At 65.8% G+C, this 111,713-nt stretch carries 108 protein-coding genes and 2 pseudogenes (2 of these 110 only partly in view); 64 read left to right on the top strand and 46 right to left on the bottom strand.

Translation table 11 applies throughout. From position 1 onward, the window contains the following. A protein-coding gene (locus ACTHQS_RS06915) for a PucR family transcriptional regulator (protein WP_440167276.1) crosses the window boundary here: on the top strand, nt 1–887 show its 3' portion. The gene continues 715 nt to the left of window position 1, outside the view; the window shows 887 of its 1,602 coding nt (coding positions 716–1,602); its start codon lies beyond the left edge, outside the window; it ends in the stop codon at nt 885–887. Between the two features lie 123 nt (nt 888–1,010). Further along, nucleotides 1,011–1,763 carry a VOC family protein gene (locus ACTHQS_RS06910; RefSeq protein WP_440167274.1) on the top strand — a complete coding sequence of 251 codons (753 nt, stop codon included), beginning with the start codon at nt 1,011–1,013 and terminating at the stop codon, nt 1,761–1,763. Nucleotides 1,764–1,773: 10 nt separating this feature from the next. On the opposite strand, the gene ACTHQS_RS06905 is transcribed toward ACTHQS_RS06910, so the two are convergent. The 3 genes from ACTHQS_RS06905 to ACTHQS_RS06895 form a co-directional block, all read right to left on the bottom strand. Further along, a complete protein-coding gene (locus ACTHQS_RS06905; RefSeq protein ID WP_159630500.1) occupies nt 1,774–2,610 on the bottom strand; it encodes an IclR family transcriptional regulator in 837 nt (278 codons plus the stop codon). Between the two features lie 73 nt (nt 2,611–2,683). After that, complete coding sequence (locus ACTHQS_RS06900; RefSeq protein WP_159630498.1) at nt 2,684–3,940, bottom strand: aminopeptidase P family protein; 1,257 nt, start codon at nt 3,938–3,940, stop codon at nt 2,684–2,686. Nucleotides 3,941–4,044: 104 nt separating this feature from the next. Further along, nucleotides 4,045–5,415, bottom strand: coding sequence for an MFS transporter (locus tag ACTHQS_RS06895; RefSeq protein ID WP_440167272.1), 1,371 nt, complete (start codon nt 5,413–5,415; stop codon nt 4,045–4,047). Between the two features lie 296 nt (nt 5,416–5,711). Here ACTHQS_RS06895 and ACTHQS_RS06890 point away from each other — a divergent pair, with 296 nt between their 5' ends. From ACTHQS_RS06890 to ACTHQS_RS06875, 4 genes are all read left to right on the top strand, one after another. Beyond that, the gene (locus ACTHQS_RS06890) at nt 5,712–6,194 is read left to right on the top strand and encodes a hypothetical protein (RefSeq protein WP_440167270.1); all 483 of its coding nucleotides are present in this window, start codon (nt 5,712–5,714) and stop codon (nt 6,192–6,194) included. Beyond that, a complete protein-coding gene (locus tag ACTHQS_RS06885) occupies nt 6,191–7,942 on the top strand; it encodes a DUF5671 domain-containing protein (protein WP_440167269.1) in 1,752 nt (583 codons plus the stop codon). Before ACTHQS_RS06890 ends, ACTHQS_RS06885 begins: the two co-directional genes overlap by 4 nt. 195 nt (nt 7,943–8,137) lie before the next feature. Then, the gene (locus ACTHQS_RS06880) at nt 8,138–8,602 is read left to right on the top strand and encodes a hypothetical protein (RefSeq protein WP_440167267.1); all 465 of its coding nucleotides are present in this window, start codon (nt 8,138–8,140) and stop codon (nt 8,600–8,602) included. A gap of 137 nt (nt 8,603–8,739) precedes the next feature. After that, entirely contained in the window at nt 8,740–8,901 is a 162-nt protein-coding gene (locus ACTHQS_RS06875) for a hypothetical protein (RefSeq protein WP_440167265.1), read from the top strand. A 130-nt stretch (nt 8,902–9,031) separates the two neighbouring features. Here the strand turns inward: ACTHQS_RS06875 and ACTHQS_RS06870 are convergent, their stop codons facing one another. From ACTHQS_RS06870 to ACTHQS_RS06855, 4 genes are all read right to left on the bottom strand, one after another. Then, nucleotides 9,032–9,280: a hypothetical protein gene (locus tag ACTHQS_RS06870; protein WP_440167264.1), complete on the bottom strand. Its 249-nt coding sequence runs from the start codon at nt 9,278–9,280 to the stop codon at nt 9,032–9,034. Nucleotides 9,281–9,349: 69 nt separating this feature from the next. Then, complete coding sequence (locus ACTHQS_RS06865) at nt 9,350–11,284, bottom strand: ATP-binding protein (protein ID WP_440167263.1); 1,935 nt, start codon at nt 11,282–11,284, stop codon at nt 9,350–9,352. A gap of 91 nt (nt 11,285–11,375) precedes the next feature. After that, nucleotides 11,376–11,783, bottom strand: coding sequence for an SRPBCC family protein (locus ACTHQS_RS06860; RefSeq protein WP_440167261.1), 408 nt, complete (start codon nt 11,781–11,783; stop codon nt 11,376–11,378). Further along, a complete protein-coding gene (locus ACTHQS_RS06855; protein WP_440167259.1) occupies nt 11,780–12,094 on the bottom strand; it encodes an ArsR/SmtB family transcription factor in 315 nt (104 codons plus the stop codon). The genes ACTHQS_RS06860 and ACTHQS_RS06855 overlap by 4 nt, the downstream gene beginning before the upstream one ends. Nucleotides 12,095–12,253: 159 nt before the next feature. Between ACTHQS_RS06855 and ACTHQS_RS06850 the strand changes: the two genes are divergently transcribed. Continuing rightward, on the top strand, nt 12,254–13,210 hold the full coding sequence (locus ACTHQS_RS06850; protein WP_440167257.1) for a zinc-binding dehydrogenase: 957 nt from the start codon (nt 12,254–12,256) through the stop codon (nt 13,208–13,210). A gap of 366 nt (nt 13,211–13,576) precedes the next feature. Continuing rightward, nucleotides 13,577–14,425, top strand: coding sequence for a LysM peptidoglycan-binding domain-containing protein (locus tag ACTHQS_RS06845; protein ID WP_440167256.1), 849 nt, complete (start codon nt 13,577–13,579; stop codon nt 14,423–14,425). A 38-nt stretch (nt 14,426–14,463) separates the two neighbouring features. Here ACTHQS_RS06845 and ACTHQS_RS06840 read toward each other — a convergent pair whose 3' ends face one another. Further along, on the bottom strand, nt 14,464–14,772 hold the full coding sequence (locus tag ACTHQS_RS06840) for a hypothetical protein (protein WP_440167254.1): 309 nt from the start codon (nt 14,770–14,772) through the stop codon (nt 14,464–14,466). 201 nt (nt 14,773–14,973) lie between these two features. On the opposite strand from ACTHQS_RS06840, the gene ACTHQS_RS06835 reads away from it, so the two are divergent. The 5 genes from ACTHQS_RS06835 to ACTHQS_RS06815 all read left to right on the top strand — a co-directional run bounded on the left by ACTHQS_RS06835 (nt 14,974) and on the right by ACTHQS_RS06815 (nt 20,385). Continuing rightward, nucleotides 14,974–16,344, top strand: coding sequence for a pectate lyase family protein (locus ACTHQS_RS06835; RefSeq protein ID WP_440167252.1), 1,371 nt, complete (start codon nt 14,974–14,976; stop codon nt 16,342–16,344). Beyond that, the gene (locus ACTHQS_RS06830; RefSeq protein ID WP_440167251.1) at nt 16,344–18,215 is read left to right on the top strand and encodes a pectinesterase family protein; all 1,872 of its coding nucleotides are present in this window, start codon (nt 16,344–16,346) and stop codon (nt 18,213–18,215) included. The genes ACTHQS_RS06835 and ACTHQS_RS06830 overlap by 1 nt, the downstream gene beginning before the upstream one ends. 96 nt (nt 18,216–18,311) lie before the next feature. Continuing rightward, nucleotides 18,312–18,671, top strand: a complete 360-nt coding sequence (locus tag ACTHQS_RS06825) for a VOC family protein (protein ID WP_440167250.1) — start codon at nt 18,312–18,314, stop codon at nt 18,669–18,671. 88 nt (nt 18,672–18,759) lie between these two features. Beyond that, nucleotides 18,760–19,044 (top strand): DUF427 domain-containing protein, encoded by a 285-nt coding sequence (locus ACTHQS_RS06820; protein ID WP_440167248.1) that lies wholly within the window; start codon nt 18,760–18,762, stop codon nt 19,042–19,044. A gap of 105 nt (nt 19,045–19,149) precedes the next feature. Next, a complete protein-coding gene (locus tag ACTHQS_RS06815; protein WP_440167247.1) occupies nt 19,150–20,385 on the top strand; it encodes an NYN domain-containing protein in 1,236 nt (411 codons plus the stop codon). Between the two features lie 86 nt (nt 20,386–20,471). On the opposite strand, the gene ACTHQS_RS06810 is transcribed toward ACTHQS_RS06815, so the two are convergent. The 4 genes from ACTHQS_RS06810 to ACTHQS_RS06795 form a co-directional block, all read right to left on the bottom strand. Then, a complete protein-coding gene (locus ACTHQS_RS06810) occupies nt 20,472–20,816 on the bottom strand; it encodes a hypothetical protein (RefSeq protein WP_440167246.1) in 345 nt (114 codons plus the stop codon). A 106-nt stretch (nt 20,817–20,922) separates the two neighbouring features. Next, nucleotides 20,923–21,057, bottom strand: a complete 135-nt coding sequence (locus ACTHQS_RS06805) for a hypothetical protein (RefSeq protein ID WP_440167245.1) — start codon at nt 21,055–21,057, stop codon at nt 20,923–20,925. Between the two features lie 258 nt (nt 21,058–21,315). Then, nucleotides 21,316–22,242, bottom strand: coding sequence for a patatin-like phospholipase family protein (locus ACTHQS_RS06800; RefSeq protein ID WP_440167244.1), 927 nt, complete (start codon nt 22,240–22,242; stop codon nt 21,316–21,318). 271 nt (nt 22,243–22,513) lie between these two features. Beyond that, on the bottom strand, nt 22,514–22,969 hold the full coding sequence (locus ACTHQS_RS06795; protein ID WP_440167242.1) for an SRPBCC family protein: 456 nt from the start codon (nt 22,967–22,969) through the stop codon (nt 22,514–22,516). A gap of 285 nt (nt 22,970–23,254) precedes the next feature. On the opposite strand from ACTHQS_RS06795, the pseudogene ACTHQS_RS06790 reads away from it, so the two are divergent. Both ACTHQS_RS06790 and ACTHQS_RS06785 read left to right on the top strand, forming a co-directional pair. After that, a pseudogene (locus tag ACTHQS_RS06790) lies at nt 23,255–23,947 on the top strand (TRC40/GET3/ArsA family transport-energizing ATPase); the annotation flags it as partial. A 79-nt stretch (nt 23,948–24,026) separates the two neighbouring features. Continuing rightward, nucleotides 24,027–25,010 (top strand): ArsA-related P-loop ATPase, encoded by a 984-nt coding sequence (locus tag ACTHQS_RS06785; protein WP_440167240.1) that lies wholly within the window; start codon nt 24,027–24,029, stop codon nt 25,008–25,010. 61 nt (nt 25,011–25,071) lie between these two features. On the opposite strand, the gene ACTHQS_RS06780 is transcribed toward ACTHQS_RS06785, so the two are convergent. The 5 genes from ACTHQS_RS06780 to ACTHQS_RS06760 all read right to left on the bottom strand — a co-directional run bounded on the left by ACTHQS_RS06780 (nt 25,072) and on the right by ACTHQS_RS06760 (nt 31,346). Continuing rightward, nucleotides 25,072–26,127, bottom strand: a complete 1,056-nt coding sequence (locus ACTHQS_RS06780; RefSeq protein WP_440167238.1) for a hypothetical protein — start codon at nt 26,125–26,127, stop codon at nt 25,072–25,074. A gap of 39 nt (nt 26,128–26,166) precedes the next feature. Then, complete coding sequence (locus tag ACTHQS_RS06775) at nt 26,167–27,057, bottom strand: phosphatidylinositol-specific phospholipase C/glycerophosphodiester phosphodiesterase family protein (RefSeq protein WP_440167236.1); 891 nt, start codon at nt 27,055–27,057, stop codon at nt 26,167–26,169. Between the two features lie 217 nt (nt 27,058–27,274). Next, nucleotides 27,275–28,723: a DUF222 domain-containing protein gene (locus ACTHQS_RS06770; RefSeq protein WP_440167234.1), complete on the bottom strand. Its 1,449-nt coding sequence runs from the start codon at nt 28,721–28,723 to the stop codon at nt 27,275–27,277. Nucleotides 28,724–29,108: 385 nt separating this feature from the next. Further along, entirely contained in the window at nt 29,109–30,275 is a 1,167-nt protein-coding gene (locus ACTHQS_RS06765) for an acyl-CoA dehydrogenase family protein (RefSeq protein WP_440167420.1), read from the bottom strand. 174 nt (nt 30,276–30,449) lie between these two features. After that, complete coding sequence (locus tag ACTHQS_RS06760) at nt 30,450–31,346, bottom strand: LysR substrate-binding domain-containing protein (protein WP_440167232.1); 897 nt, start codon at nt 31,344–31,346, stop codon at nt 30,450–30,452. Nucleotides 31,347–31,520: 174 nt separating this feature from the next. On the opposite strand from ACTHQS_RS06760, the gene ACTHQS_RS06755 reads away from it, so the two are divergent. From ACTHQS_RS06755 to ACTHQS_RS06725, 7 genes are all read left to right on the top strand, one after another. Next, on the top strand, nt 31,521–32,771 hold the full coding sequence (locus ACTHQS_RS06755) for a CaiB/BaiF CoA transferase family protein (RefSeq protein WP_440167230.1): 1,251 nt from the start codon (nt 31,521–31,523) through the stop codon (nt 32,769–32,771). Next, nucleotides 32,764–33,228 (top strand): acyl-CoA thioesterase, encoded by a 465-nt coding sequence (locus ACTHQS_RS06750; RefSeq protein ID WP_440167228.1) that lies wholly within the window; start codon nt 32,764–32,766, stop codon nt 33,226–33,228. Before ACTHQS_RS06755 ends, ACTHQS_RS06750 begins: the two co-directional genes overlap by 8 nt. Further along, the gene (locus ACTHQS_RS06745) at nt 33,225–34,421 is read left to right on the top strand and encodes an acyl-CoA dehydrogenase family protein (RefSeq protein ID WP_440167226.1); all 1,197 of its coding nucleotides are present in this window, start codon (nt 33,225–33,227) and stop codon (nt 34,419–34,421) included. The genes ACTHQS_RS06750 and ACTHQS_RS06745 overlap by 4 nt, the downstream gene beginning before the upstream one ends. Before the next feature lie 60 nt (nt 34,422–34,481). Beyond that, a complete protein-coding gene (gene fabG / locus ACTHQS_RS06740) occupies nt 34,482–35,258 on the top strand; it encodes a 3-oxoacyl-ACP reductase FabG (protein ID WP_440167224.1) in 777 nt (258 codons plus the stop codon). After that, a complete protein-coding gene (locus ACTHQS_RS06735; protein WP_440167222.1) occupies nt 35,258–36,451 on the top strand; it encodes a thiolase family protein in 1,194 nt (397 codons plus the stop codon). The genes fabG and ACTHQS_RS06735 overlap by 1 nt, the downstream gene beginning before the upstream one ends. After that, nucleotides 36,452–36,904 carry a MaoC family dehydratase gene (locus tag ACTHQS_RS06730; protein ID WP_440167220.1) on the top strand — a complete coding sequence of 151 codons (453 nt, stop codon included), beginning with the start codon at nt 36,452–36,454 and terminating at the stop codon, nt 36,902–36,904. It begins immediately after the preceding gene. 86 nt (nt 36,905–36,990) lie between these two features. Continuing rightward, nucleotides 36,991–38,367 carry an MFS transporter gene (locus tag ACTHQS_RS06725; protein WP_440167219.1) on the top strand — a complete coding sequence of 459 codons (1,377 nt, stop codon included), beginning with the start codon at nt 36,991–36,993 and terminating at the stop codon, nt 38,365–38,367. A gap of 71 nt (nt 38,368–38,438) precedes the next feature. On the opposite strand, the gene ACTHQS_RS06720 is transcribed toward ACTHQS_RS06725, so the two are convergent. Continuing rightward, nucleotides 38,439–40,496, bottom strand: coding sequence for an ABC transporter ATP-binding protein (locus ACTHQS_RS06720; protein ID WP_440167218.1), 2,058 nt, complete (start codon nt 40,494–40,496; stop codon nt 38,439–38,441). After that, the gene (locus ACTHQS_RS06715) at nt 40,493–42,226 is read right to left on the bottom strand and encodes an ABC transporter ATP-binding protein (RefSeq protein ID WP_440167216.1); all 1,734 of its coding nucleotides are present in this window, start codon (nt 42,224–42,226) and stop codon (nt 40,493–40,495) included. The genes ACTHQS_RS06720 and ACTHQS_RS06715 overlap by 4 nt, the downstream gene beginning before the upstream one ends. A 228-nt stretch (nt 42,227–42,454) precedes the next feature. Here ACTHQS_RS06715 and ACTHQS_RS06710 point away from each other — a divergent pair, with 228 nt between their 5' ends. Next, nucleotides 42,455–43,690, top strand: coding sequence for an MFS transporter (locus tag ACTHQS_RS06710; protein WP_440167215.1), 1,236 nt, complete (start codon nt 42,455–42,457; stop codon nt 43,688–43,690). On the opposite strand, the gene ACTHQS_RS06705 is transcribed toward ACTHQS_RS06710, so the two are convergent. Further along, nucleotides 43,644–44,747, bottom strand: coding sequence for an SDR family oxidoreductase (locus ACTHQS_RS06705; protein WP_440167213.1), 1,104 nt, complete (start codon nt 44,745–44,747; stop codon nt 43,644–43,646). The genes ACTHQS_RS06710 and ACTHQS_RS06705 overlap by 47 nt on opposite strands. Nucleotides 44,748–45,074: 327 nt before the next feature. On the opposite strand from ACTHQS_RS06705, the gene katG reads away from it, so the two are divergent. The 3 genes from katG to ACTHQS_RS06690 all read left to right on the top strand — a co-directional run bounded on the left by katG (nt 45,075) and on the right by ACTHQS_RS06690 (nt 48,469). Then, on the top strand, nt 45,075–47,369 hold the full coding sequence (gene katG / locus ACTHQS_RS06700; protein ID WP_440167210.1) for a catalase/peroxidase HPI: 2,295 nt from the start codon (nt 45,075–45,077) through the stop codon (nt 47,367–47,369). A gap of 254 nt (nt 47,370–47,623) precedes the next feature. Beyond that, nucleotides 47,624–48,142: a GNAT family N-acetyltransferase gene (locus ACTHQS_RS06695; RefSeq protein WP_440167208.1), complete on the top strand. Its 519-nt coding sequence runs from the start codon at nt 47,624–47,626 to the stop codon at nt 48,140–48,142. A 27-nt stretch (nt 48,143–48,169) separates the two neighbouring features. Next, nucleotides 48,170–48,469 carry an antibiotic biosynthesis monooxygenase family protein gene (locus tag ACTHQS_RS06690; protein ID WP_440167206.1) on the top strand — a complete coding sequence of 100 codons (300 nt, stop codon included), beginning with the start codon at nt 48,170–48,172 and terminating at the stop codon, nt 48,467–48,469. Between the two features lie 185 nt (nt 48,470–48,654). Here ACTHQS_RS06690 and ACTHQS_RS06685 read toward each other — a convergent pair whose 3' ends face one another. From ACTHQS_RS06685 to ACTHQS_RS06670, 4 genes are all read right to left on the bottom strand, one after another. Further along, entirely contained in the window at nt 48,655–48,840 is a 186-nt protein-coding gene (locus tag ACTHQS_RS06685) for a hypothetical protein (protein ID WP_440167204.1), read from the bottom strand. A 98-nt stretch (nt 48,841–48,938) separates the two neighbouring features. Continuing rightward, nucleotides 48,939–50,552 carry an AMP-binding protein gene (locus tag ACTHQS_RS06680; RefSeq protein WP_440167202.1) on the bottom strand — a complete coding sequence of 538 codons (1,614 nt, stop codon included), beginning with the start codon at nt 50,550–50,552 and terminating at the stop codon, nt 48,939–48,941. A gap of 117 nt (nt 50,553–50,669) precedes the next feature. Further along, nucleotides 50,670–51,329 carry a response regulator gene (locus ACTHQS_RS06675; RefSeq protein ID WP_440167200.1) on the bottom strand — a complete coding sequence of 220 codons (660 nt, stop codon included), beginning with the start codon at nt 51,327–51,329 and terminating at the stop codon, nt 50,670–50,672. Continuing rightward, complete coding sequence (locus ACTHQS_RS06670) at nt 51,326–52,636, bottom strand: sensor histidine kinase (RefSeq protein ID WP_440167198.1); 1,311 nt, start codon at nt 52,634–52,636, stop codon at nt 51,326–51,328. Before ACTHQS_RS06670 ends, ACTHQS_RS06675 begins: the two co-directional genes overlap by 4 nt. 167 nt (nt 52,637–52,803) lie before the next feature. Here ACTHQS_RS06670 and ACTHQS_RS06665 point away from each other — a divergent pair, with 167 nt between their 5' ends. Together ACTHQS_RS06665 and ACTHQS_RS06660 are read left to right on the top strand one after the other, a co-directional pair. Further along, nucleotides 52,804–53,907, top strand: a complete 1,104-nt coding sequence (locus ACTHQS_RS06665) for an ABC transporter permease (protein WP_440167195.1) — start codon at nt 52,804–52,806, stop codon at nt 53,905–53,907. A 31-nt stretch (nt 53,908–53,938) separates the two neighbouring features. Next, the gene (locus ACTHQS_RS06660) at nt 53,939–54,667 is read left to right on the top strand and encodes an ABC transporter ATP-binding protein (protein WP_440167193.1); all 729 of its coding nucleotides are present in this window, start codon (nt 53,939–53,941) and stop codon (nt 54,665–54,667) included. Here the strand turns inward: ACTHQS_RS06660 and ACTHQS_RS06655 are convergent. After that, nucleotides 54,645–55,397: a ZIP family metal transporter gene (locus ACTHQS_RS06655; RefSeq protein ID WP_440167192.1), complete on the bottom strand. Its 753-nt coding sequence runs from the start codon at nt 55,395–55,397 to the stop codon at nt 54,645–54,647. The genes ACTHQS_RS06660 and ACTHQS_RS06655 overlap by 23 nt on opposite strands. A 215-nt stretch (nt 55,398–55,612) precedes the next feature. Between ACTHQS_RS06655 and ACTHQS_RS06650 the strand changes: the two genes are divergently transcribed. Next, complete coding sequence (locus ACTHQS_RS06650; RefSeq protein WP_440167190.1) at nt 55,613–56,089, top strand: sensor histidine kinase; 477 nt, start codon at nt 55,613–55,615, stop codon at nt 56,087–56,089. A gap of 102 nt (nt 56,090–56,191) precedes the next feature. On the opposite strand, the gene ACTHQS_RS06645 is transcribed toward ACTHQS_RS06650, so the two are convergent. Next, the gene (locus ACTHQS_RS06645; protein WP_440167188.1) at nt 56,192–56,803 is read right to left on the bottom strand and encodes an NADPH-dependent FMN reductase; all 612 of its coding nucleotides are present in this window, start codon (nt 56,801–56,803) and stop codon (nt 56,192–56,194) included. Nucleotides 56,804–57,036: 233 nt separating this feature from the next. Here ACTHQS_RS06645 and ACTHQS_RS06640 point away from each other — a divergent pair, with 233 nt between their 5' ends. The 3 genes from ACTHQS_RS06640 (at nt 57,037) to ACTHQS_RS06630 (ending at nt 59,304) form a co-directional block, all read left to right on the top strand. Beyond that, nucleotides 57,037–57,189 carry a hypothetical protein gene (locus ACTHQS_RS06640; protein WP_440167186.1) on the top strand — a complete coding sequence of 51 codons (153 nt, stop codon included), beginning with the start codon at nt 57,037–57,039 and terminating at the stop codon, nt 57,187–57,189. A gap of 275 nt (nt 57,190–57,464) precedes the next feature. Beyond that, nucleotides 57,465–58,196, top strand: coding sequence for a polysaccharide deacetylase family protein (locus tag ACTHQS_RS06635; RefSeq protein WP_440167185.1), 732 nt, complete (start codon nt 57,465–57,467; stop codon nt 58,194–58,196). 139 nt (nt 58,197–58,335) lie between these two features. Then, on the top strand, nt 58,336–59,304 hold the full coding sequence (locus ACTHQS_RS06630; protein WP_440167183.1) for an SRPBCC family protein: 969 nt from the start codon (nt 58,336–58,338) through the stop codon (nt 59,302–59,304). A 67-nt stretch (nt 59,305–59,371) separates the two neighbouring features. Here ACTHQS_RS06630 and ACTHQS_RS06625 read toward each other — a convergent pair whose 3' ends face one another. Further along, nucleotides 59,372–60,667, bottom strand: coding sequence for an MFS transporter (locus ACTHQS_RS06625; protein WP_440167182.1), 1,296 nt, complete (start codon nt 60,665–60,667; stop codon nt 59,372–59,374). A gap of 16 nt (nt 60,668–60,683) precedes the next feature. Continuing rightward, nucleotides 60,684–62,114, bottom strand: a complete 1,431-nt coding sequence (locus tag ACTHQS_RS06620) for a M20 family metallopeptidase (protein WP_440167180.1) — start codon at nt 62,112–62,114, stop codon at nt 60,684–60,686. Between the two features lie 130 nt (nt 62,115–62,244). Here ACTHQS_RS06620 and ACTHQS_RS06615 point away from each other — a divergent pair, with 130 nt between their 5' ends. After that, nucleotides 62,245–63,141: a LysR family transcriptional regulator gene (locus tag ACTHQS_RS06615; protein WP_440167419.1), complete on the top strand. Its 897-nt coding sequence runs from the start codon at nt 62,245–62,247 to the stop codon at nt 63,139–63,141. Between the two features lie 11 nt (nt 63,142–63,152). Here the strand turns inward: ACTHQS_RS06615 and ACTHQS_RS06610 are convergent, their stop codons facing one another. After that, nucleotides 63,153–63,632: an Lrp/AsnC family transcriptional regulator gene (locus ACTHQS_RS06610; protein WP_440167178.1), complete on the bottom strand. Its 480-nt coding sequence runs from the start codon at nt 63,630–63,632 to the stop codon at nt 63,153–63,155. 83 nt (nt 63,633–63,715) lie between these two features. On the opposite strand from ACTHQS_RS06610, the gene hisC reads away from it, so the two are divergent. The 3 genes from hisC (at nt 63,716) to ACTHQS_RS06595 (ending at nt 66,246) form a co-directional block, all read left to right on the top strand. Continuing rightward, on the top strand, nt 63,716–64,819 hold the full coding sequence (hisC, locus tag ACTHQS_RS06605; protein WP_440167176.1) for a histidinol-phosphate transaminase: 1,104 nt from the start codon (nt 63,716–63,718) through the stop codon (nt 64,817–64,819). Further along, on the top strand, nt 64,816–65,520 hold the full coding sequence (locus tag ACTHQS_RS06600) for a YitT family protein (RefSeq protein ID WP_440167175.1): 705 nt from the start codon (nt 64,816–64,818) through the stop codon (nt 65,518–65,520). Before hisC ends, ACTHQS_RS06600 begins: the two co-directional genes overlap by 4 nt. Nucleotides 65,521–65,604: 84 nt before the next feature. Further along, nucleotides 65,605–66,246: an NADPH-dependent F420 reductase gene (locus tag ACTHQS_RS06595; protein WP_440167173.1), complete on the top strand. Its 642-nt coding sequence runs from the start codon at nt 65,605–65,607 to the stop codon at nt 66,244–66,246. A gap of 57 nt (nt 66,247–66,303) precedes the next feature. Here ACTHQS_RS06595 and ACTHQS_RS06590 read toward each other — a convergent pair whose 3' ends face one another. Then, nucleotides 66,304–67,218, bottom strand: coding sequence for a hypothetical protein (locus ACTHQS_RS06590; protein WP_440167171.1), 915 nt, complete (start codon nt 67,216–67,218; stop codon nt 66,304–66,306). Between the two features lie 155 nt (nt 67,219–67,373). Here ACTHQS_RS06590 and ACTHQS_RS06585 point away from each other — a divergent pair, with 155 nt between their 5' ends. Then, on the top strand, nt 67,374–67,727 hold the full coding sequence (locus tag ACTHQS_RS06585; RefSeq protein WP_324643235.1) for a hypothetical protein: 354 nt from the start codon (nt 67,374–67,376) through the stop codon (nt 67,725–67,727). Between the two features lie 47 nt (nt 67,728–67,774). Here the strand turns inward: ACTHQS_RS06585 and ACTHQS_RS06580 are convergent, their stop codons facing one another. The 3 genes from ACTHQS_RS06580 to ACTHQS_RS06570 form a co-directional block, all read right to left on the bottom strand. Continuing rightward, the gene (locus ACTHQS_RS06580) at nt 67,775–68,707 is read right to left on the bottom strand and encodes a threonine/serine dehydratase (RefSeq protein ID WP_440167170.1); all 933 of its coding nucleotides are present in this window, start codon (nt 68,705–68,707) and stop codon (nt 67,775–67,777) included. 2 nt (nt 68,708–68,709) lie between these two features. Continuing rightward, nucleotides 68,710–68,973 (bottom strand): hypothetical protein, encoded by a 264-nt coding sequence (locus tag ACTHQS_RS06575; RefSeq protein WP_440167168.1) that lies wholly within the window; start codon nt 68,971–68,973, stop codon nt 68,710–68,712. Between the two features lie 89 nt (nt 68,974–69,062). Next, nucleotides 69,063–70,001: a LysR substrate-binding domain-containing protein gene (locus tag ACTHQS_RS06570; protein WP_440167167.1), complete on the bottom strand. Its 939-nt coding sequence runs from the start codon at nt 69,999–70,001 to the stop codon at nt 69,063–69,065. Between the two features lie 238 nt (nt 70,002–70,239). Here ACTHQS_RS06570 and ACTHQS_RS06565 point away from each other — a divergent pair, with 238 nt between their 5' ends. From ACTHQS_RS06565 to ACTHQS_RS06555, 3 genes are all read left to right on the top strand, one after another. Next, nucleotides 70,240–71,358, top strand: coding sequence for a PrpF domain-containing protein (locus ACTHQS_RS06565; RefSeq protein WP_440167166.1), 1,119 nt, complete (start codon nt 70,240–70,242; stop codon nt 71,356–71,358). A gap of 10 nt (nt 71,359–71,368) precedes the next feature. Next, the gene (locus ACTHQS_RS06560) at nt 71,369–72,841 is read left to right on the top strand and encodes an SLC13 family permease (RefSeq protein WP_440167165.1); all 1,473 of its coding nucleotides are present in this window, start codon (nt 71,369–71,371) and stop codon (nt 72,839–72,841) included. Nucleotides 72,842–73,010: 169 nt separating this feature from the next. Continuing rightward, nucleotides 73,011–73,586 (top strand): AAA family ATPase, encoded by a 576-nt coding sequence (locus ACTHQS_RS06555; RefSeq protein ID WP_440167164.1) that lies wholly within the window; start codon nt 73,011–73,013, stop codon nt 73,584–73,586. A gap of 68 nt (nt 73,587–73,654) precedes the next feature. On the opposite strand, the gene ACTHQS_RS06550 is transcribed toward ACTHQS_RS06555, so the two are convergent. Beyond that, nucleotides 73,655–74,530, bottom strand: coding sequence for a hypothetical protein (locus ACTHQS_RS06550; RefSeq protein WP_440167162.1), 876 nt, complete (start codon nt 74,528–74,530; stop codon nt 73,655–73,657). Between the two features lie 110 nt (nt 74,531–74,640). Next, nucleotides 74,641–75,492, bottom strand: a complete 852-nt coding sequence (locus ACTHQS_RS06545) for an IclR family transcriptional regulator (protein ID WP_440167160.1) — start codon at nt 75,490–75,492, stop codon at nt 74,641–74,643. A 159-nt stretch (nt 75,493–75,651) separates the two neighbouring features. On the opposite strand from ACTHQS_RS06545, the gene ACTHQS_RS06540 reads away from it, so the two are divergent. The 3 genes from ACTHQS_RS06540 to ACTHQS_RS06530 all read left to right on the top strand — a co-directional run bounded on the left by ACTHQS_RS06540 (nt 75,652) and on the right by ACTHQS_RS06530 (nt 79,920). Next, nucleotides 75,652–76,947, top strand: coding sequence for an MFS transporter (locus ACTHQS_RS06540; RefSeq protein WP_440167158.1), 1,296 nt, complete (start codon nt 75,652–75,654; stop codon nt 76,945–76,947). Between the two features lie 58 nt (nt 76,948–77,005). Then, nucleotides 77,006–78,205 carry an N-acetylglucosamine-6-phosphate deacetylase gene (locus tag ACTHQS_RS06535; RefSeq protein WP_440167157.1) on the top strand — a complete coding sequence of 400 codons (1,200 nt, stop codon included), beginning with the start codon at nt 77,006–77,008 and terminating at the stop codon, nt 78,203–78,205. Between the two features lie 74 nt (nt 78,206–78,279). After that, nucleotides 78,280–79,920 (top strand): HNH endonuclease, encoded by a 1,641-nt coding sequence (locus tag ACTHQS_RS06530; protein ID WP_440167155.1) that lies wholly within the window; start codon nt 78,280–78,282, stop codon nt 79,918–79,920. 13 nt (nt 79,921–79,933) lie between these two features. Here ACTHQS_RS06530 and ACTHQS_RS06525 read toward each other — a convergent pair. From ACTHQS_RS06525 to ACTHQS_RS06510, 4 genes and pseudogenes are all read right to left on the bottom strand, one after another. Continuing rightward, nucleotides 79,934–80,476 (bottom strand): annotated as a pseudogene (locus ACTHQS_RS06525) (MBL fold metallo-hydrolase); the annotation flags it as partial. Between the two features lie 121 nt (nt 80,477–80,597). After that, nucleotides 80,598–81,233 carry a GyrI-like domain-containing protein gene (locus ACTHQS_RS06520; protein WP_440167154.1) on the bottom strand — a complete coding sequence of 212 codons (636 nt, stop codon included), beginning with the start codon at nt 81,231–81,233 and terminating at the stop codon, nt 80,598–80,600. Between the two features lie 95 nt (nt 81,234–81,328). Continuing rightward, nucleotides 81,329–82,207, bottom strand: a complete 879-nt coding sequence (locus tag ACTHQS_RS06515) for a Rieske 2Fe-2S domain-containing protein (protein WP_440167152.1) — start codon at nt 82,205–82,207, stop codon at nt 81,329–81,331. Nucleotides 82,208–82,295: 88 nt separating this feature from the next. Next, entirely contained in the window at nt 82,296–82,595 is a 300-nt protein-coding gene (locus ACTHQS_RS06510) for a putative quinol monooxygenase (RefSeq protein WP_440167150.1), read from the bottom strand. Between the two features lie 403 nt (nt 82,596–82,998). Here ACTHQS_RS06510 and ACTHQS_RS06505 point away from each other — a divergent pair, with 403 nt between their 5' ends. Beyond that, complete coding sequence (locus ACTHQS_RS06505) at nt 82,999–83,442, top strand: hypothetical protein (protein WP_440167149.1); 444 nt, start codon at nt 82,999–83,001, stop codon at nt 83,440–83,442. 132 nt (nt 83,443–83,574) lie between these two features. Here the strand turns inward: ACTHQS_RS06505 and ACTHQS_RS06500 are convergent, their stop codons facing one another. Further along, a complete protein-coding gene (locus ACTHQS_RS06500) occupies nt 83,575–84,597 on the bottom strand; it encodes an Lrp/AsnC family transcriptional regulator (protein ID WP_440167147.1) in 1,023 nt (340 codons plus the stop codon). Nucleotides 84,598–84,733: 136 nt separating this feature from the next. Between ACTHQS_RS06500 and ACTHQS_RS06495 the strand changes: the two genes are divergently transcribed. After that, complete coding sequence (locus ACTHQS_RS06495) at nt 84,734–85,951, top strand: M20 metallopeptidase family protein (protein ID WP_440167146.1); 1,218 nt, start codon at nt 84,734–84,736, stop codon at nt 85,949–85,951. A 70-nt stretch (nt 85,952–86,021) separates the two neighbouring features. Next, the gene (locus ACTHQS_RS06490; protein WP_440167145.1) at nt 86,022–87,311 is read left to right on the top strand and encodes an MFS transporter; all 1,290 of its coding nucleotides are present in this window, start codon (nt 86,022–86,024) and stop codon (nt 87,309–87,311) included. A 71-nt stretch (nt 87,312–87,382) separates the two neighbouring features. On the opposite strand, the gene ACTHQS_RS06485 is transcribed toward ACTHQS_RS06490, so the two are convergent. Both ACTHQS_RS06485 and ACTHQS_RS06480 read right to left on the bottom strand, forming a co-directional pair. Further along, nucleotides 87,383–88,126 (bottom strand): MBL fold metallo-hydrolase, encoded by a 744-nt coding sequence (locus ACTHQS_RS06485; RefSeq protein ID WP_440167143.1) that lies wholly within the window; start codon nt 88,124–88,126, stop codon nt 87,383–87,385. Nucleotides 88,127–88,228: 102 nt separating this feature from the next. Then, nucleotides 88,229–89,038 (bottom strand): hypothetical protein, encoded by an 810-nt coding sequence (locus ACTHQS_RS06480; RefSeq protein ID WP_440167142.1) that lies wholly within the window; start codon nt 89,036–89,038, stop codon nt 88,229–88,231. 193 nt (nt 89,039–89,231) lie between these two features. On the opposite strand from ACTHQS_RS06480, the gene ACTHQS_RS06475 reads away from it, so the two are divergent. From ACTHQS_RS06475 to bcp, 7 genes are all read left to right on the top strand, one after another. Beyond that, entirely contained in the window at nt 89,232–90,032 is an 801-nt protein-coding gene (locus ACTHQS_RS06475) for a hydroxypyruvate isomerase family protein (RefSeq protein ID WP_440167140.1), read from the top strand. A gap of 71 nt (nt 90,033–90,103) precedes the next feature. After that, nucleotides 90,104–91,021: a 2-hydroxy-3-oxopropionate reductase gene (locus tag ACTHQS_RS06470; RefSeq protein WP_440167139.1), complete on the top strand. Its 918-nt coding sequence runs from the start codon at nt 90,104–90,106 to the stop codon at nt 91,019–91,021. Nucleotides 91,022–91,164: 143 nt separating this feature from the next. Further along, nucleotides 91,165–92,955, top strand: a complete 1,791-nt coding sequence (gene gcl, locus ACTHQS_RS06465) for a glyoxylate carboligase (RefSeq protein ID WP_440167137.1) — start codon at nt 91,165–91,167, stop codon at nt 92,953–92,955. A gap of 2 nt (nt 92,956–92,957) precedes the next feature. Further along, nucleotides 92,958–94,151: a glycerate kinase gene (locus ACTHQS_RS06460; protein WP_440167135.1), complete on the top strand. Its 1,194-nt coding sequence runs from the start codon at nt 92,958–92,960 to the stop codon at nt 94,149–94,151. Continuing rightward, complete coding sequence (gene allB / locus ACTHQS_RS06455; protein WP_440167134.1) at nt 94,144–95,487, top strand: allantoinase AllB; 1,344 nt, start codon at nt 94,144–94,146, stop codon at nt 95,485–95,487. The genes ACTHQS_RS06460 and allB overlap by 8 nt, the downstream gene beginning before the upstream one ends. Nucleotides 95,488–95,496: 9 nt before the next feature. After that, a complete protein-coding gene (locus ACTHQS_RS06450) occupies nt 95,497–96,147 on the top strand; it encodes a winged helix-turn-helix domain-containing protein (RefSeq protein ID WP_440167133.1) in 651 nt (216 codons plus the stop codon). Between the two features lie 81 nt (nt 96,148–96,228). After that, a complete protein-coding gene (bcp, locus tag ACTHQS_RS06445; protein ID WP_440167131.1) occupies nt 96,229–96,708 on the top strand; it encodes a thioredoxin-dependent thiol peroxidase in 480 nt (159 codons plus the stop codon). Nucleotides 96,709–96,774: 66 nt separating this feature from the next. Here the strand turns inward: bcp and ACTHQS_RS06440 are convergent, their stop codons facing one another. Continuing rightward, a complete protein-coding gene (locus ACTHQS_RS06440) occupies nt 96,775–98,163 on the bottom strand; it encodes an MFS transporter (protein WP_440167129.1) in 1,389 nt (462 codons plus the stop codon). Between the two features lie 91 nt (nt 98,164–98,254). Here ACTHQS_RS06440 and ACTHQS_RS06435 point away from each other — a divergent pair, with 91 nt between their 5' ends. Both ACTHQS_RS06435 and ACTHQS_RS06430 read left to right on the top strand, forming a co-directional pair. Beyond that, on the top strand, nt 98,255–98,632 hold the full coding sequence (locus ACTHQS_RS06435) for a hypothetical protein (protein WP_440167126.1): 378 nt from the start codon (nt 98,255–98,257) through the stop codon (nt 98,630–98,632). Between the two features lie 26 nt (nt 98,633–98,658). Continuing rightward, nucleotides 98,659–99,231, top strand: coding sequence for a GNAT family N-acetyltransferase (locus ACTHQS_RS06430; RefSeq protein WP_440167124.1), 573 nt, complete (start codon nt 98,659–98,661; stop codon nt 99,229–99,231). Nucleotides 99,232–99,447: 216 nt separating this feature from the next. On the opposite strand, the gene ACTHQS_RS06425 is transcribed toward ACTHQS_RS06430, so the two are convergent. Next, nucleotides 99,448–99,729: a hypothetical protein gene (locus ACTHQS_RS06425; protein ID WP_440167122.1), complete on the bottom strand. Its 282-nt coding sequence runs from the start codon at nt 99,727–99,729 to the stop codon at nt 99,448–99,450. A gap of 325 nt (nt 99,730–100,054) precedes the next feature. On the opposite strand from ACTHQS_RS06425, the gene uraD reads away from it, so the two are divergent. The 4 genes from uraD (at nt 100,055) to ACTHQS_RS06405 (ending at nt 103,978) form a co-directional block, all read left to right on the top strand. Continuing rightward, nucleotides 100,055–100,552 (top strand): 2-oxo-4-hydroxy-4-carboxy-5-ureidoimidazoline decarboxylase, encoded by a 498-nt coding sequence (gene uraD / locus ACTHQS_RS06420; protein ID WP_440167118.1) that lies wholly within the window; start codon nt 100,055–100,057, stop codon nt 100,550–100,552. Continuing rightward, a complete protein-coding gene (gene uraH, locus ACTHQS_RS06415; RefSeq protein ID WP_214943066.1) occupies nt 100,549–100,887 on the top strand; it encodes a hydroxyisourate hydrolase in 339 nt (112 codons plus the stop codon). The genes uraD and uraH overlap by 4 nt, the downstream gene beginning before the upstream one ends. Before the next feature lie 82 nt (nt 100,888–100,969). Then, entirely contained in the window at nt 100,970–101,779 is an 810-nt protein-coding gene (locus ACTHQS_RS06410) for an IclR family transcriptional regulator (protein WP_440167116.1), read from the top strand. Between the two features lie 264 nt (nt 101,780–102,043). After that, the gene (locus ACTHQS_RS06405) at nt 102,044–103,978 is read left to right on the top strand and encodes a BCCT family transporter (protein ID WP_440167113.1); all 1,935 of its coding nucleotides are present in this window, start codon (nt 102,044–102,046) and stop codon (nt 103,976–103,978) included. A 97-nt stretch (nt 103,979–104,075) separates the two neighbouring features. On the opposite strand, the gene ACTHQS_RS06400 is transcribed toward ACTHQS_RS06405, so the two are convergent. Together ACTHQS_RS06400 and ACTHQS_RS06395 are read right to left on the bottom strand one after the other, a co-directional pair. Then, the gene (locus ACTHQS_RS06400) at nt 104,076–104,357 is read right to left on the bottom strand and encodes a hypothetical protein (RefSeq protein ID WP_440167110.1); all 282 of its coding nucleotides are present in this window, start codon (nt 104,355–104,357) and stop codon (nt 104,076–104,078) included. Nucleotides 104,358–104,484: 127 nt separating this feature from the next. Beyond that, nucleotides 104,485–105,165, bottom strand: a complete 681-nt coding sequence (locus ACTHQS_RS06395) for a GntR family transcriptional regulator (protein ID WP_440167108.1) — start codon at nt 105,163–105,165, stop codon at nt 104,485–104,487. Nucleotides 105,166–105,285: 120 nt separating this feature from the next. Between ACTHQS_RS06395 and purU the strand changes: the two genes are divergently transcribed. The 5 genes from purU to ACTHQS_RS06370 all read left to right on the top strand — a co-directional run. After that, nucleotides 105,286–106,191 (top strand): formyltetrahydrofolate deformylase, encoded by a 906-nt coding sequence (gene purU / locus ACTHQS_RS06390; protein WP_440167106.1) that lies wholly within the window; start codon nt 105,286–105,288, stop codon nt 106,189–106,191. Nucleotides 106,192–106,239: 48 nt separating this feature from the next. Beyond that, nucleotides 106,240–108,732, top strand: a complete 2,493-nt coding sequence (locus ACTHQS_RS06385) for a GcvT family protein (protein ID WP_440167105.1) — start codon at nt 106,240–106,242, stop codon at nt 108,730–108,732. A 4-nt stretch (nt 108,733–108,736) separates the two neighbouring features. Beyond that, on the top strand, nt 108,737–109,363 hold the full coding sequence (locus ACTHQS_RS06380) for a cyclodeaminase/cyclohydrolase family protein (RefSeq protein ID WP_440167103.1): 627 nt from the start codon (nt 108,737–108,739) through the stop codon (nt 109,361–109,363). Continuing rightward, entirely contained in the window at nt 109,360–110,265 is a 906-nt protein-coding gene (locus ACTHQS_RS06375) for a bifunctional 5,10-methylenetetrahydrofolate dehydrogenase/5,10-methenyltetrahydrofolate cyclohydrolase (RefSeq protein WP_440167101.1), read from the top strand. The genes ACTHQS_RS06380 and ACTHQS_RS06375 overlap by 4 nt, the downstream gene beginning before the upstream one ends. Nucleotides 110,266–110,421: 156 nt before the next feature. Continuing rightward, on the top strand, nt 110,422–111,713 hold the 5' portion of the coding sequence (locus ACTHQS_RS06370) for a molybdopterin molybdotransferase MoeA (RefSeq protein WP_440167099.1). Its footprint extends 40 nt past the window's final position; 1,292 of the gene's 1,332 nt are visible here — the first part of the coding sequence; its start codon is at nt 110,422–110,424; its stop codon lies beyond the right edge, outside the window.

Below are 111,713 nucleotides of genomic sequence, written 5' to 3'. Positions count from 1 at the left end.
GGCTCGAGGTGCACGTTCCCGATGTCGCGGACACCGCCCTGGCCCAGGTGGCCGGGGAACGGGCCGTGGACATCCTGGGCCTGGCGCTGCTGCAGCACACACCTCCGGGACTGCATGCCCTGGCCGGTGCTGAACTGATGCGCGCCGTGTTGAATTCCGCTCCGGAGTGGCGGCTCGAGCAGCTCGCCCCCGGCGCCGGTTTCCCCACGGACTCCCCCGCCGTCGTCGCCGCCATCCATGCGGCGGCGCCGCAGGAGCTGCGCGGCGCCGTCGAAAACTTCCTCAGCTCAGAGCGGATCCCCTGCGCCGCCTACCTTGACGACACCGAACTGGTGGTCATGATCGGCCTGCCGTGCACCGAGACTGCCGGCGAGCGCCGGCAGCTCCTGGAATCCTTGCAGGGGCTGGAAGGGGACCACGACGCCGTGATCGCCGTGGGGCCGCTGGCAGACGGGGTGGCGGAGGCAGCCTGGTCACTGGCGGAAGCGCGCCGCGCCCTGGAGGTCCGGCAGATCCGCCGGCGGAACGCGTCGGCCCGCAGGCGGCACCCGTCCCGGGGCCTGGTTGTAGTTGACGCCCAGGACACCGCCGTGGAAAGCCTCGCCCTGACCTGCCTGGATGCCTCGTCCCGGGAGGCGTTCGTGAGCCGGCAGCTACGGGCGGTCCTGGATCACGATGCGCAGCGGCAGTCCCAGCTGCTGGAGACCCTGCAGGTGTGGCTGGACTCCGGCTGCAATACCGCGCAGTCGGCACGCGAACTGCACTTGGAACGGCAGTCGATGCACCACAGGCTGCAGCGGATCTTCGAGCTCTGCGGCGGAGACCCGCGCGGGACGGGGCGGCTCGCGGCGTTGCACCTGGCGGCAAGGATGGCCGGGCTGCCCTGACCTCCTGCGGGGCCCCTGCTTCCGGACGTATGCTTGCCTGGCATTGCCCTGTGGCCGGGCCCCCAGGTCCGGGCAGCTCGGATGGAAAGGGCGCGGCGGATGGCAAAGCGGAATACTTCCTTAGTGGGTGCGCCGTGCTGGGTCGACACCTGGCAACCGGACCCCCAGGGTGCCAAAGAGTTCTATGGCGGACTGTTCGGCTGGACGTTCGACGAGCCGATACAGGTGCCGGGATTCGAGGGCGGGTACTGTCTGGCGCGCCTTGACGGCCGCTCCGTAGGCGGCGTGGGGCAGGCCCCGCCGGGGTCACCAGCGGGATGGCTGACCCATATCCGGGTGGGCGATGCCGGGAAGGCTTCAGCGCTGGCGGAACAGGCGGGCGGCCGGCAGCTCGGGGCCATCGGCGCCGGGACCCGTTCGCAACTGGTTGCCGATTCCTCCGGCGTGCTGTTCTGCCTGCGGCAGGCGGGCGTCAATGACGGCGTTGAGCTGGCAGACCAGCCCAATAGCTGGGCCATGAGTTCGCTGCACACCCCGGATCTTGGAAAGGCCCAGGAGTTCTACAGGGCATTGTTCAACTGGGAACTGACGTCACCGCCGGACGCCCCGTTTTCACTGTGGCTCCTCGAAGACCAGCTGGTGGCCGTGGCTACCCCCACCGACGGCGTGACTGTTCCTCCACATTGGAGTGTGAACTTCGGGGTCACCGATGCAGACAGGACCGCCGACCGGGCCGTTGCCCTGGGCGGCGGCATTGTCATGGCACCCATGGACAGCCCCGGGTTCAGGAGCGCCGTGATCAGCGACCCCTGGGGCGGCGTGGTCGCGGTCAGCGCGGTCACGGAGCAAACCGGCACCCCGCCGGTACGGGCCTGACCAGGCAGCCTCAACTTCCCGGGCGGCCACCCAGCCGGGTGGTCACCTTGGCGGCGGCGGCGACGCAGGCCTCCCCCAGGCTCTCGAACTGTTCCTTGGACACCCGGAACCGCGGCGCCGGAATCAGGACGGCCGCCACAACGTCGCCGCGGTGGTCGCGGACAGGCGCGGCCACGCCCACCTCGTCCATGGACGATTCGCCGTAGTTCCCCGCCCATCCCCGCTGCGCAACATCCTGGAGCCGGGCTTCGTACGCTGCCAGTCCGTCGTCGTCCAGTCCCGGGAAGGTGATGGTTCCGCTGCGCAACAGTTCACGCACCCGTTCGGCCGGCAGCGTGGACAGGAACACCTGGACCGAGGCGCTCATGGCGTCGCGGTAGCGGGCGCCCAGGGGCGTGGTGTGCTTGATCTGGTGGTGGCTCGCGATCTGCTCCACGCAGATGGCCTCGTCACCGTTCCACAGCATGAGGGCACTGGTTTCGCCGGTCTGCTCGGTCAGCTGCCGCAGGACGGGGTAGGCAACGCGGCGTTCCTCCATCTCGGCCAGCAGCGGTCCGGCGACGGCGATGAGCCCCAGGCCCAGCCGGAACCGCTTGGTTTCCGGGTCACGTTCCACCAGGTTTTCCTGCTCGAAGGTGGCCAGGATCCGGGACACGCTGGATTTGTGCATGCCCACGCGGTTGGCGATTTCCGTGACGCCCAGCAGGGGTTCGTCCGCCGTGAAGGTGCGCAGGACGGCGATGGCGTTGACGACGACGGAGGCTCCTTTGGCGTCCGTCCCGCCGTTGGTGCCGGTTCCGCTGCCGTTGCTGTCTGGGGTTTTCGCAGGAGTCATGGTGGACACCATCTTTCCCTATGGTCGGGGCTGGACACCGAAAGCGGCGCCGTGGTGCACGGCGCCGCTTCGGCTGTTCAGATGGTTATCCCTGGACGATGTTGTGTTCCGGGCCGAACGGGAACTTGGTGATGTTTTCCACCGTGTTGTCCTCGCCGATCACCAGGATGTCGTGCTCGCGGTAGCCGCCGGCGCCCGGCAGGCCGTCCGCCACCGTGATCATGGGCTCCATGGAAACCACCATGCCCGGCTCGAGGACGGTGTCGATGTCCTCGCGCAGCTCCAGCCCGGCTTCGCGGCCGTAGTAGTGGCTCAGGACGCCGAAGGAGTGGCCGTAACCGAAGGTGCGGTTGGCCAGCAGGCCGTGGCTGATGTAGATCTCGTTGAGCTCGGCGGCGATGTCCTTGCAGACGGCGCCGGGCTTGATCAGTTCCAGGCCGCGCTCGTGCACCTCGACGTTGATGTTCCACAGCTCCAGCGAGCGCTCGTCCGGCTGGCCCAGGAAGAGGGTCCGCTCCAGGGCGGTGTAGTAACCGGAGGTCATGGGGAAGCAGTTGAGCGAGAGGATGTCGCCCTGCTGCAGCTTGCGGGTGGTGGCCCAGTTGTGGGCGCCATCGGTGTTGATGCCGGACTGGAACCACACCCAGGTGTCGCGGACCTCGCGGTCCGGGAAGGTCCTGGCGATCTCGTGCACCATGGCCTCGGTGCCGATGAGGGCCACCTCGTACTCGGAGATGCCTTCGCGGATGGCGTTGCGGATGGCCTCGCCGCCCAGGTCGCCGATGCGGGCGCCGTGCTTGATGACTTCGATTTCCTCGGCGGACTTGATCATGCGCTGGCGCATGGCGTCCTGGGAGACGTCCAGGAGCTGGGCGCCGGGGAACGCGGCGGCGATCTTTTCGCGGGTCAGGCCCGGGAGGAAGTCGTCCTCGACGCCCAGCCGGGTGGCCTTGACGCCGCGCTGGCGCAGGGCTTCCTGGAGGCCGAAGTAGAAGTTGTCGCGGCGCCAGTCGGTGTAGACGATGTTCTCGCCGTAGGAGGTGCGCCACGGCATGCCGGCGTCGATGTTGGCGGTGACGGTGACGGAGTCGTTGGCGGTGACCACCAGGGCGTAGTTGCGGCCGAACGTGGTGTACAGGAAGTCGGAGTAGTACTTGATGCCGTGGTAGCTGGTGAGGATGACCGCGTCCAGCTCCTTGGCGGCCATGATTTTGCGGAGGCCGCCAAGGCGGCGCTCGAACTCTGCGTCGGAGAACGTGAGCTTGCCCTTGGTGCCGTTGTGCAGGACCTTGAGGCGCTCGAGTTCGGCGATGGAGGAGGCGTTGTCGGCAGTGATAGTCACGGGTGGTGCCTTTCTAGTGGGTGCCAGCTGCTGTTGGTGCAGTTGGTGTTGGTGCGTAGTGAGGTTGGTCTGTGGACCCGGATGGGTCAGGGGCCTCTGGTTGGTCAGAGGTGCTTGAGGGGCTTCCGCGAGGTTTCGGTGGCGAACAGCACGGCCACGAGGGACACGGCGGATGCGGCCACGAGGTACCAGCCCGGCGCCAGCTTGCTTTGCGTCATGCCGATGAGCAGGGTGGCCATGAACGGGGCGGTGCCGCCGAACAGGGCATTGGAGAGGTTGAAGCTGACGGCGAAGCCGCTGTAGCGGACCTTGGTGGGGAACAGTTCGGCCAGGAAACTGGGCAGCGTTCCGTCGTTCAGCGTGAGCATGCCGCCCAGCAGGATCTGGACCAGGACGATCACCAGGAAGTTGCCGGTATCCAGCAGCATGAACGCGGGGACGGTCAGGAGCATGAACAGGACCGACGCGGTGATCAGCATGCGCTTGCGGCCGAACCGGTCCGAGGCGAGTCCTGTCAGGAAAATGAAGCCGATGTAGCTGGCCAGGGCGATGGTGGTGGCCAGGAAGGACTCGGTGGGGCCGAAGCCCAGTTCCTCGGACAGGTAGGTGGGCATGTAGCTGAGGATGACGTAGAAGCCGACGGCGTTGAGCAGCACTGCCCCGCAGGCGATGATGAGCTGCTTGCGGTAGGTGCGGAACATGTCCAGGGCCGGGGCTTTGGGAGCGGACTCCTCCTGGTCGGCCAGCGCGCGGAAGGCCGGGGTGTCCTCCAGCTTGGTGCGGATGTAGCGGCCGATCAGTCCCATGGGGGCGGCCAGCAGGAACGGCAGCCGCCATCCCCATTCGTGCAGCTGGTCAGTGCTGAGTACCGAGCTGAGGAGCGCCGCGATCAGTGACCCCAGGAGCAGGCCGGCGGCGGTACTGGCGGGAACGACGGCGGCATAGAGTCCGCGGCGGTTGGCCGGCGCGTATTCCACCAGGAAGGCTGATGCTCCGGCGTATTCGCCGGCCGCCGAAAAGCCCTGGACCACGCGGACCAGGAGCAGCAGGACCGGGGCCAGCATGCCGATGGTTCCGTAACCGGGGATGAGGGCGATGCAGAAGGTTGAGACGGACATGATGACGATTGAGAGGGACAGCGCCTTGCGCCTGCCCAGCTTGTCGCCGATATGCCCCCAGAAGAAGCCGCCCAGGGGACGGACGAAGAAGGAGATCGCGAAGACGGCGAAGGTGGCCAGCAGCGCGGTCTGCCGGTCTGCTTCAGGGAAGAACACCGACGAGATGACGGCTGCGAGGTAGCCGTACACGGCGTAGTCGAACCACTCGACAAAGTTGCCGATGAAGCTCGCGGTGACTACCCGGCGTCGTACGTCCTTGCCGGCAACGGCGTTGTCCGTGCCGCCGCCAGCCCCGGCAGGAGCGTTGGCGTCAGCGGCAACCACTCCTGCCTGGGGTGAGTTTTGTTGGGTACTCATGAAACCACCAATAAAAGTTGGAGTTGCATTGCTTGCAACGTGGTTGTTTCACGATAGGGCGTGATGTGCAGCACAGTCAAGGCTTTTTCGAAGCTAGTTACTGCAGTTCTTCTTGAACATCCCAGGGAGCCGGACAAGGGGAAGCGCGGGCGGAACGGTCCTACTGGGGTTGCTTTCAACGCAACATGGTTGTCACACAAAGCCCAATTCTGTTCCTTAGTGGCCCCGCCCCTCAGCCGCCAAGGACGGGCCGAAAGACACGAGCGCAACGGCTCCCCTTACCGCATACTGGCGCCATGGACGACACTGCTGCCAAGGAGCGCACCGCGCGAAGACCCGACCGGATCCTGCTCACGCTGGTAGGGGTGGTGGTCCTGCTGGTGGTGGTTGCGCTCGCCGTGGTCTTCACCCGCGGCGAACCGGCACCGCTCGATGAGGCAAGCCCCGCCGGGGTGGTCCAGCGCTACAGCAAAGCAGTGGTCGACAGCGACACCAACACTGCCCAGTCATACCTCACCGAGGGCGCCAAGAGCCGGTGCCGTGGCACCTATTCCGGCGAGCCGGCACCCGCCCGCGTTGTCTTGATTTCGACGACGGAACGTACCGATTCAGCCACCGTGAGAGTTTCGATTGTCCGGTCGTCCCAGGGCGGACCTTTCGGCCCCTCCGAGTACGAGATGGAGGATTCCTTCTCACTCCTCAAGGTGAACGGACAATGGAAGATTGACCAGCCGCCATACCCCCTCATGGCGTGCACCGTTGTGCCGGTGAAGCAATGACGGCGCCCGCAGCTTCAGCGGCCCCCGCGCCCACGAGCGGCCTGGCAACGCTCCGCCGGCTGATCCTGTACGTCCTGCTGTTTGCACTGGTGGTGATCTCGGCCTCCGGGCTCCAGGGACTCCTGGAGCGGCTCTTCCGGACGGCATCCACCCTGGTGTCAGGCGACGTTGCAGGCCTGGCCCTGTCCCTTGCCTTTACCCTGATCGGCGGCCCGCTGGCCCTGCTGCTGTGGTGGTTCGTGTGGAGGCGCCTGGACGACGAATCGGAGCGCAGGGCACCCGGCTGGGGCCTGTACCTGACCGGGATGTACACGGTCTCGCTGATCATCAGCACCACGTCGCTGCTGAACCTTGCAACCTCCTTCATCGATTCGCACGAAAGCCAATGGCCCTCCCCCCTGGCCAACGGGATTGTATGGTCGGCCATCTGGTGGTGGCACCGGTGGATGTGGAAGCACCCCCGCAAACCGTCGTCGCATCTCGAAGACGTGCGGGCCGTCGTCGGCTCCGTGTTTGGGCTCCTCCTGGGCGCCGGCGCCGCCATTGCAGCACTGGGCAGCCTGCTGGACGTGGCGATCCGCGGTTCCGCGGCAGCGGCCACCTTTGAGCCTTGGTGGTTCCCTGTCCTGAGATCCGTGGTGTGGGCTGCCGGCGGAGCGGTGGTGTGGTGGTGGCACTGGTTCCGGGAGGGCGGCCGGCGCTTCCAGACAGGGCTGGTGGACATCACCATCATCGCCGTGGGCATCTTCGTCGCCGGCATCACCGCCCTGGGCGGACTGGGCGTCATCCTGTTTGTCCTCCTGCGGCTGGCATTCGACCGGATCGACCCCCTGAATGACCTGCTCGAGCCGCTGGCCCCGGCAATCGCGGCCGCTGCCATCGGCACCCTGGTCTGGCGCTACCACCGCATGGCGTCGGTCAGCCGGTCCACCAGGACGCGCCGCGCCAGCCTCCTGGTGACGTCCGCGGTGGCGCTTGCCGCGGCGGCATCCGGCGTCGGCGTTGTAGTCAACGCACTGCTGGCCGCCGCCGTCTCACCGTTGGCGGGCGGGGCCACACGCACGCTGCTTCTTGGCGGCCTCAGTTCCCTGGTGGTGGGAGCACCGGTCTGGTGGCTGGCCTGGAAACCCAGGCACCAGCCGCGGACAGCGGAGGATATTCCGCCCGGCCGGCGCGTCTACCTGGTGGCGTTTTTCGGCGTCAGTGCCGTGGTGGCCCTCATTACCCTGCTGGTCATTGGCTACCGGCTGTTCGAATTCCTGCTGGGCGATGTCACCGGCGGAAGCCTCCTGGACCGCGTCCGCGCACCTCTCGGCCTCCTGGCGGCGGCAGGCCTCGTTGCGGGCTACCACTTCGCGCTGTGGCGGCATGACCGGAAACTGCTTGCCGCGGCCGCTCCTACGCACAAGCGAATGATTGAGCGGGTCACCCTCGTCAGCGGATATCCACCAGGTTCCGTGGATCCCGAGGCCCTGGCGCGCGGCATTGCTGACGCCACCGGAGGTGCCAAGGTGACCACCTGGCTGAGGGCGGACGACGGCGGCACCGGACTTCCGCCGTCGGCCGCGCTTGCTCCGGGGGTTGAGGAGGCCGTGCGGCAGGTGGCGGCGGCTCTGGAGGGCGTCACCGCCCATCAGGTCCTGGTGGTTGCGGGGCCGGAGGACCGGCTGGAAGTGATTCCGCTTGCTGCTGCCGGTGGCACTCCTGTCCTTGGCGGCCCTGTCCCTGGCCGGGTGCTTCGGCCCTGACTTGCGGTGGATGCTGACGCCTGGCGTTGGCGGGAAAGGAGGGAAGCGATGGCTGCTCGTGGACCCGCGAAGCACCGTGTGCCGCATGGGTAGGAAACAGCCGGCGCGGACTCGGGTGTTTGGCGGCAGTCCTGCTCGCGTTGGCAGGGTGTTCGTCCCGGTGGTACGCCGTCGGCCAGCAGCCCTCCAAGCAGTGTGACGCGTTCTTCGCAGGCCTCCAATTCCCCCTCTGCATCAGCAGCGCCACCGTCCGGGCCCTTCTCGGATGCCGAACTCGCAGCCATCATCAACGGCGTGGGCGAGGCCCGCAACCTGCCGCTTCCCCCGGCCCATGATTCAACTCGCCTGCGCATACCCTTCGACTCCCGGGCAGACCGCCTGCGGGGCTGCACAAGCATCCAGGAAAGTTCGTTCGGCGGAGGCAGCAGGCCCTGGTCCGGGGTTTCCGCGCTGCCCACAACCATCGCTGCTGACGCGAGCTGCGCGGTGGCCTATCAGCTCTCGGACGGGACAGGCGAATGGCACGTGCGGAGCGGGACACGCAGGGGAACGCTGTCAATCGAAGCAGCCAGCAGAACGGCATCGCGGGCGGATATCCAGGCCAAAGCCGAGGCGCTGGCCGCTTTCTACGGCAGCGTCTTCGCACGCGCCGGCAAGTAGGCGGGCATGGCCAACCTCCCGACGGCGCCAGCCCATCCTCAAGATTTGCGCAGTTTATCCGGCTGGTGGATTAACCCTCTTCCCTTGGCATTCGGTGGTGCCTAGTGTGGGCACACAGGTTTTGCCAAGGGGGACATGTGAAAAGCTCGGTTGAAGGTCTTCAGGACGCCACAAGCCAGGATGCGCAGGCGGCGGCAGTGGATTCAGTGGAAGTACAGCACAAGGTGGCGGAATGGACATCTGACTGCCTTCTCACCCTGCGCAGCCCCATCCGCTTCACCCGGGCCGACTGGCCCTAGTTCCCACCGGCCCCGCTGACAGGACGGGCCACCTGGACCACCGGTATGACTCGCAGAGCCATGCGCCCAACACGGCCAGCGCACTGGTCCAGGTCGTTACCCGCCGTTTCAGGCCCGTCCTGGCTGATCTTCAGCTGGACGCGTCCCGCTCGATTTCTTCGGCGAGATCGTCCACTTCCTCGGGGCGGGCGTCAATTCCCGCTTCCTCGAAGCGCTCTTCCAGCACATGACTAACGTCATCCTGGACATGGCCCAACTGGATGTCGTGGCGCACATCCTCGGCGATGGTTTCAGGCGTCTCGAGGTGTTCGGATTCGGCCACAAGCTCGTCGCTGCCGTCAAAGGGGTCGTGGGCGCCGCCGTCTCCGCTATCAGTCATACTCCATGGTTACCCTTCTCCTTCCGGCAGTAAACGCCCCCGCGTCGATGAGGCGCCGCTTGCCCCACCTCAGCCCAGGAAGGTGTGGTGCACTTCGCTGCCGTAGCGGCCGATGATGGCCCGCTTGGCGTTCCGGAAGGCTTCGAGATCATCGGCATGGCCGTGCTGTTCGACGCGGAGCCTTGCCAGCTCGTCCGAGATCACGTCAAGGAAGAGTTCGGCGAGCAGGAGCCGGGCGGAGTCGCGGAAGCGTCCCCGCCCGTCGACGTAGAGCTGGACGGTCGGGGCCGCGGTGTTGATAATGACCTTCCGTTCCTCTTCGGAGTACACGGCGCGGTCCGTGCTGTTGTGGAGGTTGCGGAAGTCGTAGCCCGTAAAGAGGTCGACGCCGTGGTCCCGGCTGGGGCGGTGGACCTGGCGGTGCGGTGCCGGCAGGCTGCCGGCGGCGGCTTGGTGCGGCGGTTGGTCTGCGCTGTGGCGTGAGGCGTGCTCGGCGATGACCACTTCGCAGATCGCCCAGTAGTCCCCCGCCCTGGCGGTAATCTCCCCGCGGTCGCCAGCCCGGTCCCCGGCTGCAGTCCATTGAAGCCGGGGAGTCTCCGCCAAGGTACTGACGGGAACCGGGGCGGGCAGCGGGTCCAGCCGGATTGAGGCCGGAAGTTCCAGCTCAAACACCAAGGTTTCGCCCTCGGGCAGTTGGCTTGGATCCAGCAGCAGGGCAACGTGGAACGGATGCACCGGGGGACGGTAGTAGAAGGGCGTTGTGAACCGCAGCGCCGCCGGGACTTGTGCCTCCGGTTCCTGTGTGCCGTCCCCGTTCCGGACAATGGGTGCTGTTTCCAGGCCCAGGTCCAGGATGGCGGCCTCGCTCATGTGTTGCAGCAGATGCTCGATCATCTCGGCGGTTCGCCCGGAGGTGGTGGCGCGTTCCAGATGGGTGAGTTTGTCTTTCTCGGCCTGGACAGGCGCCGCGATCATCCGGCTCACCGCGTGCGAGAACGCAGCAACGAAAGGGTCCTTGATGTTCAGGCCTTCACGTTCGTCGCTGATGATGGCTTTGCCTCTGCCCAGCATTTCGGTCAGCGCGGGGCACCGCACCGTTCCGAACAGATATTCAGTGCCCACCTGGTTCTCAAATTCGAACATCTGGCAGTCCAGCACGGCCATGCCGGACTCCACCACCAGGCCGGCGGTCCGTTCGTCGCCCTTCAACGTCAGTTCAACATCCTGTGCCCGTTTGAGCGTGACGGTGAACGCGTACTCGCTGCCGTCAACGCTGAACCTGCCTGGCTCGTCAGGGCCTATCAGCGTGATGGCCGGGGGTTCGTGGAAGCGGATGCGGTCTCTGCCGTTGTCCCCGTTTCCTGGGCGCCCGCGCTCCAGCTCCACTGTGCGCCGGTCCAGTACGTCCCGCAGGTAGATGTTGTCCGCAAGGAGCTGCAGCAAGGTGGCCTGCTGGGTGATGGTGGCGTGCGGGTTGTCGACGACGATGGTGACCTTGGTGCCGTTGCCGCCATCGGGAATCCCAAGCCGGGCGTAGTCCGCAGGAAACGCCTGCCGGTCAGCACCGTCGTCGTCATAAAGGTAACCGCCGTTGCTGCCCCGGAAGATGTCGATCCTGGTGAAGCGGCCACCCTGGACGGTTTCGATCCAGCCGTGGCCCAGGCCGAAGATGGCCTGTTTGAGCCCGCGCCCGAAGTAGCCGCGGCCTGCTCCCTCGCCGCGGGCCAACGGGCTGTGGGCGCCGCCGTAGCTGAGGATGCGGCCCGCCTGTTCGAAGGACATGCCTTCCGCCTGGTCGCTGACCATCAGTACCGCCCCGGAGTGGTGCCGCTGGTAGCTGACCAGGATCCTGCCCGTCACGTTGCCGCCGGCTTTTTCCAACCGGGCGTAGCTGTCATCGCTGTTGGTGATGAGCTCCACCAGCGCCTTCTCAACCGAGGCGAAGCGCCGGGAATCGATTCCGATCACGCGCTGGTCCACTTGGATCTGGGCAACCGTCATGGGTGCTTCCTTCGCTCACAACCGAAGCTGACAGCCAACCGGGAGGCGGTGCAACGGTTGGCTACGGGGAGCCTAGCAGCAGGCGGGGAGGTCAGGACACCCCGGCGAGAACCCCGTCAACGCGGGCCAGCAGCCCAGGCCAGCCGTTGCCCATGCCGTCGATGGCGTGGCGGCCCATAGGGGTGTCCAACTGGAAGCCGGCGTGCTCGAAGTGGAGGATGGTGCCGCCGTCCACGGGTTCGAGCTGCCAGGTGATGGTGGTGTCCAGCTGGCCTTCGGAGAAGAGGAAGCTGATGGATGTTCCGGGCTCCACGGCCAGGACTTCGCACTGCTGCTGGCCCCAGGCGTCCATGTCCATGGTGAAGCGGTGGCCCACCACTGGTGCGATGTCGCCAGGCGCCCACCAGCGGGCCAACAGGTCCGGTGTAGTCAGCGCGGCCCAGACGGCCGCAGCGGGGTGTGGGTAGCGGCGTTCGAGCCTGATGGCGTTCTCGGTCATGTCGGTTTCTCCTCGTCCAGAAGGTCGGCCAGGACATCCAGCCGCTGGTTCCAGTAGCGCTCGAAGTGCTTCACCCACCCGCCAATCTCGGCGAGCCTGGCCGGCTGGAGGCGGTACACCCTGTTCCGCCCCTGCCGCTCCTCCCGCACCAGCCCCGCGCCCCGGAGCACGGCGAGGTGTTCGGACGCGGCGGGGCGGCTGAGGTCCAGCAGGCCGGTGAGTTCACCGGCCGTCCGGGGCCCTTGGCGCAGTTCGTCCAGGATGACCCGCCGCGCCGGGTTCGACACGGCGGCGAAGACATCGGGAAGCACAACGACAGTATACGTCGGAAATATCCGACACATCACATACCGGCAAAGGCCGGTCATGTTCACTGCATCACATCAGGGCTACGCTGGGCCGCATCAGGCATAGGCTGTAATTGCATGCAAATACATGAAGCATCAAGGGATTCAAAGGAGATGCCCCCCATGAAGGCATGGCAGTTCACCGGCACCAACAACCCGCTCACCCTCAACGAAGTGGCTGAACCCAGTGGAGGTCCGGGCCAGGTAGTAGTCAGCGTCAAGGCCGCCGGGGTGTGCCACTCGGACGTGACAGCCCTCGACGACGCCGGATGGATGCCGCTGTTCCCGGAACTCCCCCGCACCATGGGCCACGAAAATGCGGGCGTCATCACCGAGGTGGGCCCCGGCATGGAGCACTGGAAGGTTGGCGACCGGGTTGGCCTCTCCCCCGTCATGAAGGACGGCGACGCGTTGGGTTATGGCAAATGGGACGGCGGTTTCGGCCCCAAACTGCTCGCCACGGACGACAACCTGGTGAAGCTGCCCGATGAGGTCTCGTTCGAGCTGGGCGCGATGGCCACCGACGCCGGACTTACCGCCTACCACGCCATCATGGCCGTGGGCGGGGCCAAGGCAGGCATGAAAGTAGGCGTGATCGGCCTGGGCGGACTGGGCTACATCGGTGCCCGCGTGGCAGTGCTGGCAGGCGCCGAAGTCTATGGCGCCGAGGTGAACCCCGAGACGCAGAAGCTCGCGGACGAGATTGGCCTCGCCGGCGTGGGTGGCTCCATCACGGACTTCAAGGACAAAAACCTGGACCTGATAGTGGATTACGCCGGCTTCGGCACCACCACCTCGGCGGCACTTGAGACCCTGGCCGAGTTCGGCACGCTGGTCCAGGTTGGCATGGGACGTCTCGAAGCGACCATCAACACCTACCCACTGATCATCAACCAGCTGTCCATCAAGGGATCCAAGTCGGGCACCAAGGAGGACCTCGAGAACCTCTATGCCCTCATGAAGTCCGGCGAGCTGAACCCGCCGATGAACCTCATCAAGCAGGCTGACATCCCGGACGCCATCGACAAACTGCGCAAGGGCGGCGTGGTGGGCCGCTTCATCGCGGTCTACGAGGACTGAATCAGCCACGCGCCTTCTTGAGCGGACGACGGCGGGCGCGTCCCGCCGTCGTCCGCTTGCTTCTTTGACGGCTACTACAGCGCGCTCCCGGTTCATCCACTAGGCTCGCTTCTGGCCCGCTGGGGGCCGGACTCGGCTGCGCCGGACTTATTGGGGGGCATATCCATGGTGGAAACTGGCAGTACATCAACAACGGCGAGAGGCCTGTCCCTGGTTCGGCCAGCCGCGCTCCTTGTTGTGCTGTCGCTGGGACTGGCAGGATGCACTTACGCGGGCGCTCCACCCCAAGTGGAACCGGCCGCCGCAGCCGTGCCAACTTCCCCCACATCGTCCGCCGCCGCGAAGCCTCCCCTGGGTGGGGAAACCGTGCGGGACTCGTTTGGCAACGCGGACTTCTACACCAGTGTGGGAGGCGACACTCCTGCGGCGGTGGCTGCCGCCTACAAGCTTTCCGAGGCCAAGCTCTCCGCATTTAACGGCCTCCAGCCCGGGACCCCCCTCACTCCGGGCACACGGCTCCGCCTGATTCCGGCCGGGCCGGGAACCGGCGCAAGCGGCCCTGTGACCGTTGACGCAGATGGCATCCCGACCAGCTACTTGGTGGAACCCGACGACACCCTGAGCGGCATCACTTACCGCTTCAACCTCACCGAAAAGCAGTTGGCCGAGGCGAACAAGGTGCCCTTCACCTATGAGCGGGGGAACGTCTTCTACATCCAGGCAGGAAGGCTCATCCAGCTTCAGAAGAAGCCGGTGGACAGCCGCTCCGGGTCCGGGACAGAGGTCAAAAACTCGTTCGGCCAGACGGTCTTCTACACCACGGTGGACGGCGACTCGTTCGACAGCCTTGGCTACAAGTTCCGCTCAACCACGGCACAGATCCTGCTGTACAACCCTTCACTGGCAGCGAATGAGCCCATCCACGCAGGGACGAAGGTTCAACTGATTCCTGGCGACGTGAAAATTGAAGGCGCCCAGGGAACGTTCACCGCCGATGCCAACGGGATTCCGCTGACCTACACCACGGCGCCCGGCGACATCGAACTCCAGGTTGCCTTCCGCTTCGGCGTGACAGACGTAAGGTCGGCCAACCGTCCAAGTAAGGGCACGGGTGGGGCGTGGTACGAGTTTGCAGACTTGCCGAACGGCGAGCTGGCACCAGGCCAGACCATTAGCGTGGCACTGGACCAGCCCATCAACAAACCCGAACGCTAAGGCACGTCGCCAGCGACGTTTTCTTGGCGCTTTAACCTTTACTGCCGGCCGGAGCTGCCTCTCCGGCCCGCCCGGTAACCCGCCCAGAACGCGAGCACCAGCAGTCCGGCAACCATGACCGCCAGCCCGATCTGGGTGCCCGGGCTGATGAATGCCATGCCGTTGGCTGTGAAGACCTCATTGCTCAGCGGCGCGTAAGCGAACCAGCCTACGTAGCTGTTCCGGTTGCTCCACGCGATGAAGCATCCCACCACCATGATCAAGACACCCAGTAAAGGCACGACGGCGGCAGGAACTTTGGCGCGCTTGTACGGTTGGCGTTTCTCAGGTATGTCGTTCTCCCGCATGGAACGCGAGTCTAGCTGCGGGCACCCGTGCTGCCGGCCAAGGCGGCCGCAGAAACTTCCGGCACTCCATAAACATCAGCCTCTCCTCTTGCTGAGAAACCGCTTTCTCGATAATGTCCTTGTCAGCGCCCTCCAGTGATCGGCGTCATAGTGGACCGCGGACCGGGGCGCGCAGTTCATTCCAATGACGGAAGAGATAACATGCGAAAACGCAGTGCCTACGTGTCCTTATCCGCAGCACTGGCAGTAGCCGGAGCCCTCATCATTCCAACCCAGGCAGGGGCAGCTCCAAACCCTGCGGCCGACCCCACTGCCCAAACCGCCCAGACACCACTGGAGCGCCAAGTCCTTGCCGAAGGCAACGGCTGGGCGTCAGAAGGGACGGGAACCACGGGCGGTTCAGCAGCCACAGGCGCCCACGTCTACGACGTCACCACCAAAGCCGAGATGCTGGCGGCCTTCGCGGAAGCCGGTACCCAACCCAAGATCGTCAGGGTCCATGGAACCATCAACGCAAACACGGCACCGGATGGAACTCAGCTGACCTGCGAAGGTTACGCCGAGGGGACCGGCTACAGTCTGGAGCAGTACCTCCGGGACTTCGACCCGGCCACCTACGGACGCAGCCAGGAGCCCGCAGGTCCGCAGGAGGACGCCCGCCGCCTGGCCGCGGCAAAGCAGGCGAAGACCATCCGCTGGGACATCCCGAGCAACACCACCATCGTCGGAGCAACCCCGGACAGCAGCATCACCGGCGCGGCGATGCGTATCAACGGCGCCACCAACGTGATCGTGCGGAACCTGACATTGCGGGATTCCGCCGACTGCTTCCCCGCCTGGGATCCCACTGACGGGGATGAAGGCAACTGGAACAGCGAATACGATCTGCTGCAGGTCATCAACAAAGCCACGCACGTGTGGATCGACCACTCCGCCTTCACCGACGCCCCCAACCTGGACAGCTCCCAGCCGCTCTACTTCGGCCGCCCCTACCAGGTGCACGACGGCGCGGTGGATGTCACCAACGGCTCGGACCTGGTGACCATGTCCTACAACCGGTTCTCCGACCACGACAAACTGCTCCTGATCGGCTCCACCGACTCCGCCACCCGTGGCGACCCCGGCAAACTGCGCGTCACCATCCACCACAACGTCTTCGAGAACGTGGGCCAGCGTGCCCCGCGGGTGCGTTTCGGCCAGGTGGACGTGTACAACAACCACTACAAGGTAACGGCGGACAGCCCCATTCCCTACGAGTACAGCCTGGGCGCCGGCTTCAGCTCCCACCTGTACGCGGAGGCCAACGCCTTCACCCTGCCGGAGGGAATCACCGCCGCTGACATCATCGGCCGCTACAAGGGAACCCAGATCACCACCATCGCCAATGCGGTCAATGGCAAGATCACGGACATTCGCGCCGAGTACAACGCTGCTGCTGCGCCTGCCGACCAGCTGGCAGCGGATACCTCCTGGACGCCCACCTTCCGCACCCAGGTCCACCCGGCCCAGGCCGTACCGGCCCTGCTAAAGGACTCCACGGGCCCCATCTTCACCGCCGGGAGGGACTCCTGATGGCCGCAATCCTGCCCAGCCGGCGCAGCGTCCTGGCCTCCCTGGCCCTCGCTGCCGGCACTGCGGCTCTCTCCGGAACAGGCGTGGCAACCGCCGTCGCCCAGGCCAGCTCCGACCCCACGAAGCCCCGCACCAAGCCCGTCATCTTTGTGGTCGGGGACTCGACGTCGTCGGCGTACCAACAGTCAGAACGGCCCCGCGCGGGGTGGGGACAGGCCCTGCCGCTCCTGCTGGGACCGCAGGCGACCGTCTTCGACTACGCGTGGTCCGGAGCGTCCTCGAAGAGCTTTGCCGATGCAGGCCTGCTGGACCGCGTGCTGGCCCTGATGCAGCCGGGCGACTACCTGCTCATCAGCTTCGGCCACAACGACGAGAAGGTTGCCGATCCCGCCCGCGGGACTCTTCCTGATTCCACCTTCAAGGAGTACCTGGGCCAGTACATCGACGGCGCCAGGGCACGCGGGGGCAAGCCCGTGCTGGCCACCCCGGTAGAGCGCCGCCGCTTTGATGCGTCCGGCAATGCAAAGGATTCCCACGGTGAGTATCCGCGGGCAGTGCGCGAACTTGCCGCGGCGTCGGGCACTGCCCTGGTGGACCTGACGGCTTCTTCGAAGCAGTTGTGGCAGGAACTGGGGCCGGAAGGAACCAAGTCGCGCTTCCTCTTCCTCGCCCCAGGCCAGCACCCGCAGTATCCGCAGGGTTCCGAGGACAATACCCATTTCCAGGCCCTCGGGGCCGTGGAGGTGGCCCGCCTGGTGGCCCGCGAACTGCAATCCAAGCAGATCGTCCCGCCTGGCTACTTCCTGAATATCGACGCCGGCACCGATCCCCTGCTGGAGGTGTACTGGCCCAGTGAACGTCCGGTGGACCTGCCAGTGACGCTCGACGTCGGCCCGGGCAGCACGTTCCCGACTGTTCAGTCCGCTGTGGATTCGGTCCCGGCGGGCAGCCTGCAGCGGACGGTCATCAGGATCCAACCGGGCACTTACCGGGAAGCCGTCCGGATTCCGGCCACCAAGCCGCGGATCACTTTCGTTGGGCAGGGCGGCAGGCCGGAGGATGTGGTGCTGGTCTACAACAACGCCTCAGGGACTCCCAAGCCGGATGGCAGCGGGAACTTCGGCACCTCGGGCAGCGCATCCGTACGGGTTGACGGGCCGGATTTCGTGGCACGGAACCTGACCATCAGCAACGATTTCGACGAAGCCGCCAACCTGGGGATGAAGGACCGCCAGGCTGTCGCACTGCACGTCACCGGGGACCGGTCGGTGTTGTCCAATGTCAGGCTGCTGGGCAACCAGGACACCTTGCTGGTCAACTCCCCCGGCGCGGGTGTCCAGGCCCGCTTCTACTTCGACAGCTGTTATGTGGAGGGGGACGTGGACTTCATTTTCGGCCGCGGCACCGCCGTTTTCAGCGGCTGCGAGATCAAGAGCCTGAACCGCGGTTCCACGACCAACAACGGCTACGTCACGGCGGGTAGCCAGGATCTTTCCATCAAGTACGGGTACCTTTTTGACCGGTGCCGGCTTGTCTCGGACGCCGCCGCCGGTTCCGTCCACTTTGGCAGGCCGTGGCATCCCAGCGGGGACCCGAAGGCGGTGGCGCAGGTCCTGGTGAGGGATTCCTGGCTTGGCGCGCACATCTCGGGTACGCCGTGGACGGACATGAGCGGCTTCTCCTGGCGCGAGGCCCGGTTCCACGAGTTCAACAACCGCGGCCCTGGTGCACAGGTAACGCTGGACCGCCCGCAGCTGCCCGGGCCGGAGGCGGGCAGCTACGCAGCCAGGAACTACCTGCAGGGAACGGACGGCTGGGCGCCTCAGCTTAAAGGGTCGACGGCGGACTGCAGCGTGGTGCCGGTCGCCTAGTAGTGGAAGGGAAGGCCCGGTTCCGCCGCGGAACCGGGCCTTTTTTTCGCCGTTCCTGTCTAGCGGGGCCGCTGCGGCGAGGTTTAGGCTGGGCGGATGCTGACTATCGGAACCATAGTCCTCGGCGTCAACGACATCGCAGCCGCCGCCAAGTTCTGGCATGACGCCCTGGGCTATGTCCCCCAGGAACCCGGTGACGAAACGTGGGTGACCCTTGTGCCGTCGTCGGGCCCTGGTGCGGAGTTGTCGCTCATGCTCAGCGAAACCCCTGTCCAGGACCACCCGCGGATCCACTTGGACCTCTATGCGGATGACCAGGACGCGGAGGTGGAGCGCCTGGTCTCGCTCGGTGCCAAGCGGGTGGACTGGGACCTGTACCCGGAGGACCCAGACTTTGTGGTCCTTGAGGATCCGGACGGGAACCGGTTCTGCGTCATCGACAAGAGCCCGCGCTAGGGGGCTGCGGGGAACAAGCGCGGCTTCCAGGCCGTTGGCATCCGTACAACCGTCACCCTTGCGGGACGGCAGCGACGGAAGGGAACTGATGGTCAGGGCTATCTGGAACGGAAGAGTCATCGCCGAATCCGCGGACACTGTGGTGGTGGAGGGCAACCATTACTTCCCGCGCGACGCCGTCAACGCTGAGTACCTGCGCTACAGCGGCAAGAACACGTTCTGCCCATGGAAGGGCACGGCCAGCTACCACACGCTGGAGGTTGACGGCGAGCTGAATGAAGCTGCGGCCTGGTACTACCCGGAGGCAAAGCCGCGCGCCAAGCACATTGAGGACAGGATCGCGTTCTGGCGCGGCGTCACCATCGAGGAATAGCAGGCGGACAGGGCGGACGACGGCGGGTGGCAATCCTCCGTCGTCCTCTTGCGTGTCGCAGCACCAACAGCACGCGTGGCCCGGCGCTGCTGGCACACTGACCCAATGAACAAGGCACCTGAACCGGTACGCAGGCCTGGCATCCGTGCAGCGATGTTTGTTGATTTCGACAATGTCTTTACTGGCCTCCAGGCCCTGGACCCGGCGGCGGCAAGACGCTTTGCCGAGGATCCCAAGCAGTGGGCAGATGCTTTGTCCAACGGGGGAACCGGGGACGAGACCCGGCGGTTCCTGATCCGCAACTGCTACTTGAACCCCATGGTGTACTCCAAATACCGCCCCTACTGGACCCGGGCCGGTTTTCGCGTGATCGACTGCCCCTCGCTGACGCAGCGGGGCAAGAGCAGCACCGACATCAACCTGGTGCTCGATGCCATGGATGCACTTGCCGGAAGCGTAGGTATCGAGGAGTTCTTCATCGCCTCGGCCGACGCCGACTTCACGTCCCTGATCCAGCGGTTCCGGGCAGCCGACCGGATGACCACCGTCATTGCCGCCGGCGCCGTTGCCTTTGCCTACCGGGAGATGGCAGACCATGTGGTGGAGTCCCATGACTTCGTCGCGATTCTCAACGGCACCACCGCGGAACCCATTCACGCCGTGGCGTCAGCGAAACAACCACCCAGCCCGGCAACGGCCAAGGCAAAGGCGAAGACTGGTTCACCCGCTGTCCTTGAAGTGATGAAGTTCGTCCGGTCTGCGCCAGGCCCGGTGGCCGGAGCGATGGTTGCACACCGGGCACTCACCGCAGAGCCGTCGTTGAAGACGGACTGGGCCGGTCTTGGGCGGTTCGGATCCTGGGTGGCGCAGATTGGCAAAGACATCGAATACTCACCCGCCAAGGGCGGCTGGGTCTGGGACGCAAAGAGATTCTCCGCTGAAGACCTTCCCGCGCCTGCCGACGTTCAGCCCGGGGTGGAGGAGCGGGTCACCCGCGTGACGGATGTTCCGGCACTGTCGGCAGCCCAGTTCCGCCAGATCTTCACCTCCATGGAGGCGCGCCTCAGGGAACATCAGCTCAACCGGAATGAGTTGGCCCGGCAGGTGCGGGACGACTGCGTCAGTGCCGGCGAACCTGTCTCCCGCAATGCGGTGAACTTTGTGCTGCAGGGCCTGGCCTACGCCGATTTCCAGTTGCGGGACGACGCGACGGCAGCAGAAATTGCCACGGCCTGGACCGCGAATGTGGAGGAACTTTGCCGGGTGGCGCTGCTGGAATTCGACGCTTCAGAAAAACTGGCAGTCCGCCGGTGGGCAAGCGGCGGTTTGTTGGAGAAGTAAAGAGAGCGGACGACGGCGGATGCGCGTCCGCCGCCGTCCGTTCCCCAACAGTGTGGCCCGGCACGCGCCGTTGAGTGCCGGGCCGGCTACGCTGCGAGCGGCAGGTCGAACAGCTGCTCGGCCAGCCTGATGAGATGGCGTGGAGCGTCGCACTCTCCGTCCAGCCTGTCGCGTCCCAGGAACAGGGCCGTCCCTTGGATGGTTCCGTCAAGGTCGATGCCGGCCTCGCGGATGAGCACCTCGGCGCGGACATTCGTGGCCGGCCTGTTTGGGGGGCTGTCCAGGTAGACGTGCCAATCCATGCCCGCGAGGAGGCCGATGCCGCCTGACGCGATCTTTTGGAAGGCCGTCTCATCAAGGTCGATCGGCCTGATGTGCACCGGCTGGGTGAGTCGGGTGGGGACGACTAAAGCATTGTGTGAGGTCATCATTGTGGTGTCCTTCGGCTGATCCCCCGGCGTTCAGTCCTGGTGAAACTGCCGGGGTGGCGCGGGCGGCCGCGGGCTAGGAGTCCCGGGCGGCCACCCGCTGGCGTGGTCAGCGCTGGTTTTTCCGCGGTTTTACAAAACCGAGTTCGCTGTTTTCATTTTTGGCTCTTTTTTCGGCCCGTTTTTCCAGGATTGATTTGCCGGCCTTTTTAGTGGCGCCGCTTTTGGGGGATTTTCCGGACATCGGAATCACGCCTTTCTTTGCTTTGCGTTATCCGAAACCATACCTGCTTTAATTTTTTTATCCAGTCCTGCCGCGGACCGCCGTGAACCCCGGCAGGGAAGGGATGGGAGCCGCCCATGGATGTGACCCGCCTGCCAGCACAAACTCTCTAATTCGATGCGAAGCGCACTTCTGCACTTTTCCTTACATAAATCACAGAAAATCCTGGATAACCTTCACAAAGGAGGAGAAAAGCGCTCTTTTATTCCCTTGAAACGATCACTTCCAAAATTCCATGAGCCTTGCGGCCAGGGCTTTGCCCTGGTTGTACCCGGCGTGAGCCGCGGCCGGACGGAGTGACGGATCCATCGCGTTGGCACCGAACATGTGCTCGGCCCCGCTGTCCGGGAAGACGGCCTCGACCCTGCTGCCACCCGCGCGCAGCTCTTCCACCTGCGCCGCCAACTGCATGCCCCACTCCAGTGGCATCCGCGTCCTGCCCCCGAAAGGCGACAGAACCAGGACCCGCCCACACCCCGCGGCAAGGTCGGCGTTTTCGTTGCGCCGGTAGCCGCCGTCGATATAGCCCTTGTCTCCAATCCGGTATGCGGAGCCGCTGGAGCAACTTGCTGCTACGGCGTCAACCAGGCCGATGCCGCTGTGGCGGTCAAACACCGCCGGTTCCCCGCTGGTGGCGTCCACTGCAGTGATCAGCAATTCATGCTCGGGCCATTCCTGCCTGGGCAGCCGCGCCGCGACGGTAGCCCGCCACCGCTCCGAGCCGTCGTGGGACGCCGCCAGGTCGAGCGCCGCGGCACCCATCCTGCGGCGCATGTCCGCTGCGTCCGCGGAGGCGGCGATGAGCCTGCCGGTCCGCTCCAAGTGGTTGGGCACCGCGTGGTTGGACGCAGGGCTGCCGGACGCCTGCGTTCCCGCGGGACGCGTCCGCTGCGGAAGCGGAGCGTCCAGGACCGCGGCATAAAGTTCGGCCGGGGTGGCACCGGCAATCTGCGCGGCGGCCGTGGATCCGGCCGAGGTTCCGATGATGCGGTCGGCGCCGGTCACGTCCAGTCCGGCGTCTGCCAGGCCGGCAACGACGCCGATCAGCCAGGCGTTGCCGGTGGAGCCGCCACCACCGAGGACCAGCGCGCGTCTGGCACTCGCCGCCGGAGCATCGTGCGGGATGGAAGAAGGTGTTGTATTCATGGGAGTCGCCTTTCGCGAATTTGCCTGTTCGGCGCTCCCGGTGGCGGCTGGGTCAGCCGCGGATCGTAGACAACGGGGGAGCACCCATTACGTGTACAGCGTTCATGGGTCTCACCTCCTGGAGTCGGTTCACGATCAGGGGAATCTTGGCACACCGGAGCTGCGGTCCGCAACAGGTGGGCTCCCGGCCATTGCGGCGGACCTCCGCCGCGCATAAGGAAGCGGACGACGGCCGGGGGGCACCCGTCGTCGTCCGCTTTGATAGACGTCCCTAGACTTCGCCTCGCCAACCACCGGTTTCGGTGCCACGCGATTCAACGAAGTCCTTGAACTTCCGCATGTCCGCCTTGACCTGCATGGTGTCGATCTTCAGCGCTGCGCCGGCCTTTTCAGTGGCGGTTTCCGGCGCCCATTCGAAATGGACTTTGACCTTGGTGTGGGTGGCATCCAGCGGCGTGAACCTGATGATGCCGGCGTGCGACTTGCCGTCGGTGCTGCGCCAGGCGATCCGGTCATCAGGCGCCTGGTCAACGATTTCCGTATCGAACTCCCTTTGGACCCCGCCCACTTTGGTGACCCAGTGGTTGGTGGTGTCGGTCAGTTGGGTCACCGACTCGACGCCGGACATGAACTGCGGAAAGGATTCGAACTGGGTCCACTGGTTGTACGCGGTCCGCACCGGAACTGCGACTTCAACCGTCTCTTCAACCTCTTCAACGTGTGCCATCTGCTTCCTCCTCATGACGGACGGCCGCAACGGCGGACCGGCAGCACTGGCCATCCTGCCAGTCAGGCAGCCGCCACCTTTGCACGATAAGTCCGGCGACCACCGGTGTCCAGACCCTGAAACCGCAGCGGACGACGGCGGGTGGGCGCCCGCCGTCGTCCGGGACGTTCGGCTCTAGGGACTTTCCCGGTGGCTTGAAAGACTGGCACTGACCGTCTGCCCGAAGAACGCCAGGAACAGGATCATGGCCAGTCATATCCATCCCGCCCAGCAGGTCATCCGGCCGTGAAGTTTCTCGAAAATTCGCCCCGGTTCCTGTTCTTCACCGGCAAGGGTGGGGTGGGCAAGACCTCGGTGGCCTGCGCTGCCGCGCTCTCCCTCGCCAGGGCCGGCAGGAAGGTGCTGCTGGTCAGCACGGATCCGGCCTCCAACATCGGCCAAGTCTTCGGCCTGGCCATTGGAAATACCATCACCGCCATTCCTGATGTGCCGGGCCTCTTTGCGCTGGAGATCGACCCGGAGCAGGCGGCCGACGCGTACCGGGAGCGGATCCTGGCTCCTGTCCGGGGAGTCCTGCCTGAGACGGAACTGGCCGGCATCGCGGAGAGCCTGTCCGGTTCCTGCACCACGGAGGTGGCGTCCTTCGACGAGTTCACCAGCCTGCTCGGAGACGACTCCTCGTACGCGCAGTACCACCACATCATCTTTGATACCGCGCCAACCGGTCACACCATCCGCCTGCTGCAGCTTCCCGGATCATGGACAGATTTCCTCGCCACCGGGGCAGGGGAACCCTCCTGCTTGGGTCCGCTGTCCGGGCTGGACAGGCACAAGGAGGTATACGCAAAGGCGGTCCAGGCACTTGGGGATCCCCTGCGCACCCGGCTTGTCCTGGTGACCCGTGCGCAGGCATCGTCCCTGAAAGAGGTGGAACGGACTTATCTCGAGCTCCACCGGATCGGAATCAGCGGCGGGTATTTGGTCGTCAACGGCGTCTTTCCCAAGGGCGGGGGCGAGGAGGAACTGGCAAAGGCCCTCCGTGCCCCGGGCGGCGGCCTTGGCGACCATTCCGGAGTCAATCGCTGCTCTCCCCCGCGACGTCCTCGACCTCAAAGCCGCCAACATGGTAGGTATTCCCGCGCTCGAGTCACTGTTCACTGCCGCCGCCGGCGCGGAGGAGGGCCCTTCGTCGGTCCCGGAGGTCGAGGATGCACCGCTCGCGGCCTTGGTGGACGGCATCGAGCGGGACGGTCACGGGCTGGTGATGTGCATGGGCAAGGGCGGCGTGGGAAAGACCACGGTTGCCGCCGCAATTGCGGTCTCCCTGGCCAAGAGAGGACACGCGGTCCATCTCACCACCACCGACCCCGCAGCACACCTGACCGAGACACTGCATGGGCCTGTTGCTGGGCTGAAGGTGTCCCGGATCGACCCTGCAACGGCCATTGAGGAATACCGCGCCCACGTCATGGACACCAAGGGCCGCAGCCTGGATGCCGAAGGACGCGCAGCTTTGGCGGAGGACTTGATGTCCCCGTGCACGGACGAGGTGGCGGTGTTCCGGCAGTTTTCCCGGGTGGTCCAGGAGTCCCGGCGGAACTTCGTGGTGATGGACACCGCACCTACCGGACACACCCTGCTGCTCCTGGACGCCACAGGCTCGTACCACCGGGAGATTTCCCGGCAGGTGGGCGACTCGATGGGGTTCGTGACGCCGCTGATGCGCCTGCAGGATCCGGCATTGACGAAGGTCATCCTGGTTACGCTGGCTGAAACCACACCGGTGCTGGAGGCCAAGGAACTGGAAGACGATCTGGAACGGGCCGGGATCAAGCCTTGGGCCTGGGTCATCAACAGCTCGATCGCTGCTGCCCGCCCTCGCACCCCCTTGCTTCAGGCCCGTGCCGCACACGAAATCGAACAGATTGCCACGGTGCGGTCCATGGCGGACATGGTTGCCCTGATTCCCCTGCTGCCCGAAGAGCCGGTGGGTGAAGCGAAATTGGCGTCGCTGGCTGCTCTCACCAGCCAGCGGGTGTAGGGACGCGCAGAAAGCGGACGACGGCGGGTGACGCCCGCCGTCGTCCGCTTCCGTTGGGTGCCTACTGGCTGAAGGGGACCTTTTCCCAGCTCAGCACGTCGGTGCCTTTGGCGCTGTTGCCGGCGACCGTGAAGCGCACGTAGTCCACGGCGTTGTTGGCGCCGTCCACGGTGATGCGCTGCAGGCTGTCCGCGGCGGGCGCCCCGTAGATGTCCAGCCAGGGCGAGCCTTTCGCGAGGGGCTGGTTTTCGGCGAAGACGTGGCTGTCGCCGTTGACCAGGTAGACCGGGGCGTCGAAGTTGTTGGTCTCCTCGACGATGGCCTGCACGATCCCGCGGAAGCCGGAGACGGTGGCCGGGTTTGCCGTGGCATCGGCCAGGAGCGACGGATCGAACATGTCGGCCTGCTGCATGAGCACCACGGCGCGGTCGTTGCTGCGCCTGGCGTCGGCGAAGGACTGGTGGATCTGGGCGGTCACGGCGTCCGTGCGGTGCTGAACCTCGGCAAGCTGCTCGGGCGTGGCTTCAGTTTTGCCCAGGCCGGTCCATGGCAGCAGGGAGTTGTTGCTGCCTTGCACATTCAGTACGGAGAAGGCCACCCGGTTCTTCTCGAAGCGGACATCCTCAGGGAGTCCGAGGCTCTCCTGCGACTTCACCGGCATGGTGGCGCCGAGCGTCTTGCCAGGCTGGTTGAAGAAGACGTCCCGGATCTTGTCCAGGCGCTCCAGTGGGTTGTAGGCGCCGTTGTTGGTGCGGTGGCAGTCCACCCACTCGTTGTCGCCGGGCGTGTACACCAGGGGGTGCGTGAAGGTGTCGAACTGGGAGCGGATGTAGGAGAAGTACTCGTCGGAGCAAACGGTGGAGCCGTTCTTGATATCGCCCACGTGTGCTACAAACTTCAGCTCCTTGTCAGCGTTCAGGTCCTGGATGCGGGACGGGAACTTGGCGATCTCGGTGGCGCCGTAGGGGATGTCGCCGATGGCGGCGAAGGTGAACGCCTGGGCGATGTCGCTGGTGCTGTCCGCCTGGGCTGTTTGGGCGAAGGCGGGCTGCGCCGCAAGGAGGCCGAACGCCAGGGTGAGCGCCGCCGTCGTGATCTTGAGTGTTCTTGCAGGCATGGGTATGGTCCTGTTTCTGTTGTCGGCTGGAGTGGGGGCTCAGGCGCCGCGGGCGGTGAGGAACTGCTGTAGGCCGACGAGGTCGTCTGTGTTGATGTGGTCCACGCCGGCGTCGGCGAGTTCGGTCCAGACGGCGTCGCGGGCGGTACCGGGCTGGTCCGGGGTGGCCCAGAAGCGGACGCGGTAGCCGTTGGCGTGTGCGGTGGTCACGAAGGCGCGCAGCTTAGCGCGTTCGGCCTCGGGCATGGGGCCGACGCCCTGCCAGGTGAAGAGCTTGGTCCAGTTGTCGCTGACCAGCGGCATGAGGGCGGCGGGCAGGCCGGAGGTGAGGTCGGCGGCGCGGCCGTCGTAGAAGCTGTAGCGCTTGTCCTGGGCCTGCATGGTGGCCAGCGGACGGTTGCCGCTGATGACGGCGGTGACCGGGCCGGTCTTGACTTTGCCGTTGGTGTAGCGGCTCATGATGTCCCGGTGCTCAGCCAGTTCCTGCTCGATGGCGGCGTAGGTGGACTCGCCCTCGCTCTTGATGTCGATCAGGAGCTGCAGGCTGCCGTCCCATTTCGGGTAGACGCTGTGGCCAGGCTGGCTGCGGACCAGGTCTCGGAGTGGGTCGAGGTACAGGCGCTCGAGCGTGACGCCCTGCTTGGCGTCGGCCAGGTCGTGAGCCACGCGAAGCTCGCCGTCGACCAGCCATACGTCCGCCTCGACGCTGGTGAAGCCGTGGTCCAGGGCGTCGAACAGGGGGCGGTCATGCTCGTAATCGTTGTGGGCGTGCGTCCCGGCGAGGGGCTGGCCGACGACGGGCGCCGGACTGGGTGCCTCGGCCTGGGCTTGGGTGGGGGCCTGTGCTGGGGCCGCAGTGGCGGGGGCTACGGCTGTCCCGGCCAGGGAGGCGAGGACGGCGACGGCGGCGAGGGTGCTTTTCACGAACACTGGAGTACTCCTGGTACCTCGGGGATGTCCGCCCGGTGATGGGGTGCTCCGGGCGAGAGGGTGCGTGAAAAGACTGCTTGGCCTGGCGAAACGATTCAGGGCTTCCTGGTTGCATCAGAGTGAACGGCGGGGAACTTCAACGTCGGCGCGGGCATGAGTTCCCCGGCCGTGATGGAGCTCGAGGGTGTGTCCTCTGGGCAGCCCGACTGACCGCTCGTCAGGAGACCGCGAGATAATCCACAACCAATACCTCAAGCACGCTGGCCCCTTCCGGAAGCCAGCCCGGCGGCCAGAGTGTGGGTTCCCGGTCCGCTTGCTCGGCGTTGTACTGGCGGCCACTTGGAGAAGTCCAGCCCGGCGGCTCATTCCGGGAAGCCGGACCAGGACTCCAGCCGGTTCGGTGCTTGAGCCGGTGATGTTTGGGGCACAACTGTCCCAGATTGCTGATTCCGGTGGCGCCTCCGCGCTCCCAGGCCCTGAGGTGGTCCGCCTCATTGTCCTGGCTGTGGTTGCTGCAGCCGGGAAAAGTGCACTTTCCATCCCGCATCCTCAACCACCGCTTCAGCGATTCCGGGAGCCGGTAGCTGGTCCGGCCAAGTTCAAGCGGAGCTCCGTCGCGTGGGTCCACCAAAACGCGGTAGAACGAGCCGGCACCTTCCGCGACAAGTTTGCGCGCCATCGATGCAGGAATGGGTCCGTAATTGTCCAGGTCTGCAGGCTCGTCTGCGGCACCGAGGAGGGAACAGACCGGTACCGTGACCAGCACATCAGCTTTGAGGGACGGCCCAGGCCCGGCGAGGTCCCCGGTGTCCCCGAGCAGCAATTTTGCGGCCACGTCTGCCCTGAGCTGGGTAAGGGTTCTCGGCTCGTCCGGTCCCTGCAACCCACGGGCCAGGGCGGACGTCCTGTTCCAGATGGCACAGGCCGTGTCCGCAGCCATGTAGAGCGAAACACGGGCCATACCGTCCCGGTCCGGCGAGTACTCCATCCGCCGATCTGCAACGGACTTCACATGCCTGATTGTCAGGGACTCGGGGTGATGGCGTTCCCGCCAGGCGCGCACTTTCCGACGGAAACGACCCGGGACCAGCTCTCCGGCAGATGCACCCCGGGCCGCGTTAGGCGCCTCCGGGTCCAGGAAGTGAGCTTCCAAGGCTGTTGCAGCTGCAGCGTCCAGGCTGCTGGTTTCGTCGACCATGATCTGGGCATGCCGCCAGGAGACGGCGCCGGCCTCCATGGCCTTAAGCGTCGCCGGAAGAGAGCAGGTGAGCGCATGGGCGTCCTGCAGCAGCGCGGATGCGGCTCCTTCGGCGATGGTGAGCGTACAGGCGACTTCGGCGACGACACTCATGTCCCGCGCCGATGATTCATAGGCGCTTTCCGCCGGCGCTTCCATGGCGGCTGCGGCCTCCGAATACTCTGCGAGCAGCCGCACTTTCACGGCTGCAGTAGCAGCTTCGATCCGGGCCACGATGCCCAGACCGTCCAGGCAGGACTCGGCAACTTCCCGAAGCGGATCATGACTGTCGACGCCGTGAGCACTATCTGCCGCATTCGAAGAACCGCTCAGGGCTCCTGCAAGCTCGTCCACCAGCCCGGTCAGGGATGCGACGGCACCGGACACCCCGGCCTTGCCTTTCGCATCCACAACCGCTCCGGTTTCCATAACCAAAGCTTTCCAGGAGGGTCCGACATTTTAGTTCGGCGACGCAATACACCCGCAACCGTTCGTTGCCCGCCGCTTCTGCTCCCAGTCCAAAGTTTCACACTCAACCAACATGGTTTCCGTCGACCGGGGTCCTGCAGTGCCGTCCTGATCCCCAGAGCAACATCAGGATCGCGAAAAATTGACGGGAGGACCCACTGCCCGATGGGGTCGGTGAGTGCTGTTTCATCGAAGGCTGCCAGGACGGGCGACGTCGCGCCAACCATCGGATCGATCTGCTGGCTTCGGGCCGGCCGGCTACAACGGAGCTTCATGGTCCGGAGCACTTAGGCTTTAACCGCCTGAACGGTATGGCACGTGGCCGCACCGGCCCCTGCCATAACCGTCACTCCTGCCGGAACGCCGAGATGCCTGTAATCCGCTGGCCCAGGATAAGGGTGTGGACCTCGTCGGTACCTTCATACGTGCGCACTGACTCAAGGTTGTTCGCGTGCCTCAACGGCGAGTAGTCCAGAGTGATGCCGTTACCACCAAGGATGGTGCGTGCTTCCCGGCAGATGGCGATCGCCTCGCGGACGTTGTTCAGCTTACCCACGGAGATCTGAACAGGCTCCAACGTCCCAGCGTCCTTCAGTCGACCGGTATGAAGGGCCAGCAGGGTCCCCTTCTGGATTTCCAGCAGCATATTTACCAGCTTTTCCTGCGTGAGCTGGTAGCCGGCGAGTGGCTTGCCGAACTGGAGCCGGTCCCGGGCATAGGCCAGTGCGGCTTCGTAGGAGTCCCGGGCTGCACCCATGGCGCCCCAGATGATTCCGTAGCGGGCTTCGTTGAGACAGGAGAACGGGCCGCTGAGTCCGCGCGCGCCGGGCAGGAGTGCGCTGGCGGGCAACCGGACTTCATCGAGACTGATGTCACACTGGATGGAGGCCCGCATTGACAGCTTTGAACTGATGGGCGTCGCGCTGAAGCCGGGGGTGTCCGTCGGCACGATGAACCCGCGGATCCCATCGGCGGTGTTGGCCCAGATGACAGCGATCTGCGCCACGGAAGCAAGCCCGATCCAGCGCTTTGCCCCGTTGATGACCCAACCGCCGTCTCCGTCAGGTGCCGCAAAAGTCGCCATGCTGGAAGGATCGGAGCCGGCTGTGGGCTCGGTAAGCCCGAAACAGCCGATCTTCTCACCCCGAGCCATCGCCGGCAGGTGCTCGTTCCGCTGCTCCTCGGACCCCCACTTGTGGATGGCGCTCATGGCCAGGGAGCCCTGGACGCTGACAAAAGTCCGAAGCCCTGAGTCGCCGGCTTCCAACTCCATGGCGGCGAGGCCGTACTCGACGGCGCTGCGGCCCGGGCATCCGTAGCCTTTCAGGTGCATCCCGAGGACCCCCAACTTTCCAAGCTCGGGCACAAGTTCGAGCGGGAAGCGGGCATCCTCATACCAGCCGGCGATTTTGGGCCGAATCCGTTCATCCACGAAGTCCCGGACAGTGCTGCGCAACTGCAGTTCCCGGGGACTCAGAAGGCTATCGAAGTTGAGTACATCGTCGAGGACCATGGGGGGCGCGGTAACAGTCACGGTGGATTCTCCTGGCGGGTAAGAGGGCGGTTGGCGGCGGTACAGGCGCAAATATGCACCGGCGTGATCTCCACCACTGTGCCAGTCCAATTGCCGTCAGATCCAATACCTAATAATGAATCCGCTTATGCTTCATCGGCATCAATGAACGGCTCACGCCGGTGACGGAAGGACCTCTTCCGAGAGCCGAAGAACCTCGCGCAGAGCCGGACTGGCATTGTCCTTCCGCCAAACCAGCCGCAGTTGGATGGCATCCGCCGGGTCGTCCAGGGGCAGAAACACGACACCCGGGTGGCTGAAGTTTTCAGGCACCGAGGAGACCGTCAGCGCGACACCGATTTCCGCCGCCACCAGCGCCATGAGCGTCTGGGAATCCGGCGCCACCTGGGCAATCTCCACGACATACCCCGCCGCACTGGAAAGCCTCCGAAGGTGGTCATGGAGGATGGCGCCAGGATGCTCCGGCAACGTAACGAAAGGCTGCCCCGCAAGATCGGCCATGCGCAGCGAAGCCTGTCCACTCAACGGGTGGCTTTCATACAGCGCCACAACGAGCCGCTCGTTGGCCACGATCCGGGAGTCGAGGACAGCGGGAATGAAGTTCCAGCGGCCCAGGCCGACTTCCATGGCCCCGCCCATGACCTTGTCCATGGCCGGTAGCGCGAAGTTGGAACTGGAGAGCTCAAAGTCGATTCCGGGGTGCACTTCCCGGACACGCTTGGCGAGCCTGCCAACCATCACATGCGAGGAAACACCGGCAAAGGCGACCCGCACGCGCCCGGTTTCGCCACGGCCCACCGAGGCCACCGCCAGGCGGCCCCGCCGGCACCCTTCGAGTATGTCGCGTGCCGGGCCGACCAACGCCTGGCCTTCGGCGGTCAACTGGACTGTCCGTGTGCTGCGGATAAAGAGGGGCGCCTTTAGTTCATGCTCAAGCCGCTGAATGGAACGGCTCAACGGCGGCTGGGCCATATGAAGCCGGCGGGCGGCCCGGCCGAAATGCAATTCCTCCGCCACGGCAAGGAAGGCCCGAATCTGATGTATTTCCACTCCCGCGCTCAGCTCCTGCCCAGGTAAACGTCATTGTCCATACGCCCAAGATACCCAAGGAACGCGCCGACGCTGATGACGGGCGGGTATCAGTCCAGCACCAAATACGTATTGGACGTGAATCAGTCCGCTTGCAAAGGTTGGTGATGCAGACCACATTGCGGAGGATTTAAGATGACACAACCGATCGACGAATCGGTCTCCAGACGGCAGGACCAGCCTGCTGGAGGCAACGATAACCACGGCTTTGATGCCCTGGGCAGGGCAAGCGCCGGGCCCCTCGCCGGCATCGTGGTCGCAGATTTCAGCAGAGTGCTGGCCGGCCCGTACGCCACCATGCTCCTGGCTGACATGGGCGCCACAGTGATCAAGGTGGAAGGCCCCGAGGGTGACGACACCCGCACCTACATGCCGCCGGTCCGGGACGGCGAGGCCACCTTCTTCTTAGCGGTCAACCGCAACAAACATTCCATTGCCCTGGACCTGAAAGACCCGGAGGACCTCGACGTAGCGCGTTCCCTGATCCGCACCGCTGACGTCATGATCGAAAATTTCAAGCCCGGCAACATGGCGCGGCTGGGGCTGGACTATGCGTCCGCGGCCGGATTGAACCCGGACATTATCTATGCCTCCATCACTGGATTCGGCACCGGGGCCGGCGCACACATTCCGGGATACGACCTGTTGGTACAGGCCGCCTCGGGAATGATGAGCCTGACCGGGGATCAGGACACCCAACCATACCGGGCAGGCATCGCCCTGTTCGACGTCATCACAGGCCTGCACGCCGCCATCGGCATCCTGGGGGCACTGCACCACAAGGACCGGACCGGCGAGGGTCAGCTCGTGGAACTGAACCTGCTGACCTCTGCCCTTTCCGGCATGGTGAACCAGTCTGCCGCCTATGTAACAGGCGGTGTAGTCCCCACCAGGATGGGGAACGAACACCCCAGCATGTATCCCTACGCTCCGATGCAGACCGGGGACGGCACCATCATCATTGCGACGGGCAATGACGCCCAGTTCGTCCGGCTGTGCGGGGCACTGGGAATCCCCGAAGTGGCCCGGGATCCAAAGTTCGCCACAACCCTGCAGCGCAACGCCCACCGCAACGAACTGCGCGGCATCCTGCATGCCCAGTTGGCGGCCCGGTCAGCGGACGAGTGGTTCCGTGAGCTCTCCTCGGCAGGGCTGCCGTGCGCGCCGATCCAGGATGTCCGTGGCGGTGTTGCGCTCGCTGAACAGCTGGGGCTGAACCCGGTAGTGATGGCGGGCGAGGGGCCCCGGAAGATACCCACCGTCCGCCACCCTGTCGAATATTCCCTCACGCCGGTGGACTACTCGCTCGCGCCCCCGGAATTAAACGAAAGCTCCGGGTTGGTGCGGGACTGGCTGCTGCACCGGAAAGCCTTGACCCATGTCTGAGACCTACCGGACCCGGGTGTGCCCCCGATGGTCCGACCAGGACCTCAACGGACACGTCAACCATGCCGCCGTGGTGACGCTCCTTGAAGAGTCCAGGATCAAGTGGCGGTCCTCGATGCCGGGAATCGGCCCGGCCGAAGCCACGCCTACGGTAGTGGCCAGCCTCGAATTGAACTATCGGCGGCCGGTTCATCACGGCGAAGACCTGGAGGTTGAACTCGCAGTGACCAGGATCGGGACGAGTTCGTTCAGCCTGGAATTCAAGGGCAGCCAACAGGGGGCAGTCGCCGTGGACGGCCGGACCGTGCTGGTTTCAGTCCAGCCGCACACCGGCAATTCCCGGCCCTTGGCGGACCACGAGCGCCACTGGCTCACCCTTTTCCAGCCTTCACACGACAATACGGACCCGCAGGGTACGAGGGTCCCCGATCACACAGCACTGGAGCTCACGCAATGACACCGGAAACGGCCGCAAACGCCACCGATTTTTACCTCATGGACGATTTCCTCAGCGCTGAGGACCGGGCGCTCCGGCTGAAAGTGCGCGCCTTCGTCGACAAAGAACTACTGCCGGTGATTAACGGTTATTGGGAACGTGCCGAGTTTCCCTTCGAACTTGTTCCCAAGCTTGCCGGGCTCGGCATCGCCGGGTCAACCATTCAGGGCTACGGCTGTCCTGGGTTAAGCCGGCTTGCCGCCGGGATTGTTGCCGCCGAGGTCTCCCGTGGCGACGGTTCCGTCAATACCTTCCTCGGTGTCCAGTCCGGACTGGCCATGGGAACCATCAACATGCTCGGCAGCGAGGAGCAAAGACAGCGCTGGCTCCCGGCCATGGCCGCCCTTAACAAGATCGGTGCCTTCGCCCTGACCGAACCTGAGCACGGGTCTGATTCCGTGGCGCTCGAAACCAGCGCGCGGCGGGATGGGGACTCCTACATCATCAGTGGGCGCAAGCGCTGGATCGGCAACGCCAGCATGGCCGACGTCGTCATCATCTTTGCCCGCGACGAAGCAGACGCGAAGGTAAAGGCGTTCGTGATGGAGCGAAACGCGGACGGCAGCTTTCCAGACGGTTACTCCACCGAAGTCATCACCGGCAAGATCGGCAAGCGGGCGATCCTCCAGCCGGATATCACCCTCGATAACCTCCGGATCCCGGCCGCCAACCGGCTCCCGGAATGCCACTCGTTCAAGGACGTCACCCGCGTACTGACCTCAACGCGAAGCGGCGCGTCCTGGGAGTCCTACGGCCACGCAATGGCTGCCTACGAGATTGCACTGGACTACGCGAAGACCCGCCAGCAGTTCGGCAAACCCATCGGCAGTTTCCAGCTCGTGCAGAACAAACTGGCCAACATGCTCGCCGAACTGACCGCCATGCAGCTGATCTGCTTCCGGCTGGCCGAACTCGCCGAAGACGACCGGATGACCGGGCCCATGGCGTCACTCGCCAAAATGCATACGGCACGGAAAGCCCGCTGGATCTGTTCCGAAGCGCGGGACATGCTCGGCGGCAACGGCGTACTGCTGGAGAACCACGTGGCGAGGCACATGACCGACATGGAGGTTGTCTCCACCTACGAAGGCACAGACTCCATCCAGTCCCTGCTCGTAGGCCGGGAGATCACCGGCCTCTCCGCCTTCAGCTAGATGCCCGATGGGCTTCGGCAGCACGACTTTAACGAAATCCGTAGACGCAAAGGAATAGTCATGAGCAATTTCACCAATCGGGTGGCCGCGGTCACCGGCGGGGCACAAGGGATCGGCGCCGCCACCGCGCTGAAACTGGCGACCGGGGGTGCCACCATCGTCGTCCTGGACCTCAACGAGGACCGCGCCAAGGACACCGCACAGCGGATCTCGGACCACCCGGACGTCTTGGCGGCAGGCGGAAAGGCCGTTGCCGCGTGCTGCGACGTTACGGATGAGGAAGCCGTGGACCGGGTGTTCGATGACATCCACCGGGAGTTCGGCCGCCTGGACATCCTGGTAAACAACGCGGGCATCACCCGCGACAACATGTTCTTCAAGATGGAGCGGCCGGACTGGGATTCCGTCCTGACCACCAACCTCACCAGCGCCTACCTCTGCTCGCGCGCTGCCCAGCGCTACATGGTTCCGGCCAACTACGGCAAGATCGTCTCGCTCAGCAGCCGCAGCGCGCTGGGCAACCGTGGCCAAGCCAACTACGCGGCTGCAAAAGCCGGCATCCAAGGCCTCACCTCGACGCTCGCCATCGAACTTGGTCCGTTCAACATCACGGTCAACGCCGTGGCACCGGGTTACATCGCCACCTCGATGACCGCCGCCACTGCCAAGCGTGTGGGGGCCAGCCCGGCCGAACACCAGCAGGCGGTGGCGGAGCGAACCCCGCTGGGACGTGTAGGCCAGCCGGAGGAAGTGGCCGCGGCCGTGGCTTTCTTCGCCGGTGACGACTCCTCTTACATCTCCGGACAGACCCTTTACATCAACGGCGGGGCCCGCTGATGCCCGAGGCATTCCTCGTCGGCGGCGTCCGCACCCCCGTAGGCCGCCACGGCGGCGCGCTCGCCACTGTCCGCCCGGACGACTTGGCCGCGCTTGTGCTGCAGGCTGCAGTGGACCGGGCCGGCGTTGATCCTGCCACCCTCGACGAGGTCATCCTGGGCTGTGTGAACCAGGCCGGGGAGGACAACCGTAACGTTGCCCGGATGGCGGCGCTGCTGGCCGGGTTCCCGCACGCCGTTCCGGCTGTGACGGTCAACCGGCTTTGCGCCTCCGGGCTAACCGCCATCAGCATGGCAGCGCAGTCGGTGCGGAACGGTGACGCCGACCTTGTGGTGGCCGGCGGCGTGGAATCCATGACCCGGGCGCCTTGGGTGATGGCCAAACCGGAACGGCCCTATGCCAAACCGGGTGAACTCGCGGACACCTCTATCGGTGCGCGGTTTGTTAACCCCCGGATGGAATCCGGGGCGCTGTTCTCCATGCCCCAAACGGCAGAAGAGGTAGCCAACCGGGAGAACATTTCCCGTGCCGACGCGGACAGCTTTGCACTGCGCTCGCACAACCTGGCTGTGGCGGCCATCGACGCAGGCCGCTTCAGCGACGAGATAGTCCCTGTTCCGGTCAAGGAAAGACGGGGGGAAGTGTCGCTGGTGGACACCGACGAGGGACCCAGGCGCGGGTCGACCGCTGATGCCCTGGCCGCCCTCCGGCCGATCGTGGCGCCCCATGGAGTGGTCACCGCTGGCAACTCCAGTTCCCTCAACGACGGCGCATCGGCGGTGGTGGTGGCCAGCGGCGAGGCCGTGAAGCGCTATGGGCTCACCCCGCGGGCCCGCATCGTCACCAGCCAAGCGGCCGGTGTGGCGCCGGAAGTGATGGGCATCGGCCCGGTGCCTGCGACTCAAAAGGCACTGGCCAAGGCGGGCTGGGACCTGTCGGACGTGGGCGCCGTCGAACTCAATGAGGCGTTCGCAGCGCAGGCGCTGGCCTGCACGCGGCTGCTTGGTATGGACGCAGGAACTGTCAACAACGACGGCGGTGCAATCGCCTTGGGGCATCCCCTGGGCTCCTCCGGTTCACGGATCGTCGTCACGCTGCTGGGTCGGATGGAACGCGAAAACGCCAACCGCGGCCTGGCCACCATGTGCGTGGGCCTGGGCCAGGGCGTCGCCATGCTGCTGGAGAGGGTCTAAATGAGACTGTTCAAGGACGCCGCCGAGCTGGCCAGCATGACGGGGCAGGAAATAGGGGTGAGCGGATGGCATACCCTGGACCAATCCCAGATCCAGGCCTTCGCCGACGCCACCCTGGACCAGCAGTGGATACACACGGACCCGGAGCGGGCCGCCGGCGGACCGTTCGGCACCACCGTCGCCCACGGCTACCTCAGCTTGTCGCTGCTGCCGTACCTGGCCAGTCAGGTGTATCGGGTCGATGGGGCAGCGATGATCATCAACTACGGCCTGAACAAGGTACGGTTCCCTGCCCCGGCCAGGGTCAACTCACGCATCAGGGACCGGCTGACGCTGGCCTCAGTAACCGAGACAGCCAGCGGCCGGCAGCTGCAGTTCCATCACCTGATCGAGCTGGAAGGCTCGCAAAAGCCTGCCTGCATAGCGGAGACCGTCTCCCTGCTCCCGAGCTGAGCTGCTCCTGAAGACCTTGCACCACCATCCGAACAACGACGTTACGGCCGGGCCTGCCTGCAGGCCCTTTCCGAGGGAGAAGCCCCATGAGCACAGAAAACCAAAACCTGAATTACGTCGACGCTGACCTCCAGGGGCCGGCGTCGGAACTGAAGGTGTCGCCTGCTGAACTGCGCCGCACCTCCGTTTCGTCCTTCCTTGGTTCCGCTTTGGAATACATGGACTTCACGCTTTATACCCTGGCGGCGGCGCTCGTTTTCGGGCCGCTGTTCTTCCCCAACACAGACCCGGCCATGGCATTGCTCGCCAGCTTTGCCGCGTTTGGTTCAGGGTTCCTCGTCCGGCCCCTGGGTGGGGTCTATTTCGGCTACCTTGGGGACAAATACGGGCGGAAATCCGTCCTGGTCATAACCGTGGGAATGATGGGGATCGCCACTCTGGGAATGGGTCTTTTGCCCACGTTTGCCCAGATCGGGGTCATGGCCCCCATCCTCCTGGTGCTCCTGCGGCTTATCCAGGGCTTCGGCGCCGGCGCCGAGCTGTCCGGGGCCTCGCTGCTGCTGGTGGAATCCGCCCCGTCGAATAAGCGCGGCTTTTACGGCGCCGTGGTGGCACTGGGAACGGCAACAGGTGTGCTGTTGGCCAGCGGACTGTGGCTGCTGCTCTCGCAAATGCCTAAAGACGAGTTCCTCGCTTGGGGGTGGCGTCTTCCCTTCCTGCTGAGCGTCGGTACCACCCTTGTGGCACTGTACTTGCGGCGCAGTGTGAGCGAATCACCGGTCTTCGAAGCGGTGAAGGCGCGGCGGGAAGCGGCGCGCCTGGAGGCCAAGCAGCAAAGCGTCTGGCGTGACGTTGCTGATTCCAAGAAGGCCTTCCTCGTCTCGCTGGGCATCAAACTCGGCGAAAACGGCTCCGTGTACCTCGTCAAGGGATTCCTTATCGGATGGACGGTGTCTGTAGTGAAAATGGATCCCAATCTGGTCACTACCGGCGTGACGCTCGGCTCCGTTTTGGGCGTGCTCACGGTCCTGCTGACCGGTAAGCTCACTGACCGGTTCGGCCGACGCAAAGTTTGGCTCTGGCTCTCCGGGTTCCAGTTCGCCTTCACCATTCCCGCGATGCTGATGATCGAAACACGGAACCCGGTATTGGTGGCCCTGGTCTTCGTTGTTTATGTAGGCGGTCCGCTGCCGAACCTGTATGGCGTCGAGTCCACCTGGCTGGTGGAGATGTTCGGCTCCAAACGCCGCTTCTCCTTTATGACGACCGTCAAGGAAATCGGCGCCGTCCTGTCCGGAGGTCTTGGCCCCATCATTGCTGCCAGCGTCGTTGCTGCGACCGGACCGGGGTGGATCCCGGTAGCGGGAATCCTCATGGCCTACGCGGCGATCGGCCTTGCGGCCGGGTTCTTCGCGCCGGAGACCAAGGGCCGGGACCTCAATGCCGAGGCTGACGCGTTCTAAGCCCACAAAAGCGGGCGACGGCGGGAGCTCTCCGCCGTCGCCCGCTTTCGAGCGTCCAGTCGCAACATTCCTTAGACCTCCGCCACCGGGGCCGCGAACTGGGCCTCGTACAGACGTGCGTAGGCCCCACCAGCAGCCAGCAGTGATGCGTGGTTCCCCTGCTCCACGATCTGCCCGTTTTCCATCACCAGGATGAGGTCGGCATCGCGGATCGTGGACAGGCGGTGCGCAATAACAAAGGACGTCCGGTCGGACCGCAGCGCGCTCATGGCCTTCTGCACCAGCACCTCGGTCCGGGTGTCCACCGAGGACGTCGCCTCATCGAGAATCAAAACAGAGGGCGAAGCCAGGAACGCCCGCGCAATCGTCAGCAACTGCTTCTCGCCCGCGGACACGTTGGACCCCTCGTCGTCCAGCACCGTGTCGTACCCCTCGGGCAGCGACTTCACGAACCGGTCCACATAGGTCGCCCGCGCCGCCTCCAGCACCTCATCAGAAGAAGCAGCGGGCCGCCCGTAGGCGATGTTGTCCCGGATGGTCCCGCCAAACAGCCACGTATCCTGCAGCACCATCCCCATCCGCGAGCGCAGGTCGTGCCGGGTCATGGTGGTGATGTCCACCCCGTCGAGCGTGATCCGTCCAGCATCCAGCTCATAGAACCGCATCATCAGGTTCACCAGCGTGGTCTTGCCCGCCCCGGTCGGCCCCACAATGGCTACGGTCTGCCCCGGCTCGGCCACCAAGGACAACCCAGAGATCAGCGGCTTGTCCGGCGAGTAAGAGAAGGACACGTCCTCAAACACCAGCCGCCCACGCGAAGCACCATCCGGGCTCTGCAGCAAAGCCCCGGAAGGATCCGCCGACTGCTCCTCCGTATCCAGCAGCTCAAACACCCGCTCGGCGGAGGCCACCCCGGACTGCAGCAGGTTCGCCATGGAACCCAATTGGGCCAGCGGCTGCGTGAACTGCCGGGAGTACTGGATGAAGGCCTGCACATCGCCCAACTGCATCGCCCCGGACGCCACCTGCAGCCCGCCCACCACCGCGATGCCCACGTACACCAGGTTCCCGATGAACGTCATGGCCGGCATGATCAGCCCGGAAATGAACTGCGCCCCGAAGCTCGCCTCGTACAGCTCCGCGTTCTTCTGCCGGAACCGCTCCCCCACCTCGCGCTGCCTGCCGAACACCTTCACCAGCGCATGCCCGGTGTAGGTCTCCTCGATCTGGCCGTTCAGCTCGCCGGTGTTCTTCCACTGCTGCACAAAGAGCTTCTGCGAGCGCTTGGCAATCAGCGTGGTGATCCCCAGCGTCAGCGGGATAGTCACCAGCGCGATCAGCGCCAGCGTGGGCGAGAGGATGAACATCATCACCAGCACGCCCAGCACCGTCAGCACGGACGTTACGGCCTGGCTGATGGACTGCTGCAGGCTCTGCGAAATGTTGTCCACATCGTTGGTCACCCGGCTGAGCAGCTCGCCGCGCTGGATCGAGTCGAAGTACCGCAGCGGCAGCCGGTTGATCTTGGCCTCGATCTGCTCGCGGAGCCCGAACACCGTCCGCTGCACCACGCCGTTGAGTACATAGGCCTGCCCCCACATAAAGGCCGACCCCAGCACATACAGCACCAGCGCCCACGTCAGCACACTGGCGAGCGCAGCGAAGTCGATCCCTGCGCCCGGCGTCAGCGTCATGGCGCTGAGCATGTCCGCCTTCTGGTTCTCCCCCGACGCCCGCAACATCGCAATCAGCTGCGCCTGCGTCATCCCCGGCGGCAGCTGCTTGGACACCACCCCGGAGAAAATCAGGTTGGTGCCTTCGCCCAACAGCCGCGGCCCAATGACCTGCAGCACCACGCCCGCCACAGCCATTGCAAGCACCAGCACCAGCCAGAACTGTTCCGGCCGCAGCGTGCCCAGCAGGCGTTTCGCGGAGCCGCTGAAGTTCATTGCCTTCTCCGCCGGGACATTCATCCCGGCGAAGGGCCCGCCCCTCCCCGGCCCGCCGGCAGGACGAGGGATGCGTACGACGTCGGCCTGGCCGGCTTTGCCCCCGGCCCCGGACCCAGCGGGCGTGCCTGAGCCCGTCCTGGCTCCAGCGGGACGGCCGCCTGCGCGGTGCATGCTCATACCGTCTCCTCCGCTGCCAGCTGGGACGACACAATTTCGCGGTACGTCCCGGATGTCTCCAGCAACTCGCGGTGCGTGCCCTGGGCAACGATCCTGCCGTCGTCGAGCACTAATATCTGGTCCGCATCAACGATGCTGGACACGCGCTGGGCAATGATCACCATGGTGGCCCCCGCGATGTTGCGCTTGAGCGCCTGGCGCAGCCGGGCATCGGTGCCGGTGTCCAGCGAGGAGAACGAGTCGTCAAAAATGTAGAGCTCGGGCCGTTTCACCAGGGCCCGGGCGATGGCCAGCCGCTGCCGCTGGCCGCCGGAGACGTTGGTGCCGCCCTGAGAGATGGGCGCATCCAGCCCCTCCTCCATCTGCTCGACGAAGTCCCGTGCCTGCGCAATCTCCAGTGCGTTCCAGAGCTCGTCCTCGGTGGCGTCCGGGTTGCCGTAGAGCAGGTTGCTGTGGACCGTGCCGGAGAACAGGTAGGGCTTCTGCGGCACCAGGCCGATGTGACCCCACAACAGGTCCGGGTCCAGGTCCCTCACGTCGACCCCGTCCATCAGGACCGCCCCGGAGGTGACATCGAAGAGGCGCGGCATCAGGTTCACCAGGGTGGTCTTGCCCGAGCCCGTGCTGCCGATGATCGCCGTGGTCTGCCCGGCGCACGCCGTGAAGCTGATGCCCAGCAGGACCGGATGCTCGGCACCCGGGTAGGCGAACCCGACGTCGCGCATTTCCAGCTCGCCGCGCCGGACCGCGCTGGTGACCGGCTGCGTCGGCGGCATGACGCTGGAGCTGGTGCCCAGCACCTCGCCGATCCGGTCCGCTGACACCGAGGCACGCGGGATCATCACCGCCATGAAAGTGGCCATCATGACGGACATCAGGATCTGCATCAGGTAGCTCAGGAAGGCGATCAGGGTGCCCACCTGCATGGACCCGTCCTCGATCCGAAACGCGCCGAACCAGATCACCGCCACGCTGGAGATGTTCAGCACCAGCATCACCGTGGGGAACATGAGGGCCATCAGCCGGCCTGCACGCAGCGCAACATCGGTGACATCCCTGTTCGCCCCGGCGAACCGCTCCGTCTCCATGTCCTCCCGCACGAACGCGCGCACCACCCGGATGCCGGTGAGCTGCTCGCGCAGCACCCGGTTCACGGTGTCGATCCGGGCCTGCATCTTGCGGAACAAGGGCACCATGCGCGTGACAATGAGGCCGACGGCGATCAGCAGCACCGGGACGCACACGGCAATGAGCCAGGACAATTGGGCGTCCTGCCGGATGGCCATGATCACCCCGCCAATGCTGAGCATGGGTGCGGCGACCATGAGCGTGGCGGACATCAGCACCAGCTGCTGGACCTGCTGCACGTCGTTGGTGGAGCGGGTGATGAGGCTGGGGGCGCCGAACCTGGTGACCTCCTGCTCGGAGAACTGCCCCACCCGCTCGAAGATGGCGCCGCGGAGGTCCCGGCCCAGCCCCATCGCGGCCTTGGCGCCGAAATACACCGCCACCACAGCGCATGCGATCTGCGCCAAGGTAATGAGCAGCATGACGCTGCCGGTGGACAGGATGTAACCGGTATCGCCCCGGGCCACACCCTGGTCAATAATGTCCGCGTTCAGCGTGGGCAGGTACAGCGACGCGATGGACTGCGCCAGCTGGAAAACCACGACGGCGGCAAGCAGCGGCCTGTGCGGCCGCAGGTATTCGACAAGCAACTTCCAGAGCATACGAAAAAGGCCCTCACCTGGCGGAGTGTCCACAAACGTGGTGCGAAGGTCAGTGTACGTCCGCGAGGAGCGGTTGATCCTGGCAGTTGGCTGGGAAAAATGCGGGTTCTCCCACGGCGTAGTCAGCGGACCCGCCGAGGATCAGGAGGCGGCGGTGGGTACTTCAGTGTGAGAGAACTGGATGGGCGTCAAGAACGCGCCACCCACCGAAGGATGGAAGAACTAAAGATGCCTGCCGCCACGAGGAACGCCCCACACCGCACTGCCAGGTTCGGATTCGCCTTCATCGGCGTCCTGCTGATCGCCGTCAACCTTCGGGTGTCCTTTGTCAGCGTGGGACCGGTCCTGGTCAACATCAGCAGCGACCTGGGGTTATCCAGTGCGGCAGCAGGGTTCCTTACCGGCCTCCCGCTGATCGCGTTCGCGGTCTTCTCGCCCTTGGCGCCCGGTTTCGCTTCCCGCCTGGGACTGGACCGGGCACTGTGGATGTCGTTGCTGATCCTCGCGTCGGGCATCGTGCTCCGCTCCCTGCCCGTGCCCGGCTTTATCTGGGCAGGGACAGTACTGATCGGCGTCGCCATCGCGTTCCTTAATGTGCTGGTTCCTTCCCTGGTCAAGCGGGACTTTCCGTTGCGGGTCAGCCAGGTCACCGGAAGCTATACGGCTACACAGGCTGCCTTCGCAGCGGTGGGGGCCGCCGTCGTCGTTCCCGTGGCCCAGACGTCCCCGGCGGGATGGCGGCTGGCCCTGGGAGTCTGGGTGGGGCTGGCCCTCACCGCCATGGCGGTGCTGCTGCCCTGGCTGCGCCGGCACGAAACAAGCGCCGTGCACGCCGCACCGCAGGAACGGGCACACCGGTCGCCCTGGGGCTCAGCCTTGGGCTGGCAGGTCACGGCCTTCATGGGGCTGCAATCGATCGCCTTTTACGTCCTGATGGCGTGGTTGCCCACCATTGAGCAGAGCCGCGGGATCCCCGCCACCACTGCGGGCGTGCACTTGTCCCTTTTCCTGCTGATCAGCGTGTTCGCCAGCCTTGGGGCGGGTGGTGTCCTTCACCGGGGATCGGACCAGCGGCTGGTCTCTTTTGCCAGCGGGGTGCTGGTGTTCGCAACCTTCCTCGGACTGGCACTCGCGCCGGAACTGATCCTGCTGTGGGTTCTTCTGGGCGCCCTCGGGTGCGGAAGCCTCATTGTGATCGCCTTGTCGCTGTTCAGCCTCCGGACGGTGAACCACCCGCAGGCGGCGTCGCTGTCCGGGATGGCCCAGTCTGTGGGCTACGGGCTGGCAGCTGCAGGACCGGTGGCTTTCGGCGCACTTCACGATGCGAGCGGGGACTGGACGCTTCCGCTGCTGGCCACCGCCGGCGCCATGGCGGTGCTGGCACTGACGGGGTTGTTCGCCGGCCGTGACTGTGTGATCAGGGAACCAGGCGGTCGGCACGGTAACGGTCAAACAGCGAGGTGAAGGCATCCAGTGTCCGCCGATACCCCGTAAAGCCGGCATCCCGGCTCTTGCCCATGTCCGTCACCACCTCGATTCCGCGCCCCAGGTCGCCGTCGGTGTGCCACCAGCTCGCCACGCGGCCCAGGTCAGGTTCGCTGAGGTTGTTTTCCGCGGCAATCCTCCGCCACTGGTCCTCCCGTCCCGCCATGGATTGTTCAAGCGGACGGGGCTCCCCTTGGTACCCCTCCCACTCCACGCCGAAGTAGGCGGCAAGCTTCGGCCACATCCAGCGCCAGCGGAACACATCGCCGTTGACGATGTTGAAGGCCTCGTCAGCGGCCCCGGGGGTGGTTGAAGCCCAGAGCATGTGCTCGGCGAGCAGGCCGGCATCCGTCATGTCCGTGAGCCCGTTCCACTGCGTTTCCGACCCCGGGAAGACGAAGGGGTGCCCGCTGTCCCGGCACAGGGTGGCCTGCGCGGCGAGTGTGAGTCCCATGTTCATGGCGTTGCCCACCGCATGCCCGATTACCGTGTGGGCGCGGTGGACGGACCAGGTAAACCCCTGCCGGGCCGCGGCCGCCCAGAGCTCGTCCTCCTGGGCGTAATAGAAGTTCGGCACCGGAAGGCGCGGTTCCTCCTCGTGGAAGGGGGTGTCCGGCATTTCTCCGGCGGCGTATGCCTCGAACGGTCCCAGGTAATGCTTGAGTCCGGTCATCAGGGCAACGTGGGCCACGTCCTTGCCCTGCAGTGCTGAGAGGAGATCACGAACCATGCCCGCGTTGACTGCGATGTTCTCTTCCTCGGTGGCGCGGCGCGACCATGCGGTGAAGAAGACATGTGACGGGTTCTCCGGAGCCAGCACAGCGGCAAGGGACTCGGCCGAGGTCAGGTCCGCGGAGAGCCACCTGACGCCGGTGCGTCCGGGACCGGGCCGGCGGGACAGGGCCAGGACTGTCCAGCCTTCGCCAACCAAGGTATCCACCAGGGCGGACCCCGCGATGCCGGTGGCCCCTGCAACCAGCGCTGTCCGTCCGTTGCCCGCTGCTGTTCCTGATGCTGTTCCTGATCCGATGGTCATGGTGCTCCTCTTGGTAGGTGCTTGGTTGCATCCGCGCGTCAGCGCGGCCTCACGCATGGGCGGAGGCCCGCGCGCTGCGTTACGCCGGGACAGTGGGCCACCACGGGCCCTCTGGCGACAAGTCGGAGCGTCAGTCAGATATTCCGGCGCTGGCAAGTGGCGGTCAGGAGGTGCCGGACAAATTGCGAGGGGCGGGGCAATGACAGGCCGGGTTTCACCCATGGCGTAGGAGGGTCCTCTGCTGTCACCTGTCCATGGTCAAATAGGAGGGTTGCACCGGCTGCCCGAGTCCAACCGCGGCCTCGGCCCAACGGAAGGAAAAAGCACATGACCGATCCCCAAGACCATCCCCCGGTCCCCACTCCCGGGAGCGCGCAGGGCCTGGACCAGAAGGTTGAGGGCGGGTGCCCGGTGGCCCATGGCAGTGCCACCGGGCAGGGCAGTGAAAGCGAAAACCCGGCGATCGATTCTCCCCAGCCAAAGGGGCACCGTCCGCGGACCAACCAGGACTGGTGGCCCAACCAGCTGGACCTCTCCGTGCTGCACACGCATGGCCAGGCCAGCAACCCGCTGGGCCCGTCCTTCAGCTACCGGGAAGAATTCCAGAAGCTCGACGTGGACGCCCTCAAGCAGGACATCAGCCAGGTCCTGACCACTTCCCAGGACTGGTGGCCGGCGGACTTCGGCCACTACGGCGGACTGATGATCCGGCTGAGCTGGCATGCCGCCGGTACCTACCGCGTCCATGACGGCCGGGGTGGAGCGGGCGACGGCAGCCAGCGGTTCGCGCCACTGAACAGCTGGCCGGACAACGCCAACCTGGACAAGGCCCGCCGCCTGCTGTGGCCGGTCAAGCAGAAGTACGGCCAGAAACTTTCCTGGGCCGACCTGCTGGTCCTCGCGGGCAACGTTGCCCTTGAGTCCATGGGATTCGAGACGTTCGGCTTCGCGTTTGGCCGGGAGGACGTCTGGGAGCCCGAGCAGATCTTCTGGGGCCCGGAGGACGCTTGGCTGGGCGACGAGCGGTACACCGGTGAGGGCACCATGGCGGACAACGTCGGGTCCACCGAAATGGGCCTGATCTACGTCAACCCCGAAGGCCCCATGGGCAACCCGGATCCGGTGGCGGCCGCCGCCTTCATCCGTGAAACGTTCAAGCGCATGGCGATGAACGACGAAGAGACCTTTGCCCTGATCGCCGGTGGCCACACCTTCGGCAAGACCCACGGCGCCGGCCCCGCCGATGCCCACGTCGGCCCCGAGCCGGAGGGCGCGAACCTCGAGGCGCAGGGCCTGGGCTGGCTCAGCACCTACGGTTCCGGCAAGGGTGGCGACACCATCACCTCCGGCCTGGAGGTCACCTGGACGGACAAGCCCACGCAGTGGAGCAACCGCTTCCTGGAGATCCTGTTCGAATACGAGTGGGAGCTGGTCAAAAGCCCCGGCGGCGCCCACCAGTGGGTTGCCAAGGATGCCCCCGAGATCATCCCGGACGCGCACGATCCCGGGAGGAAGCACCGGCCCACCATGCTGACCACGGACCTGTCGCTGCGCTTCGATCCGGAGTACGAAAAGATTGGCCGCCGCTTCCTGGAGAACCCGGACCAGTTCGCGCTGGCGTTCGCCAAGGCCTGGTACAAGCTGCTGCACCGCGACATGGGCCCGGTGGGTCCGCACATGCTCGGCCCGTGGGTTCCGGAGGCGCAACTGTGGCAGGATCCCGTTCCCGCCGTCGACCATGAACTGATCGGCGAGCAGGACATCGCCCAGCTCAAGGCCACGCTCCTCGACTCCGGCCTGACCATTCCGCAACTGGCGGGCACGGCCTGGGCGTCGGCTGCAACGTACCGCAAGACGGACCGCCGCGGCGGGGCCAACGGCGCCCGGATCCGACTCGAGCCGCAGCGCAGCTGGGAGGCCCACGAACCGGAGCAGCTGGAGGCCGTGCTTCCCGTGCTTGAGCGCGTGCAGGAGGAGTTCAACTCGGCACAGGCCGGCGGCAAGAAGGTCTCACTCGCGGACCTGATCGTCCTGGGCGGCGCCGCCGCCGTGGAAAAGGCAGCAGCCGACGCCGGGTTCCCCGTCAGGGTGCCGTTCCGTCCCGGCCGCACGGACGCCTCACAGGACCAGACCGACGTCGAGTCCTTCGGCTACCTGCAGCCCCGCGCCGACGGGTTCCGCAACTACCTGCGCCCCGGCGCGAAGCTCCCGCCGGAAACCCTCCTGCTTGACAAGGCGTACATGCTGGACCTTTCCGCGCCGGAGATGACGGCACTGGTTGGCGGCATGCGCGCCCTGGGCACCAACGTGGGCGGTTCCAGCCATGGCGTGTTCACGGACAAGCCGCAGGTCCTGACGAACGACTTCTTCGTCAACCTGCTCTCGCCGGGCACCAAGTGGAAGGCCTCGGAGACCGAGGAGAACGCCTACGAGATCACCGACGCCGCCACTGGCGAACTCAAGTGGACGGCCACCCCGGTGGACCTGGTCTTCGGTTCCAACTCGCAACTGCGGGCGCTGGCCGAGGTTTACGCCAGCGATGACGCCAAGGAGAAGTTCGTCAACGACTTCGTGGCCGCCTGGACAAAGGTCATGGAACTGGACCGCTTCGACCTGAACTAGCCCTCATAATCCAGGCTCCGGGCTGGCTGCCTCCCGCAGCCGGCCCGGACCTGTTGAGGCGGCTTTTATTGGTCGGCCGGAAAGCTGATGACCGCTGTGGTCCCGCCGCCGGGTGACTCCTTCAGGCTCGGTTCCCTCCGTGCGCCTCGGCAATGCGGCGGCAGATGGCCAACCCAAGGCCGGAGCCGTGCCCGTCCCCGTCGCGGGGCTGGGATCCAGCGGTATTGCTCCGGCAGGCGGCATAGGATCCTCTTATGGCCAACCTCATTGTCCCGGATTCTACCCTCCACTCTTCCTGGCTGGAGGGAACTGCGGAGTTCCAGGGCGCCCACCTGGACGGCGCAGGCGCCGAGGGCTGGTCCCTGCCCGATCTCCAGGACCCCGCCGTCTTTGGCCGCTTCGTCGATGTCCTCATCAAGGATGCGCTGCCGGAAACCGTGCGGAAGCCGGGCTACGTGCCCTGCACCTACCTGTGGATTGCCGACGGCGGCACGTTCCTTGGGTCCCTGGCCATCAGGCACGGGTTGAACGACTACCTCCTCAACGAAGGGGGGCACATCGGCTACAGCGTCCGGCCCTCCGCCAGGCGCCGCGGCCATGCCGCGAAAGCACTTGCCGATGCGCTGCCCCTGGCACGGGCATTGGGAATCACGCGGGTTCTCCTGACATGCGACGAGGACAACGCCGGCTCGCGGGCAACCATCGAAAAGAACGGCGGCCAATTCGAGGACACGCGCAACGGCAAGCGCCGCTACTGGATCGACACCGAATAGCCGGCGAACGCGTGCCAGACTTGGCGGGTGATCACAGAACACGCGCTGCTTCCGGTCATTCCCGGCCGGGAAGAGGACTTCGAGGCAGCTTTCGCCCAGGCCCGGCACATCATCGCTTCAATGCCGGGCTTCCTCGCCATGTCTTTGTCGCGCTCGATCGAATCGCCCCAGACGTACCTGCTGCTCGTTGAATGGGAGTCGCTGGAAGACCATACAGTGGGCTTCAGGGGATCCCCGGGATACCAGCAGTGGCGTTCTTTGCTGCACCGCTTCTATGACCCGTTTCCGGTGGTGGAGCACTTCGAAACCGTTAGCGCCGCACCGTAAGCCACTTCACTCACATTGGGGGAAGCCCCCGCGCGAGTCTCGGCTCCAGCGCGGGGGCTCCTTGCTTCCTGCCGGGGAACTGGCGTGGAAGCAGTTACAAATTACCGGCCAGTAGCTTGTGGAAATCGCAGATTGCAGCGGCTTTGGCCAATCTTGATGAAACTTTGAGAGTGGCTTCGGAACCTTTAGTCTGTGGGACCCGCCGAGGCGTCGGGGTCCTCCTCCGGCTCAAAAGTGTTGGGCGCGGCCCCATCGGAGATCCCGACGCCGTCTTTCCCGCCGGGGATCCCGCCGTCGGGGTTGCCTTTGCTGGCCGCCGTGCCCTCCTGCGGTTCGTCCTCAGGCAGTGAATCAGGTGAATTGATGGACATCGCTCCTCCTTCTGTGGCTGGGCCTCAACGCTAACAGCCGGTGCCGGAAAAGGCTCCGGAACGCCAAAGGTTTTTATGCCGCCCCGGGTCCGCGACTGTTAGCTGCCGGCTGCCGCTGCCCGCTGCTGCCTGAGGATGTAGCGCTGGAGCTTTCCCGACGGCGTCTTGGGCAGGTCCGCGACGAAGTGGATGCGGCGCGGATAGGCGTGGGCGGCGAACTGCGTCTTGACCATGGCCTGGAGTTCGGCCACCAGGGCATCACTGGCGGCAGTGCCATCCGCCAGGACAACGTAGGCCTCCAGGACTTCGCCGCGCAGTTCGTCGGGAGCGCCCACCACGGCACTTTCCAGGACGGCCGGATGGGTGGACAGGACGCTTTCCACATCGAAAGGTCCAATCCGGTATCCGGCCATGATGATCACGTCGTCATCCCGGGAGGAGAAGAAGTAGTAGCCGTCCGCGTCCACCATGCCCGCGTCCCCGGTCAGGTACCACTTGGCGTCGGCACTGAACCTTTCGGCGGTCTTCTCCGGTGCATCCTGGTACCCCTTGAACCACATCATGGGACTGTCGGCCACGTTGACGGCAACCCGGCCAAGCTCCCCCGGCGCAGCCGGCTCGTCAGCGTTGTCCTTGAGGACCGCGCAGCTCCACCCCGGCAGGGGCCGGCCCATGGAACCCGGCCGCAGCTCCGTCCGCACGTCCTCATGCCAGGCGTTGATGATCATCATCCCGTGTTCGGTCTGCCCGTAGTGGTCCCGCACCGGGACGCCCAGCACCTCCCGGGCCCAGCTAATCACCTCCGGGGTCAGCGGCTCGCCGGCCGATGAGGCGCGCCGCAGCCGGAAAGGTCCAGTTCCGGCACCGGCTTTAGCGCGCATGGTGCGGTACACGGTGGGGGCGGCGGCGAAGTTGGTCACCGAGAACGCCTCCAGCACCTTGAAGCTGAGTTCCGGGGAGAACCCGGGGCGCAGCAGGATGTTCCGCCGTCCCGCCGCCATGGGACCGAGAATCCCGTAGTACAGGCCGTACGCCCAGCCTGGGTCTGCGGCATTCCAGAAGACATCCTCTGCACTGACGTCCAGGCCCAGTTCCACGTACTGGCGGAATGCCGCCAACGCCCGGACCGGCACCGGTACGCCCTTGGGCGCGCCGGTGGTCCCTGACGTAAAGATGAGAACCAGGTCACCGTCACCTCCCACAGCTTCTGCGGCGATCCCCGGTTGCTGCCTGGCCAGGAGCGGCGTGAGCGCGAGGTCCGCCGGGGAGGCTTCTTCGCCGGCAACCACCACGGCGGCGCCGGTTTCCTGGATCTTCGCCCGCTGGTCGGGGTCAGTGATCACCACCTTCGCACGGGAAGCGGTAAGGCGAAGTTCGATGGCCGGCCACGCGAAGGCCGTGAACAGTGGCACATGGACGGCCCCGCGCCGCCAAATGGCCAGGAGCATGACCACCAGGTCTGCCGACTTTCCCATCAGGGTGGCCACCGCGTCCCCGGGGCCGACCCCCAGTTCGGCCAGGGCGGCGGCTCCCCGTTCCGACCGTTCCCGCAGCTGGCCGTAGGTAATGTCCTCCGCGGAAAGGTCAGCTGCCACCACCGTGAAGGCAACAGCGTCGGGATCGTGGCTGTCACACAGGAGCTCGGCGGCGCAGGCGTCCGGCGCACCGTAGGTGGCGAGAAGGGCATCGACGGCTGGAACCGGACGGGACATCTATTCTCCTTTGAACAACCTGACCTGGGAACAACGGCACCTCGAAGCGCAGTGGAACCAACCTACTGCACCGGGATGGCCATCCCCCGCTGCGTCCCGCCGCCGTGCGCCGGCAGGTCAGCCCTTCGCGCCCGGCGGCCGGATGATCCGCCGCTGGGTGGCCGCGGCGATCGCGGCGGTGCGGTTGTCCACCCCGAGTTTGCCGTAGATGTGCACCAGGTGGGTCTTCACAGTGGCCTCCGATATGAAGACCTGCCTGGCAATGGCGCGGTTGGACAGGCCCGTGGCCAGCAGTGCCAGCAACTGGACTTCCCGCGGTGTCAGCGACGTCCCGGGGTTGCTGATCCGGCCCATCAGCAGGGCAGCAGCCCGCGGCGCCAGGACCGTGCCGCCGGCGGCTGCCTGCAGCACCGCCTGCCGCAGCTGCTCCGGCGGGGCGTCCTTCAGCATGTAGCCGCTGGCCCCTGCCTCCACTGCCGCGAGGATGTCAGCGTCGGTGTCATAGGTGGTGAGGATAAGCACCGGCGGCGGCGCGTCAAGCTTCCGGATTTCGGCAGTGGCCGTGACACCATCCATCCCCTCCCCCATCTGAAGGTCCATCAGCACCACATCCGGTGCCTCGTCCAATGCCTTCAACCGGGCCAGTTCCTTGAGCGCAGCCCGGCCGTCGGCCGCCTCCGCGGCGATCGAAATGCCCTCAAAGCCGGTGAGCATGGCACGCAGCCCGGCGCGGACCACAGGGTGGTCGTCCACCAGCAATACCCGTACTTCGCTCACTGTTCCTCCACAGGCAGTCGGATGGCCACCACCGTGCCCTCCCCCGGCCCGGATTCCACCGCCAGCGTGCCGTTCAAGGCGGCGACGCGTTCCCGCAGCGAGCGCAGTCCAAAGCCGCTGCCGTCCGCTGCGCCCGCGGCACTTTCCGGAGCTGACGGGTCAAAGCCCGTGCCGTCGTCGTACACGTCCATGGTCACCTCGGTGCCCAGGAACGCAAGGCTGACGACGGCGGTGCTTGCCCGGGCATGTTCGCGGACGTTCGCAAGGCTCGCCTGCGCCGCCCGCAGCAGGGCAACGCGGACAGGCTGGGGCAGGTCCTGTGGCTCGCCGTCCACCTCCAGGCGGCAGCGCAGCGGCAGCCCTGCGGCCGCGGCGTCGGTCTCGGCCCTGCTGCACAGCCGGCCCAGCGCCTCCACTAGTGTGGTCCCCTCCAGCTGGGGCGAGGACAGGCCGCGGAGAAAGCTTCGGGCCTCGGCCAGGTTGTCCGCGGCGGTCTGCTGCACCAGCGCCAGCCGTCCGGCAGCAGTGGCGGCATCACCCTCCGTGAGCGACTGCCCGGCGGCCCGGCCCAGCAGCACGATGCTGGACAGGCCCTGCGCCAGGGTGTCGTGGATTTCCCGGGCCAGCCGCTCCCGCTCCGCAAGGACACCCGCCTGGTGCTGGGACCGCGCCAGTTCCTCCCGCGTCCGCCGCAGTTCATCGGCCGCACGCCGCTCGTTTTCCGCCTCGCGGTACAGGGCAGCGTACGCCAGGCCGGTGATCACGGAGAAGATCGCGCCCAGGACGGGTCCGACGACGGCCGCAGCGTGCGGGACAGGGGCACCGCTTGCGGCCCATTGGGAGGCAATGACTGCCACCGTCATCAGCGCGATGGCCAGGAGCGCGGCACGCCGCGGCAGCAAATGAAGGTGCAGGAAAAAGATGGGGAATGCCAGCCAGGCGAAATCGGCGCTGCCGGCGAGCAGGAAGACCCACAGGGCCGTGACCAGGCCCAGCCAGAGCAAACCGTAGCGGCGGGGATCCAACCCGGTCCGCCCCTCGGCATGGCGCTTTTCCAGGACGGTGCCGGCCAGGTAGACAGCAGCAAGGACGACGGCGGCGCCCGCCCACACCCAGCGCAGGGTACCTTCCGCCATCAGCATCCGGACCAGGCCGACGGCCAGCAGCAGCGCGAACCCGGTGTGCAGCGTGACCCGCAGGACGCGGAGGATGGCCGCCGATGATGCAATCTCCAGGGCGTTCGGCGGCCCGCCGGCGGAGCTGCCTGCGGCCTTCTCCGGTGGTTGCGGCAGGGGCGTGGCAGGCATTTCATCAGCTTATGCCGCGGACTGCGGGGAGGGGATCAACCGAAAGGTTGACTCAGGGCTCAACCATTCCATCCCTGCGGATCAACCATCCCCGCGATGTCCGTGGAGGCTGCGGCCGCGAGAGTGGAAGGACAGAACAATCCACCCCTGCTGAGAGAAGAAACAACGTGTTCCTGGCAATCCGCGACATCCGCTTCGCCAAAGGCCGGTTCGCCATGATGGGCGGCGTCGTGGCCCTGATCACCCTGCTGCTGGTCATGCTGTCCGGCCTGACCGCGGGCCTCGCCGAGCAATCCACGTCCGCCATCGCCAGGCTCGGGGCCGGCGCCGCGAGTCCGGTCGACACCATCGCCTTCGGCGCCCCCGGCACCGGTTCCCCCAAGGCGTCCTACACCGAAAGCTCGGTGACCGCCGCCCAGGTGGACAACTGGAAGGACCAGCCGGGCGTCCAGACTGCCGAGCCGCTGGGCATCACCCAGACGCGGGCGCAGACGGCTGACGGGTCGGGCACAGCCAATGTGGCAGTCTGCGGCGTCTCCCCGGGGAGTCCGCTGCCGCCCGTGGAGGTCTCCGCCGGTACGGCCGCGGTGGGCCACTCGGTGGCGGAGGCACTGTCGGTGGGCCAGGGCGACAAGGTGTCCTTGGGCGGCGTGGAACTTTCGGTCGCGGCCGTGGTGCCGGACCAGTGGTACGCCCACACCAGCGTGGTATGGACCGCGCTGCCCGCCTGGGCCAAAGCTGCGCACGTGTCCGACGGCGGCCAGCTGGCTACCGTCGTGGCCGTCACCTACATGGACGGGGCCACGGTGGATGAGGCGGAGGCGAACACCGCTGCAGGAACCGTGAGCGAATCCCGCACCGGATCCTTCCAGGCCCTGGGTTCCTTCAAGAGCGAGAACGGATCCCTGACCTTGATGCAGGCGTTCCTCTACGGAATCTCGGCGCTGGTGATCGTGGCCTTCCTGACCGTCTGGACCATCCAGCGCACCCGGGACATCGCCGTTCTCAAGGCCATGGGCGCACCCAGTTCCTACATCCTGCGGGACGCCATGACCCAGGCCGCCATCGTGCTGCTGGCCGGTGCTGGAGTTGGCGGAGCCGTGGGCGTTGCCGGCGGAGCATTCGCTTCCCAGGCGGCCCCCTTCCAGCTGAGCCTGGGCACCACAGTGCTTCCAGTCGTCGGGATCGTAGCCCTGGGCCTGGCCGGTGCCGCGCTGGCTGTCCGCCGCGTCACCAAGGTTGATGCGCTCCTGGCACTCGGCGGCAACTAAACCCTCTTTCCCTCCCCGAAAGGAACCAACCATGACCACATCCGCTCCCCTGTCCCTTATCAACGTCACCCTCGAGTACCCGGACGGCGGCGGGACCACCACCGCCCTGGACCGAGTCAACCTCACCGCCCAGGCAGGCCAGCTGGTCTCGCTCGTGGGGCCCTCGGGCTCCGGAAAATCCAGCCTCCTGGCCACCGCAGCCACCCTGGTCCGCCCCACCCGCGGCCAGGTCATCATTGACGGCACCGATACGGCGGGCCTCAAGGGCAAGGAGCTCACGGCACTGCGGCGCCAGAAAGTGGGCATCATCTTCCAGCAGCCCAACCTGCTGCCGTCGCTCACCGCCGTCGAGCAGCTCGTCATCAGCGACCACCTGCGTGGCGGGAACGCCAAAGCGGCCCCGGTCAAGGCAGCCGAACTGCTGGACGTCGTCGGACTCGCCGCGGCCGCGGGCAAGCTGCCGCACCAGCTCTCCGGCGGACAGCGCCAGCGCGTGAATATCGCCCGGGCGCTCATGGGCAGTCCCAAGGTACTGCTGGTGGATGAGCCGACGGCGGCGCTGGACCACGAACGCAGCGAATCAGTGGTCCGGCTCCTGCGTCAGGTGACCACGGAGTTCGGTGTCGCCACGGTAATGGTCACGCATGACACCGAGTTCGTGCCCCTGACGGACGTGGTGGCCACCATGCGGGACGGCCGGCTCACCGCACCCGTGGTGGCTGCCCCTGGCCTGCAGCTCACCCCAGATGGTGCACAGTAAACGCAGTCAGGAACCCCACGGATGCCGTCAGCCCGGTGAGGTTGTGGTGCTCTTCGAAGGCCTCCGGGATCATGGTGTCCGCCAGCATGGCCAGGATGCCGCCGGCCGCCACGGACGTAATGAACGCCACCAGCTCATCCGGTGCACCTTCCAACGCCACGTATCCCAGCAGCGCGGCCACGCCGCTCAGGATCGCGATGCCGCCCCAGAGCCCGAACACGTAGCCCCTGCTCCGGCCGGCTTTCTTCATGCCGGCGGTTCCGGACAGCCCCTCCGGTACGTTGGAGATGAAGACGGCGGCCAGCATGGCGGGACTCACTGCACCGCCGGCCAGGAGGCCGACACCCAGGACCACGGATTCGGGAACCCCGTCCAGCAGTGCACCCACAGCGATGGCCGTGCCGCTGCCGGGATCGTCCTTCTCTGAGGGCTGCTGGTCCCCGGACCGTTTGCGGTGCTTGGCCCCGGCCTTGGCCAGGAGCATGTTGGCGCCCACGTAAACCACAGCGCCTGCCAGGAAGCCTGCCACCGTGGGCCACAGGCCACCGCCCTTGACGGCCTCGTCCACCAGCTCAAAGGCAAGGGCCGAGATGAGCACGCCCGCGCCGAAGGACATGATGGTGGACACCACCTTGGACGGTATGGACCACCGCCAGGACACAGCTGCTCCCAGGACCAAGGCGGCACCGGCACCGGTGCCCCATACAAGTGACATCAACCAAGTGGGCATAGGTGTTCCGTCCCCAGCTGCGCAGAAATGAAACGGGGGCCCGGTCACACGGGTCGTTCAGGCTGTCAATCTGCCATCCCCGATGTGTCACGCGCACCGTTCGCCAAGCGCCGCGCAAAATTGATGGGATCTTGAGGCAAACCTTGCCCTCTGCGGACATTGCGGGTCCACGCTGGAGTTATCAAACCAAATCATCTTGCGGGGAGCAGGAAGTCATGGGAAGCAGAACAGCGTTGGACACCGACGTTACAACCGTGGGAGGCGTGCTCACAGACCAGCAGCCGCTGGATTTCCACACGCTGGGGCTGGCAGGGTGCATCGACCGGCTGACGGCACCCCTGCGGCAGCGCGGGACCGCGGTCCATTGGGATACTCCGCACTGGGGCATCGAGATCCCGGCGGATTCCGCGTCCCTCCTGTACCAGTCCGCCCGTGAGGCGCTCAGCAACGCGTTCAAGTACTCGGCGGCGCACACGCTCACTATCCAGCTGGCAGCCGTTGACCACGGCATCCGCCTGGTAGTTGCCGACGACGGCACGGGCTTCGACAGCGATCTCGCCACATGCGGGCGTCACCATGGCTATGGGCTGCGGCTCATGGCGGTCGCCGTTCAGGAAGCCGGTGGTGCGGTGGACATCAGCGCCTCCCCCGGGATGGGTACCAGCGTGACGGTGACGCTGCCGCTGGACTGACCCTAAGCCCGGCCTTGCAGGCGCCAAATACGCCTGCCCATTTACTCGGGTGCCCGCCGTTGCTGGGACGGCGGGCACCCGTATGCCTGGTGGGAAACGGAACTAACGGGAGAGCTTGGCGGCGTCCGGTTCCAGGTCTCCGATGTGGCCCGGTGCGTTTGCGGCCAGGACCCTTGCCACGAAAGCTGCATACTCGTCCATGTAGTGGCGCAGGAACTTGGCGGTGGACTCATCCTTGACCTCGCCGTCGGCACCAAAAACATCCGCCTTGTAGGTGACATAGGCCTCCGGCGCGTTCAGCTGCGGCGCGTCAAGGAAGCTCAGGACACTGCGCATGGAGGACTGCATCACAGCAGTACCAATGCTGCCCGGGGAGGCGCCGATAATGCCGGTGGGCTTGCGGGCAAAGGAGTTGGTTCCCCAGGGGCGGGAACCCCAGTCGATCGCGTTCTTCAGGGCGCCCGGGATGGAGCGGTTGTATTCGGGGGACACAAAGAGGATCCCGTCGGCGGCCTCGATGGCTTCCTTTAGGGCCCGGCCTTCCGGTGGGAAGTCTGCATCGTAGTCGTAGCTGTACAGCGGGAGGTCCTTGATGGGGATCTCGGTGAATTCCAGCGCATCCGGAGCGAGTTTGATCAAAGCCTTGGCCAGGACCCGGTTGATGGAGCCGCTTGCCAGGCTGCCCACGAAATATCCGATCTTGTATGTCGCCATGAGTGATCCTTTCCAACAGCCGGTCCTGCCGGCTGGCTGAGTGTGGCCGGAAATGGTGCCGTCGCGGTACAGGGCGGAGAACGGCGGTTGGTGCTCACTGCGTCATCAGTCCAGCACACAAGGACAGCTGCGGCCAGAGGGTGTGGATGGTGCTTGACAGGCGGGGGTGCGGGGCGCTGAATGAGTGGTGCCGCAAACAAGCCATCCCGGCTCAACAGCTGACAGGAGCAGCCATGACTAAGAATCAGGCCAAGGACGACGACGACCGGGTCCACAACCAGTCGCCCGCCGAAGGGGACCCCGACGCGGACCCGCAGGACCTGCGCATGCACTCCCAGGACCCTGCGGAAGGAGCGGACGACGACGGCGACGCCTCCGAAAAATAAGCCCTTCCGGCGGCAGTTGCAGGACCGTGACCTTGCTGCCCGCACTGGGAGGGTTATGACAGGCCCGGCCGCCAGCTGACCATGGGATTCAGTGTGGCGACAGCCGCCCCTTCTCCTTTGCAGGCAAAGGTCAGGTAACGCCGGGATAACGGTTTTTTTAGGCCGTGAGAAGTTACCCAGTCGACGCATGGCACCTGTTTACACCCCCTTTAAGGCAGCCATAGGGTGCTCACCTAAACAAGGTTGAAAGCAGCCTTGGGAAGGGAAAGAGCACCATGAAGAGCAAAATTGCGGTCATGGCCATGGCTGCCCTGAGCTTGATTCTGGCTCTGGTCGCCGGGGGACCTGCCGCGTCAGCCCAAGCCGCCGACAAACCACTGATCGGCCTGACCTTCGATGACGGGCCTTCCGCCGAGCGCACCGCCTTTGTCCTCGACGTTCTCAAGGAGAAGGGCGTCAAGGCCACGTTCTTCCTCCAGGGCTCCCATGCCCAGCAGTACCCTGACCTCGTCCGGCGGATCAAAGCCGAGGGACATGTGATCGGCAACCACTCCTGGAGCCACGCCAACTTCCCCGACCTGACACAGGCGAACCAGAAGCAGGAAGTTGACCGCACCAATACTGCGATCAGCTCGATCACCGGCACCACACCCGTGCTGATGCGCTTCCCGTTCGGCAACAGCAGCTCCTACTCGCTGAACTACCTTAGGAGAATTGGCATGAGCGGCGGAATCCAGTGGCACTGGGAGGTCGGCGAACCCGGCGACTACGAGTGCCCGGGTGCGGCTGGAGTCCAGAAGTACGTGCTGGATGAGGTTGCCCCGGGTGCAATCATTCTGCTCCACGATGGCAACGATGTCCTGTCCTGCCCCGCCTCCCAATGGAACTACCTGTCCAAGACCATCGACGCCATCCGGGCCAAGGGTTACGACTTCGGCGTGGTGGCGCCGTCTGCCACACCCAGCGCGCTCAACGAGGGCTCCTACGGCGTTGTGGTGGCGCCCTGAGTAAGCCCGCCTTTCGGCGGTTTCACCTTTTTGTCCCGGACCGCTCTGGAATCCGAAGCAGCTAATAGGTATGTTGGTAAGCATGCTGATGATTTTTTCCCTGATTGTCAGTCCCCGGTAACAAAGCGAAGGAGACGTTATGAGCACGAAGGTGGAAAAACGCATTCTGGTGAACGTACCGGTGAGCACCGCATACAACCAGTGGACCCAGTTCGAGGAGTTCCCGCACTTCATGGGCGGCGTCAAGAGCGTCACGCAGCTCAGTGACGACAGGCTGGAATGGGTGGCCGAGATCGGCGGCGTCCGCAGGCAGTGGGAAGCCAAGATCCTGGAACAGGTCCCCGACCGGCGAGTTGCCTGGGCCGCCACCGAAGGCGCAACGAACGCCGGCGCCGTGGACTTCGAGGACGTTGGAGGCGGCCAGACGTCCCTCCGGCTGACCCTCGAGTACGAGCCCGAAGGCCTCATTGAGAAGGTCGGCGACAAACTGAACGTCGTTGACCGGCAGGCGGAATCTGACCTTCAGAAGTTCAAGGAATTCATCGAAGACGAAGGCTATGCCAGCGGCGCCTGGCGCGGATCCGTCAACGCCGGCTCCGCCGTTGGCACCCCCGGGGTTGAACACGCGGGCGCCTCCCGCGGCGACTCCGGCAAAGCCGGGGTTTCCGGCAAGGTAGCCGCGGGAGTAGGCATTGCGGCGGCCGCGGGCGCAGCAGCGGCGATGGCAGCCAGTGGCAACAAGGACAGAACAGAAACACCTGACGTGACGGTCACAGAGACCACTCCCGTGGTCCCGGCCGAGCCGGTCGTTCCCGCAGAGCCCCTCACTACCGGCGCCACCACGGGCGCTGCAGACGCGGGGACGGGCATCTCCGGTACCACGGCAGCAGGCACGACGGCGGCGGCAGGTTCTTCCGGTTCCGTCGCCGACCTGGGCAATGACAGGATCGGGCACGCCTTCGACCAGACCAACGGACTGGTGGACACCACCGGTGAGTCCGATGAGACGCTTGAAGGCGAGAACCTGAGCGCCGGGGAACGGCGCGCGGACGACCGCGGCACCGAGGGCGGCCTGCCGCCCGTCGGCGGCAACCTCGGCGGCCACTGACCCGCACTGACTCACAAGCAAGCGCCGCCCGCCTTCCCCCAAGGCGGGCGGCGCTTCCGCGTGGGGGTTACCGGATTCCGCGCAGTTTCACTCCCGCAGCCAGGGCGGCGAGGCTGATGACCGCAATGACCGCCAGGTAGTATCCCGGGGCGACGGCCTGCCCTGTCTGCTGGACCAGATAGGCGGCGATCATGGGCGTGAACCCGCCGAAGGCCACCACTGCGGTGTTGTAGCTGAAGGAGAGGCCCGTGGCCCGGGTTCGCGGGCTGAAGGCGTCGGACATGACGGACGGCAGCGCGCCAAAGTATGCGGCCTTGAGCAAGCCAAGGACCGCCATGACCAGGGCCAGCACCAGGAAGGACCGGGCGCTGATCACCCACAGGAACAAGGGGACGACGGCGAGCAGCAGCACCACAACGGTGGGCACCATGATTGCCAGCCGGCCAAACTTGTCCGAGAGGTGCCCCACCACGGGCGTTCCGAAGGTCAGGATGACGCCGGTGATGATCAGCGACGTGAAGGAAATGCCCGGCTCGAGCCCGAGTTGCTTGATGGCGAAGGTGGGCATGTACTGCAGGATGAAGTTCAGGGCGGTGGAGACGGCCAGGGCGCCGCCTGCGATCAGCATCCCCACTTTCTGCGTGGCAAACACCTCCCTGACGGGCGAATGTTTGTCGTCCTCCGTCTTTTCGGGTAGGGGCAACTCCTTCATTTCCCTGCGGATCAGGAAGCCGGCGGGACCCACCAGCAGCCCAAACAGGAACGGAATGCGCCAACCCCATTCAGTCATTTGGGCGTCAGAAAGAACCGTAGTGAGGACAGCCACCAGGATTGCGGCCAGCAGGCTGCCAAGGCCCTGGCTGGCGAACTGGAAGCTGCCCAGGAATCCTTTTCGCTTGCCGTTCTGCGCGATGAGGTAGGCGGTGGCGGCGCCGAACTCGCCGCCGGCGGAAAAGCCCTGGATGAGGCGGGCCACGACGATCCCGATCGGGGCAAGGATGCCGATGGTTCCGTAGCCCGGCATAAAGGCCAGGAGCGCCGTCCCCAAGACCATGAGCCGGATGGTGACCGTAAGGCCCTTCTTCATGCCGTGCCGGTCAGCGAAGGAGCCCAACACCAACCCCCCGAGGGGCCGGATCAGGTAGGAGACCCCAAACACGGCAAAGGCCTGGATAAGTTCGACGCCGGGATCGTGGCTCGGGAAGAAATTCCGGCCAATATAGATGGCCAGGAGTGCATAGATGGCCACGTCGAACCATTCCAGCGCGTTGCCGATGGTTGCGGCGACGATTCCCCTGGTGGCGGACTGAGTGCCTTCCGTCTTCACGGAACCGGTCTGGTTCTTTTGCTGCGGGATAGTCATGGGGACTCCAAGGGGTTCAGGAAGCTGGGCTGGCCGGTACGGAAGTTTGAGGACTGCCGCTGCCGGCAGGGGTGGCGGCGGTGCCAAGGTCGAAGAAGAGGCCGGCGGCAACCTGCAGGCCCTCGCGGGCCACCGCCTTGAGGAGATGCTCGTCCGGGGCGTGCTGCTGGCAGCCGGGATGGGAATGCGGAACCCACAGCGTTGGCAGGCCAAGGACTTCGGCGAAGACAAAGCTGGGCAGCGATCCGCCAATATTGGGCAACAGCACAGGTGCCCGCCCGGTGGTCTTGGCGAGCGAGGCCAGGGCCCAGGAAACCCAGGGGCTGCCGGGATCGAGCCGGCTGGCAGGGAAGGAATGGCCCACCGTGATGTCAACCATGCCGAATCCGGCAGCATCGAGGTGGCGCCGGACGGCGGACTCCAGGTTTGCTGTGTCCGTTCCCGGGACGAACCTCAGCTGCAGGCTGGCGCTGGCTGAGCCCGGTATGGCATTGACGGGCTTGGCCGGGTTGCCGGCTCCAAGCGCCAAGACTTCCAGGGTGTTCCAGGCGTACAACCGCTCAGCCGGGCCAAGGGCAGAATCTCCCCAGGTGGGGTCGGACTCGGGGTCACCGGGGTTGGGAACCACATCGATGAGTTCCAAGGCTGCGGCAACCGAGTCCGGGATCCCCGCAGGCAGCAATTCCGGAAGCCGGATGACGCCGTGCCCGTCCACCAGGGAAGCCACCGCAGCTGCCACCGTAGTGGCAGGGTTCCTCAGGAGGCCGCCCCAGTTTCCCGAGTGGTAGGAGCTGCTGCGCAGGTCTGCCGTGAGATTGAAGGTCACACCGCCGCGGGCCCCCAGGAAGACGGTGGGGCTGTCGGCCGCCAGGCGCGGGCCGTCCGATCCAACGAACACGTCGGCCCGCAGGGCATCCCGATACTCACGCGCGAAATCAGCGAGGTCAGGCGAACCAATCTCCTCTGCTCCTTCGAGGAGGAACACCAGGTTGAAGCCCAGCCTCCCGCGCTGCTCAAGGAGCAGCCGCAACGCCACGATGTTGATCCAGTGCTGGCCTTTGTTATCCGCCGACCCCCGGGCATACCAACGGTCCCCCTCATCGCTGAGCAGCCAAGGGCTCCTGCCGTTGGTCCATGCCGCAGCCTGGCCATCCACCACATCCGCATGGCCGTAACAGAGAACTGTTGGCAGGCCGGGGCCTTCCTGCCGCGTCGCCAGCAGGAACGAGTTGTTGCCGCCGCGCCAGGAATCGAAACGCTCAACGGAGCAGCCAAGGGAGGCGAAGGCAGGCTCAATGACCTCATCAAGGTATGACTTCAGTGCAACCCGGCCTTCCGGCGTCGAACTCTCCGACGGGTACGAGACAATCCTTTCCAGGTCGGACTGGAAGCTGCCGGAGTCAACGTACCCCCCCGCTGTCACCGCTAGTTGCTCGCGCTGCTGCATGGATGGTCACCCTTTGATCGTGGAACGTGAGTTCAAAATTAAGGCCGGGGAGCGAAAACGACCAGTATCATTTTGTCGACGAGCTTTGACTTTTATGCAAACCAGTAGGAAGACGGGCCGCCCTTTGAACATGCTCACCCCGGCGCTGCTGTACTTCCATGCGGTTGCGCAGGAGGGCACCCTCACCGATGCGGCTGGAAAACTCCACGTCTCCGCCTCCGCCATCAGCCGGCAAATCAACAGGCTGGAGTCGTCGCTGGGCACACCGCTGTTCAACCGGCACGCGCGGGGAGTGGAACTGACCGAGGCCGGCCGGCTCCTGCTCGCCTATGTCCGCCGGGCGGAGGCGGAAGGGGCAGCCGTGCGCGAAGAGCTCCTGGTGTCCGTGCAGCGAAAGACCCGAACGCTGCGGGTGGCATGCGCCGAAGGATTTGCCCGTGTCTGGGTTCCATCAGCCATCGCATCCTTCAGCAGGCAGCACGACGACGTGGAATTCCACCTTGACGTGGTCTCCTCCTCTGAGGGCACCAGGCGGGTTGCAGAGGGCGAGGCGGATGTTGCGGCGGTTTTCTCCCTGGGACCCCAGTCGAGGGTAACGGTGGAGCACTCCATGCCCACCCCCGTCGCGTTTGCCTTGGTTGCCCCCGGCCACCCCCTGGCGGCCCACCCCCGCGCCACCCTCCAGGACCTGTGCCGCTACAAGCTGGCCATCACCGCCCCGGGATCCAGCCAGCGGGAACTCCTGGACCTCGCCCTGCAGATCGAAGGCCTCACACCGTCGATCACCCTGCAAAGCGACCACATCAACCCGGTGATCCAGTTCGCCCGCTCCGGGACCGGGGTTTCCCTGGTCAGTGGGCTGTCACTGGACCGCCGGGACCGGGAGGACCTGGTGGCCGTTCCCGTTGATCACCCAGTGCTTCGGCAGCGGCAGGGCCAGATCCAGACCATGACCGGCCGGACCCAGCCGGCCATCCTCACCGCCTTCGTGGACGCCCTCATCGACGCCTTGGAGTTGTTCGCCTGAACCAATCCCGGCTACTTGTGGGCTGCTGCCTGCAGCAGCGGCACGGTGCGGGTGGGCATCACTTCCACCAGGGACATGGCGGTGCTGGTACGGACGACGCCGTCGATCGCGAGCATCGCATTGGTGATGCGGTGCAGGTCGGCCGGGTCCCTCGCGGCCACCTTGGCCATAAGGTCGGCATCGCCGGTGGTGGCATGCATCTCGATGATCTCCGGAATAGTCTGCAGGGCCGCCACGGCCAGGTCGCTGGAGGACTGGCTGATGGAAATCGAGATGAAGGCGATGAGCGGCAGGCCCAGCGCCTCAGTCCGCACCCGCTGGCTGAAGGGTGCCAGGCTGCCGTCGTTGGCCAGCCGGCGGAGCCGGGCATGCACGGTATTGCGGGCCACGCCCAGCGTCCGCGAGAGGGACAGGACAGTAGCCTGCGGGTCCCGGTCCAGTGTGAGGAGGATCTCTGCGTCAAGGGCATCAATGAGGTGCACAGTGAGCATTTTGCCACTTCCAAAGACATGAACCGCTGGATCTGTCCTGTGCAATCCGGCCGTGTTGCGCAAACGTCCTGAAGTCCCGCACCATGCTGTCCATGACCAGCACCCTTCCCGAAGCCGCGGCACCCGAGGTCCGCGCCGCCGTCGCCCAGCTTCCCGCTTACGTGGCCGGCAAGAGCGCCCAGTCGGGCCTGACCGCTGCCCTTGCCTCGAATGAAAGCCACTTTCCTCCCCTGCCGTCCGTCGTCGAGGCGATTGCCGCAGAGGCGGGAAGAATCCACCGGTACCCGAGCATGGGCGCGATGGAGGCGCGCGAAGCGATTGCCGCGCACTTTGGCGTCAGCGCTGATGAGGTCGCGGCCGGACCAGGAAGCTCCGGGGTGCTGCAGCAGATCATTTCGGCCGTCTGCGGGCACGGCGACGAAGTGGTGTATGCCTGGCGGTCCTTCGAGGCCTACCCCATCCTGGTGGCGGTGGCCGGCGCCGTTTCGGTCCCCGTGCCGCTGCTGGACGACGAGCACCACGATCTCACCGCCATGGCCGCCGCCGTCACCGACCGGACCCGGCTGGTGATCCTGTGCTCGCCAAACAACCCCACCGGCGTATCCATCAGCCCCGAGGCGCTGGAGGAGTTCCTCCAGTCCGTTCCCCCGCGGGTGCTGGTGGTGCTGGACGAGGCGTACGTCGAGTTCCAGCGCGGCCCCGGCATCGACTCGCTGGACTTCTACCGCCGCTACCCCAACCTCTGCATCCTGCGGACCTTCTCCAAGGCCTACGGACTGGCGGGGCTGCGGATCGGCTATGCCATCGCCCGGCCTGAAATCGCCGAAGGCCTTCGGCGCACGGCCGTTCCTTTTGGCGTCAACAGGATGGCGCAGGCGGCCGCGGTGGCCTCGCTTGCTGCGGAGGAGGAGATCCTTGAGCGCACCGAGGAGGTGGCGCAGGAGCGGACCCGCGTGACCGCGGCCCTTCGCAGCTATGGCTGGGACGTCCCGGACAGCCAGGCCAACTTCTACTGGCTGCGGGCTTCCGACGGGCTGCGCGTGCAACTCCTTGAGGCGTTGACCCAAGCTGACATCCTGGCCCGCGGCTACGCTGCCGACGGCGTCCGGATCACCCTGGCCGATGCCGCCACCAATGACCGCGTACTTGCGGTCCTGGCGGACCGCGGAAAGTTCGCGGCCCAGTGAGCACCCCCACAGAAGCTACCGCCGCAGCCACGGCTGCTGCCGCGTCCACTGCTGCCCCGGGCACGCACCCGGAAGAGCCGACGGCGGGACGTTCCCTGCCGCCGTCGGCCGTCCGCCATTCCGTGGTGGAGGATGTCCTGGGCATTTTGACCGGCACCTTTGCGGCGTCGCTGGGGCTGTTCCTGCTCAAGTCGAGCGGGGCCGTTACCGGCGGCACGGCGGGCCTGGCGCTCCTGCTCAGCTACTCGGTGGCGCTTCCGTTCGGTGTCATCTTCTTCGCCGTGAACCTGCCGTTCTTCGCGCTGGCGGTTTGGAAGAAAGGCTGGAACTTCGCCCTCAGGACAGGCGCCGCGATCACCCTGGTGTCCGTGATGGCCAGCCTGCACCCTGCCGCCCTGGGGTCCCTCCACCTTGACCCGGTGTACGGGGTGATGGGCGGAAACCTGCTCGCCGGCGTCGGACTCCTGATCCTCTTCCGGCACCAGTCAAGCCTGGGCGGCTTCAACATCCTGGCCCTGCTCCTGCAGGAGAAGCTGAACTGGCGCGCCGGGTATGTGCAGATGGTGCTGGACGTGGCCATCGTCCTGGCATCGCTGGTCCTGGTTTCGCCGTTGTTGGTGCTGCTGTCCGCTGCCGGAGCCACCTTGCTTAACCTTATCCTCGCGCTGAACCACCGGCCCGGGCGGTACCTGGGAAGATAGGCACCGGAAAGTAGGCGCGGACCAGCGCTTTTATTCCCCGGAACCGGCTGAAATATCTGTGCAGGGGCGGGTGTTGCCGCCACTATGACAACAATCGGAATCATCGGTGCAGGACATATTGGCAGCCAGGTTGCGCGGAAGGCCGTGGACCTGGGCTACGACGTGGTCATCAGCAACTCCCGCGGGCCGGCGACCCTCCAGGACCTGGTGGCTGAGCTTGGCCCGAAGGCCCGGGCGGCCACTTCAGCTGAAGCGGCAGCCGCGGGGGAGTTCGCCGTGGTGACCGTGCCCCTGAAAAGCTACAAAGACGTCCCGGTTGAGCCGTTGGCCGGCAAGGTTGTGATTGACACGAACAACTACTACTGGGAGCGGGACGGCAGAATCCCCGCCCTGGACAACGGCGAGGCCACCACCTCCGGACTGCTGCAGGAGCACCTGCCGCAGTCAAAGGTGGCCAAGGGCTTCAACCACATCATGGCCAAGGACATCACCACTGACGGGTCGCCCGCCGGCAGTGAAGACAGGCGGGCCCTGGCCACCGCCAGCGACTACCCTGAAGCTGCCGAACTGGTGACCCGCCTCTACGACGAGTTCGGATTCGACACCGTCAACGTGGGCCCGCTCTCCGAGAGCTGGCGCGTGGAGCGGGACCGCCCGGCGTACGTGAAGCGGCAGACCGCGGCCCAGCTGAAGGACAACCTGGCCAAGGCGCCGCGCACCATCTGAACCGCCGTGCCCCAACTGGCTGGCAGTTTCCACTGCCGGCCAGTTGCGCCTTTGGCTCTACTTCCAAGCGGGAAGAAGCACCACTTCGAACGGGCTGGGCGGCTGGTTGAACTGGGCGTTGACGGCGGCGAGCGTGTCTTCGAACAAGGCCACGGTGGTGGGAACGTTGAACGCGTCGCTCTTAAGGGTGTGCCTTATCCCGCCGGACCGCAGGTCGTCGGACAGGTCGATGCGTGCTATCTGGTTCAGTTGGTTCTGGACCGCCCAGACGTTGTCGCCTTGCACCAGGATTCCGTCAACGAACGGGACGCTGATGCCCTCGATGGCTGCGCTTTCGCCTGTTCCAGGGTCAACGGTGTACAGCGCGCTGTCGGCCGTGTGCGCCACGATCAGCACGTCGCCATCCCGGGCTGAGGCGATGCCGTTGAGATTGAAGCCGGGCGTGAGGTCCGCTGCCGGGCCACTCAGTTTCAGGGTCTTCACCGTGCCCAGTTCGCCGTCCCCTCCCACCGGCAGGAAATAAAGTTCCGCCGCGGCTGAGTTGGTAAACCACGCGCCCTCGCTGGTCAGGGTGACGTCGTTGATGAATCCCTTGGCCAGGTCAACATCGGCAACCTGTGCCCCGGTGTCGGTGTTGTAGACGAATGCCTTCCCTGTGTCGGCGCCCGCGACGAACAGCAGGTCATGACAGGTGTCGACCTTCATCCCCGCTGCCGCGCGTCCTGCCGGTGCGTCAATGAAGCGGGTGGCGGTCCTGCTACGGATATCGCCGCGGAAAATATCGCCGGTGGTGAGTTCCCCTGCATAGAAAGTGTTGCCCTCCCCGGCCGCAATGCCCTCGGCGGAGGTGGCGCCGTCGAGCACTATCTCCCCTGAAGGGGGCGCGGCCGACGCCGGAAGGGCTGTGGGGAGGAGCAGTGAAAGCAGGGCGACAAGTCCCGCGGCGGCAGGGCGGCGTACTGTTCGGCGCATGCTGGTTCCTTAGTCTGGTTGATGCGCGCGGGGCCCATCTGCGGAGGCTCCGCACGATTGGTGCTGCCATTTTAAGCGAAGCCGGAGGTCGCGCGAAGGCATCGGGCTACCCAATCTGCTTACAATCGAAGCCTCTGACCACTACCGAGGGACCCATGAAGAAATTCGCCACAGCCCTGTTTGCCGCCGGCCTCGTTGCTTCCGCTACGGCCTGCACCGCCACACACCAACTGACCACCGCTGAGACCTGCGAGCGGATCCAGGCCGTTGTGTCGAACCCCGCCAACAACGCCGGCAAGACGGGCATGAACAACCTCGCAAACCAGATCCGCCCCATCCACGCCGTCGCCTCGGACGACCTCAAGCCCGCCCTCGCGTCGATCCTGGCGTACACGGACGAACAGGCCAAGGAGAACCCGGACAAGGACAAGCTGGCTGATCTGCAGTCGGGCTACCAGGAAGCCGGCAGCACGTACAGCAAGTTCTGTGGCCAGGCCGGCGGCCAATAGCCGGTTGATCCAGCCCGGGCGTCCTGTTCGGCGCCCGGGCTTCGTCGTCACAGCGTGGCCGGGTCGGTGTTGGCACCGCACAGGATGACGGCCACGCGTTCATCCTCCGCCGGCACATATGCACCGGACATCAGCGCCGCGTAGGCGGCTGCGGCGCCGTGCTCCACCACGATCCGGTAGTCGTTCCACAGCGCGGAACGTGCTTGGATGATGTCCGCGTCCGCTACCAGGACGCTGACGACGCCGCGGCGGACCGCGACAGAGAAGCCGATGTCGCCTGCGCGGCGGGCACCCAGGGAATCAGCTGCCACCCCGGATACCGCCACATCCACCGGCTCACCCGCTGCCAGGGCAGCGTGCAGGGTTGGCGCGGTCCCGGGTTCCACGGCCACCACTTTCGCTGATCCTTCGACGGCGGCAGCTACTCCCGCCATCAGCCCGCCGCCACCCACCGCCACCAGGATGGTGTCGACGTCCGGCACCTGTTCCAGCAGCTCCGAGCCAACCGTTCCGGCGCCGGCGGCGATCTCGGGCTGGTCATACGCGTGGCAGTAGACAGCGCCGGTTTCCTCTGCGCAAGCCACGGCAGCCTGGTAGGCGGCCGCGTACTCCGCACCGCCTTGGACCACCGTGGCGCCGATCGCCTTCAGCTTGGCCACCTTGACGGCCGGCGCGGTTTCAGGAACGAAGACAGTGGCCGGCACTCCCAGCTGCTTCGCGGCATAGGCATTGGCCAGGCCCGCATTTCCGCCGGAGGCCACCACGATGCCCACGTCGGCGCGCAGCTCCCCGCGCTCCTTGCTGGCCAGGATCCGGTTGAGGGCGCCGCGGGCCTTGAACGTGCCAGTGTGCTGCATGAACTCGCACTTGAACCAAACCTGGGCGTTGGATGCCCCGGAGTCCGCCTGCATTACAGGCGTCCTGCGGAGAAGGCCAGCCGTCCGGCGTGCCGCCTGGTCGATGTCGGTGTGGCTGATCATCCTTAGACTTCGTCGTCCCAGCTGCCCGGCTCCGTCAGCGCTTCTTCCGGTTTGTGCTCCCGGGCTGCTTCTTCGCCTCCGACGTACGACGCCGGGACGGTGCCGGCAGCGTGGGCCTGCTGTTCTTCCCGGATATTCGCCGCGCCGGGCTGCTCCGGGTGCTGGCCGGACTGGGGCGCCTTTGTGACTTCCTGCCTGGCCTCGTCCGGGTCGCCCGGACCGCGGAGGTCTGCGGTGTTCTGGGGATCGTCGCTGGAAACGGTCATGGTCCTGCCTTTCACCTGGGAATTGCCTGTTCCTGTTACGGAACCGACGTGTTCGGCCGGGGAAACCCTGCCCGCCTCCAGCCTACGGTCTAGAGGTAGTCGGAGGCCCGTTCCCTGGCGATTTCCAGCAGCGTGGAGTGGAAGGCCACTTCCGCCGGGGCGTAGACCTTGTCCTGGCGCTGCGCCAGCAAGACGCGGCGAAGCGGGGCGGCCTCACCCAGGCTCAGTACCCGCACATCGGGATGCTGGAGCGCCACAGCAGTCTTGGGGACCATTGCCACCCCCATGCCCACACTGACCATGGCCTGCGCCTCCTGGTAGTCGTTGGCCTGGAAGGCGATGGCGGGTTCGAAGCCAGCGTCGTGGGCGGACCGCTGCAGCACCTCCACGACAGGATGCGCCTCCGCACGTACGATCCACGATTCATTGCGCAGGTCCTCCATGCTGACCTGTTCCCTGTCGGCCAGCCGGTGGCCCCGGGCCACCAGGACCACAGTGCTTTCCCGGAACACCTCAGTCACCCGAATGGCATCGTCATGGAAGGGATTCCAAGGGTAGTCCCAGAGGAGGCACAGGCCGGTAACCCCCGATTCAAGGTCCCCCACGAGTTCGTCGAAGCGGGCACTGCGCAGCGACAGCCCGATGGCCGGATAGCGCTTCTTGAAGGCCCGGATGACGATGGGCAGGAAAGACCCTGCCAGCGTGGGAAACGTCCCCACCGTCAGCGATCCCCTGTTGAGCCCTGCGAGTTGGTTCAGGTCGGATTGGGCCGCCTGCATCTGCCTGACAATTTTCCTGGCGTGGCCCGCCAGCATTTGGCCTGCTTCTGTAGGGACCACGCCGCGGGAACGGCGGTTCAGCAGCGGCTGCCCTACTTCCTGCTCCAACTTTCGGAGCTGTTGGGACACAGCCGACGGACTGTACATCTTGAGCTCGGCCGCGGCCGTGATGGATCCCTGCTCCACCACCTCCAACAGCAAGGAGAGCCGACGGACGTCGAATAAAAAGTCGTCTTCACCGTGAAGCATCTCTTAATCCTTCTCTGTTTTCGGTTCAAGGCCTGAAGGGGCGTCCTCCGGTCCCGCTTTCCGGGGGACTTTTCCGCTATCCGATGAACGACGCACGGCTTCTCCATCCCACTGACACCAGTGATTGAAGCAATGCTACATACCTCTACGACTATTGAACATTGTCTTCATCTGTGATCCGGCTCATTCTCGATTCAGGCGCCGAAACGGAAAACAGGCACAAGGAGATGTGGGAACAATGAGGTTTGAAGCGGAATGGATGCGCGGCGGCACCAGCAAGTGCTGGGTGTTTGAAGCCGAGCACCTCCAGGAAGGCGGCGCCGGCTTGGATGTACTGCTGCCGCGGTTGTTCGGAAGCCCGGATTCACGGCAGATCGACGGCGTGGGCGGTGCAACCTCCACCACCAGCAAGGCAGTAATCCTGCACCGCCCCGCTGGGGACGGGGTGGACATCGAGTTCACCTTCGCCCAGGTAGGCATTGAAGAAGCCATCGTGGACTGGGGCAGCAACTGCGGAAACTGCTCGGCTGTGGTGGGCCTGTATGCCATCGAGAAAGGTTGGGTCCTTCCCCAGGGCGACGTGACCCGCGTGGTTACCCGAAACACCAACACCGGACAGGTCATCGTCCAGCGGGTAGCCACTCCGTCCGGGGAGCTCCCGGAGGTCCCTGCGGCGCACATGCCGGGCGTACCGTTCCCGGGCTACCAAGTGGGGCTGGGCTTCCTGGACCCGGCCGGGAAAACCACCGGGGCACTGCTGCCCACCGGCGCGGCAACGGACGTAGTCACGGCCGGCGGAACCCGCTGGACCGTCTCGATGGTGGATGCCGGAGCGCCCGTGGTGATGGTGCAGGCCGCTGAACTGGGCCTGGACCTGGCCCGCTACGAGAGCTGGCAGACCGGCGTTGAGCAACAGCTCGGCGTCCTGGAGCAGATCCGCCGGCAGGCGGCGGTGCGGATGGGACTGGCGGCCACCACTGCCGGTGCGGCCCGCGCCATTCCCAAGCTCGCCGTCGTCGGACGTTCCACTGCCACGGAGCCCGGGTGCGACCTGAACGTCATGATGCTTTCGATGGGCCAGCCGCACCCCGCGCTGGCCATCACCGGAAGCATCGCCCTCACCCTGGCCGCCCGGACGCCGGGAACTGTCCTTCACGCCATCACCGGCGGCTCCGCGGGCGCCACCCTGCGCCTGCGCACCCCTGCCGGCGTCATCGAGACGTGGAGCGAGGAACACGACGGAAGCCTGCTGGTCGGCGTCGACCGCACGGCCCGCACCCTCGCTACCACCATCATCCATCTCCCCGAGGTTTCCGGCAGCGCCGCCGCTGCCTCCCTCGCGGGCGCTACCCTCTGAGGAGACCACCATGGCCAAGACTGTCCTGACCCAAGATTCACTGACCAAAGATGCGCAGCGCAGCGAAGCACCCGCACAGGAAACGCCGAAGGAGCGCCGCGCGCGCACTTCGTCCCGGCGTCGTATCCTGCTGTGGACGGTGGCCGGCGTGGCCATCCTGGGAGTGCTCGCCCTCGTGTTCGGGGGCATGTTCAACCAGGCGGCCGCCACGAACCCGGAGCCTGCCATGACCGCTGTCCAGATCATCCCGCTGGTGATCCTCGTGGTGATGTTCGTCGTGGCCACCAAATGGCCGCTGAACATCGGTGTGATGGGGCTGGTGGCCTCATTCGGCGTTGGCTATTTCATGCTGGGGATGTCGGACAAGCAGATCCTGGCGGACTTCCCGGCCAGCATCGTCCTCACCATCATCGGCGTCACCTACTTCTTCAGCATGGCGCAGCGGAACGGCACCATCGACATCATCGTCAAGGGCTGCGTACGGATGGTCCGCGGAAAGACCCTGCTGCTGCCGTGGGTGTTCTTCCTGATCGCCGCCGCACTGACCTCACTGGGCACGTTCTCGCCTGCTGCCATCGCACTGCTCGCTCCCGCAGCCATCGGATTCGCCTACGAATCCCGGATCCACCCCGTGGTCATGGGCGCATTCATCATCAACGGGGCCCATGCCGGTGGATTCTCCCCGCTGTCCGTTGCCGGCGTGCTGGTGCATGACATCGCCCTGAAGAACGAATTCCCCATTTCCCAGGGCGGCCTGTTCGTTGCCAGCTTCGCCCTGAACCTCATCCTCTCGGTGCTCACCATCGTCCTGTTCGGCCTGATCGGCAAGCTGCGCGACGGCGCTGCGGGCCAGCACGTGGACATCGATACCTCCGCCACCGGACGCCCGCACGGCCAGCAGATCCTGACCCTGGTCCTGATCGCCGTGATGCTGGTGGCCACCCTCGGCTTCCACCTGCCCATCGGCTTCGTGGCCCTCTCGGCCGGACTGCTGCTTGCGTTCATCAACATTAAGGAGCACAAGACCTTCATCGGCGGGATTTCCTGGTCCACCGTCCTCCTGGTGGCGGGCATGATCACCTACGTCTCCCTGCTGGAGCACGTGGGCGTCATCGACACCCTCGCCGAGCAGGCCCTGGCCCTGGGCGCCCCGCTGCTGATCGCCCTGGTCCTCTGCTACGTGATCGGCGTCGGTTCGGCCTTCGCTTCCTCCACGGCCCTGCTCACAGCGTTCATCCCGCTGGCCGGCCCCCTCCTGGCCACGAGCTCGCTCAGCGCCTCCGGAACTGTTGCCGCCCTGGCCATCGCAGCCACCGTCGTCGACGTCTCCCCCTTCTCCACCGACGGCGCCCTGGTGGTGGCCAACGCCCGCGAGGACGACCGGCAGCGGGTCTACAAGCAGCTGATGTTCTACGCAGGCGGCGTGGTCCTGGTGGCCCCGGCCCTGGCCTGGGCACTGCTGGTTCCCACCGGCATCATGTAATCCTGGGCAGTACTTCAAGCGGCCGGCCCGTCAGCATGTGCTGGCGGGCCGCTTTGCTGTTGGCCTTCCTTCCCGCACGCCCGCATCCTGTTTGCGGGCTGTGAGTCCCGTCCCATCCGGGACATTGCGCCCGCCCCCGGCGTTAAACGGAGCGGCGGGAGGAGGCCGGATGATTATTGTGCTGACGGGCATTGATGGATCGGGAAAGTCGACGGCGGCCCGCGCCTTGGTTGCGTCGGTACGTGCCCGGGGCGGACGGGCCGTGGTGGTGAGCAACCACGCGGGCCGGCGGGTCATGTCCCTGGCGGCTGCCAGCTTGGGAGTGCGGCTGCCCGACAGGGTGGCAGACGCCGTTGAAACCCTCCTCCGGGTGGTCAACGTGCTGGTCTCGCACCTGCGTGCCAGCCGGTTCGACGGTCTGGTGGTCATGGACCGTCACCTGCACTGCCAGCTGGCACTGCGGCATGCAAAAGGACTGCCCCGCGGCCGCTTCCTCCCCTGGCTGATGGACCGGTTGCCGCAACCGGACGCCATCATCCACCTGGACCTGGACCCCGCGGAAGCGCACCGTCGCATCATTGCCAGGGGAACGGATTCAGAGAACCTCGAGGATCTGGCCGCTTTCCACAAGGGGTACCGGGAACTGCCGGAGTACGCGGGTTTTTTACGGATAGACGCGTGCGCCCCGGCTGCTGAGGTTGCGGCTGAGATGAACTCCCGGCTGGCCTCAGCACGGACGGATTGACGGCTGGCCACAGAGAAAGCGGGCCGGGACTGTGCAGTCCCGGCCCGCCCTCTTTCAGTGGCTGCAGGCTACCGAGAGGCGGTCGGCGAGGCCGACGACGAGGCGCCGCTGCCCGATGACATGGTCGCCGAAGAGGTAGACGAGGGAGTAGGCGAAGCCGAGCTGCTCGGCGAGGACATGCCTCCCGAGCCGGACGAGCTGGTGGAGGTGGCGCTGGACGTTGCTCCCCCGCCCTCGGCCTTCTTCAACACGTCGTTGATCAGGCCCTCAAGTTCCTTCTGGTCCTGGTCGCCCAGGTCGGTGCCGCTCTTGGTGGCAACCACCAGCAGGCGGCCCTGTGCAGCGGACACCTGCATCAGCTTCTGCTGGTTGTCACCGCTGCGGGTGCTGATGGTGGCGAACGTCTTATCCGCGTCGGTATCGGCGTTCAGTTCCTCGCTGGACACGTCGTACTTCTGCCCCAGGGCGGAGACCGAGAACTTGGCGCACTGGTCCATCTTGCCGCTGATGTCGGTCAGGGTCTTTACGGCGTCAGGGCCGTCACTGCCGGACTGGGCAGACAGGCTGCGCGGCTGGTTGCCCTCGGAAAGCGCCACGGCTACGTCACCGTTTTCCACCTTGTCCAGCAGGCCGGCGGTGGCAATGTCCTTGCAGTCCTTGGGGTCGACAGTTGCCGTGCTCATGAGCAGGTTGGCGATATTTCCGCCCTGGTCAACCTGCTCCTTGGAGTACAGCTTGAGCTCGTTGCCGTCGGCGTCCTTCATGCCAGAGATGAGGTCGCGGAGTTGGTCCTCCGAATACACCTTGGCCTCCGCCGTCTGGCTGGCGGAAGCGGAGGCCGTCGCGGAACCGGACGGGCTGGCAGTACCGCCGCCCCCTCCCGAGCAGCCGGCCAAGGCCAGCATCGCCGCAGCGACAACTCCAAGCGCAGAAACTTTTCGCATCAGGTTCACCCTCCAAAATAGGCAGCATGCTTAGTACTTTCACTCTAGAGGTTCCCATGAGACGAGTGAAATAACGGCGCGAGGGAAGTTTGCCTGGCGCCTGGGGGCAATCACCCGAACTGGCGCCGAGGCTCCTGCTGCTGCGCTGGCCGCCACGCACCGCTGGCCTTGGCTTGGTGCCCGAGGTTCCGCGAGATGGCGCGCGCCGCGGCCCTGACCAATGGCACCAGCTCATGCGCCGGTGTAGCTTCGTCCGGAACCACGATGGACAGCGCAGCCACCACGCCGCCGTCGGCTCCGTGGATGGGGGCGGCGACGGAGACGGTGCGGGAAGGGTTGTTCCTGCGCACCACCGCGACCCCCGAGTGCTTGACGTTTGCCAGGACAGCACGTAGCCCAGCGCCCGCAATACAGCCTGACCCTGACCCTGGATCGTCGAGCTCGGCCAGCAACTCATGCTGCAGTTCAGTGGCCGAGTATGCCAGAAGCACCTGCCCGACGGCGGTGGTCCGCAACGGCATGCGGCCACCTACGCGGTAGGCCACCTCAGTTGCGGTACGGGACGAAAGCCTATCGATCAGGACCGCTTCTTTCCCTTCCCGCACAGAGAGCAGTACGTGGTGCCGGGTAACTTCATACAGGTCCTCAAGGTAAGGCAGGGCAATCTGCCGCACCCCATGGCCGCGGGGCGAAAGCGAGGCGATCTCCCACAGGCGTACTCCTACAACGTACCGGCCGTCCTCCATACGTTCCAGTGCACCCCACTCCGTCAAATGCCTCACTAGCCGGAGTGCCGTTGCGGGGGCCAGCCCTGACAGGCGGGCCAGTTCCGACAGATTCAAGGCGCGGCGCTGTTCGCTGAACTGGCCCAGCAGTCTGAGAGCGCGTACCACCACCGGTTGGCCCGGGAGGTCCGAATGTCCCCCGGCAGCACCTCCTGCTCCCGCCAAGTCGCCTCCCAACGTCTGGTTCCTTCTTCCTCCAGCCTGGCTTTTGTGGGCTGTAACACAAAGCATGGTTTCACTCAGTGAAAAGCACGATTCCTGATGCCTGTGCCTACCGGCAGTCTGAAGGTCGACCCGCCAGAAATTGCCTGGCGTCCTTACCGATTGGAATCAACGATGAACTCCAATGCCCCCCGAAAATCCCTGTCCGTCATCTTCGTACTGTGCTGGCTTGGCCTGCTCGCTGATGGTTATGACCTCTACGTCTACGGAGCCACCCTGCCTGGACTGATCGGACACCCCCCGTTCAACGTGACACCAGCGGCGGCAGGCGCCGTGGGTTCCATTGCACTGGTTGGGATGTTGCTCGGTTCCCTCATTGTCGGCACCCTGACGGACCGGTTCGGTCGTCGCCGCATCTTCGTGGGTGCACTGGGCCTCTTTTCGGTGGCCATGCTGGCGTGCTCGGCGGCACCGAGCTGGGAGATGTTTGCGGCATTCCGCTTCGTTGCCTGCTTCGGCGTGGGCGGTTTGCTTCCGACGGCGGTGGCCCTCACCAACGAGTTCGCCCCGCCCGGAAGGAAGTCCCTGGTGCTGGGCGCGGTGCTGACGGGCCCAGCCGTAGGAACTGTGGCGGCATCGCTAAGTTCGCTCTCGCTGCTGGAATCCGCCGGCTTCCGGCCGGTCTACGCCATCGGCGCGGCAGGCCTCCTGCTGGTTCCACTGGCGTGGTTCATGCTGCCCGAGTCACCCTCGTTCCTCCGCATACGTCTCCGCGCTGCTGAGGCGGATGCCCTCGAAGCAGCGTATGGCCTTGCTAGAACGGCAGAGGCGCCGTCGTCGACCGCGCGCGTATCCCCGACGCGGGCCCTCTTCGCCGCAGGAACGGCCCGGACCACTCTCCTGCTGTGGGCCATCACCGTGCTGAGCCTGCTGACCATCTTCGGCGTGAGCACCTGGCTGCCGCAGATCATGCGCACGGCTGGTTTTGGGGTGGGATCCTCGGTGTCCTTCCTGCTCGCCTACTCCATGGGGGCCGTCGTGGGGACGGTCCTGGCGTCCTTCGCCAGCCAGAAGTTCGGGCCGCGTCCCCTGGTCATCGTGGGCTTCGTCAGCGCGGCAGCCGCCCTGCTGCTGATGTCCGGCAACCCGCCGGCAGTGCTCATGACGCTGCTAGCCGCCGTAGCGGGCTTCGGCGGTCTAGGGACGCAGAACATGATCAACGACTACATCGCGCAGTTCTACCCTTCGGCTACCCGCGCCACGGGTCTGGGCTGGGCTCTGGCCGTGGGACGGCTAGGGGCCATCGCCGGACCTGCTTACGGCGCAATGCTGGTGGGCTTTGGCGGCGGGGTTCCGGTGGCTGCCATGGCGTTTGCGGCGCCCGCGCTGCTGGGTGCCGCGCTGATGCTTGCCCTGCGCGCCAAGGCCGCTCGCCAGGCCGTGCCCGCCGGCTCCGAACTGGTGGGCTGACATCCGGGCTTTGCGTTCATCCCCTGTGGAATAATCCGTGGCGGGAGGCGAGTGGACCGTGAACAGTGAGCTCATCCTCCGCGGGCACATTTTGTCGGCGACCCTGGATGTGCCGGGCGGTGTTGTAGCGGTCGACGGCGGTGTAGTCACCTTCGCTGGGCCGGCGTCGGAATTTTCCGGGGTTCTTCCGGATCAGGCTGAGGCCCCGGGGTTTCTCCTGCCCGGCCTGGTCGACCTGCACTGCCATGGCGCACACGGTGCTGACTTCTCGGAAGGCAGCCCTGACGGTGCCCGCCATGCCGCCCGCTACCTTCACAGCCGCGGCACCACTACGCTTCTGGCCAGCGTCGTCACGGGGCAGCCCGGCCACCTCGTCCGCAACCTTGAAGTTCTTCGGAGGCTGGCGGGTGAGGAGCTTATTGCCGGTTCGCATCTCGAAGGTCCGTTCCTCTCGACGGAGCAGTGCGGTGCCCATAACATTGCACTGCTGTTGGATCCCGATCCGGGTCTGCTGTCCGGATTTCTTGGTGCTGCCGGGGAGTCGCTCGTCTCCATGACCCTGGCAGCCGAGCTCCCCGGAGCGTTCGAACTTGTGGATCTTCTCGCGGCGCGCGGCATCATCCCGTCCTTGGGACACACGGCTGCGGATCATCCGACGGCGGCGGCTTTCCTTAAGCGCGCAGCGGGCGGTTTGGCCGCTGCCGGGAATCCCCCGGGACCGCGCCGGCCGACGGTCACCCACCTGTTCAACGCCATGCCTCCACTGCACCATCGCTCTCCGGGACCAGTCGCGGCCAGCCTCAGCGCGGCACGGGCGGGAGAGGCGGTGGTGGAGCTGATAGCCGACGGCGTGCACGTGGCGCCTGAAACTGTGAAGCTGGTCTTTGATCTCGTTGGTGCGGACAATATCGCCCTCGTCACCGACTCGATAGCTGCAACGGGCTTGGACGACGGCCAATATCGGCTGGGCTCCCTTTCCGTCACGGTGGACGAAGGCGTGGCGCGGATGGACGCCACTGGTGCCATTGCGGGTGGAACCTGCACGCTGCTGGAGGTTGTCCGGGCTACTGTCGCAGCGGGTGTTTCCCTGCGCGACGCCGTAACCTCGGCGTCGGCTGTTCCCGCGTCCGTGCTGGGGCTCTCGGCGCAGGCCGGGGACCTGCGTCCCGGGATGCCGGCGGACGTCGTGGTGCTTGACCAGGATCTGAAGCTGTCCCGTGTGCTGCGGAAAGGCATGTGGGTAACCCCTTCGGGCTAACCGCTCCCGCTTGCTGTGGCAGCCTGGCTTCGGGTGCGCCTTTGAATGTCGGACCCCCGTTGGATGATGTTCTTATGGGAATCGGCGGTGGTGCTGGGGTGGCTTTGGAGGGTGTCCTTGCCTCTGCTGCTGCCCTGGACGCCCTGGAGAAAGAGGACGCTTTCCTGGCTTCCGGGGCTCATGTTGGTGCCGGCGTGGATGTGTTGCAGCGCCGGTACGAGATCCGGCTGGAACGCCTGGAAGCCGCGTCCCGCCTGGAAGCGCAACTGGCAGCGGTGAAGGCACGGGACGCCGCTGAAGCCATCGAATTCCAGCGGGCGATGACTCCGCCGGGCGCCTCCGTCCAGGACCGCACGTACGCGGAGATGTCGGTGGTGGAGGAGACCGCCGGGGTCATGACCATCAGTTCCGCGGCCGCGGGCGCGTTGGTGGACCAGTCCCGCCGGATCTGTTCGCTGCCGCTGGTGTTCGAGGCGCTGTCCGCGGGCGCGATGTCCTGGCAACACGCCCGGATCGTGGCCGATGAGACCGAAGGCCTCACCCCTGAGGGTGCAGCGTCTTTGGTAGCGCATTTCTTCGACCCTGACGCACCCAACGCCGCCCGGGGTGCCGCACCGGGGGAACTCGTCCCGTCCCGGTTCCGGGCCAAGGTCCGCGCCTGGCGGGAACGCCACCACCCCGAATCGATCGAGAAACGACACGCCAAAGGGGTCGCCGACCGGCGGATGGAGTACGCCCCGGACCGGGATGGCATGGCTTGGGTTTCGCTCTACCTTCCCGGGGACACCGCGTGCGCCATCTGGAACCGCACCACCGCTGCCGCCCGCGGCCTCCAAGGCCCCAACGAAGAGCGCACCCTTACCCAACTCCGCCCCGACATCGCCGCATCCCTGCTCCTCGGAGCCGGCATGAAGCCCGGAACCGGGGACACCGCCGCCCACGCCGAGGAAGACGGTCCCGGCGTTCATGGCCCGCAGGGAGTCACCGAGATCGGGAAGGTCCCTGCCCCGCGGGCCGATGTCCTGGTCACCGTGCCGGTGTTCGCGCTCCTCGACCTCACCGACGAACCCGCAGTCCTGGATGGTTTCGGGCCGATCCCGGCATCGATGGCGCGGAAACTCGTCGCGGACGGGGCGGAGTCGTTCTACCGGGTCCTGGTCGACCCGCGCGACGGGGCACCACTGGAAATCGGCCGCAAAAACTACCGGCTCACCGAGGCCATCAAACGCTGGATCAGGATGCGCGATGGCAAATGCACCTTCCCCGGCTGCAACAACAAGACCAGCGACAACGAAACCGACCACCTCACCCCCTGGGAACACGGCGGCACCACCAACGTCACCAACCTGGCCCAGCTCTGCCCCAAACACCATCTACTCAAACACCACAGCAGATGGACACCCGATCCAGCAACCGAGAACAATCCACCCGGCTGGACCTCACCCACCGGACGCCACTACAAACCCGAACACCCCGACCCCGAACCAACCCACTGGCCCGCGGAAAGCTGGCCTGGTGCTTCCCTTGGCACGTCCCGGACTGCCAACGGGCCGGCTACGCAGCCTCGGGGGATCCCGCAGCGCGGCCACGCAACTTCATCCGTTGCGTGCGCTCCTTCATTGTCAGAGCCCGCAGCCGCGGAACGGCCCCAAGAGCAAGCGGCTGCCCATGGCCCGGTGCCAGCAACCGGGGACCCAGTCCTGCGAGGCGTGTGATGGAGTCCAAGGATTGCTCCCAGTTCCAGGTGGTGTACCTGGGCGGCCCGGACAGGTCCGGTACGCCTGAGACGATGCCGCGGATGGAATTCAAACCCACCGTCACCACCGCATCCCCGGTGAGCAGGACGCCATCGCCGGCGCGCCAATAGGCAACATGTCCGGGAGTGTGGCCGGGCGTGGGGATGGCCGCCCACCCGGGCAGCCCTGGTATTCCTCCATCGCCGGGCAGGCTTTGGGCCACGTCCGTAATGTCACCGGACGCCTCGATCCTGCGGCGGGCGCGGGCGGGCAACGACCACAGGAGCGGTGCGATGATCCAGCGGTCCAGCGGCATGGAAAACTCGGGGATGTATTTCCCGGCGGCCATGGGTAGCTCTGCTTGGTGGACGTACACCGGCACCTCCCACCTCCGGGCCAGGGCACCGGCAGCGCCGGAGTGGTCCGGATGGATGTGCGTCAAAAGGATGGCATCAGGCGTGATGCCATTCCCCAACTCCTGCTCCACAGCGCGCCGGACCGGCTCCGCGCTGCCGGCCCAGCCACAGTCCACCATCGCCCAGGTGGTACCCGAGCGCACAAGGTAGAGGTTTGCGGCCATCGGACCTGCACCGGAGGTCATCATGAGCACGCCGGAAGCAATCTCCCGCGGTTCGGTAACGCGCGTCATCGGTCTTTCACACCACAGGGTGGCGAATGAGCGTGCGCAGCTTGTCAGGTGAGCTGCGGCGGGGGTCGCCGAGGTAAATTTCGTGGTGCCTGCCGTGGACCTTCAGCCCGGCCTCCACGACCGCGGCGTCGAGACTGGCGATTGTGGCACCTTCGTCAGCGTAAGGACCAACATGGAGCGTTTGGGCGCAGCGGCCCTCTTCCCAGCGCTCGAACTGGAGCAGGTCCAGTGCGGGAAGTTCCTTGGCCCGGGACTCCTCTCGGGCCCCCTCCAGCAGGGCTTCGTCGATTGGTTCGGGTTGAACCATCATGGCCTGCCACCGCCATGATTCCCGGTCGACTCCTAAGAGCCCGACGAAGCCTGCTGTTATGGCCTCCCCGGGATCAGCTTGCCCAGGCCCGGCGAACCACCACAGTGCTTCCAGCGGCATTACCTTCGTGATCAAACCAGCATGCTTCTTGAGCCCGAAGTGCGCGGCGTAGCTGACGGTAAAGAGCGCCTGAACTGCATCCGCGAATGCGGGCCCGTCGGGGTCCCCCTGGCCCCGGACCATGGCGAAGAGCAGCGGAGGAACGTCAACGAAATCGACGGATCCCTTCCGCCCCTTGTAGAGGACTGCGATGTCCTCGCGAAGATCGCTCACCGCGCCTGCACTCACCTCGCCTGGATTCCCCTGGACCTCGCCATGCACCCAGTTTTCCGCCGCGCTTCCCTACCCAGTAGGGCCGAACGGCCTTTCTAACCGTCCGCTCCAGGCAGGCAAACCTCCACGAGTTCACCGCTCACGCGCGTCTCGAAAAGCGGCTGCCGGGAAGTTGCGGGGCCGGCCTTCACTTCTCCGGTACGCAATGAGAATGTGCTGCGGTGCCATGGACAGACGACGCACGGGTCACCGCCGTCGTCCTTGATCTTGCCTTCGTGAAGCGGTCCGGAAAGGTGGCTGCAGACGTCGGACAGGACGTTAACAGCCCCGCCTTCGCGGTGTACCAGCAGCGGGATACCGGCGACTTCGCGCTTGTGCAGCCCGCCTTCGGGCAGCTCCGCGAGCGGTGCCAGCGGGTGCCAGCCGGACGGGAAGCGGTGGGGGATTTCCTCGCTGTGGTTTACGCCTGCGGCCTGGCGGTAGGACAGGTGGCCGCCAAGGAAGCCGCCGGCGCTTACGGTGGCAAGTCCAAGATAGGCAAGCACCTTGCCGCTTCCGTGGCTGCCAGTTGCCCGCTGCACAAGCGACGCAAAGTAAAGGCCAGTGGCGGTGACGTTGGCCGCGGCGTGCACCAAGCCCACCCTCTGCTGCTGCGGATGCAGTTGGGACCAATCAGTGAACCCGGCCAGGGCGGACGGAATCACGCTGGCGGTGCCCACGCCGATCAGCAGCCGGGCAGCTTTTTCTCCGCCGGGGACTGCATCGAGCACGCCTGCGGAGAGCCAGGCGCCGATGGGCACCTGGACTGCAAGGGGATGAACCGGATGGCCAATGGGGACACCATGGAGGACATCACGGGCCCACCGGGGCTTGATGACCTTCAGGACGACTTTCCGGACGCTCTTGGCCAGTGGGTCAAGCCACTCGGCATCCTCGAGGCGGGTGACAAGCTCAAGTGCGGGCAACGGTTTCATGTGTCCTCCCTTACCCCGATTACCGCAATCCACTCAGCGCCAAATACCTGTCTTGGGAAGAGGTACGTCCGTCCCCTCTGCCCGCAGCTCACCGCAGCGGCGACCCCAGCACCGTGAACCGGTGGCCTCCCATTTCACCGGACAGCAGCGGCATCGCCTCGGCGATCGCGGCCCGCGTGCTGTCCAACTGCAGGGACGCCTGGTGGGCTTCAGCGGATTCCCATAGTTCCGAGACGAAAACGGTATCCGGCATGTCGGCGTTGACTCCCACCTCATACAGCAGGCACCCGGTTTCCTTCATCCCTGGTTTCGGCCGGAGCAGGATAGCCACCAGGGCGTCGCGCTGGCCGGGCTTGGTTCCGAGCATTCCCACATTCGCAAAGGTCATAGGGACAGTTTGCAGTGTGCGGCGGAGGCCGGAAAGGAGTAAAGCCGACCAGCGCCGGCGCAACGCTCGCCCAACTGCGCAGCTCACCCAACTGCACAGCTCAGGCCAAGTCCTGAATAAAGCTGGTAACTAGGGTGCTGTTCCCCCTAGCGCGCCCGCACGCAGCGGAGGATATTTTTAATACCGGATTCCAGTGAACGGAAGGATCCGGAGTCCACGCCACCCGCACTGCGGGGCGTGCTGTTTGAAATGGGACGGGCAGGCTGCTGCCACCACAATGGTTACTAAAACATGCTCAATTTTGGCGGCTTAGGGCTGCCCGCAAAGGTAAATCGCATCCTTTGAGGAGCAACAGGAAATGTCCAACACTCGAATTAAGAGGCCAACCGGGGCAAGGTTGGTCATGGTTCCGGTCCTTTCGCTGGGTCTGTTCGGGGGTTTACTGGCGATGGCTGCACCGGCCAACGCGGAAACAAGCCGCAACGGCTGTACCGTCGATCCCAAGGACCCGAAGGATCTCCGCGGCAACAAGGTCGATTTCAGGATCAAGGTGGATTGCGACGGCGGGAAGACCGTCCAGATCCGCCAACTGCGCTATGAAGACGACCGCGGTCCACGCCGCAGCGACGACTTCCTCGGCAGAACTGTGTTCACTGAGCAGTTTGATCGCCACGACGGCGCAAGGACCATTTCCAGCATTGACCATGTGCCCAACCTTGACCGCAGGGGTGCAGAAGAGGTCTACCACCTCGTCTCATTCCGAGTTGAGAACCACAACGGACACTGGTCCGACTGGACCGCATGGGAGAAGAGCGCCGTAGTGGAAGTGCACAGCGGCGGGAAGTGAGCCTCTTCCTCCCTTTAGCGGGGAGCCAAGGGCGCAGGCCTCTGGCTCCCCACTCTGGCCCTTCCCGAGCCGACAACGTACGACCCCAAACAATCACCACACCCCGTGGCGGCCCACCATCGTCCACCACGCTCAGTCTGCGGCGCCCAAGGTTCCTGCATGCACGACGGCGCCACTCGCCGTCGTATCTTCCTTCAACATCCAGCCCACCCGCTTGACCGTCCGCAGCATCACCGCGCTCTCGACAATTTCGATGCCGGGCACCTTTTGCTGCAGCGCCAGCTCGGCGGACATGACGTCCGCCAGCGTGTGCAGCCACATGATGATCACGAAGTTGGTAGGTCCGGTGGTGGAGGCGCTCAGCCGCACGTTGCTGATAGCGCGGATCTCTGCGGCAGCTGCCTCGTGCTGGCCCGCCGGGACGTTCACGAACCATTGGCAGGTCACCGGAAACGAGGAATAGCGCTGGGCGATTTCGCAGCGGAAGGACAGGATGCCGCTGGCCAGCACACGGTTCAGCTGGCGCTGCACGGTGGCGGGATGGCGGCCAAGGGCGCGGGCAATCCCGGCTGCTGTGGCACGGCCATCCCTCGCCAGGAACGGCAGCAGGTCAAGATGGCTCTGCGGAAGCTGTCCGGCCACCTGCGCTGCCTCCGGGCCTGTCGACGGTACCAGCGTCCGCAGCGTGGCCAGCTGCGAACGGCTGAGGACATTCAGCCGCCAGTCGTCGCCACTGCTGTGCAGCCGGGTGCACAGGGCCACCTGGTATTTGGTCAGCCCGTCAATGGTTTTCAGGCGTGAAACCACCCGCTCGCTGAATTCCTCGAGCGAGCGGGTAATGACCGTCAGCATCAGGTCCCGGTTGCTCGCCGCTTCCTCCACGGTAACGATCTCCGGCACAGCGGCCAATTGCGCCGTGACGCTGTCCCGCCGGTTCATCTCGCAGTCGACGGCCACGTAGGCGAGGAGCATCTGCCTGGGGTCGCCCGCCAGGTGCGCGGTCACCCACGCGGCGCCGTGCGAGGCCAGCCGGTCCCAGCGGGCCGCGAGGCTGGTCGCGTGCACGTCCAATACTTTGGCGGCATCAGCCCAGCCAAGCCTCGGCGAGGCCTGCAGGACCTGAATCAGGGCAAGATCATCCTCGCTGAGCTCCATCAACGCCTCCCTTCGTAATGCATGAATCGTGCCGTCTTCGGGCAGTTACAGGATAATTCCAGCCCTTTTCACGAATGTGAACCGCGCCACTTCAGAATAGTCCCCAAGCCCTGATGCCCATGACAAGGAGTGACACGTGCCCATTACCGAGGACGCCAAGGACCTGCAGGATGATTTGGTCCGCCTGCGCCATGACCTCCACCGGCAGCCTGAGATCGGCCTCCACCTCCCGCGGACCCAGGATAAGGTCCTTGAGGCGCTGGACGGACTCCCCTTCGAGATCACCCTGGGCAAAGAGACGACGTCGGTCACCGCGGTCCTGCGTGGCGGCCACCGGAATGCCGGCCAGCGCCCCGCCGTCCTGCTCCGCGCCGACATGGATGGGTTGCCCGTCCAGGAGAAGACGGGTGTCCATTTCACGTCGCAGGCTGACGGCGCCATGCACGCCTGCGGCCACGACCTGCACACGTCCATGCTCGCCGGAGCTGCCACCCTCCTGGCTGAGAAGAGGCACCAACTCCAGGGCGACGTCGTCCTTATGTTCCAGCCTGGCGAGGAGGGCTGTGATGGTGCCAGTTACATGCTCCGGGAAGGCGTCCTGGACGCCGCCGGCCCGCGTGTCCAGGCAGCCTATGGCATGCACGTGTTCTCCTCACTGGAGCCGCACGGCACCTTCTGCACCAAGCCCGGCGTCATGCTCAGCGCCTCGGACGGGCTGGAAGTCACCGTGCTCGGCGCCGGCGGCCATGGTTCGGCACCGCACTCCGCGAAGGATCCCGTCACTGTGGCCGCAGAGATGGTGACGGCCCTGCAGGTGATGGTCACCCGGCAGTTCAACATGTTCGATCCCGTGGTCCTGTCGGTGGGCGTGCTGCACGCCGGGACCAAGCGGAACATCATCCCGGAGTCGGCCCGCATCGAGGCAACCATCCGGACGTTTTCCGAAGCGTCACGCCTGAAGATGATGGAGGCCGTGCCCCGCCTGCTCAAGGGGATCGCTGCCGCGCACGGCGTGGAGGTCGACGTGGACTACCTGCAGGAGTACCCCCTCACCATCACCAGCGAGGATGAAACACATACCGCGGAGAAAGTGATCACCGAGCTTTTCGGCGAGCGCCGCCTCTCGCGCTGGGCCACCCCGCTCAGCGGCTCCGAGGACTTCTCCCGTGTACTGGCCGAGGTGCCCGGCACTTTCGTGGGGCTCAGCGCCGTCGCACCCGGCGCCGACCACGCCGACTCGCCGTTCAACCACTCGCCGTACGCAACATTCGACGACGCCGTGTTGGCGGACGGGGCCGCACTCTACGCGGAACTGGCCATCTCGCGGCTGGCCGCGCTGTCACGGGCCGTCTAAGGGCCCCTCTCCCCTAACCGGCAGCAGCGCCGCTGCCCTTCCCACAGACCAACCGACCAGGAAGAAATCCATGTCCGTTGCAGTAAGCAAGCCCCACACTGGACGCATGTCCACGGCCAAGACCATCATCGGCACCGGCATCGGCAACGCCGTTGAGTGGTACGACTGGGCCATCTACGCCACGTTCACCCCCTTCATCGCCAGCCAGCTGTTCAGCAAGGCGGACCCGGCGTCGGCGGTGCTGTCCACCTTGGCGATCTTCGCCGTCGGCTTCGTGGCGCGGCCCTTCGGCGGCTTCCTCTTCGGCTGGATCGGCGACAGGGTGGGCCGGAAGACGTCGATGACCTTCGCCGTCGGCCTTGCCTCGCTGGGCAGCCTGATGATCGGCATCGCCCCCACGTTCGCCAGCGTCGGCGCGTTCGCGTCCCTGATGCTGTTGGTGGCCCGGCTGGTGCAGGGGCTGGCGCATGGCGGCGAGCTGCCGTCGTCGCAAACGTACCTCTCCGAGATGGCACCCAAGGAGCACCGCGGCTTCTGGGCCACCTTGATCTACACCTCTGGCACCGTGGGCATCCTGTTCGGCACGCTGCTGGGCGCCGTCCTGAACATGGCGCTGAGCACGGAGGCGATGAACGCGTGGGGCTGGCGCATCCCGTTCCTGATCGGGGCAGCCATGGGCCTGTACGCGCTGATCATGCGCTCGCGCCTGCATGAAACCGAGGCGTTCCAGGACGAGGCCGTCACCGCCAAGCGGGCCCCGATCTGGCCACAGATCGTCCAGTACCGCAAGCAGGCCATGCAGGTGATCGGGCTGACCGTGGGCCTGACCGTGATCTACTACATCTGGGGTGTGGTGGCACCAAGCTACGCCACCACCGCCCTGAAGATCGACCGCGGCGAGGCGCTGTGGGCAGGCGTGATCGCGAACATCGTCTTCATCGCTGCACTGCCGGTCTGGGGCAAGCTGTCCGACCGGATCGGCCGCAAGAAGGTGCTCTGGGCCGGTGCCATCGGTTCGGCAGTGCTGCACTTCCCCATGACCTGGCTGCTGAAGGACTCCGCCTGGCAACTGGCCGTCAGCATGTCCGTGATGCTGGTCTTCGTGGCCGCGAGCGCCGCCATCGTGCCGGCTGTGTATGCCGAACTGTTCCCCACCTCGATCCGCACCGTCGGCGTGGGCGTCCCCTACTCCATCTGCGTGGCCGTGTTCGGCGGCACCGCCCCCTACCTGCAGCAGTGGCTGGGCTCTTCCCTCGGGGCGCCGCAGGTCTTCAACGTGTACGCAGTGCTGCTGCTGGTGGTCAGCGCGGCGTTCGTGTTCACGATTCCCGAGACGAAGGGCAAGGACCTGACCCACTAGTCTTTCCCGCTGACAAGAGGTCCCCGGCGCACTGCTGAACTGCTGCGCCGGGGACCTCTGTTGTACGAAACTTAGTGCGCGCCGATCCGCCGGGCTTCGCGGACCGCTGCTTCCGATCCCTTCTTCCAGGGTTTGCCATGGCCTGGCAACAGGATGGTGGCCCCCGTCGCGGCGATAGCGTCCAACGATGCGAGCGCCTGTCCTGTGTCCTTGGTGGCGGCGGACGCCACGATCTGCGGGCCCGCCTTCCCGGTGTAGGGGTCCAGCGTCACCAGGGCGTCGCCGGTCAGGAGGACACCGCGGCCCGGCAGGTGCAGGATGCAGTGCCCGTCCGTGTGGCCGGGAGTATGGACGACGTCGGGACGGCCGGTCAGTGCGTCCGCCACTCCGGTGCCCAGCGGCTGCGTGTCGGCGATGCCTTTCACGGCCAGCGCACCTGCCGCTGCCATGCTGCCGAGCCGCGGCAGGGACCTGGGGTGGGTCACGGGGTAGAGGAAGCGGTTGCGCTGGGGCTTGTAGCGGTAGGGGTGTGCCGCCAGCCGGGCGTCCCCGGCGTGGACCAGCACGGGGATTCCCCATTGCCGGCGGGCGCGCAGTGCGAAGCCGACATGGTCGAAATGGCCGTGGGTGAGGACCAGCGCTTTGACGTCCTGGGGGCGCCGGTTCCGTTCCTCCAGGAGCTGCGTCAGCATCAGCCACATGCTGGGCAGACCTGCGTCCACCAGGGTCACCCCATGGTCGTCCTCGATCACGTAGCAGTTGACGTTCGCGTGGGTTATGAGGTGGACGCCATCTGCGACGTTGGGAACGATCATGCCGGAACTCCAATCGGATGGGCAAAGGACTTTCGTTGCTGCACGAAAGGAAGGTACCCAGCAACGGCAGGCCTGAAGCTCCGGCCGGTTACCTAACCATCCCTAGGCAGCAGTGGGAAGCACCAGCAGGTAGCCGGCGGCCAGTCCGCTGCTCCACCGCCGCGGTTCGCGGACCACGAACTGTGTGGCCAACTGCTCCGGCGCGAGCAGCGCATTCGGTGCCGGCGACGGGCCCCACTGGCCACTGCCGTAGGGGTAGAGCGGGTCGAGGACATGGATGCCGGTGACTGAAAAATCCGGGAACTGGTGCGGATCGCCCACCGACTCGAATCCGCTCATCACCCAGGCGTGGCGGCCACTCCACATCACCAGGCCCACCGGCCTGCCCGTCTCCGCAATGGCACGGGCCGCCGTCCGCAGTGCTTCTTCATAACCCGGGACGCTGACCACCTGGTACGGCCCCATTCCCGCCTCCGTCAGCGCCTGCGCCCACCCGAAGGGATTTGCGCCGTTGAAGGAGTCGGACGATCGCGCCCTCGCCATCTCCCACAGTTCGTTCTGCTGCGCGCGGTCAGCCCAGGTGCCACCGCCGGTGTCGTCAATCAGGTTGTGTGCCATCTGGATGCTCGCCGCCACGCACCAGTCGAAGGTGTACTGCGGAACAAAGTCCCCCTCCCGGTACAGATTGAGGGCGAAAGGCTGGGGTACCGGAGCAGGAGCTGCAGCGGTTGTGGGGGCCGGCGCCTGGACAGGAACAGGTGCCGGCGAGGCCGTTGCCGTTGCGGTGGCGGCGGGTGAAGCGGCCGGAGGCTCAATAACAGCCTGCCCGGGGCCTGCCGCGGGCGTACAACCGGCAACGAATCCGGCCAAGGCAACGAGCCAGGCCAGAAGCCGGAGGCGGGCAGCGGTCATGATCGCTCCAGTCCATTCATGTTGAGCGGGCGTACCTGCTACCAGTCTCCTGCCCGGGCCTCCCCTTGACTACCCCACCCCACCTTCCCTACACTTTTCATAAAGCAGAATCTAAATTCCACAAAGCGGAAAAAGACGCAAGCCGCCCGCCAAGGGAAGATAGATCAAAGCCCCTCCCCCGGAAGGACCTACGATGACGTACACAGTGAACTGCTCCATCCTCCTCACGGAGCTGCCCCTGCTCGAGCGCCCCGCCGCCGCCAAGGCAGCAGGCTTCGACGCCGTCGAGTTCTGGTGGCCCTTCGAAACCTCAGTCCCGGCGGACAGCGAAATCACCACGTTCGAGAACGCCATCACGGAAGCAGGCGTCCAGCTCACGGGCCTGAACTTCAACGCCGGCAACATGCCCGGCGGCGACCGCGGCCTGGTCTCCTGGAAGGGACGCTGCTCCGAGTTCAAGGACAACATCGACGTCGTGGCCGGCATCGGCGGGCGCCTGGGTTGCAAGGCCTTCAACGCCCTCTATGGCAACCGGCAGGACGACTTCACCCCGGAAGAGCAGGACGAGCTGGCCATCAAGAACCTGGCGGCAGCGGCCGAAGGCGTGGCGCGCATCGGCGGCACCGTTCTCCTGGAGCCGGTGAGCGGCGCACCCAAGTACCCACTCCTGACCGCCAATGACGCCCTCCAGGCCATCGCCCGCGTCAAGGAGGAAGCCGGCGTCGGCAACATCAAACTCCTCGCCGACTTCTACCACCTGGCAGTCAACGGCGACGACGTCCAGGCTGTCATCGAAAACCATGCCAAGGACTTCGGCCACATCCAGATCGCCGACAACCCCGGCCGCGGCGCCCCCGGTACCGGCACCCTCCCGCTGGGCGAATGGATCGCCCGCAGCCGCGAACTCGGCTACGAAGGCTATATCGGCCTCGAGTACAAGGAACCGGGGGAAACGGCCTTCAGCTGGGCCATCCGCGAGCACGCCGCCAAATAATCCCCACCCGCCCAACTGGCTCGCAGTTGTTGTCGTTTTGAGCCCTCAAAACGACAACAAATGCGAGTGAGTTGGGGAACCACGCACAGACTTTCAGGAAGAGAACCATCATGAGCAACGTTGCAGTCATCGGACTCGGAATCATGGGCCTGCCCATGGCCATCAACCTGGTCAAGGCCGGCCACAACGTCACCGGCTTCAACCGCAGCCAGGACAAGATCGACAAGCTGGTCTCCGAAGGCGGCAAGGGCGCCTCCAGCATCGCGGACGCCGTCAAGGATGCCGACGTCGTCATCACCATGGTGCCGGACTCCCCCGACGTCGAGGGCGTTGTCAGCGGCAAGGACGGCGTCTTCGCCAACGCCAAAAAGGGCGCCCTGTGGATCGATGCCTCGAGCATCCGCCCCGACGTCGCGGTCCGCCTCTCGGAAGAAGCCCGTGAAGCCGGCATCCGCCCCCTCGACGCCCCGGTCTCCGGCGGCGAACAGGGCGCCATCGACGCCGTCCTGTCCATCATGGTGGGCGGCGACAAGCAGGACTTCGACGACGCCCAGGACGTCCTGAACGCCGTCGGCAAGACCATCGTCCACGTCGGCCCGTCCGGCTCCGGCCAGACCGTCAAGGCTGCCAACCAGCTGATCGTGGCCGTCAACATCGAGGTCCTCGGCGAAGCCATCGCGTTCCTTGAGGCCTACGGCGTGGACACCGACGCCGCCCTCAAGGTCCTCGGTGGCGGCCTGGCCGGCTCCAAGGTCCTGGACCAGAAGGGCCAGAAGATGCTGGACCGCAACTTCGACCCCGGCTTCCGGCTCGCCCTCCACCACAAGGACCTGGGCATTGTCACCGCCGCCGCCCGCGAAGCCAACGTCGCCATCCCCCTCGGCGCCGTCGCCGCCCAGCTCGTCGCCGCCACCGTCAACCAGGGCGACGGCGCACTGGACCACTCCGGACTCTTCAAGCAGGTCCTGCAGCTCAGCGGCAGGAAGTAGCCACTCCCGGCGCAGCCGGGACAAAAGCGCGGACACAAGCACCTAAGCAGGGAGTCCGCCGTCGTGAATTACGACGGCGGTTCCCTCACTACACCCAAAAACACCCAGACTTCGCCCCGCAGGGGCAAAACAAGGAGCACCCCATGAGCAAGATGCGTACCGTTGATGCAGCGGTGGCCATCCTGGAAAAGGAAGGCGCCATCGAGGCGTTCGGCCTGCCAGGCGCGGCCATCAACCCCTTCTACTCCGCAATGCGCGCCCACGGCGGCATCCGCCACACTCTGGCCCGCCACGTTGAAGGCGCCAGCCATATGGCCGATGGCTTCAGCCGCGCCAAGGACGGCAACATCGGGATCTGCATCGGTACCTCCGGGCCCGCCGGCACGGACATGATCACCGGCCTGTACGCCGCCTGGGCCGATTCCATCCCCATGCTCTGCATCACCGGCCAAGCACCGGTAGCCAAGCTCCACAAGGAAGATTTCCAGGCCGTGGACATCGAGTCCATCGCCAAACCCGTCACCAAGATGGCCATGACCATCCTGGAGCCCGGCCAGGTTCCCGGCGCCTTCCAGAAGGCCTTCCAGCTGATGCGGTCCGGCCGCCCGGGCCCGGTGCTGCTGGACCTGCCCATCGACGTGCAGATGGCCGAGATCGAATTCGACATCGACACCTACGAGCCGCTGCCCGTTGAGAAGCCCAAGGCCTCCCGCAAGCAGCTGGAGAAGGCCCTCGACATGCTCCTCGCCGCCAAGCACCCGCTGATCGTGGCCGGCGGCGGCATCATCAACGCCGGCGCCTCCGCCCAGCTGGTGGAACTGGCCGAGACCCTCAACGTGCCGGTCATCCCCACCCTGATGGGCTGGGGCACCATCCCGGACGACCACCAGCTCATGGCCGGCATGGTGGGCCTGCAGACGTCCCACCGCTACGGCAACGAGAACTACCTGCAGTCCGACTTCGTGATCGGCATCGGCAACCGCTGGGCCAACCGCCACACCGGCGGCCTGGAAACCTACACGGCAGGCCGCAAGTTCGTGCACATCGACATCGAGCCCACGCAGATCGGCCGCGTGTTCTCGCCGGACCTGGGCATCGCGTCCGACGCCGGCGCGGCGCTGGCAGGGCTGGTTGAACTCGCCAAAGAGCGCAAGGCGGCCGGGTCCCTGCCGGACTACAGCGCCTGGGTTGCCGGATGCCAGGACCGCAAGGCATCCCTGCACCGCAAGACGCACTTCGAGAACATCCCCATCAAGCCGCAGCGCGTGTACGAGGAGATGAACAAGTCCTTCGGCCGCGACACCACCTACGTGTCCACCATCGGCCTGTCGCAGATCGCCGGCGCCCAGATGCTGCACGTGTTCGGCCCGCGAAAGTGGATCAACGCCGGCCAGGCAGGGCCGCTGGGCTGGACCGCCCCGGCCGCGCTCGGCGTCGCCCGTTCCAACCCGGACCAGACCGTGGTGGCCCTCTCCGGTGACTACGACTTCCAGTTCATGATCGAGGAACTGGCCGTGGGCGCGCAGTTCAACCTGCCGTACATCCACGTGGTGGTGAACAACTCCTACCTGGGCCTGATCCGCCAGTCCCAGCGCGGGTTCAACATGGAACAGAACGTGTCCCTGGCATTCGAAAACATCAACAGCTCTCACCTGTCCGAGGACACCCGCGGCTACGGCGTGGACCACCTGAAGGTGGCCGAAGGCCTGGGCTGCAAGGCCGTCCGCGTGGAGGACCCCAATGACCTCGCCGCCGCGTTCGACAAGGCCAAGGCCCTGATGGGCGAGTTCCAGGTTCCCGTGGTGGTGGAAGTGATCCTGGAAAAGGTCACCAACATCTCCATGGGTGTGGAAATCAACGCCGTGAACGAGTTCGAGGAACTGGCGGAATCCGCCGCCGACGCTCCCACTGCCATCCTGGCCCTGCAGGCCTAACCATGCGCGTGGTTATTGCCCCGGACAAGTTCAAGGGTTCGCTGTCGGCCCCGGAGGTGTGCAGGCACCTGGAAAAGGGCCTGCAGCGGGGTGCCGGCGGAAACCTGGATATTATCCGGATTCCGGTGGCCGACGGCGGCGAGGGCACCCTCGATGCTGCCGTCGGCTCCGGCTTCACCCGCCGCACGGCAACGGTCGCCGGGCCAACCGGACAGCCGGTGGAAGCGGACTTCGCCGTCCGGGGCCACGAAGCCGTGATCGAGATGGCGACGGCGTCCGGGCTCGCCCTGGTGCCAAGCGTCCAGACTGGCGGCCGTCCGGATTCGGCGGATGCCACCACGGCCACCAGCCTTGGCACGGGCCAGCTCATCCGGGCAGCGCTCGACGCCGGCTGCCGGAGGATCGTGCTCGGGGTGGGCGGCAGTGCCAATACCGACGGCGGCGCGGGGCTCCTTCAGGGCCTTGGCGCCAGGTTCCTGGACAGCAGGAACAACGAAATCGCACCGGGCGGGGCCGCCCTGGCAAACCTGCACAGCATCGACTTCACGGATTTCGAGCCCCGCCTGGTGGACACCCGCTTTGTGCTGGCATCCGACGTGGACAACCCGCTGCTGGGCGCCCAGGGCGCCCCGGCGGTGTTCGGGCCACAGAAGGGTGCCACACACCAAGACGTCGGCATGCTCGACGCCGCCCTGGCCAGGTTTGTCGAAGTCCTGGCCAGGGAAATCGGATTCCGCGCCGTCAAGGCCGCCGAAGCTCCCGGAGCCGGAGCAGCCGGCGGCGTGGGCTACGCCGCCATCGCCGTCCTGGCCGCAACGCGGCGGCCGGGCATCGACGTCGTTCTTGGATTCACGGGGCTGGCGGACCGGCTGGAGGGCGCCGACCTGGTGATCACGGGCGAAGGCAGCCTGGACGAACAAAGCCTGCTGGGCAAGACGCCGATGGGTGTTGCCCGCGCCGCGGCGGCGCAGGGCGTTCCCGTCGTCGCTGTCTGCGGCCGGACCACCCTGGACCCTGACCAGGCCGTGGCTGCCGGGTTCGAGGATATTTATCCTTTGACGTCGCTCGAAACCGATGTAAACAGGTGCATAGCAGAGGCAGGGCCGCTGCTGGAGCAGCTGGGCACCCAGATCAGTGCGGGGCTGGCGGCCAACAGGCCTGCCGCCGCAAGTACCAAGGAGGACCTCCGTGTCTGAAGAACGTTTTGACCTCGTCATCCGGGGCCGGCGCATCCTGACCACCGCCGGCATTGCACCCCGCGAGGTGGGCGTCCGCAACGGCAAGATCGTGGCTATCGAACCCCTCGGCAACGGTCTCGCCGGCGCCGAAGTCATCGACCTCGCGGACGATGAAACCCTGCTCCCGGGCCTGGTGGACACCCACGTCCATGTCAATGAGCCGGGCCGCACCGAGTGGGAGGGCTTCGCCTCCGCCACCCGCGCTGCCGCGGCCGGCGGCGTCACCACCATCATCGACATGCCGCTGAACTCCGTCCCGCCCACCACCACCGTTGAAAACCTCAAGCTCAAGCGCGAAGTGGCCGAGGACCAGGCGTTCATCGACGTCGGGTTCTGGGGCGGCGCCATCCCGGGCAACAAGGCAGACCTGCGTCCCCTGCACGACGAAGGCGTGTTCGGCTTCAAGTGCTTCCTCCTGCACTCCGGCGTGGACGAGTTCCCGCACCTGGACGCGGACGAGATGGAAGAGGACATGGCCGAACTGAAGTCCTTCGACTCGCTCATGATCGTCCACGCCGAGGACTCGCACGCCATCGACCGGGCACCCCACCCCGGCGGCGACCACTACCAAACCTTCCTGGCCTCCCGCCCCCGCGGCGCGGAGAACAAAGCCATCGCCGAGGTCATCGAACGGGCCCGCTGGACCGGCGCGCGTGCGCACATCCTGCACCTGTCGTCGTCGGACGCCCTGCCCATGATCGCCTCGGCAAAGCGCGACGGCGTGAAGCTCACCGTGGAAACGTGCCCGCACTACCTCACACTGATGGCGGAGGAAATCCCGGACGGCGCCACCGCCTACAAGTGCTGCCCGCCCATCCGCGAAGCCTCCAACCGGGAACTGCTGTGGCAGGGCCTGCAGGACGGCACCATCGACTGCATCGTCTCGGACCACTCCCCCTCCACGCTGGATCTGAAGGACCTCGAGAACGGCGACTTCGCCGTGGCCTGGGGCGGGGTCTCCTCGCTCCAGCTGGGCCTGTCCCTGATCTGGACCGAAGCCCGCCACCGCGGCATCCCGCTGGAACAGGTGGTGTCCTGGATGGCGGAACGGCCAGCCAACCTGGCCCGGCTCACCAACAAGGGCCAGCTGGCCCTGGGCTACGACGCCGACTTCGCCGTCTTCGCCCCGGACGAGGCGTTCGTGGTGGACGTATCCAAGCTCAAGCACAAGAACCCCATCACCCCGTACGACGGCAAGGCCCTGTCCGGCGTTGTCCGCAAGACCTTCCTCCGCGGCGCCGTAGTGGACGGCCAGACCCCCACGGGCAGGCTGATCCGCCGCGGCGGCGTATAAGGGCCCGCCATGGCAGTGGAAGCCCACTATCCGGGGGCGCGGCCAGGATTTGTTTCACACAAGGCCGCCGCCCGAGGCCTGGCCGTTTGGGTTGTTCCAGCCGAAGGAACCAGCCCCGAACTCCTGCGCCACGCCGCCCACATGGTCCTCCAACGGGCCCTCGAAACTGCTCCGGAGGCGGAAGTCCATTGGCCTGCCGCCGGAGCCCCCACGTCCGGGGTCTCCGCCAGCGCGGAAGGAGCCGCAGCCGACTCCTCTCGCGTTCCTTCCGCGGCGAAGAACCCCGGCGCAACCGCGGCCGACGGCGGCACACGCCTGCCGCCGTCGGCCGGCCCCGTCAGCCGGGTCGCCGTGGACCTCGCCGCCGACTCCGTCCTGCTGGACGGCAGGCCGGTGGCGCTGACCGGCGTCGAATACAAAGTGCTGCGCTACCTGGTGACGCACCTGTCCCGCACGGTAGGCCGCGAGGAACTGCAGGAGTTCCTGGAATCGCTGGCTTTCCCCGGCGCCACCGCCCGCTCCATCGACGTGTATGTGGGCAGGATCCGCAAGAAACTGGGCAATGCCCGCCATGCCGTGGCCACCGTCCGCGGCGGCGGCTACCAGTTTGTGCCGGGCCCGCACGCCGCCGTTCGGGGTCCTGCGGAATACTGCATATGACGCGCTGGTTTGTATGAGTAAGCGGCCACCCGCTTCACTGGATGTTTGGCCATCACTGACCGAGTCTTACAAAGGAACGCCATGAGCCCCACCCTGACCACCAAGCTTCAGCCCGGCACCCCGGCTCCTGAGTTCACCCTCCGGGACGCCCAGGGCCGCGAGACCTCTTTGGCCGATTACCGCGGCAAGAACGTCATTGTCTACTTCTACCCGAAGGCCGCAACCCCCGGCTGCACCACCGAAGCCTGCGACTTCCGCGACAGCCTGGCCTCCCTGCAGGGCAAGGGCTACGAGGTAGTGGGCGTCTCCCCCGACGCCCAGGAAGCCCTGGCCGGCTTCAGCGGCGACTTCTCGCTCACCTTCCCGCTGCTCTCCGACCCCGACCACGCGGTTGCCCTGGCCTACGGCGCCTGGGGCGAAAAGCTGGTCCACGGCGAAATCCACGAGGGCATTGTCCGCTCCACGGTTGTGGTGGACCCCGAAGGAAACGTCACCCTGGCCCAGTACCAGGTGCAGGCCGACGGCCACGTCGCACGCCTCAAGGAAGCCCTGGGACTCTAGACCCGCCATCACTTCCTGCAGCTTTTCCACGGACGCCCCGGCACATAATGCTGGGGCGTCCGGTGTTTAATTCGCAGGTTCTGCCGCCACCTGCGCATACGACGCAGAAACCCGGCGGTAGACCGGGGCCAGGAAGGCCAGCAGTGCCGCCGCGATCATGATGATCCCGGCCACCAGGAACACCAGGGCGATGCCGCGCGAGGTGCCCTCACCCAGCAGCGGTGCCAGGGCGGCGGCACCGTCCGCGGACCGCGTGTACGGAATGATCCAGAACTGGGCGATGGGGGCGATGACGAACGCCGTGACCGGTGCCGCCGCGGATTCGAAGGCCATGGCGAAGCCGAAGACGCGTCCCTGCCGCTCCAGCGGCACCACCCGCTGGATGACGGTCTGCTCTGCCGCTTCCACGAACGGGACCAGCACCAGGTAGAGCCAGATCCCCAGGATGTAGAGCCACGCCCACTCCCGCAGCGTGAAGACCGCGCCGAGCACCCCCATGGCTGCCACCGCGATCAGCAGGGTCCGCAAAGGGTTGGCGCCGAGCCCGAACTTGCCGATCAGGGCACCGCCGATGATGAACCCTGTGGATCCAACCGCAAAGACAGCACCCCACATCTCCACGGAGAACATCTCCAGCCCGTACGGATCCATCAGTGCCATGTAGACGCCGCCGATGAAGTTGTTGAACGTGGAAAACACGATCAGCGCGAACAACCCCGAGATGGCCAGCACGGCCGTAAATGAGCCCCGAAGGTCAAATCCCCCGTGCGCGTCCGATGCCGCCACGTGCAGCTCCTCCGGCATTCGAAGGGCGAGCAGGTGCGCCGCGGCCAACGCTGTGAGCACCAGCGCGACGGCGATGGTCCACCCCATGCCCAACAACCCGACTGACAGCCCGGACAGCAAAGAGGTGACGATGAACATCAGCCCCTGCACCATCCCCACCAGCCCGTTGGCATTGGCCCGCCGCTCCGGTTCGATGAGGATGGTCACCGTGGTGGACAGGGCGATGTTCCGCAGGTTCTCCACCACGGCGCCGACCAGGATGATCAGGGTGAAGATCCAGAACCACGGCTGCCCCAGGTCGAGAAGGGACGGGGCAGGGGTCAGCAGGAACATCACCCCGGACAGCACGAACATGACCAGGGTGAAGGCGGCGGCGAACCGCATCACGGCCAGCTTCCGGTAACGGTCAACGAAGGTGCCGAAGCTGATGCTGGACAGGGCAATCAGCAGCATGTAGGCGCCGCCCACCACCCCGGTGGCGATCACGTTGCGCGTCTCCAGGTACAGCCAGAACGTGAGCGCGAACCACAGGTAGCTGGTGGTGATGTTGGCCAGCGCGGTGTTGACCAGGATTCCGGCGAAAGTGCGGGAGCGTTCGGCCGGCGTTCGCACGGAGGCCGTGACGCTGTCCGGATCCGCGGCAGCACTGCCCGGTTCCTGCTGGGTCATGCGTCCCAGTGTAGTGAGGTGCTCCGGGGGCCGACAGGGTGGAAACTAGGCTGGTCAGGCAGGAAGGCTTAGCATCGGGAAAGGGACGACCATGGCCGACGGGATGGATGAGGAGATTCTGCACGCCGGGGCGGACCCCCGCCTCCTGTTGTTGTTGGCCTCGATCTTCAGGACTGGTCCGGACGCAACCGTGGAGCTCACCGTCGTGGTTGAGGGCGCAGTCATTTCCGGATCAGTCGTGTCCGAGCACGCGTGGATACGGCGGCAAAATGACCAGGTCCGGATCGGCAGCCCGGCCATCGCCGCCGCCTTGGACGCCTGGGAGCCGGCAGCGGAATGGCACCAGCCTTATCTCCATTTCCTGGGTCCCGAACTGGTTTCAGCGGGAGGCAGGGTGCCGTTGCAGGCCACCAGGGTTGACGTCCGCAAAGTTGCCGCGTGGAGCATCGGCCGGGTCCCGGGCGACTGACACAGACCGGCTACTAGGATCGGAGCATGGCCATTGAGGTGCGTCCGGCCACGGACTTCGAGGACGTCAAAACACTGGTGGGGCCCAAGCGGCCGGACGCCACCGTCTGCTGGTGCCTGAGCTATCGCATACCCTCGAAACAGAACGTGGCGCTGCGGGGCGAAGAGCGCGGGGAACTCGTCAGGCAGCTGGTCACCCAGGATCCGCCTCCAGGCGTTATGGCGTACGACGGCGGCGCACCAGTCGGGTGGGCCGCCGTCCACCCGCGTGCGGACACCAGTTTTGCCCGGAACCGGCGGATCCCCCACGTGGATGAGCAGGACGCCTGGTCGGTGTGGTGCCTTCGCGTCCGGCCCGGTCACCGGGGCAAGGGGATCTCGCACCACCTCCTGGCCGGCGCCGTCGCCATGGCCCGCTCCTATGGGGCGCCCGTGGTCGAGGGCTATCCCGTGGACAACGGCGGCCACAAGGTAGACCTCACCATGGCTTATGTGGGAACCCGCAAGCTTTTCGAGGATGCAGGCTTCACCAAGGCGGCGGACACAACCTCAGTGCTCAACGGCTTCCCCCGGGTGCTGATGCGGCTGCAGCTGGCATGACCGGGCAGCCCGGAACTACAGCCCACCGGTGACACCGCAGCTTTGGCGCTACTTCCGGCGCCAGTACTTGCCCCAATCGACTTCCATGGCCCACAACGCAAGCAGCATCGCGTCCATGGTCATGAGTCCCGCCATCAGGTACGACCAGCCCAGCAACAAACTCACAGCAATCTCCTGACTATCCCCCAGCCAATCGATTGCTGCTAAGTGTGGCACCTACAGGGCCGCTACGGAATGCCCTCCGCCCGCAGTCTTTAAAAGGGCCTCAAGCCTGTGGTGCGCCTCGGTCTCCAGCTTGAGCCGGTGGGTGAGCCTTTCCACCTGCCTGGACATGTCCTCCCCCACCTGCAGCCGGTCCCCGGGCCAACTCGAGACCTCCCTCGATTCGGACAGCGCATGCTCGAGTTCCCTGGCAGCGGACCGCACTTTCCGGGAGTGGAAGAGGACGCGAAGCAGCGCCCTGGCTTTGTCCATCCCGTTCCTCTTAACGTGTTCCATTGGCTTCCCCGCCTTCCGCAAGCCGTACAGCTTCCGTGCGGATCGTCGTCGTACCCTGTTACCTGGAAAGCTGCTGTGTTTCTTCGAGTGTGACCGGCCTTCCTCAACGTCACGGCAAGCAGATGCCAAGATTTACGCAAGATCTGCTGAGCCAAGTCGTTTGGCCGCTTGACAGTGCCGTCCCGCCTGCTCTTGAATATTACGTATGCTGAAATAACAGTTCCATGATGCGGAAGCCAGCGGTAGGTGCGCAGGCGCCGGGCACTCCGGCATCCGCATAGCCGTCACCATGGATGCCAGCATGACCTCAAGGATTACGACCAGCATGAAGCTTGCCGAATTCAACATCGTGGACCAGGCCGCAGCCCATGCCGCCCTCCGGCCGTGCATCGACATCAGCCGCTGGGTGGAGGCGGTGGCCGGGGCACGCCCGTTCTCCAGCCGGGACGAGCTCCTGGATTTCGCTGCGCAGGCAGCCAACCCCTTCACTCCCGGCGAGGTGGAAGCCGCCATGGCCCACCACCCCCGGATCGGGGAACGCCCGACGGCGGCCAGCACCGAGGCGTCCATGTCCCGTTCGGAGCAGGCCGGGGTGGACCCCGCGGACGCGGATGCCGCGGAGGCGCTGGCGCGCGGGAACCGGGATTACGAGGAGAAGTTCGGCCGCGTGTTCCTGATCCGGGCAGCCGGACGCAGCGCGCAGGACATCCTGGCGGCCCTGAACCAGCGGCTCTCCAACTCCCCTGAGCAAGAAGACAGGATCGTGGCCCAGCAGCTGCGCGAAATCGCCGTACTGCGGCTCGAAGGACTGATCAGCGAATGAGCGTCTCCCACGTGACAACCCACATCCTCGACACCGGTGCCGGACGCCCGGCGGCAGGGGTCGCCGTCGTCCTGTCACGGAACGACGCCGGCACCTGGCGTGAGCTGGCAACTTCCAGCACCGACGCCGACGGCCGGGCCAAGGACCTGGGGCCGGAACAGCTGGAACCCGGGCATTACAAACTGAACTTTGCCACCGGCGCCTACTATGCGGGCCTGCAGACGCAGACGTTTTTCCCGGAAGTGGACCTGGTTTTCGAGGTTACCGGGCCCGAGCACTACCACGTTCCGCTGCTCCTGAGCCCGTTCGCCTACTCCACCTACCGCGGCAGCTAGCAGGTCATCCCGGGCTTCCGCAGCTCCACCCCCGTGCCCTAATGTCACGGCCATCACAGTAACCGGCATAGGATCAGGAAGTATGGCTCCTAAAAATGAACCGGAAATCGATACCGAGGCCGAGGGCGGCCAGTCCGGCGGGGTCCAGTCCGTTGAGCGCGCGCTGACCGTCCTGGAGATCCTGGCACGGGAGGGACATGCGGGCGTGAGCGAAATAGCCGAGGAAATGGGGATCCACAAGTCCACCGTGTCCCGGCTGATGGGTTCGCTGGTCACCCGCGAGATGGTCCATCAGAACAGTGAACGGGGCAAGTACCAGCTCGGTTTTGGAATCCTGCGCCTGGCCAGCTCCATACCCGGCCGCCTGAGCCTGGTCCGCGAGGCAAGGCCCGTCCTGGAGAGCCTGGCGGAAGAGTTCAAGGAAACCGTTAACCTGGCTGTCCTGCGCTCCAACTACGCCGTGAATGTGGACCAGGCCATGGGCCCCTCCACCCTGGCCACCTACGACTGGGTAGGAAGCCTGACCCCGCTGCACGCTACCTCCAGCGGCAAGGTCCTCCTGGCGGCGCTGGAGGCGGACGACCGTGAGCGGATCCTGAAGGAGACGGGCCTGGCTGCCCGCACCGCCCGCACGATAACCTCCCGCAAGGAGCTGGACGCCCAGCTGCTCGAGGTAGCGGCCAAGGGGTACGCGGTGGTGCGGGAGGAGTTCGAGATCGGCCTTAATGCCGTGGCCGTGCCCGTCTTTAACCACCAGGGCGTCGTGATCGGTGCCCTCAGCATTTCCGGGCCGGCATTCCGGTTCGACCCCGAGAAGATCCCGGGCCTGCTGGAAACCCTCAAGGACGCCGGACTCAAGGTCAGCGCCAACATGGGTTACACACGGCGCTGATAGCCCCCCAGAGTCACTTGGGTTTGGACGACACATTGCGCGTCAAGAGGGTTCGCCGTGCATGCCGTCCTTGACTTTGAAAGTGACGTACAGCACTCTTGTTGCTTAGCGCGAACTCTGTTGATCTTTGCGGAACACCTCCCCCATAGGGCTTAAGGCCCTGACACCGCTGGCGCACGCCCAGGCGGCAATTCCTCCCCGGATTGCGCTGCCCGCAGCCAGCACTAAACGCAAGCCCATGGACTAGCCAAAGGATCCGCTTTCATGGCCATAAACAGTGATCTAAGTTCCGCCAAGCCAAAAGTGCCGCCTTCAGAGGACGTTCCCCCCGAGCCATTGGACACCTATCAAGAGGAAGGGACGACGACCCTTCCCACAGTCAACGAACACGAGCAGATCCTGGAGGAACTGCGGCAGAGCAACAGGGAGCAGGCCGTCTCCCAGCGCCGCAACCGGAAGCTGACGCTGGACAAGGCGACGTTCGGCATAACAGGTGCCATCGCGCTGGCGTTCGTGGCGTGGGGGTTCCTCGACAAGGACGGCCTGGCCACCACTTCAAAGGATGCCCTGGACTGGGTCATGGAGTACACAGGCTGGCTCTTCATGGTCCTCGCGTCCCTGTTCGTCGTCTTCGTCCTGTGGTTGGCCCTGGGCAAGTTCGGCAACATTCCGCTCGGCAAGGACGGCGAGAAACCCGAATTCCGCACGGTGTCATGGATCGCCATGATGTTCGCCGCCGGAATGGGCATCGGCCTGATGTTCTATGGAGTGGCCGAGCCGCTGTACCACTTCGTCTCTCCCCCGCCCGGAACCGTTGACGGCCGCACCCCCGCAGCCATCCAGACGGCCATGGCCACCTCGATCTTCCACTGGACCCTGCACCCCTGGGCCATGTACGCGGTGGTCGGCATAGCCATGGCCTACGGCACCTACCGGCTGGGCCGCAGGCAACTGATCTCCGCTGCCTTCACCTCGCTGTTCGGCATCAGGACCGTAGAGGGGCCGGTGGGCAAGGTCATCAACATCCTGGCCATCTTCGCCACACTCTTCGGCACCGCCGCGTCACTGGGCCTCGGCGCCCTTCAGATTGGCAGCGGCTTCACCTCCAATGGGTGGACAGGCGAGATCGGAACTCCCGTGCTCGTGGGCATCGTGGCGATCCTGACAGCGTGCTTCATCGCGTCCGCCGTGTCCGGCATCAGCCGCGGGATACAGTGGCTGTCCAACGTCAACATGGTACTTGCGGTGGTCCTCGCCGTCATCGTGTTCGTGGCCGGCCCCACCCTCTTCATCCTCAACCTCATCCCCTCGGCGGTCGGCGACTACCTGAGGGACCTCGCGGAAATGTCGTCCCGGACCGAAGCGGTGGGCGATGAAGCCCTGCGCACCTGGATGTCCGGCTGGACCATCTTCTACTGGGCCTGGTGGATTTCATGGACGCCCTTCGTGGGCATGTTCATCGCCCGGATCAGCCGCGGCCGGACCATCCGGCAGTTCGTCACGGGCGTCCTGCTGGTCCCCAGCATTGTCAGCGTGATCTGGTTCGGCATCTTTGGCGGTACAGCCTTCCACATCCAGCAGGAAGCGGACAAGGCCGGTACGCCCGGCCTGATGACCGTTACCGACGGCAAGGCGACCATCGATTTTGACGGCGCCCTGTTCAACCTGGTGAAGAACCTCCCCTTGCCCGGATGGATGATTGCCGCCGTGATCGTCCTGGCCATGGTCCTGGTGGCGATCTTCTTCATCACCGGCGCCGACTCCGCCTCCCTGATCATGGCGTCGCTGAGCTCCAACGGCAGCTCCGACCCCAGGCGTGCGCTGGTCATTTTCTGGGGTGCCCTTACCGGCGCCGTGGCCGCCGTCATGCTTTTGGCCGGCGGTGACAAGCCTTCTGAGGCGTTGTCGGGCCTGCAGCGGATCACCATCGTCGCGGCACTGCCCTTCGTCATCGTCATGCTGCTGCTCTGCTTCGCCCTCACCAAGGACCTGCGCAGGGACCCCCTTTCCCTGCGCCGCCGGTTGGCGGACTCCGTGGTGGAACGGGCTATCCGCACCGGGGTGGAGCAACACCGGGGTGTCCAGTTTGAGCTTGTAACAAAGCATGAATGTGCCGAAGGGTGCACCCAAGGCGCAAACTGCACCGGCGCAGGTACGGACGTGGAAGAGCCGGAGCCGGAAAGGGCCGCCATGCGGTAGCAAGGTGGAACGCCTGGAGCCCCGGCGCGCACAGCGCCGGGGCTCCATCGTTTATTGCGTGCATTGGGAGCTGCGGCTCCGCGGGCGCCAGGGAGGGCTAAACCCAGATTTGGTAGCCCGATGACTTGTCGAAGATGCGCCGGGTGCTGATGCCCTCGGCGGCTATCCAGAGCACCGAGCCGTCTTCCGCAGCCTGGTCCACCACCCCGCTGGCCACGCGTTCCCCCTGCAACCACACTTCGACGCTGCGGCCGGGCAGTCGCGCCCAGTCGGCCCGGAGGCCGAGAGTCTTTTTCGACGTGCCGCCGCCCTTCCCATCGTGTTCGGGGTCAAGGTGGATGGCATCACGTGGGGCTTCAAGGGTTGCCTGGGAATTCACTGGTCACTCCGATCGGCGGCGCCGTCACCGCTGGAATCCATCACTGATATTTGATTGATATATCAATCTGGATCCGAGTATGGCCCAGGTCACACTGCATGTCAACGGCGCCCCGGCCCCCGTGGCACTAGGCCTTGAAAAGTGCCTCCCGGACCGCGCTTTCGAACCCGCTCACGTGGACGCGGGCAAGCTCCGCTGCCCGCTCCTCATCCCCGTCGATGACGGCGCGGAGCAGATCGAGGTGTTCACGGACATGGTGCGACAGGTCCGGCAGGCGGTCGATGACCATGCACCAAATCCGCGTTGCCAGGTTGTCGTAGCGGATCAGGATGTCTTCCAGGTGCGGGTTGGCAGCAGCGGCGTATATGCCCTGGTGCACCTGGGCATCTAGCTGGAGCGTTTCGGTCACGGTTGCCGCGGACACGTCGAACGCCTCAACCTTTTCGAGCGTGGCACGCAGCCCGTCGCGGACCGCAGGGGAAGCCACCCGTGCGGCACGCGCCGCTGCTAGGGGCTCAAGCTGGGCGCGGATCTCCGAAATAAAGGAAAGGTCGGTCACGTCCACCCGGGTAGCGAAGGTGCCACGGCGCGGGTAGGTCTTCACCAGCCGGTCCAGCTCCAGCCGCTTCAGGGCTTCGCGCACCGGAGTCCGCCCCACCCCTAGGTTCTTGGCCAGGAGCTCGTCATTCAGCAGCTCGCCGGGTTTGATTTCAAGGGTCAGCAACCAGTCGCGGATGCTCTCATAGGCGACGTCGGCCAGGGACTTCCGCCCCATATCCTCCGCCACCGCCAAAGCTTCGAATGCCATGCTGAGCCCCTTCTTCCCAACCAGAAAAAACTATTGACCTCGCCTATGGACCAGTATACGCTGGCATCCAATCTAATATATCAGTCCGTCGCTTTTGAATATATCTAGAAGGAGAAGGGTATGACCCTCATCGAAGCAGCCTCAGCAACCGTCACCCTGCCGGCGCTCAAGGAAGAGCAGGCGCAGAAGTTCGTGCTGACCCTTTCCTGCAAGGAGCAAGCAGGAATTGTGCAAGCCGTAACCACATTCCTGTTCGAGCGTGGCTTCAACATCGACGAGCACCAGCAGTTCGACGACAGCCTGCGGGAGACACTTCACCTGCGCACCGCATTCTCCGGCTCGCCCAACTACACGCCCGCCATGCTCGAGGAAGAGTTCGCAGGTATCGCCGGCCGGTTCGACATGAAGTTCAGCTTCCACGACCAGACCCCCAAGCGCGTCCTGGTCATGGTGTCCAAGTTCGGCCACTGCCTCAACGACCTCATCTTCCGCTGGCGGGGCGGCAGCCTTGGCGGTGAACTGGTGGCAGTCGTTTCCAACCACGAGACCCACCGTGCGATGGCGGAAGCCGCCGGGCTGCCCTTCATCTACGTCCCCGTCACCCCGGATACGAAGGCCGCCGCTGAGCGCCGGCTGCTGGAACTGGTGGATGAGTACGAGGCCGACCTCGTGGTCCTGGCCCGTTACATGCAGGTGCTCTCGGACGACCTCTGCCGGGCGCTGGAGGGGCGGGCCATCAACATCCACCACTCCTTCCTCCCCGGATTCAAGGGAGCACGCCCCTACCACCAGGCCTACGACCGCGGAGTCAAGCTGGTGGGCGCCACCGCCCACTACGTCACCGCCGACCTGGACGAGGGGCCGATCATCGAGCAGGAAGTCATCCGGGTGGACCACACCTATGGCCCGGCGCAACTGTCCACCGTGGGCCAGGACGCCGAGGCACTGGCCCTCTCCCGCGCCGTCCGCTGGCACTGCCAGCACCGCGTGCTGAAGGACCAGACCAGCACCGTGGTGTTCCGGTAAGCACCCCCGTCCGCAGACATAACTCGTAAAGCAGCAGGAGAGACCCCCTTGGAATCGTCACCACGCATTGTCATCATCGGAGCCGGCATCGTCGGCACCAACCTGGCGGATGAACTTGTCACCCGGGGCTGGAACAACATCACCGTCCTGGACCAGGGACCCCTCAACATGCCGGGTGGCTCCACGTCCCACGCCCCCGGCCTGGTCTTCCAGACCAACCCCTCAAAGTCCATGGCCCTGTTCGCCAAGTACACGGTGGAGAAGCTGCTGTCCCTCACCGAAGGCGGCGTCAGCTGCTTCAACCAGGTGGGCGGCCTGGAAGTTGCCACCACCGAAACCCGCCTCGCGGACCTGAAGCGCAAGCTCGGCTACGCGCAGGCATGGGGCATCGAAGGCTCCATCCTGTCCCCGGCCGAATGCAAGGAGCTCTACCCGCTCATCAACGACGAGGACATCCTCGGCGGCCTCCACGTTCCCAGCGACGGCCTCGCTTTGGCCGCCCGCGCCGTCCAGCTGCTGATCAAGCGCACCGAGGCGGCCGGCGTGAAGTACATCGGCAACACCGAAGTCACCGGCATTGAACAGTCCGGCCGCCGGGTCACCGGGGTCCAGACGCCCGACGGCGTGATCCCAGCAGACATCGTGGTCTCCTGCGCCGGCTTCTGGGGCGCAAAGGTCGGCGAGCTGATCGGCATGTCCGTGCCGCTGCTGCCCCTGGCGCACCAGTACGTCAAGACCACCCCAGTGCCCGCGCAACAAGGCAAGAACGAACTGCCCAACGGCGCTTCGCTGCCCATCCTGCGCCACCAGGACCAGGACCTCTACTACCGCGAACACGGCGACCGCTACGGCATCGGCTCCTACGCCCACAAGCCCATGCCCGTGGACCTGGACGAACTCGGCAGCTTCAAGCCGAACGAGATCAGCGAGCACAACATGCCCTCCCGCCTCGACTTCACCCTCGAGGACTTCCTCCCCGCATGGGAGGCCACCAAGCAGATCCTGCCGGCCCTGCGCGAAAGCGAAATCGAGGACGGCTTCAACGGCATCTTCTCCTTCACCCCCGACGGCGGCTCCCTCGTTGGCGAATCCAAGGAACTCGACGGCTTCTTCGTCGCCGAAGCCGTCTGGGTCACCCACTCTGCCGGCATCGCCCGCGCCGTCGCCGAACTCCTCGTGGACGGCAAGTCCTCCATCGACCTGGGCGACTGCGACATCCACCGCTTCGAGGACGTGCAGCTGACCGCCGAATACGTCAGCGAAACCTCGCAGCAGAACTTCGTGGAGATCTACGACGTCCTGCATCCGCTGCAGCCCAAGCTCTCCCCGCGCAACCTGCGCGTGTCCCCCTTCCACGCCCGGCACAAGGAACTCGGCGGCTTCTTCCTCGAAGGCGCCGGCTGGGAACGGCCCTACTGGTTCGAGGCCAACGCCGAACTGCTCAAAGAAATGCCCGCGGAATGGCAGCCGCCGGCCCGCGATGCCTGGTCCGGCATGTTCAGCTCCCCGATTGCCGCGGCCGAGGCATGGAAGACGCGCACCGCCGTCGCCATGTACGACATGACACCGCTCAAGCGCCTCGAAATCTCCGGACCCGGCGCCCTGAAGCTGCTGCAGGAACTCACCACCGCGGAAATGAACAAGAAGCCCGGAGCCGTCACCTACACGCTCCTGCTGGACGAACAGGGCGGGGTCCGAAGCGACATCACCGTGGCGCGCCTGGACGAGCAGACCTTCCAGCTCGGCGCCAACGGCAACATCGACACCGCCTACTTCGACCGGGCAGCCCGGCACCAGACAGCAAGCGGCAGCGCCGAAGACTGGGTCCAGGTCCGGGACACCACCGGCGGCACCTGCTGCATCGGCCTCTGGGGCCCGCTGGCCCGTGAGGTTGTCGGCGCGGTCAGCAGCGACGACTTCACCAACGACGGCCTGAAGTACTTCCGGTCAAAGAACGTCGTCATCGGTGGAGTCCCGGTCACCGCCATGCGCCTGTCCTACGTCGGCGAACTGGGCTGGGAGCTGTACACCAGCGCCGACAACGGCCAGCGCCTCTGGGACGCCCTGTGGAAGGCCGGCCAGCCGTTCGGCATCATCGCCGCCGGCCGGGCAGCCTTCAGCTCGCTCCGCCTGGAAAAGGGCTACCGCTCCTGGGGCACGGACATGACCACCGAGCACGACCCCTTCGAGGCCGGCCTCGGCTTCGCGGTGAAGATGGCCAAGGAGAACTTCGTCGGAAAGGCAGCCCTGGAGGGACGCACCGAAGAAAACTCCGGACGCCGCCTGCGGTGCCTCACGGTCGACGACGGCCGCAGCCTGGCGCTGGGCAAGGAACCGGTGTTCTACAAGGACCAGGCAGTCGGCTACGTCACCAGCGCGGCCTACGGCTACACGGTTAAAAAGCCGATCGCCTACTCCTACCTGCCCGCCGAGGTCTCCATCGGTGACTCCGTGGAGATCGAGTACTTCGGCCGCCGCATCGTGGCCACGGTGACCCAGGACCCGCTCTACGACCCCACCATGTCCCGGCTGCGCGGCTAGCACCATGATCAGTTCAGAGACAGTCAGCAGCTACCTCACCCGGTTGGCCGCAAAGCAGCCGACGCCGGGCGGTGGTGCCGCCGCGGCCCTGCACGCGGCCCAGGGCGCAGCCCTGGTCGCCATGGTGGCGCGGTACACCACTGGCGCCAAATACGAACAGCACGCACCGCTGGTGCAGCGCATCACCCAGGCTGCGGACGACCTTGTCGCCGAGGCACTGAGCCTGGCTGAAGCGGATGAACAGGCCTTCCAGGCAGTCATCGACTCCTACAAGCTCCCGTCCGGCACCGATGACCTCAAGGCCGCCCGGGGGGCCGGGATCCAGTCCGCCCTCATCCAGGCGGCACAGACCCCTGCCCGGCTCGTCAAGCTGTCGGGCGGCATCGTGGACCTTGCCACCGAACTGTTCGACGTCGCCAACGCCAACGTCATCAGCGACGTTGCGGCGGCCGCTGACGCCGCCCGCGCAGCTGCCACCACGGCGCGCGTCAACATCGACATCAACGTCGTGGCGGTCAAGGATCCGGAGGCACGCGCGCTGCTTGCCCAGCAGACGGATGGCATTGAGGAAAAGGTGGTCCTGGCGGCAGATGCCCTCTCGGCCCGCGTTCGCGAAAGGATCCTGGGTTGAGTACATCAATACTTTCCGGAAAGCCTTTGGCCGCTTTGTTCCAGCAGGAGGTCCAGGAGCAGGTCCGGTCGCTTGGACTGGACGGCGTCCGCCCGGTCGTGGCGGTGGTCATGGCGACCGCCGATGAATCAACGCGCTGGTACGTCCGCTCGATCGAGCGGGCAGCGGAGCGCGCCGGTGTCGGCTGCCGGATCATCGACCTGGGCCATGAGGCAACGGAACCGGCGCTGGCCAGCGTACTGCGGGACCTGAGCGCCGACCCGTCCGTGAACGGCATCATCCTGCAAACCCCGCTGCCCGCGGGGGTCCGGACCGACAACCTGGTGGGCCTCATCACCCCGGAAAAGGACATTGACGGCGCCAATCCGCTGAGCCTGGGACGCCTGGCCGTCGGCCAGCCGGCCTTTGCTCCCGCCACCGCCCGCTCGGTCGTGGAAATCCTTGACCACTACCAGGTTCCCGTCGCAGGCAAGGACGTGGTGGTGGTGGGCCGGTCCGCAGTTGTGGGCAAGCCGCTGTCCCTCCTCCTGCTGGCACGCGATGCCGCCGTGACGGTCTGCCATTCCAGGTCGGGCCCGCTGGAGCGCTACACGAAGGATGCCGACGTCGTGGTGGTCGCAGCCGGCCGCGCCGGGCTGCTGACCGGCAGCCACGTCTCCTCCCGGACGGTAGTGGTCGACGTCGGCACGAACGTCCTTGCCGACGGCTCGCTGGTGGGTGATGTGGACGAAGCCAGCGTCACCGGAACCGCAGCGGGACTCACCCCCGTTCCCGGCGGCGTCGGCTCCGTCACCACCGCACTGCTGCTCCTGCACACCGTGGAGGCCTCACGCCGGCAATCATCCTCCCAGCCACTGCCGGCCGAAGCCGCGGAGGCCCAGATCCTGGAAGCCGCGGGCTAGAAAAGGAACAGCGTCAAGCAACGGGTGTCCCGTTTTTCGTAAAAGGTGCTTCGGTGGGCCTAAGACCTGGGGAGGTATTCCTCATCGAAGCACCGTTTTCGGAAAACGGGGCCCCGTAGCCGGCATGTGCCCGTCAATCAACAAGGAGAGGCCCGGATGCCTGCCAATGGACCGACAGCCACCGTTTCCAGGAGTGCAGCCGTGCCCGGCCCCGTCCCGGAACGGGGATGCATACCGTGGTCCGAAGCGCGCCATGTCGCCTTCGGCTCGGCCAATACGCTCCCGCCTGTGGCCGTCCCGCTCGCTGAATCCATTGGGCGGACCTTGAGCCGGGACGTCACCGCACTCCAGGACCTGCCGCACTATGCCTCGTCCGCGATGGACGGGTGGGCGGTGAACGGACCCGGCCCCTGGCTGCTGGCCGGATCCGGCCAACACAACTCCCTGCCCCGTGAAGGCAACAGATTTTTACCTGCAAACAGTGCCGCCGTGATTGCCACCGGCGGCCTGGTACCGCACGGCGCCGATGCCGTCCTGCGGAAGGAAAGCGGCCTGGCTGCACGGGACACCAACGGCAACCACGTCCTGAGACTCCGCCCGGAGGCGAAGGCCGGCGAGCCGCGCAGCGGCCAACACATCCGTCCCGCCGGGCAGGAAGCCCGGTCAGGGGACGTACTCATACCCGCCGGCACTGTCCTTAATCCCGCTCAGGTGGCCCTGGCTGCGGCGGCAGGGCACGACACTGTGCAGGTCCGCGCCCGGCCCGCTGTCGCCGTCGTACTCACCGGGGCTGAAGTGGTGACGCAGGGCGTCCCGGCCCCCGGGCAGGTCCGTGACACCTTTGGCCCGCAGCTCGGAAACGTCGTTTCCCTCCTGGGTGGCAGTGCCGGCAGTCCGCAGAGAATCGGTGACTCGTTCGGCAGCTGGCTGGATGCCCTGGACAGCCCCGTCCTGCCCGCCGGCAGGGCAGACGTCATCATCACCACCGGGGGTACCGGCAAATCCGGGACGGACCATTTCCGTGCCGCCATCGACGCCCTGGGCGGACAGCTGCTGGTAGACGGCATCGCGATGCGCCCCGGGCATCCAGCCGTGCTCTCCGGGCTTCCCGACGGGCGGTTCGTGATCGGTCTTCCGGGCAATCCCCTGGCGGCCGTAATGGCCCTGCTCACTATCGGCGCACCCCTGATCGCCTCGCTCGGGGGCACCCAGCTGCCTCCGTTGCAGCTCGTAATGTCCGGCTGCGACCTTGAAGGCGATCCGGGAAGGACACGCCTGGTCCCCTGCCGGTTCCTGTCCGGCCTGGCGTTCCCGGTCCAGCACACCGGCCCCGGGATGATGCGCGGGCTTGCCTGGGCTGAAGCGGTCATGGCTGTTCCTCCCCAGGGCGTTGACTCCGGGGGACCCGTTACCGTGCTCCCGCTTCCGTGGGCAGCACAACCAGGTAC

Source organism: Arthrobacter sp. SAFR-044 (assembly GCF_051965175.1).
Classification (GTDB): Bacteria; Actinomycetota; Actinomycetes; order Actinomycetales; family Micrococcaceae; genus Arthrobacter.
The sequence above is the reverse complement of the archived record's forward strand: the minus strand, read 5'-3'. Positions and strand labels throughout refer to the sequence as shown.

Coding starts and splice junctions, on each gene's coding strand:
- ACTHQS_RS06515 (WP_440167152.1), bottom strand. CDS start 82,207: ATGAAACCGTTGCCCGCACTTGAGCTTGTCACCCGCCTCGAGGATGCC.
- ACTHQS_RS06745 (WP_440167226.1), top strand. CDS start 33,225: ATGACACCGGAAACGGCCGCAAACGCCACCGATTTTTACCTCATGGAC.
- ACTHQS_RS06755 (WP_440167230.1), top strand. CDS start 31,521: ATGACACAACCGATCGACGAATCGGTCTCCAGACGGCAGGACCAGCCT.
- ACTHQS_RS06615 (WP_440167419.1), top strand. CDS start 62,245: ATGCTCACCCCGGCGCTGCTGTACTTCCATGCGGTTGCGCAGGAGGGC.
- ACTHQS_RS06555 (WP_440167164.1), top strand. CDS start 73,011: ATGATTATTGTGCTGACGGGCATTGATGGATCGGGAAAGTCGACGGCG.
- gcl (WP_440167137.1), top strand. CDS start 91,165: ATGAGCAAGATGCGTACCGTTGATGCAGCGGTGGCCATCCTGGAAAAG.
- ACTHQS_RS06835 (WP_440167252.1), top strand. CDS start 14,974: ATGCGAAAACGCAGTGCCTACGTGTCCTTATCCGCAGCACTGGCAGTA.
- ACTHQS_RS06460 (WP_440167135.1), top strand. CDS start 92,958: ATGCGCGTGGTTATTGCCCCGGACAAGTTCAAGGGTTCGCTGTCGGCC.
- ACTHQS_RS06410 (WP_440167116.1), top strand. CDS start 100,970: ATGGCTCCTAAAAATGAACCGGAAATCGATACCGAGGCCGAGGGCGGC.
- ACTHQS_RS06620 (WP_440167180.1), bottom strand. CDS start 62,114: ATGCAGCAGCGCGAGCAACTAGCGGTGACAGCGGGGGGGTACGTTGAC.
- hisC (WP_440167176.1), top strand. CDS start 63,716: ATGCTGTCCATGACCAGCACCCTTCCCGAAGCCGCGGCACCCGAGGTC.
- ACTHQS_RS06570 (WP_440167167.1), bottom strand. CDS start 70,001: ATGCTTCACGGTGAAGACGACTTTTTATTCGACGTCCGTCGGCTCTCC.
- ACTHQS_RS06710 (WP_440167215.1), top strand. CDS start 42,455: ATGCCTGCCGCCACGAGGAACGCCCCACACCGCACTGCCAGGTTCGGA.
- ACTHQS_RS06580 (WP_440167170.1), bottom strand. CDS start 68,707: ATGATCAGCCACACCGACATCGACCAGGCGGCACGCCGGACGGCTGGC.
- ACTHQS_RS06705 (WP_440167213.1), bottom strand. CDS start 44,747: ATGACCATCGGATCAGGAACAGCATCAGGAACAGCAGCGGGCAACGGA.
- ACTHQS_RS06670 (WP_440167198.1), bottom strand. CDS start 52,636: ATGCCTGCCACGCCCCTGCCGCAACCACCGGAGAAGGCCGCAGGCAGC.
- ACTHQS_RS06625 (WP_440167182.1), bottom strand. CDS start 60,667: ATGACTATCCCGCAGCAAAAGAACCAGACCGGTTCCGTGAAGACGGAA.
- ACTHQS_RS06895 (WP_440167272.1), bottom strand. CDS start 5,415: ATGAGTACCCAACAAAACTCACCCCAGGCAGGAGTGGTTGCCGCTGAC.
- ACTHQS_RS06685 (WP_440167204.1), bottom strand. CDS start 48,840: ATGTCCATCAATTCACCTGATTCACTGCCTGAGGACGAACCGCAGGAG.
- ACTHQS_RS06860 (WP_440167261.1), bottom strand. CDS start 11,783: ATGACCGAGAACGCCATCAGGCTCGAACGCCGCTACCCACACCCCGCT.
- ACTHQS_RS06865 (WP_440167263.1), bottom strand. CDS start 11,284: ATGACGGTTGCCCAGATCCAAGTGGACCAGCGCGTGATCGGAATCGAT.
- ACTHQS_RS06830 (WP_440167251.1), top strand. CDS start 16,344: ATGGCCGCAATCCTGCCCAGCCGGCGCAGCGTCCTGGCCTCCCTGGCC.
- ACTHQS_RS06640 (WP_440167186.1), top strand. CDS start 57,037: ATGACTAAGAATCAGGCCAAGGACGACGACGACCGGGTCCACAACCAG.
- ACTHQS_RS06565 (WP_440167166.1), top strand. CDS start 70,240: ATGAGGTTTGAAGCGGAATGGATGCGCGGCGGCACCAGCAAGTGCTGG.
- ACTHQS_RS06585 (WP_324643235.1), top strand. CDS start 67,374: ATGAAGAAATTCGCCACAGCCCTGTTTGCCGCCGGCCTCGTTGCTTCC.
- ACTHQS_RS06435 (WP_440167126.1), top strand. CDS start 98,255: ATGGCCGACGGGATGGATGAGGAGATTCTGCACGCCGGGGCGGACCCC.
- ACTHQS_RS06440 (WP_440167129.1), bottom strand. CDS start 98,163: ATGACCCAGCAGGAACCGGGCAGTGCTGCCGCGGATCCGGACAGCGTC.
- ACTHQS_RS06430 (WP_440167124.1), top strand. CDS start 98,659: ATGGCCATTGAGGTGCGTCCGGCCACGGACTTCGAGGACGTCAAAACA.
- ACTHQS_RS06825 (WP_440167250.1), top strand. CDS start 18,312: ATGCTGACTATCGGAACCATAGTCCTCGGCGTCAACGACATCGCAGCC.
- ACTHQS_RS06765 (WP_440167420.1), bottom strand. CDS start 30,275: ATGGTCCTCGACGATGTACTCAACTTCGATAGCCTTCTGAGTCCCCGG.
- ACTHQS_RS06780 (WP_440167238.1), bottom strand. CDS start 26,127: ATGCCTGCAAGAACACTCAAGATCACGACGGCGGCGCTCACCCTGGCG.
- ACTHQS_RS06800 (WP_440167244.1), bottom strand. CDS start 22,242: ATGAATACAACACCTTCTTCCATCCCGCACGATGCTCCGGCGGCGAGT.
- ACTHQS_RS06590 (WP_440167171.1), bottom strand. CDS start 67,218: ATGCGCCGAACAGTACGCCGCCCTGCCGCCGCGGGACTTGTCGCCCTG.
- ACTHQS_RS06595 (WP_440167173.1), top strand. CDS start 65,605: ATGACAACAATCGGAATCATCGGTGCAGGACATATTGGCAGCCAGGTT.
- ACTHQS_RS06380 (WP_440167103.1), top strand. CDS start 108,737: ATGATCAGTTCAGAGACAGTCAGCAGCTACCTCACCCGGTTGGCCGCA.
- ACTHQS_RS06770 (WP_440167234.1), bottom strand. CDS start 28,723: ATGGAAACCGGAGCGGTTGTGGATGCGAAAGGCAAGGCCGGGGTGTCC.
- ACTHQS_RS06850 (WP_440167257.1), top strand. CDS start 12,254: ATGAAGGCATGGCAGTTCACCGGCACCAACAACCCGCTCACCCTCAAC.
- purU (WP_440167106.1), top strand. CDS start 105,286: ATGACCCTCATCGAAGCAGCCTCAGCAACCGTCACCCTGCCGGCGCTC.
- ACTHQS_RS06905 (WP_159630500.1), bottom strand. CDS start 2,610: ATGGTGTCCACCATGACTCCTGCGAAAACCCCAGACAGCAACGGCAGC.
- ACTHQS_RS06795 (WP_440167242.1), bottom strand. CDS start 22,969: ATGGCACACGTTGAAGAGGTTGAAGAGACGGTTGAAGTCGCAGTTCCG.
- ACTHQS_RS06425 (WP_440167122.1), bottom strand. CDS start 99,729: ATGGAACACGTTAAGAGGAACGGGATGGACAAAGCCAGGGCGCTGCTT.
- ACTHQS_RS06870 (WP_440167264.1), bottom strand. CDS start 9,280: ATGACTGATAGCGGAGACGGCGGCGCCCACGACCCCTTTGACGGCAGC.
- ACTHQS_RS06730 (WP_440167220.1), top strand. CDS start 36,452: ATGAGACTGTTCAAGGACGCCGCCGAGCTGGCCAGCATGACGGGGCAG.
- ACTHQS_RS06405 (WP_440167113.1), top strand. CDS start 102,044: ATGGCCATAAACAGTGATCTAAGTTCCGCCAAGCCAAAAGTGCCGCCT.
- ACTHQS_RS06750 (WP_440167228.1), top strand. CDS start 32,764: ATGTCTGAGACCTACCGGACCCGGGTGTGCCCCCGATGGTCCGACCAG.
- ACTHQS_RS06815 (WP_440167247.1), top strand. CDS start 19,150: ATGAACAAGGCACCTGAACCGGTACGCAGGCCTGGCATCCGTGCAGCG.
- uraH (WP_214943066.1), top strand. CDS start 100,549: ATGAGCGTCTCCCACGTGACAACCCACATCCTCGACACCGGTGCCGGA.
- ACTHQS_RS06490 (WP_440167145.1), top strand. CDS start 86,022: ATGTCCGTTGCAGTAAGCAAGCCCCACACTGGACGCATGTCCACGGCC.
- ACTHQS_RS06530 (WP_440167155.1), top strand. CDS start 78,280: ATGGGAATCGGCGGTGGTGCTGGGGTGGCTTTGGAGGGTGTCCTTGCC.
- ACTHQS_RS06645 (WP_440167188.1), bottom strand. CDS start 56,803: ATGGCGACATACAAGATCGGATATTTCGTGGGCAGCCTGGCAAGCGGC.
- ACTHQS_RS06450 (WP_440167133.1), top strand. CDS start 95,497: ATGGCAGTGGAAGCCCACTATCCGGGGGCGCGGCCAGGATTTGTTTCA.
- ACTHQS_RS06655 (WP_440167192.1), bottom strand. CDS start 55,397: ATGCCCACTTGGTTGATGTCACTTGTATGGGGCACCGGTGCCGGTGCC.
- ACTHQS_RS06540 (WP_440167158.1), top strand. CDS start 75,652: ATGAACTCCAATGCCCCCCGAAAATCCCTGTCCGTCATCTTCGTACTG.
- ACTHQS_RS06480 (WP_440167142.1), bottom strand. CDS start 89,038: ATGACCGCTGCCCGCCTCCGGCTTCTGGCCTGGCTCGTTGCCTTGGCC.
- ACTHQS_RS06395 (WP_440167108.1), bottom strand. CDS start 105,165: ATGGCATTCGAAGCTTTGGCGGTGGCGGAGGATATGGGGCGGAAGTCC.
- ACTHQS_RS06680 (WP_440167202.1), bottom strand. CDS start 50,552: ATGTCCCGTCCGGTTCCAGCCGTCGATGCCCTTCTCGCCACCTACGGT.
- ACTHQS_RS06550 (WP_440167162.1), bottom strand. CDS start 74,530: ATGCGAAAAGTTTCTGCGCTTGGAGTTGTCGCTGCGGCGATGCTGGCC.
- ACTHQS_RS06560 (WP_440167165.1), top strand. CDS start 71,369: ATGGCCAAGACTGTCCTGACCCAAGATTCACTGACCAAAGATGCGCAG.
- ACTHQS_RS06610 (WP_440167178.1), bottom strand. CDS start 63,632: ATGCTCACTGTGCACCTCATTGATGCCCTTGACGCAGAGATCCTCCTC.
- ACTHQS_RS06820 (WP_440167248.1), top strand. CDS start 18,760: ATGGTCAGGGCTATCTGGAACGGAAGAGTCATCGCCGAATCCGCGGAC.
- ACTHQS_RS06630 (WP_440167183.1), top strand. CDS start 58,336: ATGAGCACGAAGGTGGAAAAACGCATTCTGGTGAACGTACCGGTGAGC.
- ACTHQS_RS06890 (WP_440167270.1), top strand. CDS start 5,712: ATGGACGACACTGCTGCCAAGGAGCGCACCGCGCGAAGACCCGACCGG.
- ACTHQS_RS06695 (WP_440167208.1), top strand. CDS start 47,624: ATGGCCAACCTCATTGTCCCGGATTCTACCCTCCACTCTTCCTGGCTG.
- ACTHQS_RS06715 (WP_440167216.1), bottom strand. CDS start 42,226: ATGCTCTGGAAGTTGCTTGTCGAATACCTGCGGCCGCACAGGCCGCTG.
- ACTHQS_RS06725 (WP_440167219.1), top strand. CDS start 36,991: ATGAGCACAGAAAACCAAAACCTGAATTACGTCGACGCTGACCTCCAG.
- ACTHQS_RS06510 (WP_440167150.1), bottom strand. CDS start 82,595: ATGACCTTTGCGAATGTGGGAATGCTCGGAACCAAGCCCGGCCAGCGC.
- uraD (WP_440167118.1), top strand. CDS start 100,055: ATGAAGCTTGCCGAATTCAACATCGTGGACCAGGCCGCAGCCCATGCC.
- ACTHQS_RS06575 (WP_440167168.1), bottom strand. CDS start 68,973: ATGACCGTTTCCAGCGACGATCCCCAGAACACCGCAGACCTCCGCGGT.
- ACTHQS_RS06885 (WP_440167269.1), top strand. CDS start 6,191: ATGACGGCGCCCGCAGCTTCAGCGGCCCCCGCGCCCACGAGCGGCCTG.
- ACTHQS_RS06635 (WP_440167185.1), top strand. CDS start 57,465: ATGAAGAGCAAAATTGCGGTCATGGCCATGGCTGCCCTGAGCTTGATT.
- ACTHQS_RS06840 (WP_440167254.1), bottom strand. CDS start 14,772: ATGCGGGAGAACGACATACCTGAGAAACGCCAACCGTACAAGCGCGCC.
- ACTHQS_RS06720 (WP_440167218.1), bottom strand. CDS start 40,496: ATGAGCATGCACCGCGCAGGCGGCCGTCCCGCTGGAGCCAGGACGGGC.
- ACTHQS_RS06810 (WP_440167246.1), bottom strand. CDS start 20,816: ATGATGACCTCACACAATGCTTTAGTCGTCCCCACCCGACTCACCCAG.
- ACTHQS_RS06475 (WP_440167140.1), top strand. CDS start 89,232: ATGACGTACACAGTGAACTGCTCCATCCTCCTCACGGAGCTGCCCCTG.
- ACTHQS_RS06660 (WP_440167193.1), top strand. CDS start 53,939: ATGACCACATCCGCTCCCCTGTCCCTTATCAACGTCACCCTCGAGTAC.
- ACTHQS_RS06505 (WP_440167149.1), top strand. CDS start 82,999: ATGGTTCCGGTCCTTTCGCTGGGTCTGTTCGGGGGTTTACTGGCGATG.
- ACTHQS_RS06485 (WP_440167143.1), bottom strand. CDS start 88,126: ATGATCGTTCCCAACGTCGCAGATGGCGTCCACCTCATAACCCACGCG.
- bcp (WP_440167131.1), top strand. CDS start 96,229: ATGAGCCCCACCCTGACCACCAAGCTTCAGCCCGGCACCCCGGCTCCT.
- katG (WP_440167210.1), top strand. CDS start 45,075: ATGACCGATCCCCAAGACCATCCCCCGGTCCCCACTCCCGGGAGCGCG.
- ACTHQS_RS06650 (WP_440167190.1), top strand. CDS start 55,613: ATGGGAAGCAGAACAGCGTTGGACACCGACGTTACAACCGTGGGAGGC.
- fabG (WP_440167224.1), top strand. CDS start 34,482: ATGAGCAATTTCACCAATCGGGTGGCCGCGGTCACCGGCGGGGCACAA.
- ACTHQS_RS06805 (WP_440167245.1), bottom strand. CDS start 21,057: ATGTCCGGAAAATCCCCCAAAAGCGGCGCCACTAAAAAGGCCGGCAAA.
- ACTHQS_RS06500 (WP_440167147.1), bottom strand. CDS start 84,597: ATGGAGCTCAGCGAGGATGATCTTGCCCTGATTCAGGTCCTGCAGGCC.
- ACTHQS_RS06735 (WP_440167222.1), top strand. CDS start 35,258: ATGCCCGAGGCATTCCTCGTCGGCGGCGTCCGCACCCCCGTAGGCCGC.